The organism is Streptomyces sp. NPDC058295, assembly GCF_042880655.1.
Taxonomy (GTDB): domain Bacteria; phylum Actinomycetota; class Actinomycetes; order Streptomycetales; family Streptomycetaceae; genus Streptomyces; species Streptomyces coriariae.
On the sequence record NZ_JBHVYO010000008.1, the window covers coordinates 57,672 to 173,014 of the forward strand.

Here is a 115,343-nt window from a genome sequence, read left to right on the forward strand (position 1 = left end):
CGTGCGCCCGGCCTCACTGCGGGACGTGGAGTGCCTGTGGCTGACGGCCATGACGGAATCCGCGGACTGCGTCTACTTCTCCCTGGCCGGATACGCCGAGGAGGCCCGCGCCCGCGCAGACCAGTTGCGCGTACCGCTCTTCGTGCTGGACCTGACGGGCACCCCGCAGCCGGTCAACTCGATGGCCGACGCCCTGGACGCCGGGGACGCCTGAGACGACGGCCATCGCCGTAGGAAACCCGGACAACCGGAGTGACCCGAGTGACTTGAGTGGCCCGCAGCATGGAAACCCCGCTAGAGGCCGTACCCCTCGCGCAGCTCGATCTTCCGTACCTTCCCCGAAACGGTCATCGGAAAGGTTTCCATGATCCACAGCCGGCTCGGGATCTTGTAGTGCGCCAGCCGGCCCTCGCAGTAGGCGCGCAACTCCTCCAGCGTCAGCGGGTCCGCCGCGTCGGCCGGGATCACACAGGCGAGGACCTCCTCGCCGTACTTCTCGTGCGGGACGCCGACGACCTGCACATCCCGGATCCCCGGGTGGCCGTAGAGGAACTCCTCGATCTCGCGCGGGTAGATGTTCTCCCCGCCCCGGATGATCATGTCCTTGATCCGGCCGACGATCTCGACGTAACCGTCTTCACGCATCACCGCCAGGTCCCCGGTGTGCATCCAGCGTCCCGCGTCGATCGACTCGGCGGTCTTCTCGGGCTCGCTCCAGTAACCGAGCATCACGCTGTAGCCGCGGGTGCACAGCTCGCCCGCGACGCCGCGTGGTCGGGTCACCCCGTCCACCGGGTCCACGACCTTCACCTCGATGTGCGGCAGGACCCTGCCCACGGTGCCGGTGCGATGCTCCAGGTCGTCCTCGCGGCGGGTCTGGGTGGAGACGGGCGAGGTCTCGGTCATGCCGTAACAGATCGACACCTCCGCCATGTTCATCTCGGCGACCACCCGTTTCATCACCTCGACCGGGCAGGGCGAGCCCGCCATGATGCCGGTGCGCAGGGAGGAGAGGTCGTAGCTCGCGAAGTCGGGCAGGTTCAACTCCGCGATGAACATGGTCGGCACGCCGTACAGGGAGGTGCACCGCTCTCGCTGGACCGCCTCCAGCGTGGCCTTCGGGTCGAAGGACGGAGCCGGGACGACGATGCAGGCGCCGTGCGAGGTGGCCGCCAGGTTTCCCATCACCATGCCGAAGCAGTGGTAGAAGGGCACCGGGATGCAGATCCGGTCCTGCTCGCTGTAGGCGATCGACTCGCCCACGAAGTAACCGTTGTTGAGAATGTTGTGGTGGGAGAGGGTGGCTCCCTTGGGGAAGCCCGTAGTACCCGAGGTGTACTGGATGTTGACGGGGTCGTCGCAGGACAACTCGTTTCTGCGGGTGTGGAAGGCCTCGTAGAGGTCGGGCGTGCCACGCCGCAGCAGGGCATCCCAGGTGGGATCACCGATGTAAACGGTCTCCCGCAGTTGCGGGCATCTGCCGCGTACCTCCTCCACCATCGCGCGGTAGTCACTCGTCCGGTGGCTCAGCGAGGCGAACAGCACGGAGATGCCCGCCTGTCGCAGGACGTACTCGACCTCGTGCGTGCGGTACGCCGGGTTGATGTTCACCATGATCGCGCCGATCCGGGCGGTGGCGTACTGGACGAGCACCCACTCCGCGCAGTTGATCGCCCAGATGCCCACCCGGTCACCCTTGGCGACCCCGCTCGCGAGCAGCGCGTACGCCAGCCGGTCGACGTCCTCGACGAATCGGCGGTACGTCCAGCGTCGCCCGGACGGCACGTCGACCAGTGCCTCGCGGTCCGGCCAGCGCTGCGCCGTGCGGTCCAGGTCGGCGCCGATGGTGTCCCCGAGCAGCGCGGTCGCGCTCGTCCCGTGCGCGTACGAAACGGTCCTGGTCTGCGCGTACGACGCCTCGCTCACCGGAAGTCCTCCTCGCGGTACTCGTCGGGCGAACCCGCCTCGGTCGCCTCGCGCAGCTCGATGCGGCGGATCTTGCCGCTCACCGTCTTGGGCAGCGGGGCGAACTCCAGGCGGCGCACGCGCTTGTACGGGGCGAGGACCTGGCGGGAGTGCTCGAACAGCACCTTCGCGGTGTCGGGACCGGGCTCCCAGCCCTCGGCGAGCACGACGTAGGCCTTGGGCACGGCGAGGCGCAGTTCGTCCGGGGCGGGGACGACGGCCGCCTCGGCGACCGCCTCGTGCTCCAGTAGCGCGCTCTCCAGCTCGAAGGGGCTGATCTTGTAGTCGGAGGCCTTGAAGACGTCGTCGGACCGGCCGACGTAGGTGAGGTAACCGTTCTCGTCGCGGCTGCCGATGTCGCCGGTGCGGTAGTAGCCGCCGGCCATCACCTCCGCCGTGCGGTCGGCGTCGCCGTGGTAACCGGTCATCAGGCCGACCGGCCGGGCCGCCAGGGCCAGCGCGATCTCGCCCTCCTGCACGCCCGGCGCGCCCGACACCGGGTCGAGGAGCTCCACCCGGTAGCCGGGGCTCGGCCGGCCCATCGAGCCGGTCTTCAGCTCCTGTCCGGGGCTGTTGGCGATCTGCACGGCCGTCTCGGTCTGCCCGAAACCGTCCCGGACGGTCACCCCCCAGGTGCGCCGCACCTGCTCGATGACCTCGGGATTGAGCGGCTCGCCCGCGGCCACCGCCTCGCGGGGCGGGGTGCCCAGCTGGGTGAGGTCGGCCTGGATGAGCATGCGCCAGACGGTGGGCGGGGCGCAGAACGTCGTGACCCCGGCCCGGTCCATCTCGGTCATCAGCCGGGCCGGGTCGAAGCGGGTGTAGTTGTGGATGAAAACGGTTGCTTCGGCGTTCCACGGGGCGAAGAGGTTGGACCAGGCGTGCTTGGCCCAGCCGGGCGAGGAGATGTTGAGGTGTACGTCGCCCGGCCGGAGGCCGATCCAGTACATCGTCGACAGATGCCCGATGGGGTACGAGGTGTGGGTGTGCTCCACCAGCTTGGGGCGGGCGGTCGTACCGGAAGTGAAGTAGAGCATCAGCGGGTCGTCGGCGAGGGTGGGGCCGTCGGGCGTGAAGCCGGCCGGGGCCGTGTAGGCGTCCTCGAACCGCTGCCAGCCGTCGGGTGCGCCGCCGACCGCGATGCGCCGGTAGTCGCCGGGGACCTCGTCGAACTTGCCGGTGTCCTCGGTGCGGACGAGGACGTGCCGGATGCGGCCGCGTTCCACGCGGTCGGTGAGGTCGGCGGGGCCGAGCAGCGGAGTGGCCGGGACGACGACGGCCCGCAGCTTCATCGCGGCCAGCGCGGTCTCCCAGAGTTCGGCCTGGTTGCCGAGCATGACGAGGATCCGGTCCTCGGCGGCGACGCCGCGTCCGCGCAGCCAGTTCGCGAGCCGGTCGGAGCGTTCCGACAGTTCGGCGAAGCTGAGACGGGTTTCGGAACCGTCTTCTTCCACGATGTGCAGCGCCGTGCGCCCGTTGCCGTCGGCGATGACGTCGAACCAGTCGAGGGCCCAGTTGAAGCGGTCCGGGCGGGGCCACTCGAAACGCTCGTAAGCGGTTGTGTAGTCCTCGCGGTGTTCCAGCAGGAAGTCGCGGGCTCTGCGGAAACGCTCCGTCGCCGTCGCCGTCGTCATCTGTCCTCCGTGCTTTCTTGGCTTGCTCGGTCCTGCGCCTCCGGGGCGCTCGGCCCCTGCGGCTCACTCCCGTGGCGCCGGACCATTGCCGGGCGGCTCTCTGCCATCGTGTAATCCGTGATGCAGGTCTCACTACCCCCGGACGGGGGTGTGCGGCACCAAGCCGCGCGGAAAGGGCGAGAACGTGGCGGCAGACGCGGCCGGAACGGTGGAGATTCGCGGTGCGCTGGCGCGGCTGCGGCGGGCGACGGGGCTGCCGGTCGCCTTCGGCGGTCTGGTGGAGCCGGGGCGGCAGCGGATGCGGATCAGCGAGTTCAGCGGCGCGGCCGGTCTCGCGCTGCGCGGACTGGCGGTGACCTCCGGCAACGGTCTCGGCGGCAAGGCGGTGGCGCTGGCCCGCCCGTGCGCGGTGACCGACTACTCCCTCTCCCGGCAGATCAGTCACGAGTACGACGCGGCCGTCGCGGAGGAGGGCCTGCGCTCGGTGCTGGCGATCCCGGTGGTCGTACGGCGCCGGGTGCGCGGGGTGCTGTACGGCGCCCTGCGCACGGCCCAGCCGCTGGGCGACCGCACGCTGACCGCGGCCGTGCAGGCGGCGCGGGACGTGGAGCAGGCGCTGGTGGTCGGGGACGAGGCGCGGGACCTGCTGACGGCGGCCCGGCCGGGCACCGCGGGCGCGGGGCCCGGTCCGGACACCGGGGCGGGGGCCGGCTGGGAGCAGGTGCGCGAGGCGCACACGGCCCTGCGCGCCCTGGCCCCGCGGATCGCCGATCCGGCCCTGCGCGCCGAGCTCCTGGAGGTCTGCGGGCTGCTGGCCGCCGGGCCGGCGGAGCGGCCGGCGGGGCAGCCGGTCGCCCTGGCCCCGCGTGAGCTGGACGTACTGGCGTGGGTGGCGGCGGGGGCGACGAACGCGGCGGCGGCCGAGCGGCTGGGGCTGCGCCCGGAGACGGTCAAGGGCTATCTGAGGTCGGCGATGCGCCGGCTGGGCGCGCGCACCCGGGGAGAGGCGGTGGTCGTGGCCCGGAGGGCGGGCCTGCTGCCCTGACCGCGGGGTGCGCAACATGCCCGTAGCGCGGGCGGTGCAAGATGCGTGGGAGCAGCGATCACATCAAGCCAGGGAGGCCCCTCACGACAAGAGACCATTCATCCATCGTCTCCATGAATTTCCCTATGCGTCACGTTGTTATATGCCTCACCACGCCGTGTCTCCGAATTTCAAAGGGACGTTGCCTAGAATTTGGCCCGGACACGACACTCGGAGGGGAGCGGTGACCGTGCGACGGGACTTCAAGGAGCCTGCCAGATGCCGCCCCGACCTGGTCATCGGCAGGGACGAGCTGTTCACGGCCGCCCGTGACCAGCTGACGCGCGGTGGCAGTGTGCTGCTGCACGGCCCGGCCGGAATAGGAAAGTCGACCGTGCTGCGGGCATTGGCCGCGGATTACGGCGAGGCGGCCCGCACCGTCCTGCGCTGCTCGGCGACCGAGTCCGAATCCCACCTCCCCTTCCTGGCTCTGGCCGACCTCTTCGGCCTCGTGCTGGACGAGATCTCGGACAAGCTGCCCGCCGCCCAGCGCACGGCCCTGGAGTCGGCGCTCACCGGCCGAGGCGAATCGACTCTGCAACGCGACGGCCTCGCCCTGCGTCTGGCCGTGCTGTCGGCCCTGCGCGCGCTCGCCGCCACGGGCCCCGTCCTGCTCGTCGCCGACGATCTGCAGTGGCTGGACTCGGCCAGCGCCGAACTCCTCGGCTTCGCCGCCCGCCGACTCGGCGACACCCCCGTCCAGCTGCTGTGCGCGGTACGGACGGAGGAGCAGGAGTACGACCGTCATCTACGCGCGTCCCCGCCCGACACCATCGCCGTCCGGCTCAACCCCCTCTCCCGCGCCCAGGTCTCCGCGCTGCTCGACCACCGCGGCTACACCGACCTGCCCCGCTCGACGATGCGGGAGATCCACCGCACCAGCGGCGGCAACCCGCTCTTCGCCCTGGAACTGGGCCGCGCCCTCGGCGAGAGCCCGACGCCGCCCCGGCCCGGCGAGCCCCTGCCGGTGCCGACCTCGCTGCGCGCCCTGGTCCTCAGCCGCCTCGACATGCTCTCCGACGAGGCCCGCCGCACCCTGCTCGTGGCCAGCGCCGGCGCCCGCCCCACGCTGGCCCTGCTGCATGCCGCCGGCCGCGAGAACGCCGAGGCCGAGACCGCGCAGGCGGCGGCCCTCGGGCTGCTGGCGACGGAGCCCGAGGGGCCGGCCGTACGCTTCGCGCATCCGCTGATCTCGGCCGCGCTGTACGCGGAGGCGCCCGCCCAGGAGCGCCGGGCCGCGCACGCCGCGCTGTCCACCGCCGCCTCCGATCCGATCGAGCGGGCCCGCAACCTCGCCCTGGCCACCACCGGCACCGACCCGGAGGTCGCCGCCCGGCTCGCCGAGGCCGCCGCGCTCGCCCGCGACCGGGGCGCCCCCTCGGTCGCCGCCTCCCTCGGACTGCTGGCCGCCCGGCACACCCCGCCGGACGGCGCCCCCGCCCCGGACGAGCGGCGGCTCCAGGCCGCCGAGGACGCGATCACCGCCGGCGAGGTGGACCTCGCCCGGGACATCGCGCGCGAGGTGCTGACCCGGGCGACCGTGCCCGCCGAGCGGATCCGGGCCTGGGAGGTGGTGATCGAGGCCGCCGGGCAGTCCCTGGGCGAGGTCGACGCCGTCTTCCCGCAGGCCCTCGCCGACGCCGGCGACGACCCGCGGCTGCTCGCCCTGGTCCACTACCGGCTGGCCTGGCGCAAGCTGATCGTGGAGGGCGACTTCGCCGAGGCCCGCAAGGAGGCCGCGCACACGGCCGATCTGGCGGCCCGCGGGGACGACCGGCGCACCGAGCTGATGGCGCTCTCCTTCCAGGCCTCGACCGAGACCCTGATGGGCCACCCGAACGCCCCCACCACCATCAAGCGGGCCCTGCGGGAACCCCAGGACCCCTACGTGGCGTGCCATCACAACGGCGTCGGGGCGGCCCGGTTCCGCTGGCTGCTGATGAGCGATCAGCTCCCCGAGGCCCGGTCGACCATCACCGCGCTGCTGCGCGAGGTGCGCCGGCGCGGCATGGTCGAGAGCGAGGTGCACTTCCAGCGCTTCCTCGCCGAGACCGAACTGCGCTCCGGGCACTGCGGACGCGCCCTCGACCTCGCCCGCGAGAGCCTCCGGCTGGCCCGGGACTCCGGCATCGGCCTGGGTGCCTCCGCGATGCTGGCCTCCCTCGCCGAGGCCTCCGGCGGTGACGTCGACCGGGCGCTGGCACTGGCCCGGGAGGCGGCGGGGAAGGCCGAGGAGGACGGCGACCAGATGTACGTCTCGCGCGCGCTGGCCGCGCTGGGCCACGCCCAGTTGGTGGCCGGGGACGCGGCGGGCGCGGTCGGCTCGCTGCGCCGGGTGCGGGAGCTGGAGCAGGGTCTGGGCATCACCGACCCGGCCCGGGGCCGCTGGCAGGGCGACCTCGCCGAGGCGCTGGTCCGGGTCGGTGAGCCGGGCGAGGCACAGGACGTGATCGACGTGACGCGCGAGCACGCGCTCCGGCTGGGCCGGGAGAGCGTGCTGGCCGTGCTGGACCGGGCGGAGGCGATGGTGCGGGCGGCCCGCGGCGACCACGAGGCGGCGCTGTCCCGGCTGACGTCCGTTCAGGACCGGCTCGCCAAGCTGGGGTACGGCCTGGAGGAGGCGCGGGCGGCGTTCGCGCTGGCCGCGCTGCGCACCGGGCGGCCGGGCCCGACGTCGTACGACGAGGCGGCGCGGTTGTTCCGGCGGTGCCGGGCGCTGCCCTGGCTGCGCCAGGTCGACGCGGCGGTCGCGGCGGCCGCGCCCGAGACGGTCGCCGTGCCCCCGCAGACGGCTCCCCCGTCCGACGCGCTGGAGGGACTCGCCTCGATGGAGCGTCAGGTCGCCGCGCTCGTCATGGAGGGCGCGACGAACCGGGAGATCGCCGCGCGTCTGTTCATCAGCGTCAAGACGGTCGAGGCGACCCTGACCCGGGTCTACCGGAAGCTGGGGATCCGTTCGCGGGTGGACATCGTCCGACTGGCGGCGGGGCGTCACGCGAAGTGAGGAATCCGCGGGTTAACTGCCCCTGAGGGCTCCCCACCCTCAGCGGGTGCCGTGCCCCGCGCGGCGGTCTCTCTGAGCGCCCCCTCGGCGGCGGCTGTGGCTCGCCTGAGCCGACCGAGGGTTTTCCCTGCCCCAACTCCCTTAGGGGGTTCCCTCATTGGGGGGAACGGGTGCCGGGTCCTAGCTTAAGGGACGTGCCGCTCGCCCGGGCATACGGGGGTCGGTCCCGCGACCCCCGTGTAACCCCCCACACCCGTGCGACCCCCCACCGGCAATCCCCCACCGAGGAGATCCATGTTCGGGCTCAACCGGTTCAAGAAGACCGCCGCCGTCCTCGCGGCGACCGCCGCGGCCGCGGCGACCGCACTGCTCAGCGCCCCCACCGCTGTCGCAGCGCCGCAGCCGATCGTCGGCGGCACGACGACCACGACCACGACGTACCCGTTCATGATGCAGATCACGGACGCCTCGCAGAACCAGTTCTGCGGCGGCACCCTCGTCTCGGCGACCAAGGTGGTCACGGCCGCCCACTGTATGGTCGGCGAGACCACGAGCAGTGTGCGTGTCGTCGGGGGGCGCACCTACCTCAACGGCACCAACGGCACGGTCAGCCGGGTCAGCAAGATCTGGATCAACCCGAGCTACACCGACGCCACCAACGGTGACGACGTGGCGGTCCTGACCCTGTCGACGTCGATGCCGTACACCACGGCCTCGTACGTCTCCTCGTCCCAGACCAGCGTGTACGCGGCCGGCACCACCGCCCGCATCATCGGCTGGGGCACCACCTCGGAGAACGGCAGCTCCTCCAACCAGCTGCGGACCGCGACCGTCCCGATCGTGTCCGACTCCAGCTGCAAGAGCTCCTACGGTTCCGACTTCGTCGCGACCGACATGGTTTGCGCCGGATACACATCCGGCGGCGTAGACACCTGCCAGGGCGACAGCGGCGGTCCCCTGCTCATCGGGGGCGTCCTGGCAGGGATCACTTCTTGGGGCGAGGGCTGCGCGGAGGCCGGTTACCCGGGTGTCTACACCCGGCTGACCACCTTCTCCAGCCTGGTGACGACGCAGGTCAACTCCTAGCCGGTCAGCTCCTGACCGGTGACCGCGTAGCAGTCCCCGAGATCTCCTGAGTACCCCTCAGGGAAAGACCGGGGGGCGCTGCGAGCCTCCACGAGCGGCCCGCAGCGCCCCCTATCCAAGCCCTCACCGGTTCCCGGTGGGGGCTTCTCGTCTGCGGCGGAGCGCGGTGGTCACGACCGTACGACGGTGCCGAACCGGATGTCGTGGGGCTGCCCCGGGTGCATGGCGGCCAGCATCCGCTCGCCCTCGGCGGTCACGTCCCGCCGCTGGGCCTCGGTGAGAGTTCCGAAGGGCTCGACGACCAGGGCGTCCTGCTCCCGTTTCCACAGACCGGCCAGGAAGCCGTCGACGAGGAGGGTGCGGTACGCCTGGTTGCCCTGCCAGGAGCGCCCCCAGTACTCGGCGGGGACGACCCGGGTGCGGTCGGCGTGGGAGAGCAGGAGATTGTCGAACTCGGGGAGGAAGCGGGGCGGGGCCGGGGTGTCCGGGTCGGGACGCGGCGCGTCGGGGAGGTCGAAGAGCTCGACGCCGTGCTCGTCGCGGAAGGTGAGGAGGTCCGGACGCAGGCGTTCGAAGGCGTCGCGCAGCCGGGTCAGGCCGGCCCAGGTCTGCATGTCCTTGACGGAGGCCGGGCCGAACGCGGCCAGATAGCGCAGGACCACGGAGTCCGCGGTCGGGGCGCTCCGCGCGGGCCGGCCCAGCCACTGCTCGGCGGTGGTGAGCGCGACCTGCCCGCTCCTGCCCCACAGTCCGCGCGGGGTGACCTGGACGAGGGGCAGACGGCAGCGGGCCGCGACGGCGAGGGACTGGGGGTCGGCGTCCGGCCACTCGGCGCAGAGCGCCTCGCGCAGCTGCTTCATGGTGCGCGGCTCGGCCTCGACGAGCTCGCGGGCGAGGACGGCGAGCCGGTCGAGGTCGACTCCGGTGAGGCCCTTGCGGAAGTACGTCAGCTCACGGTCGCGGGCCGGCTGGACGAACGGCCGGAGCGTCAGGCAGTCGTCGGCGGTGTGGGTGTGGATGGTGGAACGCATGCTGACGATGCGGACGGCCCCGCGGCCGGCCATCAGCGTCGACAGCTGCTCGGGGACGAAGCCGTCGAGACGGGCGGCCAGCGCGTAGTACGGCGGCTTCACGTTCTGCGCCTGGAGCCCGAGCAGATGCTCCAGGGCGGCCCCGGCGGACATCGACGACGGCCGCAGCAGCAACTGCCGGTCGAGGGTGGCGCGATTGAGGGCCCGAGCGCCGAGCACGGGGCCCGCCGGGTACGTCGTCTTCGTCATGTACGCAACGTAGCGGGGCTTGCGGACACCTTCCGTCCGCAACGCAGCCCGCAGCCCACAGCCGCTGATCAGCTCCCCCGCCAAGTGCCCGCGCCTGCTCCCCCACGGCCGCGGCGCGGCACACGGCGATGGCGCCCGCTGGCGCCGGTCGAGAACCACTGAGCAGCGACTGTCGCGATCGCCGCCGAGATGCGGCGCTTTGAGGAGGCGTGGCGCCGATGGGGGACCCAGATCTACGACGCCAGCGACTGGAGGTGGCGGGGAGCCGGCCGAACATCGATCTCGCGGGGCTCGTCATTCAGGGTGTAGGCACACGAAGCCAGCTCTACGACGTCGTACGGCTCCTGGGTGACATCTCCGGCGGCCTCATGGTGCCGGCCGAGACCGTCCGCTTCTTCGCTCCCGGCGCCCGGGGCGCGGCCCGAGCGCTTCGCCGCGCCCGACGAGGTCGGTGACGCCGCGGCCTTCCTCCTCGGCCCGCGGGTCGGCTTCATCACGGGCCCGGGGTCGCCACCCTCGGTGCCGGGTGATCCACCCGGTCGTCGATCACACGTTGCGGCCACGTTTCGGTCGCGTGCCATTCAATGGAAATCTGCCTGGTGGCCATGGCGGCGGACGCTCATTCTTGCCGCACGCCTCGTGGGGGGCCGGCCGCCCTGGGGTCGGACGTGCCGCTCCCGAGCGTCTGCCCTTCCCGCCCGGCTCGCGAAAGGAGCGGCTGCGTGACGTCGACGTCTGCAAGCCCCTCGCTCACGGCATCGTCCGACCGGACCTCCGACCGCTGGAACCGCCGGCTGGTGGCCCTGCTGGTGGCCCTGATCTGGCCGACGCAGTTGCTGGCGGTCGCCGGCATCGTCACGGCCAACACGACGGCCGACATCGCGCAGCGCTTCCACACCACCCAGGTCGCCTGGTTCTCGTTGATCGTCACCATGGTGTCCACCCTGCTCATCCCGTTCGTCATCAAGGCGGGTGACCGGTACGGAAGGCGGCGGATCATGCTCGCCATGATCGGTCTCGGGGTGGTCGGCGACATCGTCGCGGCCATGGCGGGCAGCTTCTGGCTGCTGCTGGTCGGCCGGGGCATCGCCGCTTGTTACGCACCGTTCGCCGCCCTGTCCTTCCCTGCCGTGCGTGACCTCTTCCCCGCCCGGATGGTGAGGCAGGCCAGCGCGATCCTCGGCGGCAGCATGGGTCTGGTGGGTGTGGTGGGGCCGTTGCTCGCCGGTTGGCTGATCGACGCCGGGGGTTACCGGGCCGCGCTGTGGTTCATCGCCGGGGCGACCGCGGTGGCGTTCGTGCTGGTGGCCCTGCTGGTGCCCGAGACCCCGCGGCACGACTTCCAGAGCGGCTTCGACTGGCTGGGCGGAACGCTGCTCGGCGGTGGCCTGACGGCCGTGGTGTACGCGGTCGGCCAGGGAGGGAGCTGGGGCTGGACGAGCGGTGCGACCCTCGGCTGGACGGCCGGCGGGCTGCTGGCGCTCGTGGCCTTCGTCCTCGTCGAGCGCGGCAGCGCCCATCCGATCCTCGATCTGCGCGTGCTCGGCCGGCGGCCGGTGGCGCTGACCGTCAGCGCCGCGGCCGTGGGCCAGGCCACCGCGCTGGCCATGGCCTCCATGGGCATCCTGCTGGCCCTCTACCCCGCGATCCCCGGGGTCTCCGACGGACTGGGCTGGTCCAGCACGTACAACGCGCGGATCGGTCTGACCTGGAACCTGGTCATGCTGGGCACCGGATTCGCCGCCGGCCGCCTGCTGCGCAAGGCCGACGCCCGCCTGCTGTGGGGCATGGGACTGGGGCTGGGCGCGGCGGGATACGGGCTGATGGGCCTCTTCCACGCCCATGCCACCGAACTCGTCCTGACGGCGTGTCTGGCCAACCTCGGCACCGGCCTCATCGTCTCCATCGCTCCCGTGCTGGTCCTCGGCGTGGTCTCGGTGGAGGAGCAGGGGCAGGGCAGCGGCCTGATGCAGATGCTCTTCAACTTCTTCGGCACGGTCGTCCCCGCCGTGTGCTTCGCCGTCCTCGCCGCGCACAGCACGGTCCTCGACGGCACCGCGTTCTACCTGGACGGGGGCTACACCTGGGTCTTCCGGACCGGAGCGCTGATCCTGCTGGCGGCGCTGGCGGTGTCCCTGTTCATCCCGGCACTGCGGGATGAGGAGAGCGACGCGGCCCCCGCCGCCGCCTGACCGAGCCGCACCGCCGCCCTCGCCCCCCGCCGAGTCCCCGGGCGGGGGCACCGCCGTCCCCTCGCGGGGACGCGCTCACGGATGCGCCGACGGCTTCACGGCCGTCGGTGGATGCCGCCCTGCGCCGGAGCCGGCGGGGCCGTGACGGCGCCGAGGCTGCGGGACAGGGCCCGGGCCGTGGCACGCAGGGCGGGGGCGAGCACGCGGGGCTCCGCGTGGCCGGCCGGCACGACGACCGACAGCGCCGCGACGACCTCGCCGTCGGCCCCGCGCACGGGCGCCGCCACGGCGTGCAGCGGGACGGGCTCCGCACGGTTGACGACGGCCACCCCGGTGCTGCGGATCTCGGCGAGGGAGCGCCGCAGCGCGGCGGAGGACAGCGGGACGCCCTCGGGCTCGTGCGTCAGGGCCTGCCCGAGGATCTCGTCCTGGAAGTCGGGTTCGGCGTGCGCCAGCAGCACCAGACCGACGCCCGTGGAGTGCAGCGGCAGCCGGCCGCCCACCCGGTACAGCACGTCGATGGCGGTGTGGGCCGACAGCCGCTCGACGAGCAGCGCGTCCGTGCCGTCCCGTACGGCCAGCAGGACGTGCTGGTGGGTCGCCTCGTACAGATCCTCCATGTACGGCAGCGCCACCCTGCGCAGCCCGTGCGCGCGCGGCGCGAGCGAGGCGACCTCCCACAGCCGCAGGCCCACGACGTAGCGGCCGTCGGCGTCCCGCTCCAGAGCGCCCCAGTGCACGAGCCGCCGGGCCAGGCGTAGCGTCGTACTCGTCGGCGTGTCCGTGACGCGGCTGAGTTCGGCGAGGGTCAGCGCGCGGCGGTCCTCGGAGAAGGCCGTGAGCAGCGCGAAAGCGCGGTCGATCACCGGTTCGCCCTGTGGCGGCCGTCTTCCCCGGGCGGCGGCACCGGACGTGCCCGCGTCGTTCGTCACCCGTGCAGTGTGACCCACCCGGCGACCGCAAACGCGTTGCGCCCGGGTTTCGAACGTATGCCATTCAATGGAATTCCGCCTGGTGGGCCGGTACGGCGGACCGCATTCTTGACCGCACAAGTCGATGTGTAGCCCGCCTCGGGCAGAGCCGATCAGATTTCCGAGGAGACCTCATGACTGCGGAGTTCGCTCAGAGCGGCGGCGGTGCGCTGCACCTGCCCCTGCCGGGGAAGCCGACGCCCTTCTTCCTGGAGGACGGAGAGGGCGAGCGAGCACACCTGTTCGATTCCCTCATCACCGTTCTGCTCAGCAAGGACGAGACGGCCGGCCAGTTCGGCATCTTCACCCTCGCGGCTCCCAAGGGCGACGCAATCCCCACCCACAGCCACGCCGACGTGCACGAGACCTTCTACATCCTCTCCGGCCGTGCCCGGGTCTGGATCCAGGACCCCGAGGGAGAGCAGTACGAGAAGCTGCTGAAGCCCGGTGACTTCGGCTACGTGCCGGCCGGCTGTCTGCACACGTTCCGTGTCGAGGCCGACGACACGAAGATCATGGGCGTGTCCAGCCCCGGCTTCGAGCGGTTCTTCGGCACGGCCGGCATCCGCACGGACTCGCTGGAGCTTCCGCACCCGCCGTACGTCCCGTCCCACGAGCAGCTGGGCCGGGCCGCCGACGCGTACCGGCAGGAGTTCCGGTTCGACCTCCGCCCCCTGGACGGCTGACATGGCGGCGCATGCTTCCCCGCGTCCGGCTTCCACCCCTCCGGCTTCCGCCCGTCCGGCTTCCCTCTTTCCCGCAGCCCCCCTTCCGGCGGAGCAGACCACGGCCGCGGGCGCCCGGGTGCTGCGGGGGGTCGAGTACGGCTCGCCGCTCGGATTCCGGCCGCTGCTGCTCGACCTGTACCGCCCCGCGCACGACCCCGAGCGCCCGGTCCCTTTGATCGTCTTCCTGCACGGCGGCGGCTGGCGGACCGGGCGGCGGGACCAGTTCGGCGCGGCCTTCGCCGGGTGGCCGGTCGGACCGTTCGACCGTCTCGTCCGGGCGGGCTTCGCGGTCGCCTCCCTCGACTACCGGCTCAGCGGCGAGGCCATATTCCCGGCCCAGCTGCACGACGGCAAGGCCGCGCTGCGCTGGCTGCACGCGCACGCCGACGCGCTGGGGCTCGACGCCGGACGGGTCGTGCTGTGGGGCGAGTCGGCCGGCGGTCATCTCGCGGCCCTGCTCGCACTGACCGACGGCAGGCCCGAGTGGGAGGGCGACGTCGGCGAGCCCGGTCCGGGCGTGACCGTCGCCGGGGTCGTCGACTGGTACGGGCCCGCGGACCTGCGCACCATGCAGCGCCAGTCCCGGCCCGACGCGGTGTGCTCCCCGGACGCCGTGGACTCGCGGGAGTCGCTGCTGATCGGCGCACCCGTACCGGCGGCGCCGGAACGCGCCGCGGCGGCGAGCCCGGTGAGCCACGCCTCCGCCGCCGCCCCGCCGTTCCTGCTCGCCCACGGCACGGCCGACCGGTTCGTCCCCACCGGGCAGAGCGAACAACTCGCGGCCGCCCTGCGCGCCCACGGCTGCCGGGTCAGCCTGCACCTGGTCGACGACGCGGACCACTTCTGGGCCGGGCTGCCCGACCCGGAGACCGTGTTCGCCGAAGCCCTGGAGTTTGCCGCCGAGGTCTGCGGCCCCCTCGGGCTCCCCGCCCCGGCCTGACTCTCCTCCTCGAACGTTTGGTCACCTGTATGAACGCCGCTCCCACCTGTCTGCGTGCCGACGAGCTGGAACAGCCGCTGGGCCTCGGCAACCGCCGCCCCCGGCTGTCCTGGTGGCTGCCGCCCGGCTCGCGCGAGCAGTTCGCGTACCGCGTCGGCACGAGCACGGGCTGGGACTCCGGCCGCGTCGACTCCGCCGACAGCACGCACGTGCCGTACGACGGGCCGCCGCCCGGCGCCGGGGAGCGGATCACCTGGCGGGTCAAGGTCTGGACCGACCTCGGCGAGAGCGCGTGGTCGCAGGAGACCTGGTTCGAGACCGGCCTGCTGGATCCCACCGACTGGCAGGCACGGTGGATCGAGCCTGTCGTACCCGGTGAGCCCGTCGTACCCGGTGAGTCCGTCACACCCGGTAAGTCCCTCGCACCCGGCGAAGCCGGTGTACCCGGTGAACTCGGCCTGCCCGGCCTGCCCGGCCTGCCCGGCCTGCCCGTGGGACCCGGCGTGCCCGGTGGACCCGCGCCCGACGGGGCCGGCCTGCCCGGCGCACCTGGTGAACCCGTGTCCGGTGGACCCAGCGGCTCCCGCATGTCCGACGGACCCGGCGTCCCGCCCGCCGGGCACCGGCCCGCTCCGCTGCTGCGCACCGCGTTCACCGCGGGTTCGCCGGTCCGCCGGGCCCGGCTCTACGCCACCGCGCAGGGTCTCTACGAGGTCTTCCTCAACGGGGAGCGGGTCGGGGACGCCGAGCTGACACCGGGGTTCACGCAGTACGACGTACATCTGCAGGTGCAGGCGTACGACGTGACGACGCTGCTGCGGGAGGGCGAGAACGCCCTGGGGGCGGTGCTCTCCGACGGCTGGTTCCGCGGCCAGGTCGGGGTCACCCGGGCGCGCGACCAGTGGGGCGAGCGGGTCTCGTTCCTGGCGCAGTTGCACCTCGAGCACGCCGACGGCACCACGTCCGTCGTGTCCACCGACCGGCACTGGCGCTGGGCTCCGGGGCCGGTCGTGGCCGCCGACCTGATCGCGGGGCAGTTCACCGACCTGCGCCGCACCCCCGTCGGCTGGGACCTGCCGGGGTACGACGACTCGGCGTGGACGCCGGTGGAGGTCGCCGACCACGGCCATGCCGGGCTGGTCGCCTCACCCGCCCCGCCCGTGCGGCGCGTCGAGGAACTCACCCCGGTCGCGGTGACCCGCCCGCGCCCCGACCGGCAGGTCTTCGACCTCGGCCAGAACATCAACGGCTGGGTGCGGCTGACCGACCTCGGTCCGGCGGGCACCCACCTCACCCTCACGCACGGCGAGTCCCTGGGACCCGACGGCGATGTGACGACGGACCACCTCCGCGTGGACATGCCGTTCCTGCCCGAGCCGCTCCCGGCCGGCCAGGTCGACCGGGTCGTCTCGGCCGGCCGGCCCGGCGAGGTCTTCGAACCGCGGCACACCACGCACGGCTTCCGCTACGTCCGCGTCGAGGGTCATCCCGGCGAGCTGACCGCCGATGACCTGCGCGGTGTGGTCGTCCACTCCGACCTGCGGCGGACCGGCTGGTTCGACTGCGGCGACGAGCGGGTCGACCGGCTGCACGAGGCCGCCCGGTGGGGTCTGCGCGGCAACGTCTGCGACATCCCCACGGACTGCCCCACCCGCGAACGCGCCGGCTGGACGGGTGACTGGCAGCTGTTCGTGCCGACCGCCGCCTTCCTCTACGACGTGTCGGGCTTCTCGGCGAAGTGGCTGCGCGACGTCGCCGCCGACCAGTGGCCGGACGGCACCGTCGCCAACATCTCGCCGGCCTGCCGCACCGAGGGGCCCAAGGGGCCGGTGGCGCAGCTCAACGGCTCGGCCGGCTGGGGCGACGCGGTGGTCATCGTGCCCTGGCAGCTGTACCTGGCCTACGGTGACGCCGGGATCCTGGAGGAGCTGTGGCCGGCCATGACCGCCTGGCTCGGCCGGGTCGAACGGGCCGCCCGCGAGGCGCGGCACCCGGACCGGATCCGGCGCTCGCCCCGCCCGGCGCCGCACGAGCGGTATCTGTGGGACACCGGGTTCCACTGGGGCGAGTGGCTCGTGCCCGGTGAGAAGGTCGTCGACCTGGCGGCGTACGCGGCCCTGGACAAGGCGGACGTCGCCACCGCCTACTACGCCCACTCCACCCGGCTGGCGGCGCGCATCGCCCGCGTCCTGGGCCGCGACGAGGACGCCGACCGCTACCGGGAGCTGAGCGAGCGGGTGCGTGCCGCCTGGCGGACGGAGTTCATCGCGGCCGACGGCTCGCTGCGCCCGGACACCCAGGCCCACCACGTGCGGGCGCTCGCCTTCGACCTGGTCCCGGAAGGACTGCGGGCCCGGACCGCCGAGCGGCTGGTGGAACTCGTCCGCGCGGCGGACACGCATCTCGGCACCGGCTTCCTCGCCACCCCGGACCTGCTGCCCGTACTCGCGGACTGCGGACACCTGGACGTCGCGTACGAGTTGCTGCTCCAGGACACCGCCCCGTCCTGGCTGCACATGATCGACCGGGGCGCGACGACCGTCTGGGAGCACTGGGACGGGGTCGGCGCGGACGGCACCCCGCACGACTCCCTCAACCACTGTTCCAAGGGCGCGGTCGTCTCCTTCCTGCACCGCTGCACGGCCGGGATCAGGCCCGACGAGGACGCTCCGGGCTACCGCCGCTTCACCGTGGCACCCCGCCCCGGCGGGGGCCTGACCCGGGCCCGGGCCGAACACCACTCGCCGTACGGGCCGATCCGCTCGTCCTGGCACCTCGAGGACGGCCGCTTCCGCCTCTCCGTCACCGTGCCGCCCGGCACCACCGCGCACGTCGTCCTGCCCGACGGCGCCCGGCACCAGGCCGGGGCCGGCACCCACACCTACGCCTGCGCGGTGCCGGACGCCGCCCTGACGCCCACGGGAGCGACCTCATGACCGAACCCACCGGAACGGCTCGACACGCCCCCGCGGGAGGGACGGTGCCCCCCGGCTCCGCCCACGACCCCCGGCAGGACGCCCTGTTGCGACAGGTCCTCTCCACCGTGCGGAGCGACGACGAGCGGCTGCGGGAGCTGATCGGCGGCCTCGTGACCCATCTGCACGCCTTCGTGCGGGAGACCCGGCCCTCCGAGGACGAGTGGCTGCGCGCGGTGGACTTCCTGGTCCGCACGGGCCGGGCCTGCACCGACCGCCGCAACGAGTTCATCCTGCTCTCCGACATGCTGGGCCTCACCTCGGCCGTGGACGAGGTCAACCACACGGGCCCGGCCGGCATGACGCCCAGCTCGGTCGAGGGCCCCTTCCACTCGCCGGCGCCGCCCCGCCCGATGGGCGCCTGGATCGCCGAGGGCCCCGAACTGCGGCGCGGGGAGCGGGCCGTGGTGCACGGCCGGATCACCGACTGCGACGGCGGGCCGCTGGCCGGCGCCGTGCTGGACGTCTGGCAGGCGAACGACGCGGGTCTGTACGACAGCCAGGACGACGAGCAGCCCGACGGCAACCTGCGCGCGCTGTTCACCACGGGTCCCGACGGCGCCTACTGGTTCCGTACGGTCAAGCCCGCCAGCTACCCGGTGCCGACCGACGGCCCGGTGGGCGAGCTGCTGCGGGCGCTCGGCCGTCACCCCATGCGCCCCGCCCATGTCCACCTGCGGGTGGAGGCGGCCGGGCACCGGTCGCTCACCACCCATGTGTTCGCCGCCGAGGACCCCTACCTCGGCTCCGACGCGGCGTTCGCCGTCAAGGACCCGCTCATCGCGCCCTTCGCCCCGGGCGACGAGGACACGGCGCGCCGGTTCGGCATGGAAGGACCGTTCCTGGCGGCCGAGTTCGACATCCGTCTGGCCGCGGCACCCGCGGCGGAATCCGGAGGCACGCGCGCATGAAGCTCGTCGGCATGACGGATCCGGACCGTGGGTCCGGCCGCAGGCAGCAGGTCATGATCGGCGTCGCCGTGGACGGCAGGGTCACCCCGCTCACGGACGTGGACGACTTCTACACGGACCTCCCCCACTGGCTGGAGCGGGCCCGCGCGGTCCGGCACGGCACGGTCCCGCTCGCGGAGGTGTCCCTGGCCCCGCCGGTACCGGCGTCGGCGCGGGTGCTGTGCGTGGGTCTCAACTACCGTGCGCACGCGGCCGAGGGCGGCTTCCGGGCGCCGGAGCACCCCACCCTGTTCGGCCGCTGGACGGCCTCCCTGTCGGTGAGCGGCGTACCGGTCCCGGTGCCCGCCAACGAACCGGGCCTGGACTGGGAGGGCGAGGTCGCGGCCGTCGTCGGCGCCCGGCTGTGCGACGCCGACGAGCGGGAGGCGGAGGCCGCCGTCCTCGGTTACGCCGTCTTCAACGACCTCACCGCCCGTACCGCGCAGAAGCTCACCGCCCAGTGGACGCTGGGCAAGAACGCCGATCGCAGCGGCCCGATCGGGACGGTCGTCACCGCCGACGAGGCCGGCAGCCTCACCGACGGGCTGCGCCTGGTCACCCGCGTCAACGGGGAGGTCATGCAGGACGGGAACACCCGCGACATGATCTTCGGGGTGCCCGAGCTGCTGTCGCGGATCAGCGCCACCCTGACCCTGCATCCGGGCGACGTCGTCGCCACCGGCACCCCGGAGGGCGTCGGCTACGTCCGTACGCCGCCCCGTCTGCTGCGCTCCGGTGACGTCGTCGAGGTGGAGGTCGACCGGCTCGGGACGCTGCGTACGCCCGTCACCGACGCGTCCGCGAGGTCCGGCGCGTGACCGGGACGACCGTCCAGGTACTGATCGCCGGCGGCGGGCCGTCCGGTCTCGCCGCGGCGGTCGAGCTCGGCCGCCGCGGCATCCGTACCGTGCTCGTCGAGCCGCGCATCACCGTCGACGACGACCGGCCGCGGGCCAAGACCACCAGCATCCGCACCATGGAGCACTTCCGCCGCTGGGGCCTGGCCGACCGCTTGCGCGCGGCCGCCCCGCTGCCGGTGGCCTGGTCCCAGGACGTCATCTTCTGCACCGGGCTCCTCGGCACCGAACTGACCCGGTTCCGCAACGTGTTCGGTCTCTACGACGGCCGCGACGAGCGCTGGGCGGAGCCGGGCCAGCAGGTCCCGCAGCCGGTCGTCGAGCGGCTCCTGCGCACGGCGGTGGCCGGACTGCCCTCGGTCACCTGCCTGACCGGCCACCGGGTCAGCGCCGTCGAGCAGGACGAACACGCCGTGCGCGCCACGGTCACCGCCGACGACGGCTCCGTCCGCGTGCTCACGGCCGGCTATCTGCTGGGCTGTGACGGCGGCGGCGGAGTCAGCCGGCAGGCCGTCGGAGCGGTCTACGCCGGCTCGTCCGGTGAACGGCCCAACCTCAGCATCGTCTTCCGGGCACCGGGCCTGGGCGAGGCGGTCGGCCTGGACCGGGCGGTGCAGTACTGGGTGGTGAGCCCCGAGGCCTCCGGCCTCATGGGCCGTCTCGACCTGGACGACCGGTGGTGGGCCATCGTCCAGCGGACCGACCCCGACCATCCGGTGGCACCCGAGGCGCTGATACGCGGCCTCGTCGGCGCCGGGCACCCCGGGCCCGTGGAGGTGCTCGCCACCGACCCCTGGACCGCCCGCATGCTCCTGGTCGACCGCTACCGGCGCGGCCGTGTCTTCCTGGTGGGCGACGCCGCCCATCTGAACCCCCCGTGGGGCGGGCACGGCTTCAACACCTGTGTCGGCGACGCGGTGGACATCGGCTGGAAACTCGCCGCGGTTCTCCAGGGCTGGGGCGGCGCGGAGCTGCTGGACAGCTACCAGAGCGAACGGCGCCCGGTGGCTCGGCGGATCATCGCCGGCAGTGCCGCCCAGGACATGCTGCTCGCCCCGTCCTTCGCCGACCCCGCGCTCCTCGGCGACACGCCCGAGGCCGTTCGCCGCCGGGCGCGGACCGCCGCCGCCCTCCAGGCCAAGGCGGGCGAGTTCCACAGCGAGGGCCTCGTCCTCGGCCAGCACTACGCCTCGTCCCCCGTCGTCGTCGACGACGGTTCCCCGATCCCGCCCCTGGTGCCGCGCAGCTACCACGGGCTGTCCTTCCCGGGCGCCCGGCTGCCGCACAGCTGGCTCCCCGACGGCCGTTCCCTGTACGACCTGCTCGGCGACGGTCTGACGCTGCTCCTCCTGGCCGATGACAGGGAGCCCGACCGCGCCGCCTTCGCCGAGGAGGCCGCGGCCCGGGGCATCCCGCTCACCGTCGTCGACCTGACCGGCCTGGTCCCGTGCGAGCGCTACGGCGCCCCGATGCTGCTGATCCGGCCCGACCAGCACATCGCGTGGCGGGGCGCGGACGGCGCACGGGCCGGGGAGGTGCTCGATGTCGTCCGCGGCGCGGAGCGGCCAAAGCCATGGCAAGGCAACCCGGTTGACGGCGGGTGATCATCGCGTGCTCCGCTGTGCCGCACCCGCATCCGCACGTGGTCGGCGTCCACGATCCGGTCGAGTCGGAGGACCGGCTGTGGATCGTCATGGAACGCGTCGAGGGGCCCTCGCCGGCACCCTGCACCGCGACGTCGAACCCGCCGATGTCCCGCTCCGCCGACGACCGGTCGCACCCTGACCGTGAAGGTCGGCATCACACACGGAAGTTGACCCCTGCGGCGCATCCCGGTCATCCGAACGCGCCCGCGCCGCCGAAGGAGAGGGGCAGGAAGCGCTCGGCCATACGGGCGTAGCCGGCCGCGTTGGGGTGCAGGCCGTCGGGCAGGTCGGCCACGTCGTCCGGGCCGAACAGCGTTGTCCCGTCGATGTGTTGAAGCCGGTCGTCGCCGTCCTTGCGGCGCTGCTCGACATGTTCGCTCAGCAACGCGCGGATGCGGGTGAGCGTGAGGGCGCCGAACGCGAGTTCGGCGGGACGGTCGACGGTGTGGACCATCCCGTCGGGGCCCACCAGCGTGGGACCGGGGCGCTGTTCGGCGGCCGGGCAGACGATGGGGCTGATGATCAGGACCGGTGTGGACGGGTGCCCGTCGCGGATCGTGTCGAGGAAGCCGTGGAAGGCCGGGACGAAGGCGCGTTCCCGCATGCTGTCGGCGTTGTGGACGTTGATGCCCAGTTCGAGGCTGATCGCGCTCGCGGGCAGGTCGCGGACGGCACGGGCCATGAAGGGGTCGAGCTGGCACTGCCCGCCGAGGCCGAGGTTGACCAGGGACCGGCCGGCCGAGCGGGCCACGGCGGCCGGCCAGGTGGCGGTCGGGCGCTCCGCGTCCGAGCACTGGCTGATGGAGCTGCCGTAGTGCACCCACAGGGGGCCGCTCGCCGGTGCCGGACGCATCGACGCCCCGTCCGGGACGCGGACGTCGATCAGCGTGACGGCCGGGGTGACGGGCAGCCAGATCTCCACCCGTCGTTCGCCGGCCCGCGGGCCGACAGGGAAGCGCACGGTCGCGGGCTCGGCCGGTCCGGCCTCCAGCGAGCCGGTGGCAGGGTCGAAGGAGACCGGGCTCAGTTCCGTCGCCACCACCGGCTCGCGCAGTTCGCCGTCGACCACCAGGTCGAAGACGCTGCCGGTGGACGGCATGCCCAGCGGGAGGACCACGGTCAGCCGGGCGTCGAGCTCGAGCTCGGTGGCGTCCGTCAGCATCTCCAACCGCACTCCGGACGGCACGGCACTGTTGAAGTCGAACGCCCGGTCGGCCAGCCGCGCCCGCCCCGCGTCCGGGGAACGGTGCAGGGTGACTCCGGTCGTGTCGGTGGTCTTCCCGAGCGCGCCGACGACACAGTCGAGCGCGCGGTCGAGTACGGATTGCATACGAGGACCTCTCGACGGCACAGGTCAGGTCAGGTCAGTCGTAGTCCTCTGTCCGGCATTCGTCGTGTAATTCGTCGCGTCGGTCCCCGAATGGACCCCGGCCTCCCGCCCGAGCGGGTACCCGGCGCTCCCCCTGGAGGAGGACACCAGGGCGTCAGCTCACGCACCGGCAGGGGTCCGATCATTCCGTCGGGCCGCCGACCCTCGTGGTTCCCTGGTGGGCCGCGGGCCCGGGTGCCAGAGTCGGGGCCATGGCCATCGACGTCGCCGCCCTCCGGGCACACTTCCCGTCCCTCGCGCAGGGTCTCGCCTTCTTCGACGGACCGGGCGGGACACAGACGCCCACCCCGGTCGCCGAGGCCGTCACCAGGACGATGACCGGCCCGCTGTCCAACCGGGGGCTGGTCAGCGCGTCCGAGCGCAACGCCGAGCAGGCCGTCGCCGGCTTCCGGGCCGCCTACGCCGACCTGCTGGGCGTGCCGGAGACAGGCGTCGTCCACGGGCGCAGCGCCACGCAGCTCACGTACGACTTCTCCCGGACGCTGGCCACGGGCTGGCAGCCGGGTGACGAGATCGTCCTCAGCCGGCTCGACCACGACGCCAATGTGCGCCCCTGGATCCAGGCGGCGGAGCGCGCCGGGGTCACCGTCCGCTGGATCGAGATCGACGGCGCGACCACGGAACTCGACCTCGGCTCCTACGAGCGGGCGCTGTCGCCCCGGACCCGGCTGGTCGCGGTGACGGCGGCCTCGAACGTGCTGGGCACCAGGCCGCCGGTGCGCCGGATCGCGGACCGGGCGCACGAGGTGGGCGCCCTGGTGTTCGTGGACGGGGTGCACTACGCCGCCCATCACCTGGTGGACGTGCCCGCGCTGGGGGCCGACCTGTTCGTCTGCTCGCCGTACAAGTTCCTCGGTCCGCACTGCGGGGTGCTCGCCGGTGCGCCCGACGTCCTCGAAGCGCTCGTACCGGACAAGCTGCTGCCGTCGCCGGACACCGTGCCGGAGCGCTTCGAGTTCGGGACGCTGCCCTACGAGATCCTGGCGGGCGCCACCGCGGCCGTGGACTTCCTGGCCGCGCTCGACCCGATCGGGCCGGGACGGCCGGGGGTGCCCGGGGACGGGCCGGGGACGGCGGGGTCGCGCAGGCAGCGGCTGGCGCGGTCGCTGCGGTCCCTGCACGAGCACGAGAACCTGGTGCGCGCCCGGGTGGAGGAGGGGCTGCGCGCGCTGGGCGACGCCGTCACCGTCCACTCGAGGGCGCGGGACCGCACCCCGACCGTGCTGATGAGTTTCGAGGGCCGGGACGCGCGCGAGGCACAGACGTATCTCGCCGCCCGGGGTGTCGTGGCCCCGGCGGGCTCGTTCTACGCCTACGAGGCCTTCACCGCGCTCAAGCTCGACGATCCCGCGCTGCGGGTGGGACTCGCGCCCTACAACGACACCGAGGACGTCGACAGGCTCCTCGACGGGCTCGCCTCGTTTCTCTGACGTGTGCCGTTTCCCAGACCTGCACCGTTCGTTTTCTTGAATGGTTCGTGTTTATGAAGTAGGTTCGACGCCATGACAGCACCCCGTACACCGACCACCGCCGAGGAGCTGCGCGGTGCCGGCCTGCGGGTGACGGCCGCCCGTGTGGCCCTGCTCGAGACCGTCCGGGACGGCGACCACCTCGGTGTCGAGGCGATCGCCACGGGGGTGCGCGGCCGCGTGGGCCACATCTCCCTCCAGGCCGTGTACGAGGCCCTGCACGCGCTGACCGGCGCGGGACTGGTGCGCCGCATCGAGCCCCCGGGCAGCCCCGCCCGGTTCGAGGGACGCGTGGGTGACAACCACCACCACCTCGTCTGCCGGTCCTGCGGCGCGGTCGTCGACGTCGACTGCGCCGTCGGCCACGCTCCCTGTCTGACCGCCTCCGACGACCGCGGCTTCGCCATAGACGAGGCCGAGGTCATCTACTGGGGCCTGTGCCCCGACTGTTCCACCGCCCCCAGCACCTGAGCGCCCGCGGGACCCGACGCCTGCGGTACGTGAGCATGTGATCCGACCACCCCAGAAGGATTCCCCCATGACCGAGAACCATGATGCGATCGTGACCGACTCGAAGGCGGCGGAGGCGGGTGGCTGCCCGGTCGCGCACGGCGGTCGCGCCGCGCACCCGACCCAGGGCGGTGGCAACCGTCAGTGGTGGCCGGAGCGCCTCAACCTGAAGATCCTCGCCAAGGACCCCGTCGTGGCGAACCCGCTCGGTGCGGAGTTCGACTACGCCGCGGCGTTCGAGGCCCTCGACCTGGCGGCCGTGAAACAGGACATCGCCGAGGTGCTGACCACCTCGCAGGACTGGTGGCCCGCCGACTTCGGCAACTACGGCCCGCTGATGATCCGCATGGCCTGGCACAGCGCCGGCACCTACCGCATCAGTGACGGCCGTGGCGGCGGCGGCCGCGGACAGCAGCGCTTCGCCCCGCTGAACAGCTGGCCGGACAACGCCAACCTCGACAAGGCCCGCCGCCTGCTGTGGCCGGTCAAGAAGAAGTACGGCCAGTCCATCTCCTGGGCCGACCTCATGATCCTCACGGGCAACGTCGCGCTGGAGACGATGGGCTTCGAGACCTTCGGCTTCGCCGGCGGCCGCGCGGACGTCTGGGAGGCCGACGAGGACGTGTACTGGGGCCCGGAGACCACCTGGCTCGACGACCAGCGCTACACCGGCGACCGTGAGCTGGAGAACCCGCTCGGCGCCGTCCAGATGGGCCTCATCTACGTCAACCCCGAGGGCCCGAACGGCAACCCGGACCCGCTGGCGTCGGCCCGCGACATCCGCGAGACGTTCCGCCGCATGGCGATGAACGACGAGGAGACCGTCGCCCTGATCGCCGGTGGTCACACCTTCGGCAAGACCCACGGCGCCGGTCCGGCGGACCACGTCGGCGACGACCCCGAGGCCGCCGCCCTCGCGCAGCAGGGCCTGGGCTGGAAGTCCTCCTACGGCACCGGCAAGGGCGGCGACGCCATCACCAGCGGTCTGGAGGTCACCTGGACCTCCAAGCCCACCCAGTGGAGCAACGACTTCTTCGACATCCTCTTCGGCTTCGAGTGGGAGCTGTCGGAGTCCCCGGCCGGCGCCAAGCAGTGGGTGGCCAAGGACGCCGAGGCGATCATCCCCGACGCGCACGACCCGTCGAAGAAGAAGCTCCCGACGATGCTCACCACCGACCTGGCGCTGCGCTTCGACCCGATCTACGGCGAGATCTCGCGCCGCTTCCACGAGAACCCGGCCGAGTTCGCGGACGCCTTCGCCCGCGCCTGGTACAAGCTGACCCACCGTGACCTGGGCCCGAAGTCCCTGTACCTCGGCCCGGAGGTCCCGGCGGAGACCCTGCTGTGGCAGGACCCGCTGCCGGCGGCCGAGGGCGAGGTCATCGGCGCCGAGGACATCGCGGCGCTCAAGGCCAAGCTCCTCGACTCGGGGCTGACCGTCTCGCAGCTGGTGTCCACCGCGTGGGCGTCGGCCTCCACCCACCGCGGCAGCGACAAGCGCGGCGGCGCCAACGGCGCCCGCATCCGCCTCGAGCCGCAGCGCGGCTGGGAGGTCAACAACCCGGACGAGCTGGCCCAGGTGCTGCGCGTCCTGGAGGGCATCCAGCAGGAGTTCAACTCCGGCGCGAAGAAGGTCTCGCTGGCCGACCTGATCGTCCTCGGTGGCGCCGCCGCCGTGGAGAAGGCCGCGGCCGACGCCGGCCACGTTGTGGAGGTCCCCTTCACTCCGGGCCGCGTGGACGCCACGCAGGAGCAGACGGACGTCGAGTCGTTCGCCGCGCTCGAGCCGACCGCCGACGGGTTCCGCAACTACCTCGGCAAGGGCAACCGCCTGCCGGCCGAGTTCCTGCTGCTCGACAAGGCGAACCTGCTGACCCTGAGCGCCCCCGAGCTGACCGTCCTGGTCGGCGGCCTGCGCGTGCTGGGCGCCAACCACGGCCAGTCCACGCACGGCGTCTTCACCGACACGCCGGGCAAGCTGACCAACGACTTCTTCGTCAACCTGCTCGACCTGGGCACGACGTGGTCGTCGACCTCCTCGGACCAGACCACCTTCGAGGGCCGCGACGCCGCCACGGGCGAGGCCAAGTGGACCGGCACCCGCGCCGACCTCGTCTTCGGCTCGAACTCCGAGCTGCGCGCCCTCGCCGAGGTCTACGCGAGCGACGACGCGAAGGCGAAGTTCGTGAACGACTTCGTCGCCGCGTGGGTCAAGGTCTCGAACCTCGACCGGTTCGACCTGATCTGATTCCGGCCTCCCCGGAGGATCGGAAGACCGCGGAGCAGCCAGAAACAGCTAGAAACAGCCAGACCGCCAGGGCGTCCGGCCCGGTCCACAGTGACCGGCCCGGGCGCCCTGGCGCGTTCCGCCGGCGACCGGCCGCGCGGTGGCACCCGTTGCCCCGACGGGCTCCCGAGGCTCGTGGGACTGTCGAAACCATTGACGAGGACATGCGCGCCCCCTATCTTCTGGCCGAAGTTACGAACCATGTTCGAAATGTCGGACAGGCAGTTTCACGGACAAGGGACGGTCCTGTATGCCTCGGAAGTACCGCCGCAGACCCCTGCTCGTCTGCGTCCTGGCCCTCCTCGTCGCCCTGGTGGCGGCAACCCAGCCGGTGGCTGCGGCCGACGGGCGCCCGTACACCAACCCGCTGAAGTCGGCCAAGGGCGCCGACCCCTGGCTGGAGTTCTACGACGGCAACTACTACCTGATCACCACGACGTTCACGGGCATCCTCGGCATGCGCAAGGCGCCCACCCTGGCGGGCCTCGCCACCGCGCCCACCGTGCAGGTGTGGTCCGACACCACCTCGACCCGCAACACCAACATCTGGGCACCGGAGATCCACCGGTTCAACGGCCACTGGTACCTCTACTACTCGGCCGGCCAGGGCGGCACCGCCTGCTGCGACTCCCAGCGCACCCACGTCCTGGAGAGCGCCGGCACCGACCCGCTGGGCCCCTACACCTACAAGGGCTCCCTCACCGGCTCCAACCTCACACCGGGCGGCTGGCTGATCGACGCGAGCGTGCTCCAGGCGAACGGAAACCTGTATCTCGTCGGAAGCGGTTTCGTGAACGGCAGCACGCAGAGCCTGGTCATCGCACCGATGAGCAACCCGTACACGCTGTCCAGTAACACGTTCACGGTGATTTCCAGCCCCACCCTGGACTGGGAACGGGTGGGCGCGCCCGTCAACGAGGGCCCGGAACCGCTGTACCACAACGGCCGCACCTTCCTCAGCTACTCCGCCAGCTACTGCCAGACCGCCGACTACAAGCTCGGCCGGCTGGAGTTGACGGGCAGCGATCCGCTGAACCCGGCGTCCTGGACCAAGAAGCAGACGCCCGTCTTCCAGCGCAACGACACGAGCGGTGTCTACGGCCCCGGCCACAACGGTTTCTTCACCTCACCCGACGGCACCGAGAACTGGATCGTCTACCACGCCAACTCCTCCGCGAGCGGCGGCTGCGGAAACGGCCGGACCACCCGCGCCCAGAAGTTCACCTGGAACGCCGACGGCACCCCGGACTTCGGCACCCCCGCCGCCCTGGGCACGACGCTCCCCGGCCCGTCCGGCGAGACGGCGGCGACCCCGACCGCGTACACCCTCGTCAACCGCAACAGTGGCAAGTGCCTCGATGTCGAAGGCGGTTCCACGGCCAACGGCACGAACGTCCTCCAGTGGACCTGCACCGGCGGGGCCAACCAGAAGTGGCGGATCGAGGACCAGGGTGACGACACCAGCCGGCTGGTGAACGTGGCCACCGGCGGGGTGCTGGACACCGCCGACTGCTCCAGCGCCGACGGCGCCGACCTGCGCCAGTGGTCATGGCTGAACAACAAATGCCAGCGTTTCCGTCCCGTCTTCACCGCGACCGGCGACTACGTCCGGCTCGTGAACGAGAACAGCGGCAAGGTCGCCGACGTCGCCGACTGCGGGACCACGAACGGCACCGACGTACGGCAGTGGACCTGGCTGAACAACACCTGCCAGCAGTGGCGCCTCGTGCCCACCACCTGAGCCCGGCACCTTCTCCCCTTTCCTCCCTCTCCTCCCCTCCCCACTCCCTCCGTCAGGAGACCTCCCTTGAGACGCAACGCCGTTCGGCTGATCCTGGCCGGCCTCGTCGCCCTCGCGGCCGTCCTCGCCGGTGTGGGCGCCCCCGCCCAGGCCGCCGTGCCCGACTCCCCCGCGGTGACGTACACCAACCCGATCGCGGAGCAGCGCGCCGATCCGCACATCTTCAAGCACACCGACGGCTACTACTACTTCACCGCCACGGTGCCCGCGTACGACCGCATCGTGCTGCGCCGGGCGACGACCATCCAGGGCCTGTCGACGGCCCAGGAGGTCACCATCTGGACCAAGCACAGCAGCGGGGTCATGGGCGCCCACATCTGGGCGCCGGAGATCCACTTCATCGACGGCAAGTGGTACGTGTACTTCGCGGCCGGGTCCACCACCGACATCTGGGCGATCCGGATGTACGTCCTCGAAGGCACCGGTGCCAACCCGCTCACCGCGACCTGGGCCGAGAAGGGCCAGATCAAGACCACGTGGGAGAGCTTCTCGCTGGACTCCACCACGTTCGTGGTGAACGGCGTCCGCTATCTCGCCTGGGCGCAGCGCAACCCGTCCGAGGACAACAACACCAGTCTGTTCATCGCGAAGATGACCAACCCCTGGACGATCTCGGGGACTCCGGCGGAGATCTCGCAGCCCACGCTCTCCTGGGAGACGGTCGGCTACAAGGTCAACGAGGGTCCCGCGCTGATCCAGCACGGCGGCAAGGTCTTCATGACCTACTCGGCGAGCGCGACCGACGCCAACTACTGCCTGGGCATGCTGACCGCCTCCGCGACGGCCGACCTGACCGACCCGGCGTCCTGGACCAAGGGGACGCAGCCCGTCTTCACCTCGAACGCCTCGACCTCGCAGTACGGTCCGGGCCACAACTCGTTCACGGTCTCCGAGGACGGCAGGTCCGACATCCTCGTCTACCACGACCGCAGCTACAAGGACATCACCGGTGACCCGCTGAACGACCCCAACCGCCGTACCCGCGTGCAGAAGGTGTACTGGAAGGCGGACGGCACCCCGGACTTCGGCATCCCGGTGGCCGACGGCGTCACCCCGCAGCGTTTCTCCTCGTACAACTACGCGGACCGGTTCATCCGGCACTGGGAGTACCGCGCCCGCATCGAGGCCGGGGTCAGCCCGCTCGCAGACTCGCAGTTCCGGGTGGTCACCGGTCTCGCGGGCACCGGCACGGTCTTCCTGGAGTCGGCCAACTTCCCGGGCTACTACCTGCGGCACAAGAACTTCGAGGTGTGGCTGGAGAAGAGCGACGGCACCTCGGCGTTCGCGTCCGACGCGAGCTTCTACCGGCGGGCCGGTCTCGCCGACTCCGCAGGGGTCTCGTACGAGTCGTACAACTACGCCGGACGCTATGTCCGTCACTACAACTACGTGCTGTACGTGCAGACACCGAGCACGGCCACGGACAAGGGAGACGCGACCTTCTACGCCCAATGAGGCCCTGCCCGGCCTGAGGAGCGCGGGACGAGCGCATGACGACCGGGACTATACATAGCGTGTATACGCTCTATGTATAGTCTCGACATGCCTTCTCTGACCAGGAAGATGAAGAAAACGGGGGCCAGGTTGCGGGCCGTCGCCATCTCGGCGGCGGCCGGCTGCCTGGCGGTCACGCTGACCGGCTGCGGCGGCGCCGACATCACGCACCCGAGCGCCGCCCGCGCCCGCCCCGCGGCCACCACCCAGGCCGCCCGCTTCGGCACCGTCGACTGCCGTGAGGCGAAGTGCATCGCCCTCACCTTCGACGCCGGCCCGAGCGAGAACTCGGCCCGGCTGCTCGACATCCTGAAGGAGAGACAGGTCCCGGCGACCTTCTTCCTGCTGGGCGGGCGGCACATCGAGAAGTACCCCGAGCTCGTCACCCGCATGGCCGCCGAGGGACACGAGGTGGCCAGCCACACCTGGGACCACAAGATCCTCACGCGGATCACCCCGGAGGAGATACGCGAGGAACTCCAGCGCCCCAACGACGAGATAGAGCGCCTCACCGGCCGGCGCCCCACCCTGATGCGCCCGCCGCAGGGCCGCACCGACGAGACCGTGCACGAGATCTGCCGCGAACTGGACCTCGCCGAGGTGCTGTGGACGGTGACCGCCAAGGACTACACCACGACCGACTCCGCACTGATCCAACGCCGGGTGCTCGCCCAGGCGGACCGGGACGGCATCATCCTGCTGCACGACATCTACGACGGGACCGTGCCGGCCGTACCGGGGATCATCGACGCGCTGAAAGAGCGCGGATACGTTTTCGTGACGGTTCCCCAACTGCTGGCGCCGGGGACGGCGGTGCCCGGGCGCGTCTACCGCTGACCCGGCCACCACACCGCGAAGGTGAGTCCGAACCTGTGAGCCGGAGGGTAATCCTCCGTCCGACGGCTCCGACTCCCTACGATCAACGCGTGGTCTTCTTCCAGCTCGAACGCACGGTGCCGCTTTCCCCGGACGACGCCTGGCGTCGCCTGACGGAGTGGTCCCGGCACGGCGACGTGGTGCCGCTGACCCACGTCGCCGTGCTCACCCCCGCGCCGACCCGTGAGGGCACGGTCTTCGTGGCGCGTTCGGGTCTCGGCCCGCTCGCCTTCGCCGACCGGATGGAGGTGACCGTGTGGCAGCCGCCGTCCGACGACGAGCCGGGCCGGTGCCGGCTGGAGAAACGCGGCCGGGTCGTTCTGGGCTGGGCCGAGATCGAGGTACGGCCGGGCCCCGGCGGGCGGGCCCGGGTGCTCTGGCGGGAGGAGTTGCGCGTGCGCTTTCTACCGTCCCTCTTCGACCCCCTCCTGCGGACCACGGCCCGCTCGGTGTTCGGGCGCGCGGTCAACCGGCTGCTCCGCGGCCGATGACCGTGCGAGGGCCACGGCATCCGTGCCAGGCTGAGGTCATGACGGCAGCCGACGATGTCGAGGAACTCGCGGTGGACGCCCTGCGCTGGCTGCGGGGCACCGCCCGTGACACCGCGGGCGGGGGGCTCGGCTGGCCGGTCAGGCCCTCGGACGACACGATCGATCCGCAGCTCTACCACGGCACGGCCGGGGTCGTACCCGTACTCCTGGAGGCCTGGCGGCACTTCGGCGACGACTCCTACGCCGACACCGCCCTGCGCGCCGCCCGCAGCCTCGCCGACGCCGTCGACGACCACCCGGACCACTCCCTGTACTTCGGGCTGACCGGCATCGCCCTCGCGCTGCGGACCGTCCACCGCGAACTCGGCGACGACACCGCCAGCGCCGCCGCCGACCGGGCCCTGGAACGGGTGCGGTCGCACTTCGACGGAGTGCGCTGGGGCGTGCTGTTCGAGCTGATGGGCGGCAACGCGGGCATCGGTCTCGGCGCACTGGCGGCCGGCGACGCCGACCTCGCCGTACGGGCGCTGGAGCCGTACCTGGACACCGCCGAGCCCACCGGAGGGGGTGGCGTCACCTGGGAGTTCAAGCTCGGCGCGGCGGCACGGCTGCACCATGTCTCGCACGGCACGCTCGGGATCGCGTACGCCCTGGCCGCCGTCGGAACCGCCACCGGACGTACGGACCTGGTGGAGCTCGGGCGGGCCGGCGTCGCGGACGTCGTCGCCCGGGACGAGGACGGGCCGGACGGTTTCCTCGTGCCGCACTCCGACCCGCACCACCGGCCCGACGTGGTGGAGCGGTACAGCTACGGCTGGTGTCACGGACCGGCCGGCGACGCCCAGGTCTTCCGGCTGCTGCGGGACGTGCTCGGTGAGCCCGCGTGGGCAGAACTCGCCGACCGGTGCTGGCACACCGTGACCCGGTCGGGACTGCCGCGCCGGCTGCGGCCCGGGTTCTGGGACAACAACGGCCGCTGCTGCGGGACGGCGGGGGTGCTGGCGCTGGCCTCGGACCGGATCGCCGAGCAGGGCGACTCCCCCGGCTTCGCCCGGACTCTCGTGGCGGACCTCGTCTTCCGCGCGACCCGGGACGCGGACGGCGCGCGCTGGTCCAACCTCGCGCACCGGCCCACCCCGGACCGCCTCGAACCGCAGACCGGCTGGGCGATGGGCAACGCGGGCATCGCGCGCGAACTGCTGCGCCACGTCCGGCTGAGCCGGGGCGGCGACCCGCGCTACGCGTTCACCTGGCCGGACCAGCCACCCGTGCGTGGCGCGGCGGCTCAGGCCACCGAGCCGATCCGGCCCGTCGGCACCGAACGCGCGTCGTGATGGATGGGCGTGTGCGCGCCGGTGAGTGGGACCCCGCTGCCGCCGCGCCGGTCGGCCACGATCTCGGCGGCGATCGACAGCGCCGTCTCCTCGGGCGTACGGGCACCCAGGTCGAGGCCGATCGGGGACCGTAGACGGGCCAACTCCAGCTCGGTCACGCCTACTTCCCGCAACCGGGCGTTGCGGTCGAGATGGGTGCGGCGGGAGCCCATCGCGCCGACGTAGGCGACCGGGAGCCGCAACGCCAGCCTGAGCAGGGGGACGTCGAACTTGGCGTCGTGGGTGAGCACGCACAGCACGGTCCGCGCGTCCACCTCCGTGCGCTCCAGGTAGCGGTGCGGCCACTCGACGACGATCTCGTCGGCCTCCGGGAAACGGGCCTCGGTCGCGAAGACGGGACGCGCGTCGCACACCGTCACGCGGTAGTTCAGGAACTTGCCGACCCGCACCAGCGCCGACGCGAAGTCGATGGCGCCGAACACGATCATCCGGGGCGGCGGGACCGACGACTCGACCAGGACCGTGAGCGGCGCCCCGCAGCGGGAGCCCTGCTCGCCGATCTCCAGGGTGCCGGTGCGACCGGCGTCGAGGAAGGCGCCGGCCTCGCCCGCGACCGTACGGTCCAGCTCGGGGTGGGCACCGAAGCCACCTTCGTGGAAACCGCTGTCGTAAGCGGCGCTGCGCCGGAAACCGCTGTCGTAAGAGCCGTCTCCGCGGAAACCGCTGTCGTAAGCCGCACCGCCCCGGAAACCGCTGTCGTAAGAGCCGCCGCCGGGAAAACCGCTGTCGTGAGCGGCACTGCCCCGGAAACCGCTGTCGTGCGACGCGCTGGCGCTCGCACGGGAACCGTTTTCGTCGCTCTCCCGGCCCCGGACCACCAGGGCCCGGCCGACAAGTTCGGCCGGGCCCCTCACGATCCGCGCCAGCGCCGTGGCCCCGCCGGAGGCGGCGGCCGCCAAGCCGGCCGCGATCACCGGACGGACCCGGTCGCCGACCCGCACCGGGGTGACGAGGATGTCGATGACCCCGCCGCAGGTCAGTCCCACGGCGAAGGCGTCGTCGTCGCTGTATCCGAAGCGTTCGAGGACGGACTCCCCGTCCTCCAGCGCCTGCCGGCACAGCTCGTACACCGCGCCCTCCACGCAGCCACCGGAGACCGAGCCGATCGCCGTGCCGTCGGCGTCCACCGCCAGGGCGGCACCCGGCCGGCGGGGCGCGCTGCCGCCGACGGCCACCACGGTGGCCACGGCGAAGTCACGGCCCTGCTCGACCCACCGGTTCAGCTCCTCGGCGATGTCCAGCATCTCTCGGTCTCCTTGACTGCGGTTGCGTGCAGGGCGGTGGTGCGAAGTGCGGTCGTGCGAAGTGCGGTGGTGCGAGGACGGGTGCCCTCGGACCGGGGTGCTAGTGCACGCCCAGCCAGCTCTCGATCGGGTTGAGGGCGAAGTAGACGAGGAAGATCGCCGTCAGGACCCACATGAAGGCGCCGATCTCCCGCGCCCTGCCCTGCGCGGCCTTGATGGCGGCGTAGGAGATGACGCCCGCGGCGACGCCGGTGGTGATGGTGTACGTGAACGGCATCAGGACGACGGTCAGGAACACCGGGATCGCGGTGGCCCGGTCGGCCCAGTCGACGTGGCGGGCGTTCATCAGCATCATCGCGCCGATGACGACCAGGGCGGCGGAGGCGACCTCCTGCGGGACGATCGCGGTGAGCGGGGTGAAGAACAGACAGGCCGCGAAGAAGGCGCCGGTGACGACCGAGGCGAGACCCGTACGGGCTCCCTCGCCCACGCCGGTCGCCGACTCGATGAACACGGTCTGACCGGATCCGCCGGCCACCCCGCCGATCGCTCCGCCGGCGCCGTCGATGAACAGCGCCTTGGACAGGCCCGGCATCCGGCCCTTGTCGTCGGCGAGCCCGGCCTCGGTGCCGACGCCGATGATGGTGGCCATCGCGTCGAAGAAGCCGGCGAGGACGAGCGTGAAGACGATCATGCCGACGGTCATCGCGCCGACCTCGCCCCAGCCGCCGAACTCCACGTCCCCGAAGAGCGAGAAGTCGGGCATCGAGACCGCGCTGCCGTGCAGTTCGGGAGCGCCGGCCGCCCACTGCTTCGGGTCGACGACCCCGGTGGCGTTGAGGACCGCGGCGACGGCCGTGCCGACGACGATGCCGATGAGGATGGCGCCGGGGATGTTACGGGCCTGGAGCATGAAGATCAGCAGCAGCGTGCCGGCGAACAACAGGACGGGCCAGCCCACGAGTTCGCCCGCCGGGCCGAGGGCGAGCGGGGTCGCCTCGCCCTGGTGCACGAAGCCGGACTTGTAGAAACCGATGAGCGCGATGAACAGGCCGATCCCCATGGTGATGCCGTGCTTGAGCGCGAGCGGGATCGCGTTCATGATCATCTCGCGCAGGCCGGTGACGACCAGCAGCATGATGACGACGCCGTACAGCACGCACATGCCCATCGCCTGCGGCCAGGTCATCTCCGGGGCGACCTGGGAGGACAGGACGCCCGAGACCGAGAGCCCGGCGGCGAGCGCCAGCGGCACCTTGCCGAAGAAGCCCATCAGCAGCGTGGTGAACGCCGCTGCGAAAGCGGTTGCGGTGATCAGCGCCTGCTGACCGAGGGTGTCCCCGGCCGCGTCCTTGCCGGACAGGATCAGAGGGTTGAGCAGCAGGATGTACGCCATCGCCATGAAGGTGGTGACGCCGCCGCGCACTTCGCGGGCGACCGTGGATCCCCGCCTGGATATGTGGAAGTACCGATCGAGCCAGGACCGTCCGGCCGGGACGCGGGTGCCTTCGCCCGCGTCTTCGGCTGTGGTCCTCGGCTCCAGTGACTGCTGGGTCATGGGCCATCTCCCAAGGTTCAAAGGGACACCCGCGTGGTGCCTTCGGCTGGTCGCGGGATTTGGGAATGGACGACCCGGGGGACGGCCCGAGACGAACAAGGGGAGGGTGGTCCGGGGGTGCGGCACCCCCGGACGACACCTGCTCAGACCCCGTGGGGTCACGTTCCGGTGAGGTGCTCCGGACGTACCGGCGTGCGGTTGAGCTCCAGCCCGGTCGCGTTCCGGATGGCCGCGAGGACCGCCGGGGTGGACGACAGGGTGGGTGCCTCGCCGACGCCACGGAGCCCGTAGGGGGCGTGGTCGTCGGCGAGTTCGAGCACGTCGACCGGGATGGTCGGTGTGTCGAGAATCGTGGGGATCAGATAGTCCGTGAACGACGGGTTCCTGACCTTCGCCGTCTTGGGGTCGACGATGATCTCCTCCATCACGGCGACGCCCAGACCCTGGGTCGTGCCGCCCTGGATCTGACCGATCACGGACAGCGGGTTGAGCGCCTTGCCGACGTCCTGGACGCAGGCCAGCTCGATGACCTTCACCAGGCCGAGCTCGGTGTCGACCTCGACGACGGCACGGTGCGCGGCGAAGGAGTACTGGACGTGTCCGTTGCCCTGCCCGGTGCGCAGGTCGAACGGCTCGGTGGGGCGGTGCCGCCACTCCGCCTCGACCTCGACGCTCTCGCCCTCGAGCACGTCGACCAGGTCGGCGAGGACCTCCCCGCCGTCGGTGACGACCTTGCCGCCCTCCAGGAGCAGTTCGGCGGTGGCCCAGGCGGGGTGGTAGGAGCCGAACCTGCGACGGCCGATCTCCAGGACCTTCTCCCGGACGAGTTCGCAGGAGTTCTTGACGGCGCCGCCGGTGACGTACGTCTGCCGGGAGGCCGAGGTAGAGCCGGCGCTGCCCACCTGCGTGTCCGCCGGCTGGATGGTCACCTGTGAGACACCCAGCTCGGTGCGGGCGATCTGCGCGTGGACGGTGACCCCGCCCTGGCCGACCTCCGCCATGGCCGTGTGGACGGTCGCGACGGGTTCGCCGGCGATGACCTCCATGCGGACTTTGGCGGTCGAGTAGTCGTCGAAACCCTCGGAGAAACCGACGTTCTTGATGCCGACCGCGTAACCGATTCCGCGTACGACGCCCTCGCCGTGCGTGGTGTTGGACAGGCCGCCGGGCAGCGCCCGCACGTCCGCGCCCTCGCTGCTCTCCCACTGGCGCTCCGGGGGCAGCGGCATCGCCTTGACCCGGCGCAGGATCTCGGCGACCGGCGCCGGGGAGTCGACGGGCTGCCCGGTCGGCAGGAGGGTTCCCTGCTCCATCGCGTTGAGCCGGCGGAACTCCACCGGATCCATGCCGAGTTCGGCCGCGACCTTGTCCATCTGCGCCTCGTAGGCGAAGCACGCCTGCACCGCGCCGAAGCCGCGCATCGCGCCGCAGGGCGGGTTGTTGGTGTAGAGGGCGATGGCCTCGATCTCGACGTCGTCGACGGCATACGGACCGACACCGAGCGAGGAGGCGTTTCCGACGACGGCCGGGCTGGCCGAGGCGTACGCGCCGCCGTCGAGGACGATCCGGCACTTGACGTGGGTGAGCTTGCCGTCGCGGGTCGCGCCGTGCTCGTAGGAGAGCTTCGCCGGGTGGCGGTGGACGTGGCCGAAGAAGGACTCGAAACGGTTGTAAACGATTTTGACGGGTTTTCCGGTGCGCAGGGCCAGCAGACAGGCGTGGATCTGCATCGACAGGTCCTCGCGGCCGCCGAACGCGCCGCCGACGCCGGCCAGGGTCATCCGCACCTTGCTCTCGGGCAGGCCGAGGACGGGCGCGATCTGGCGCAGGTCGGAGTGCAGCCACTGGGTGGCGATGTAGAGGTGGACCCCACCGTCCTCCTCGGGCACCGCGAGGCCGGACTCGGGGCCGAGGAAGGCCTGGTCCTGCATGCCGAAGGTGTACTCGCCCCTGACGACGACATCGGCGCGCGCGGCGGCCGCGGCGGCGTCGCCCCGGATGATCGGCTGGCGGTGGACGATGTTCGGGTGCGAGACGTGACCGATGTGGTGGTCGTCGCGGCCCTCGTGGATCAGGACGGCGTCCGGCGCGGTCGCGGACGCCTCGTCGGTGACGACGGGCAGTTCGCGGTACTCGACCTTGATCTTCGCGGCGGCGCGGCGGGCGGTCTCGGGGTGGTCCGCGGCGACGATCGCGACCGGCTCGCCGTGGTGGCGGACCTTGCCGTGGGCCAGGACCGGGGTGTCCTGGATCTCCAGGCCGTAGTTCTTCACGTCCGTCGGCAGGTCGTCGTACGTCATCACGGCATAGACACCGGGCAGGGCGATGGCCTCGGACGTGTCGATGGAGACGATCTCGGCGTGGGCGACGGTGGAGCGCAGGATCTGGCCCCAGAGCATGTCCTCGTGCCACAGGTCGGACGAGTACGCGAACTCGCCGGTGACCTTGAGGGTGCCGTCGGGGCGGAGCGTGGACTCGCCGATGCCGCCCTTGGTCCGGGAGGCCTGGGTGACCTTGGTGGGAGTGCCGAGGGGAGCGCCGATGGGGGCACCGCCCGCTCGAGCGGAGCTGAAGGTGGGGGAAGACATCGTCAGACCGCCTCTCCCTGACGGGCGGCCGCCAGGCGGACCGCGTCCATGATCTTCTCGTACCCGGTGCACCGGCAGAGGTTGCCGGAGAGCGCCTCGCGGATGTCCGCGTCGCTCGGGTTCGGGTTGCGTTCCAGCATCTCGTCGGCGGCGACCAGCAGCCCCGGAGTGCAGAAACCGCACTGGACGGCGCCGGCGTCGATGAACGCCTGCTGAATGGGGGCGAGTTCGGTTCCCTCACCGGTGTGGGAGTCGGCGCCCTGGGCGGGCCGGCCGTCGGCCCCGTCGAGGGAGGGGGAGGCGCCCGCCGCGCCCGGTGTTCCCGCCGTGCCCGCCGCGCCCGACGTGCCGCAGGAACCGGTTCCACAACCGCCGTGCTCGGCACGCTGCTTGGCGTAGTCCGCGAGGCCCTCGACGGTCACGATGTCGCGGCCCTCGGCCTGCCCGGCGGCGACCAGGCAGGAACAGACCGGGACGCCGTCCAGCCGTACCGTGCACGAGCCGCACTCGCCCTGTTCGCAGGCGTTCTTCGAACCCGGCAGCCCGAGCCGCTCACGCAGCACGTAGAGCAGGCTCTCGCCCTCCCACACGTCGTCGGCTTCCTGCGGACGTCCGTTGACAGTGAAGTTGACGCGCATCACGCGGCTCCCTTTGCGGTGCGGCGGGGGCCGCGGTACGACTCCCACGTCCAGGTCAGCGTGCGGCGGGCCATGACGCCCACCGCGTGCCGTCGGTAACTCGCCGTCCCCCGGACGTCGTCGATGGGGTTGCAGGCGGCGGCGCACAGGTCCGCGAACTGCTTGGCGACCGACGGGGCGATGATCTTTCCGTTGTCCCAGAAACCGCCTTCTTCGAGTGCCGCGTTGAGGAAGTCCTCCGCGGTCTTCGCCCGGACGGGGGTGGGCGCGGCCGAACCGATGCCGGTACGGACGGTCCGGGACTGCGGGTGCAGCGCGAGACCGAACGCGCAGACAGCGATGACCATGGCGTTGCGGGTGCCCACCTTGGAGTACTGCTGCGGGCCGTCGGCCTTCTTGATGTGGACGGCGCGGATCAGCTCGTCGGGGGCGAGCGCGTTGCGCTTCACGCCGGTGTAGAAGGCGTCGATCGGGATCCGGCGGGTACCGCGCACGGACTCCGCCTCGACCTCGGCGCCGGCCGCCAGCAGGGCGGGGTGGGCGTCACCGGCCGGGGAGGCGGTGCCGAGGTTGCCGCCGACGCCGCCGCGGTTGCGGATCTGCGGGGAGGCCACGGTGTGCGAGGCGAGGGCGAGGCCCGGCAGTTCCGCGCGCAGGTTCTCCATGATCCGGGTGTAGGGGACGGAGGCGCCGAGCCGCACGCTCTCCTCGCCGACCTCCCATTCGTAGAGGTCCCCCACGCGGTTGAGGTCGAGCAGGTACTCGGGCCTCCGGTGGTCGAAGTTGATCTCGACCATCACGTCGGTGCCACCCGCAATCGGCACAGCGGTGGGGTGCTCGGCCTTGGCGGCGAGCGCGTCCTCCCAGCTGGCGGGGCGAAGGAAGTCCATGACCGGCTCTCTTCTTCGTCTCTTGAGTCTCGTGAGTCGTATCGAGCCAGAATCGGGTGCGGCGGGCCCGGCTCGTATCTGTGGTGTTCACGCGGAGTGAGGCCAGTACACAGCGCCTTGCTCCGACCGGGTCAGTCACGGAAACCATGAAGGAGTTGGCTGGTCGGCCCAGGCATCTTGTAGATTCGTATGAACGGAGGTCTTCAGTAACCTCCTCGTTCTCCTGTGGAAACGTAGGAAACGACCTGGCCACCGAAGAATGCGGTTCGTGACTGTCCGCCGCACGGGCCGGGCTCCCCGGGGCGGGGCCGACGGCGGGCCCTCTCCACCACGTCCTTCAGGATTCATCGTAGTTTTCGAGACAAAGAACGGCGGCGACGAGATGCGGCTGCGCGCACTGCTGGACACCGATGCGCTGGGCCTCAGGCTCCTCGGCGGCGAGGACGAGCTGGACCGCACGGTACGGGGTGTCATGACCACCGATCTGCGCGACCCCAGCCGCTACCTCTCCGGGGGTGAGCTGGTGCTGACGGGCCTGGCGTGGCGCCGGGACGCGGCGGACTCCGAGCCGTTCGTGCGGATCCTGGTGCAGGCCGGGGTGGCCGCGCTCGCGGCGGGCGAGGCGGAGCTGGGTGCCGTTCCGGAGGACCTGGCCGTGGCCTGCGCCCGGCACCGTCTCCCGCTGTTCGCGGTGCACGAGTCGGTGGCCTTCGCGACGATCACCGAGCACGTCGTACGGCAGGTGTCCGGCGAGCGCGCCGGGGACCTCGCGGCCGTCGTGGACCGGCACCGCCGGATGATGACCTCGGGCCCGGCGGGCGGCGGCCCGGACGTGGTCCTGGACCTGCTCGGCTCCGACCTGGACCTGCGGGCCTGGGTCCTGTCCCCCACCGGACGGCTCATCGCCGGCCCCAAGGTGGCGGGCCCGGGCCTGCCGCCGGACGCGTGCGCGAAGCTGGCGGCGGAGCACCTGGCGGCCGTCCGCACCGGGCGGCGCGGGCCGCACCGGGTGATCATGGGCCAGACGACCTACTCGCTGTTCCCGATCGGCGGCGGCCGCGCCCCGCAGGCCGCACGGACCGCGCCGGCCGCCCCGGCGTCGCCCGACGTGCGCGAGAGCGTCCTGTCGGACTGGCTGCTGGCCGTCGAGGCGGACGCCGGGGACTGGGCGGACGAGCGCCTCGACCTGCTCCAGGGCGTCACCCAGCTGATCGCCGTCGAGCGGGAGCGCCGGGACGCCGCGCGCACGGTGCGCAGGCGGCTCGCACAGGAGGTGCTGGAGCTGGTCCAGACGGGCGCCGCCCCGGCGGAGATCGCGGCCCGCCTGCGGGTGGCCGCGCCGGTGCTGCTGCCGGGGCTGGGGGCCGCCCCGCACTGGCAGGTGGTCGTCGCCCGTGTCGAGTGGGACGACGGCGGGCCGGCGGCCGGCCCCGTCGCCCAGTCGCTCCTGGAGGAGATCCTGGTCGACCCGCTCGCCACCGGACCCGAGCCCTCCGACCGTATCGCCGTGGCCCACACCGGCGACGAGGCCATCGCCCTGGTCCCGCTGCTGGCGGTGTCGAGTGAGCACGACGGCTCCGAGACCGGCCTCCTCGCCGACGCGCTGCTGGCGACCGTTCGGGAGCCGCTGTCGTCCGGCCTCGACGGCGACGGGCGGCTCACGCTGGGCGTCAGCGCGGCCGTGCACTCGGCGGAGGGGCTGCGCGGGGCCCTGGAGGAGGCACGGCACGCCCGGCGGGTGGCCGCCGCCCGCCCCGGCCGGGTCTGCGCCGCGGGCCACCAGGAACTGGCCTCGCACGTGCTGCTGCTCCCGTTCGTCCCGGACGATGTGCGGAAAGCGTTTACCGCCCGTCTCCTGGACCCGCTGCGCGACTACGACCAACGGCACCGCGCGGAGCTGATCCCGACCCTGGAGGCGTTCCTGGACTGCGACGGATCGTGGACCCGGTGCGCGTCCCGTCTCCACCTGCACGTCAACACGCTGCGCTACCGGGTCGGACGGATCGAGCAGTTGACGAGCCGTGACCTCTCACGGCTGGAGGACAAGCTGGATTTCTTCCTTGCGCTGCGGATGAGCTGATACCGAAGCGACACCGGTCACCACCCCTGGGTCACGACCTGTCGAAGCCTTTGGGGCGCGGAGTCCCACGACTTTGTGAAATCCTTCACCCGCCCCCTTGGCCCGGTCCCGCGATTCGTGCTGAGATGCGGCCACCACTCAAAGCTCGACGGCGCGCTCGGGGAGGGCAACGTGGCGTACACCGCCATGTCTGGTACCGGAACGACCTCAGGTGACGATCCCCTCCAGACCGCGGTATGGCGGTTGCGCTCACGCGCCTGCTGGGCCGACGCGGCGGCTCTGCTCCCGCCCGACAGCGCGGCGGGCTCGGTCCAGCGGGCCGCGCTGCTCGTGGAACGGTGTCTGTACACCGAGCAGGGCTGGCAGGACGCCGAGGACGCGCTGCGCACCGCGGAGGCGCTGGCCCACGACGACGAGGAGCGCGGCGCTGCCGCTTGTGAACGAGGGCAGCTTGCCTATGCGGCCACGCTGCACGGCGTGCGCGACCGGGTGGACGAGGCGCGGGCCGCGCTCGGCCGGGCGGCGGCGCTGATCCCGCCGGACGCGCCGGGACGGGCACTGCTGGACTTCCGCCGGGGTCTGCTCGCCGAGAACATCTCGCGTTCCCCGCAGGCCGCGAGGGCCGCGTACCGGCGCGCCCACACGGCCGCCGCGGCCCACTCCGACCTGCTGCTGCTGTCCTTCACCTGGCGCCACCTCGCCGGACTCGCCCTGCGCGACGGCGAGGTGGCGGAGGCGCGGCACGGATTCGCCGAATCCCTGCGCATCCGGGAGGAGTTGGGCTACCTGGTGGGCACCGCCCCGGCACTCGCCTCACTGGCGGACGCGGAGGTCGACCCGGAGGCCTCGCGACTGCGGGAGGAGGCGCGACGGCTCTTCCGGCTCCTGGGCGGCGTACCGACCTGGCTGGCACGGCAGTTGGCCCCACCGCCGACACCCAGCCCGTCCGGAGTCTGAGGACGAGGCGCCGGTGCGGCGTCGGGCTCACGGCGACGACCAGCGGGCCGCCGGTGTCGGAGGCGTCGTCCTTGCCCGAGCCGCCCCAGGGGCGGGTGAGGGAGGCAGCGCGCTCAAGTCCCAAGGGGACTGGGCCTCTTGACGGCTTGAGCGGGCGAGGCCTCTTCACGGCCTGTGGGGGCGTGACGCTCACAGGCGCCGAGCAGGCGAGGCCTCTTCACGGCTCAAGAGGAGGGCGACCCCCGCACGGCTCGAACGGGCGAGGCCTCTTCACGCCCCAGAGCGACAAGACCTCTTCACGGCTCGAGTGGCGGGGCCCTCGCATGGTCCGAGGCGACGTGACCTCTCGCGGCCCGCCGCGACGTGACCCTCACGGCCCGAGGCGACATGACCCTCACACGGCCCGCGGCGACATGACCTCTCGCGGCGCGAGGTGACGTGACCCTCGCACAACCCGAGGCGACATGACCTCTCGCGGCCCGAGCAGACCAGGCCCCTTCAAAGGCCCGAGACGACGAGGCCTCTGCGCAGCTGGCCGGCGAGGCCTTGCGAGCACTGCGAGCCGGCAACCGCGCGGGCGGGGCGGCGCGCGTGCGGGTCGGCCTGCGTGCGGGCGGCATGCGTGCGGGGCGGCGCGCGGCGGCATGCGGCGCGGGACGGCATACGTGTTGCGCGGCATACGTGCGGCGCGAGGCGGCATGCGGGCAGGTTGGTCGTCTCGGGACTGTTCGGGCACGGCGGGCGGCAGGGTCGTGGCTGCCCGGCGGCGGTCGGTTCAGCCGCGTGTGCCGGTGAAGTGCCCGCGCACCAGCGCCTGCGCCAGGTCCGGCTCGCCGGCCGTCAGCGCTTCCAGCAGGGCCATGTGTTCCGCCGCGTCGGCCATCAGATCCGCTCGCCCGCGCCGCACCGAACCGCCGGCCAGCGGCCACTGCGAGCGCCGGTGCAGATCCTCGGCGACGCCGACCAGTTGCTCGTTGCCGGACAGGGCGAGCACCGCCCGGTGGAAGACCCGGTCGGCCTCCGCGTACGTGGCCGGGCAGCCGGAGGCCGCCGCGCGCACGCTCGCCTCGCCGGCCGGCCGCAACTCCGCCCAGCGCTCGGCGGGCACTGTACGGGCGAGCCGCAGCATCACGGGAACCTCGATCAGCGCGCGCACCTCGGCCAGTTCGGCCAGCTCGCGCTTGCCCCGCACGATCACCCGGAAGCCCCGGTTGGGGACGACCTCGACGGCGCCCTCCAGCGCGAGCTGCTGCATCGCCTCGCGGACCGGCGTCGCGGAGACCCCGAAGCGATCACCGAGGACCGGCGCCGAGTACACCTCGCCCGGCAGCAGTTCCCCGGCCACGAGCGCGGTGCGCAGGGCGTCGAGGATCTGGCCGCGCACCGAGGCACGCTGCACCACCGGCCGGGGGCGCGGGACAGGGGTCTCGCTGTGCGTGTGCTCACCGCGCGCGGCGCCCGCCGGTCCGCATCTCTCCAGGTCCGCGTCCTCGCCGTACCCGGCGGACCCCCGTGACTGCGCCGGCACCCGGGCGCGGCCCTCGGCGCCCGGCACGGCCGGGGTTCCGGTACCGGTGGAGCCCTGCGCGCCCTGCTCCACGGGGCCTCCTCCGGCCTTGTCGGTACTTGGGGTCATTACGGCGGGTTGTTACTCGTCCGTCAAGCACCTTAGGCGTACTGGCCGTCAGTTCAAATCCCGACGATACTGAGTAAGGTAAGGCTTACCTTTAATTCCTCTCGAAACGGCGGTCCCGGCATGCCCACAGCCCCGTCGGCCACAGCGGAGGCCTACACCCGCCTCGCGGAGGTCTTCCCCGGCCTGACCGTCACGGAGCTGGAACACCGGGAACCGTTTCCACAAGGCGGCGGCTGGGTCGCGGCGGCCGACCTCGCGGAGGGCGGAGCGGCACTGGATGCCTTTCTCGCCTGGGACGACGCCCAGGTCGTCCGCGACTACGGACAGTCCGCCCGTCCGGACGTCGTGGCGAGCTTCGGGCTGCACCGCTACTCCTGGCCCGCCTGTCTGCTGATCACGCTCCCCTGGTTCCTGCACCGCCGGGTGCCCCGCCTCCCCGTGACGCACGTCTGGTACGACCGCACCGGCGACGGCATGCGGATGGCCGTCCGGCCGCCCACCTCCTTCGCCTGCCTGCCGGGCGACCCGGCGGCGCTGCTGCCCGGCGCCCGGGTGGTGCCGGACGAGGAGGCGCTGCGGGCGGAGGTGCGGGCCGCGATAGCCGAGCACCACGAGCCGGTGCTGGCCGGGTTCGGCCCGCCCGCGCGACGCCGCGGCCGGGCCCTGTGGGGCATGGTGACCGACGAGATCGTCGAGAGCCTCTGGTACGTCGCCGAGCTGCTCGGCGAGGGCGAGAAGGACCGGGCGCGACGGGAACTGGAGCTGCTCCTGCCGGGCGCCACCCGGCCCTACGTCGGCGCGGCATCCTTCCGCGAGCTGACCGGACCGGACGGCGAGACGCTGCCCACCCGGGACCGGGTGAGCTGCTGCATGTTCTACACACTGCGCCCCGAGGACACCTGCGCCACCTGCCCGCGCACCTGCGACGCGGACCGCGTCACCAAGCTCACTGCGGTCGCCGTCAGTTGAGGCAGCCTCAGGTGCCCCCGCGGACCGGGCGCCGCCGGCCGTCCCGTAAGATCACCCGGACGAGACTCCTCCCAGGGTTACAGGCGATTCACAACTTCCTCACTTCCCCCGGGAACTTTCCGAGGAACCACCCGTACGGGTAGTCTTATTCGAACTCAACTCCCGCCCCTCAAGCGGCAGTTCGAGCAGAACGTCGCCCTGGGCATCCCCTTGCACTTCCTTGGCGGCCTCTTGCCCCGAAACCCCCTGAGGGACGGCGGGATTGCGCCACTATGGCGGGCGTTACGCCCTATCCCAATGCAAGGGACCCCTGATGAGATTGACCGACATATCGCTGAACTGGCTGCTTCCCGGCGCCGTACTGCTCCTGGGCATGCTGGCGGCGGTGGCGGTGCTCGCGCGCGGCAAGCGCTCCTCCGGGGCAAACGCGAGCGCGGACGATTCGTGGGAGCGTACCGAGGAGCGCCGCAGGCGCAAGGAGGCCATATACGGCACTGCCTCCTACGTCCTTCTGTTCTGCTGCGCGGCCGTTGCCGCCGCCCTCTCCTTCCACGGCCTGGTCGGCTTCGGCCAGCAGAACCTGGGTCTGACCAACGGCTGGGAGTACCTGGTCCCGTTCGGCCTCGACGGCGCGGCCATGTTCTGCTCCGTGCTCGCGGTCCGCGAGGCCAGTCACGGCGATGCCGCACTCGGCTCCCGGATACTCGTGTGGACGTTCGCGGGCGCGGCCGCCTGGTTCAACTGGGTGCACGCGCCCAGGGGCCTCGGTCACGACGGCGCGCCGCAGTTCTTCTCCGGCATGTCCCTCTCGGCGGCCGTGCTCTTCGACCGGGCCCTGAAGCAGACCCGCCGGGCCGCGCTGCGCGAGCAGGGTCTCGTGCCCCGTCCGCTCCCGCAGATCCGCGTCGTGCGCTGGGCGCGTGCTCCCCGCGAGACCTACAAGGCCTGGTCGCTGATGCTGCTCGAGAACGTGCGCAGCCTGGACGAGGCCGTCGACGAGGTCCGTGAGGACAAGGCCCGCAAGGAAGAGACGAAGCTGCGCCGCCGCGAGCAGCACCGCGTCGAGCGGGCGCAGTTGAAGGCGATCAGCCGGGGCCACGGCCCCCGCTTCCCCGGTCGCGGCGGCGGCGGTGGCCGTCCGGTGGAGGCCCCGGCCGCCCTGGAGCCGGCCACGGCCGAGCGGGTCTCAGCGGAGCCTGCCATAGCGAACTCGGCGGAGCAGCTGCCCGTACGCTCACGGCACTCCCTGCAGCCCGTACGCCACTCTTCTGACTCCTCACTCACCGTCGACCTCACCGCGGAGGACGACACCATGGCCCTGCCGCGCCTCGACTCCCTGGAGCGCAAGCTCAAGGACCTGGAGCAGCAGTTCGGCTGACGGATCATCAGTTGTCATGGGAAGGGGGCGCGACCGCCGAGGTCGCGCCCCCTTCCCGTTGCCTGTTGCCCGCCGCTCGGCAACCGTCGGTCGGCGTTCGGTTGCCCGGCTGTCTTCGCTCACGCGGCTCCGGCGCCCAGTTCGAACCAGACGACCTTGCCGCCGCCCTGCGCCCGTACCCCCCACGTGTCCGCGAGGGACTCCACCAGGACCAGACCCCGGCCGTGCGTGGCCTCGTCGGCACTGGGCACCCTCGGCCGGGGGCGGTGGGCCACGGAGTCCCGCACCTCCACCCGCAGGCCGGACGGTGAGACGGTGGCGGTCAGAACCGCGTCGTCGTCGGTGTGCACGAGCGCGTTGGTGACGAGTTCACTGGTGAGCAGTTCCGCCGTCTCCGACCGCCCCGGCCTCCCCCAGCCCCGCAGCAGTTCCCTCAGCGCCCGGCGCGTCTCGGGCACCGCCCGCAGGTCCGCCCGTCCGAGTCTGCGACTGAGCTGCGACGCCCGGTCCTGCTCCGCCCCGTCCTCGGTCCTGCTCTCCCCCGCCTGTCTCGTCGCCGAGGTGCTCGCGATCGCCGTCGGACCGCTTCCCCGTGCCTGCCTCTCCATGACCCCCGCCCGCGTGTCGATGTGGGTTCCCCTCCTGCTCGAACACGTTCACGGGGATCCTTGCCCGGTCGACACCGCGCCAGTCATGTCGAATCATCGACGCCCGGGTGTTCGGCCATGTTCGGGCGGGCGTCCAGGAGCCTGCCGGGAACGGGGAAACCGTACGACAACACAGTTCGGGCTGTCCGGGACGGGCCGCACACGACGCGTGCGCCCCCCTCCCGCGCGCGTCCGGAGCGAGCGCTGTGACGGTTCGTGCGTCCCGCGCGGCACGTGGCCCCTGTGCCGCTGGTGACGTCGGCGTGGCCCGAGCCGGACGAGCCGGTGCCGGTGGGCAGGGCCGCGCGCGCCGCCCCCGATCCCGCCGCGGCCGGCGCCCGGCGGCGAAAGCCCAGGTCGACGGGCCGGTTCCGTTTGGCGGGGCAGGCGCTGGCGCAAGAGGCGGGCCGCCGGGCGGAGGCGGTGATCGGCCTCGGATCGCGGGCGCAGGGGCTGCCGTACGACGGCGCCGATATGCCTTCGGGGGGCGTGCACCCGCGCAACGGCACCTGGCCGTCACCTCCCTCGCGAGCGGGAGTGAGCCGGCGTATCCGCGGTGCGATACGGCCGCCGCCCCGGCCGTCCCCACCGCCTCCGAAGCTACCCGCCCAGGCGGCGCGCCGACCGCCGGGGATCGGCCCGTCTGCCGATCCGCCCCTGCCGACCTGGCCGTATGCGAAGAAGGGGTGGGGCAGCAGGTACCGCCCCCACCGCGTCGTCCGGCGACCTGCACCGCGCCACCGCGCCGAGCGCGCCCTCGCGCGGCCGGTGAGGTTGGCCTGAATCCGCCGGTGCGCGAACGGTCGCGGCCGGGAACAGGGTGGGACGGACCGATGATCGAACTGCCGGTATCCCAGCACTCCACCACGACCTGTGCCGCGGTACCGGCGTCCGGTCGACCGGACGGACGACCGGACGACGGCGCCACCGGACACCGAACGACCGAACGACCGCACCCCGGACGGACGCCGATACCGCTCACGTCGGGACGGTGCTGACCTAGCCGGCCTCGACTCCCTTCGTGCCGATGTGGAAGATCTTGTGGGTGCCGCGGGTCATGTCGACGATGAGCTGCGTGGTGCCGCTGCCCCAGGTGAGCGTGACGACGGCCTCCGTGTAGTTGGCCGTGCCGTTGTCGGTGACCTTCCACGCGAGCGGGACGTTCTGCGCCTGGAGGACGCCGTTGGCGTGGTTCTTGTCCTCCCAGGCCGCCAGCTCCTTCTGGAAGGCGGGGGTGAGGTAGTGCTTGCGGAGTTCGTCCGCGAGCTTGTCGCCGCCCTCGTCGGTCACCGCGTCGATGTAGGCGCCGTAGAAGTCGGCGATGCGCGTGATGTTGTCGGACGGCTTGCCGCTCACGCTGCGCGGGCTGCCGGCCGAGGCCTGCGCCGTCACGCCGAGCCCGAGGGCCAGCGCGAGGCCGGCGGCCACGGCCGTACGGCGGCGGGCGGTACGGAAACGGGTCGTGGTGCTGTTGCCGGTCGCGCTGTTGTTGCCGATCGTGCCGTCGTTGCTGGTCGTGCCGTTGTAGCTGGTCATACCGTTGTCGCTGGTCATGTGCGTGTTCCCCGTGTGTCTCGTGTGTGCGGCCTGTTCGGCCTGACTGGTGGCTGTGTGGTGGTACGGGGCCACCGACCCTCCCGACCCCCGTGGCGGGAGGGCGGCGGCCCCGGTTCTTCCTCGGTGGTCGTGTGTCAGTGGAGCTTGTTGACGGCCGTGACGGTCGTCTTCTTGAAGGCCTTCACCGGGGCGTCGCCGAAGTCGCCCAGCTGGCCCCAGTCCACGACCGTCACCGTCGTACCGTCCCGGCCGACCGAGAGGAGGCGGATGTCGGTCGCGCCCCAGGAGGTCTCGGTGTGCAGGCCGTAGACGTGGGCGCCTTCCTCCACGTTGAGCTTCCCGTAGTCCTTGAGCGTGGCCTCGACCTCCGGGTCGGCCTGCTCGATCCACGCCGGGCAGGACTTGATGTCCTGGTTGACCCGTGCGAACCGGCCCTTCGCCGCGCTGACGCTCGAGAGCTCGACGCTCACCTGGCGGGCGCTCGTGTCGAGGTCGGTCCGGAAGTCCCGGTACCAGGAGTCCCAGCCGTCGCCCAGCGCCATGCCGAGGCAACGGTCCACCTCCACGTCCGGGGACGCCCCGGCGGTGACCTTGCCGGCCGTCCAGGAGGAGCTGGGGTGCGGCGGAAGGTCGGCGGCCGAGAGGAAACCGGGCGGTCGCGGAGTGGCGGCACCCGCCGGTACGGCGAGTACGGTACCGAGGGCGAGGCCCGCGGCCGTGAGTGCGGTGAGCCCGGTGAGCGTGCCGGCTCGGGTGCGCTTGGACATGGGTGTCCCCCGTGAGTGAGTGCATGGCTGGAGTCGTCACCACGACGCCGGTTGGTCGGTCCGGCCCTGGTCGGTGCGACACCAAGAGCATCGGCGGTACCGGCGGTCCGGTGCAACGGTCCGCGCCCGATCGGCCGAGGTGGAACCATCCCAGCCCATCTGACGTGCAGGTATATGAGTGCCTGGGATGACCGCCGGGCCGGACGAACACAGGGAGAACGGTGTCGACCGACGACGGTGTGGCCGATGTGACGGAGTTCGCGGCGCTGCTGACGGAACTGAAGGGGCGCACGGAGCGCAGCTACGGCTCCCTGGCCCGTCGGCTGGGCATGAACACCTCGACGCTGCACCGGTACTGCGCCGGGGAAGCGGTTCCACAGGATTTCGCCCCGGTCGAACGGCTCGCGGAGTTCTGCGGGGCGACACCGGAGGAACGCCTCGAACTGCACCGGCGGTGGCTGCGAGCGGTGGCGGCCCGGCGGGCCCGGACCACCACGACGTCGGAGGCCCCGGAACCCCGGGAAACGCCTGGAACACCGGAGGGCCATGCAGGCCATGCAGGCCATGCAGGCCATGCAGGCCATGCAGGCCATGCAGGCCATGCAGGCCATGCAGGCCATGCAGGCCATGCAGGCCAGGAAACACGTGAGGTCTACGTGCGGTCGGAAACACCGGGAACGGGAGTGTTACCGGTAACGCCGACAACACGGGAAACCCCGGTAACTCCGGAATCGCGGGAAACGGCAGTAACAACTGCGGCGCGGGAAACGCCTGACACAACAACGCCTTCGGAGACCGCGGAACTCGCCGAAACACCGACAGAAACGGAGCCCTGGCCTACGGCAGACGCCCAGGCCCGGAATCCAAACGGGAAACAGGTACTGCCTCGCCCGTGGTATCGCCGTCGGCGCACCACGGTCGCCCTCGGTGTCGCCTGCGCGCTGCTCGCCACCCTGGGAACGCTGTCCGCGCTGCCCGGCGGCGGCCGCCCCTCGGCCTCCGGCGACCTCGGCCGGCCCTCCGGTTCCGCCACGGCCGCACCCCGGACGACGGTCTCATCCCACTCCCCCACGCCCGGCGCCGGCTCGACCACCTCCCCCACACCCGGCACGGCTTCCCCTTCCGCACGCCCCGCGAAGAGCTCCCCCGCCCCGGACGCCTCCCCGGCCGGCGGCAAGGCCTCGACACCGGCGTCGGGCGTACCGCTCGCCTGGACCGTCGACTCACAGGTCTGGGCGCTCGGTTGCAGTCACGACTACGTCATCGACAAGCCGCCGACGCAGGTTCCGCCGCCCCCGGCGGAGCAGGACGCCGGCCCCTGGGCGACCGCCCAGGGAGCGGTGCACGGGCGGGAGACCAGCGTGGAGATCTCGGTCCAGGGCCGCAGCTCCACGGCCGTCGTGCTGACGGCGTTGCGCGTGCGGGTCGTCGGTCGTGCCGCACCCCTGACGGGCACCGCGTACGCCATGGAGCAGGGCTGCGGCGGCTCCCTCAGCGAGCGCTACTTCGCGGTCGACCTGGACAAGGACCGACCCGTCGCGCACTCCGTCGCCGGCAACGACGCGGGCACGCCGATCCCGGCGGTGAGCCTGCCCTACCGCGTGTCCAGCACCGACCCCGAGGTGCTGCTGGTCACGGCACGGACCGAGGCCTGCGCCTGCGACTGGTACCTCGAACTGGACTGGTCGTCCCAGGGCCGCACCGGCACGGTCCGTATCGACGATCGCGGCCGGCCGTTCCGCACGAGCGGCATCAAGGGGCTGCCCCGCTACTGGTACGGCTCCGAGGACGGTGAACGCCAGTGGGTCCCGACCGGCGACTGACCTGACATCCCCGACCGGCCGCCACCGTCTACGGCCGGGGCATGTTGCGCAGGTTGGAACGGGCCATCTGAAGCATCCGGCCCACTCCTCCATCGAGAACGATCTTCGAGGCGGAGAGTGCGAAACCGGTTACCATCTCGGCGCTGATCTTCGGCGGGATGGACAGGGCGTTGGGATCGGTGACGATGTCGACGAGGGCCGGGCCCTTGTGCCGGAAGGCGTCCTTCAGTGCGCCGGCCAGCTGTCTGGGCTTCTCGACGCGCACACCGTGGGCACCGCAGGCGCGGGCGACGGCGGCGAAGTCGGGGTTCTTGTTGGTCGTGCCGTACGAGGGCAGACCGGCGACCAGCATCTCCAACTCGACCATGCCCAGAGACGAGTTGTTGAAGAGCACGACCTTCACCGGCAGGTCGTACTGCACCAGCGTCAGGAAGTCGCCCATCAGCATGGCGAATCCGCCGTCGCCGGACATCGACACGACCTGCCGGCGGCGGTCGGTGAACTGGGCGCCGATCGCCATGGGCAGTGCGTTCGCCATGGAGCCGTGCGAGAAGGAACCGATGACACGGCGGCGGCCGTTGGGGGTGAGATAGCGGGCGGCCCAGACGTTGCACATACCGGTGTCGACGGTGAACACGGCGTCTTCGTCGGCGAGTTCGTCGAGGACGGCGGCGACGTACTCCGGATGGATGGGAACGTGTTTCTCCACCTTCCGGGTGTACGCCTTCACCACCCCCTCCAGCGCGTCGGCGTGCTTCTTCAGCATCCGGTCGAGGAAACGCCGGTTCTCCTTGGCCCGCACCCGCGGGATGAGACAGCGCAGGGTCTCCCGTACGTCGCCCCATACGGCGAGGTCCAGTTTCGAGCGTCGGCCGAGGTGTTCGGGGCGTACGTCGACCTGGGCGATCTTCACGTCGTCGGGGAGGAAGGCGTTGTAGGGGAAATCGGTTCCGAGCAGGATCAGCAGGTCACACTCGTGGGTGGCCTCGTAGGCGGCGCCGTAGCCGAGGAGACCGCTCATTCCGACGTCGTACGGATTGTCGTACTGAATGTATTCCTTGCCGCGCAGCGCATGCCCCACCGGGGACTTGATCTTCCCGGCGAACTCCATGACCTCGGCGTGCGCGCCGGCGGTGCCGCTGCCGCAGAACAGCGTGACCTTGTCGGCCGCGTCGATCATCTCGACCAGCGCGTCGATCTCCGCGTCGCCGGGGCGGACGGCGGGCCGGGCGGTGACGAGAGCGGTTTCGACGGCTTTCTCGGGGGCCGTCCGGTCGGCGATGTCACCGGGCAGTGACACGACGCTGACGCCACCGCGCCCCACCGCGTTCTGGATGGCGGTGTGCAACAGCCGGGGCATCTGTTTCGGGCTGGAGATCAGCTCGCTGTAGTGGCTGCACTCGCGGAACAGCTGATCGGGGTGGGTTTCCTGGAAATAGCCGAGACCGATCTCGCTGGACGGGATGTGCGAGGCGAGGGCCAGAACGGGGGCCATGGAGCGGTGGGCGTCATAGAGGCCGTTGATGAGATGGAGGTTGCCGGGCCCGCAGGACCCCGCGCAGGCCGCGAGTTTCCCGGTGATCTGGGCTTCCGCACCGGCGGCGAAGGCGGCCGTCTCCTCGTGCCGGACGTGGATCCAGTCGATGGCGGGGTTGCGCCGCACCGCGTCCACCACGGGGTTGAGGCTGTCCCCCACGACACCGTAGAGGCGCCGCACTCCCGCGCGGGCGAGGATGTCCACGAACTGTTCCGCGACGTTCTGCTTGGCCATGGATCGACGCACCCCTTCGGTCTCCTCGGGTCCCTGACTCCACAGTGGCCGCGGCGACTCGGTTACGCCTCCCAGACGGCCGCTGCCGTGCGGTCGTCGGCATAGCCCTTCACCCGCACCTGGGTGTCGGCGAGGAAGGCGGCGAGACCGGGCGGAGTGGGGCCCGACCAGCGTCCCGCCAGGTACGCGGACAGTTCCCGCTCCCCGCGCAGGGGTTCGGCCAGGCCGTCCGTGCACATCAGGAGGGTGTCACCCGGGCGGGCTACCGAGGCGCGGAATCGGAAGGGTTCGCGGGGCGGTTCGGGGTCCGGGTCGTAGGGGTTCGGCGGTGTGGTGATGCCGAGGTCCATGGTGAGCCGGTCGCCCTCGGGCGTCTCGGCGGGCAGCGAGCCGAACCCGACGACCGGTGCGCCCGCCACCTCGCCCACCTGCGGCTCGATGTCCCGCCACACACCGTCGCGCAGCCGGAACAGTCCGCCTGCGCCGACGCCGAAGAAGACGCGCGTACGGCAGGCGGGGTCGGCGGGCAGGAGCAGACAGCGCAGGGTGGCCGCGTACTCCTCCGGTCCCAGGCCCTGCTCGGCGGCGCTGGCGCGGAGCCGGCCGAGGCTGCGGCCGGTGAGCCGGTGCAGGCCCGACTTCAGGTCTCCGCGCCTGGCCGCCCGCATGTCCTCCGCGAGCCGGACGTGACTGCGGCCCACGGCCCGCCCGATCCACCGGCACACCTCGGCGGCCGCCCGATGCGCTCCCGGGGTCGCCCGGGCACCGGTCGCCATCGCGACCAGGATCAGCGCCTGCTCCCCGGCGCCGAAGCGGGCGGTGAGGAACGAGTCACGGCGCGGTTCCCCCCGGTACCGCGCGGAGTCCCCCCGCACCGAGGCGGCCCGCAGCGCCCAGACTCCGTACCGGGCGCCGTCCAGGACGGTGTCGGCGACCAGGTCGGCGAGGTCGTCCGGGTCCGCGGGCGGAAGAGCGGTGGGCTCGGCGTCGTAGGTGGGCGGCCCCGAACCGACGTAGTCCTTCGAGGTGGACAGGGGCGGGACGGCGGGCAGGGCGGGCAGACCGGCGACGGTGGGGGGATGGTCCGGTGGGGAGGTGGTCGGCGAGGCGGGGGCGCGTTCGGAGTCCGGCTCGCGTTCGGGGGCGGGCGCGGGATTCGTCGCGTAGAGGGGGGCCGCCGACCCGTCGACGGAGGCGGTCGGGGCCTGTGGGGGCGGCGGCGCGTGGGCCGGCACGGGGGGCATCGCGGGCGGTGGGGGCGGCGCCGCGGGTGAGGCCGGCCCGGTGCCCTCGCCCGGTGCCGGCCCGGTGCCCTCGCCCGGTGCCGGCCCGGTCGCCTGCCCGGCAGGTGAGGTCGTCGGCAGTACGGGCGGGGACGGCGGCGCGGGCGGAGTGGACGGCGCCGGAGGTTCGGAGACGTCGGGAGGCGTCTCCGTCGACGCGAGGCCTTCGGCGGTGGAGGGAGCGGGGCCGTGGGGCGGCCGCTCGGCGAATCCCGGGGGCAGCGGGCGGGGCAGAATGTTCGCAGGACCGGCGGGCGGGTCCGACGGCGGCTCCCAGGGAGCGCGGTGCCGTCCCGACGGGCCAGCACCCTGGTCCGTCCCCACGGCGCCAGCGCCGACGCCGACATCCCGCCCGGCAACATCCCCCTGGACGGCGTCCCGCTCGACGACGTCCCGCTCTGGACCGCGCCCGACGTCACCGCGCGCGGCGTCCCGACCGTTATCCCGTCCGGAGTCCCATCGGCCGGCCCGCCCGGAGTCCCGACCGGAATCCCGTCCGGAGTCCCATCGGCCGGCCCGCCCGGAGTCCCGACCGGAATCCCGTCCGGAGTCCCATCCGCCGGCCCGTCCGGAATCCCGTCCGCCGTCCCGCCAGAAGTCCGGTCCGGAATCCCGTCCGGTGCCAGGCTCGGCGTCGCTCCAGCCGTCGCGCTCATCGCCATCGCGTCCGGCACCGGCACCCGCACCCCCACCAGCACCAGCACCAGCACCAGCAGCAGCAGCAGCACCAGCAGCCTGCTCGGGATCCGGCCCGGCATCCGGCCCGGCATCCCAAGGGGTGTCCTGCCCGGCGTCCCGCCGGGGGGCGGATTGCGCGGCGGACTCGGCGGCCGGTCGGTTCCGGGGCGGCGGAACGGTGGCCTCCGGGGACGGTGGCGCCCCTGCCGCCGTGGCGGCCGACGAGGTCCACCAGTCGGTCGGCCCGGCGGCACCGGGCCGCTCGACCTGCCCCGCGGCACCTGGGCGTTCGGCGCGCGGGGCCGGCACCGGTCCCCCGCCGCCGGGGGCGTCCGTGCCGCCCGTGTGGCCCTCCGTGCCGCCCGTGGCCTTCGGGTGCCGCGGGGCCGCCGTGGCCCCGGGGCCACGGACGTCGTCCGGCGTACCCGCACCCTCCGCCGCACCGCCGGTGCGCACCGCTCCGGCGGCCGAGGCGAAACGGTCGTCCAGGGAGTCTGCGGTGCGCGCGGGCCCCGTGTCCTCGGTGGCGTCGTCGTACAACTGCCCCCACCAGTCGTCCTCGTGACCGGTGGGCCTTCCCCCCTGCTGGCTCATGCCCCCGATTGTCCACTGCGCGGGCCGGATGAAAACGGGGCATCCGGAAAATGCGCCACCGCACGTGTGTCGAACAGAGGGCCGAGTGATGTCCTGAACGCCAGTGCGAAGCACGGTGCGACAAAGGTCGCCGGGCGGTTCCACCCCCCACGGGAGAACCGCCCGGCGACATGGGTGACCCAGGCTCATATCCCCTATGCGCCCCTGCGCGTCATGAGCCCGGATCACGTTCTCGAAAGGTTTCCGCGCCGCGGCGTCGTGGCCGACCGGCCCGAGTCTGCACGGCGTTCCTGGACCTCCGCTGTGGATGATCAGTGGATGATCACGTGTTTCCGCCGTGGCCACACCTTGGCAGAGTGACCGGCGGTACGGCGATGATGTGCGGCGGCGGGTTTACGCCGTGGCTGTTTCCCGCCATTCACGGGACGTCAGAAGGAGGGAAGCACCCGATGCTGGGAGCGATAGGGCTGGACGAGACGCACGAGTCGGCGTACCGGGCGCTGGTGTCCGTGGGCGCCGCCGACCTGCCCGACCTGGCGCGTCGGCTGGCCCTCGGCGAGCACGACACCGAACGCGCGCTGCGCCGGCTGGAACGGCACGGTCTCGCCGCGCAGTCCTCGGGTCGCCCCGGCCGCTGGGTCGCCGCGCCTCCGGGCGTCGCCCTGGGGGCGCTGCTCACCCAGCAGCGGCACGAGCTGGAGAAGGCGGAACTGGCAGCGGCCCTGCTCTCCGAGGAGTACCGGGCGGCGGCCGCCGAACCGGCGGTGCACGACCTGGTCGAGGTGGTGACGGGCGCCGCCGCCGTCTCCCAGCGCTTCCTCCAGATCCAGCTCGGGGCGAGCGAGGAGGTATGCGCGCTGGTCACCGGCACCCCGGTGGCCGTGACCGGCGGCGAGAACGAGGCCGAGGAGCGGGCAACGGCCCGCGGAGTGCGCTACCGCGTCGTACTGGAGCGGGCGGTGCTCGACCAGCCGGACGGCATGGCGGAGCTGACCGCCGCGCTGGGCCGGGAGGAACAGGTGCGGGTGGTGGACCGGGTGCCGACGAAGCTGGTGGTCGCCGACCGCTCGCTCGCCCTGGTGCCGCTGACCGGCCGCTCGGCGGATCCCGCCGCGCTGGTGGTGCACGCCAGCGGGTTGCTGGAGCTGCTGTCGGGCCTGTTCGAGTCGGTGTGGCGGGAAGCGCTGCCGCTGCGCCTCGGCGCGGCCGGCGTGGTCGAGCAGGCCCCGGACGGTCCGGACGCCACCGACCTGGAGATCCTGTCCCTGCTGCTGGCCGGGATGACCGACGCGAGCGCGGCCAAGCAGCTCGACCTCGGGCTGCGGACCGTGCAGCGCCGGGTGAAGGGGCTGATGGAGCTGACGGGAGTGACGACCCGGCTGCAACTGGGCTGGCACGCGTACGAACGGGGGTGGGTGGCCCGGGAGCACTGACCGTGCGCGTCGGCGGTCCGAGGCCGTACGGCTTGACCTGCGCGTTCTCCCTGACTCGGGCACCCTGGGCAGATGGGAGTGGCACAACTCCTGCTGGTCGGAACGGTCATTCTGCTCGGCCTGTGCGGAGTGCTGGTGCCCGGCGTGCCGGGATCGTGGCTGGTGTGGGCCGCGGTCCTGTGGTGGGCGCTGGAGGATCCGCAGCCGGCCGCCTGGGTCGTGCTGGTCGGTGCCACGGTCACGCTGTTCCTGTCGCAGGTGGTGCGCTGGACGCTGCCGCCCCGTCGGCTGCGGGAGAGCGGCGCGACCCCCCGGATGGCGGCGTACGCGGGGCTCGGCGCGTTCCTCGGCTTCTTCCTGCTCCCCGTCATCGGCGCGATCCCCGGCTTCATGGGCGGCATCTATCTCTCCGAACGTCTCCGTCTGGGCCGTCACGGCGAAGCCCGGGCCGCCCTGCGCACGGCGATGCGCTCGGGCGGCTCCAGCGTCCTCGCGGAGCTGTTCACCTGCCTGTTGATCATGGGGGCGTGGCTGGGGACGGTTCTGTGGGGATGACCGTTCCGGGGGATGACGGATCCAGGGATGACGGATCCGGCGACGACACACCCCGGCGGTGGCCCCTCGATCAGGCGAGGGTCCGGAACCGCTCCTCGAGCGAGCCCTCCAGCGAGAGCAGCCGCACCTTGCGCTCCAGTCCGCCCGCGTATCCCGTCAGCGAGCCGTCGGCGCCGATCACCCGGTGGCAGGGGCGCACGATCAGCAGCGGATTCGCCCCGATCGCCCCTCCCACGGCCCGTACGGCCATCCGCGAGGCGCCGACGCGGGCGGCGATCTCGCCGTAGGTCGTGGTCGCTCCGTAGGGCACGGCGTCGAGGGCGGCCCACACGCGCTCGCGGAACTCGGTGCCGTCACTGCGCAGCGGCAGCCGGAACTCCTTCAGGTCGGCGGCGAAGTAGGCGGCGAGCTGCTCCGCGGCGGAGCGGAAGGGTCCGGGGTCGTGCCGCCAGCCGTCCTGGACGGTCCGTCCGCCCTTCTGCCCGGGCACGGAGACGGAGGTCAGCGTGGCGTCGGCGTCGGCGGTGAGCAGCAGCGGGCCGAGCGGGCTCTCCACGCTGGTCCAGTACGTCAGGTCGGTCATCGTTCCTCCGCGGCGCGCAGGTGGTGCAGGGCGTAGGTGCGCCAGGGGCGCCAGGTGTCGGGGACGTCCACGCCGGGCGGCGCGACGTCGGGGTCGCCGAGGGCACGGGCACGGATCTCCGCGATCGTACGGGCGTCCAGCCCGGGCAGCGCGAGCAGTGCCTGCTGGGCGTCGTCCCGGTCGACGCCCGGGTCCAGCCGTACGGTGCCGTCGGCGAGGGCGGCGGCGAGGACGCCCAGCGGCCCCCCGGATACGGACGGGGACGCGGACCCTGGCGCGGCGGCCCCGGACTCTGCCTGCGCCAGGACAGCCGGCTCGGGGAAGAGGTGGGTGAGGGTCCCGCAGGGGGCGTCGAGGGCCTTGCCGTAGGCGCGAACGAGCCGTTCGGCCGCCGCCCGCCCCACGACCGCCCGCACCGCGTACTCCTCCGGATCGGCGGCCCCCGGCGCGCGCAGTCCGGGCCGGGCGGCGACCAGCGGGGCGAGCCGCGGATCGGCGCCGAGCCGCTCGTCGACGGCGTACGGGTCGGAGTCGAGGTCGAGCAGCCGCCGCAGCCGCTGGACGGCGGTGGTGAGATCGCGCGGGTCGGTGAGATGCAGCCGGGCGTCGAGCCAGCCGCCGGGGTGGACGGCCGAGGCCCGGCCCGGGTCACCCGCCCGCTCGTCCACGGCGACGATCCCGGTGCCGTACGGCAGCCGCAGCGTACGGCGGTAGGTGCGCCCGCCGGGCGGCCCGCTCACCTCCTCCACCCCGGCCACGGCCTCCCGTCGCAGCAGGTCGAACACGGCGGCCGCGTGGTACGGGCCCCGGTGGGCGAGCCGCAACGGGATCCCGGCGGACGGGGTGGCGGTGCGGCGGGTCGCACGGACGGCGGCCCGCAGTTCGGTCGGGGTCGTCGCGTACACGGTCCTGACGGTGTCGTTGAACTGGCGCACGCTGGCGAACCCGGACGCGAAGGCGATCTCCGTGACCGGCAGGCCCGTCGTCTGGAGCAGGACCCGCGCGGTGTGCGCGCGCTGCGCCCGGGCCAGAGCGACCGGTCCGGCGCCGAGTTCGGCGGTGAGCTGCCGCTGCACCTGGCGGGCGCTGTAGCCGAGCCGTACGGCGAGCCCGGTGACGCCCTCCCGGTCGACGACACCGTCACCGATCAGCCGCATGGCCCGGCCGACGACGTCGGCACGCGCGTTCCAGTCTGCCGATCCCGGCACGGCGTCCGGGCGGCACCGTCGGCAGGCCCGGAAACCCGAGCCCTGCGCGGCGGCGGCCGTCGCGAAGAAACGCACGTTGTGCCGTTTCGGCGTCACGGCGGGGCAGCTGGGCCGGCAGTAGATGCCGGTGGTCTCGACGGCGAAGAAGAACTCGCCGTCGAACCGGGCGTCCCTGCTGCGGACCGCCTCGTACTGCGTGTCCTGGTCCGTCATGAACACCAGTCTTCGCGCCCGGGCGAAACCGTGCTAGCGGAAATCGGACGTGACGCTGGACCGGAAACGGGTTGCCGGGCAGGCAACAGTTACCGCAACACGTGTCCGTGACGGGGTCCGGGGCCGTGCCCGGGACAGGGACCGGGACCGGGACCGGCAAGCGCTACCGCAATACGTGTGCGCGACCGGGACCAGCAAGCGTTACCGAAACACGCGTGCGCTACCGGGACCGGCAAGCGTTACCGAACCGCCCACGCCGCGCCGGACCGCGCACACAGTGCCGGTCCGGCAAGCGTCATGGCAACAGGCAAGCGTTACCGCAACAGGCGGGCGTCACCGCGGAGGTGCGGGTCGCCATGGCCCGCGCCCTCGCTTCACCTCCCCCGCGGCCCGGCCGGCGGCCTGCTTGCGCTTCCAGTCCTGGCGGACGTCGGCGCGCATGCGGGCGTCGGACTTGGCGACGATCCACTGGTTCTCCCGGACGAGCTTGTGGTAGCTCTCCAGACGGCGCGTGGGCAGCTGCCCGTCCTCGACCGCCGCCCGCACCGCGCACCCCGGCTCGGACTCGTGCGCGCAGTCGTGGAACCGGCAGTCCCGGGCGAACTCCTCGATCTCAGCGAAGACCTGTCCGACCCCGCCACCGGCGTCCCAGAGGCCGACGCCACGGAGCCCGGGCGTGTCGATGAGGACACCCCCGCCGGGCAGCGGCAGCAGGTTACGGGTGGTGGTGGTGTGCCGCCCCTTGCCGTCCATGTCGCGGGTGGCCTGGACGCCCATCACGTCCTCACCGACGAGCGCGTTCGCGAGCGTCGACTTGCCCGCACCGGACGCCCCGAGCAGCACGGAGGTGCCCCGCCCGAGGAGCGCGGCGAGTTCCTCGACGCCGCCGCCGTCGCGCGCGCAGACGGTGAGCACGGGCACACCGGGCGCGCTCGCCTCGACGTCCTCGACGAGGTACGACAGCCCGAGCGGGTCGGGCACCAGATCGGCCTTGGTGAGCACGACGACGGGCTGGGCGCCGGACTCCCAGGCCAGCGCCAGGAAGCGCTCGATGCGGCCGAGGTCGAGTTCGACGGCCAGGGACATCGCGACGACGGCGTGGTCGACGTTGGCGGCGAGGATCTGCCCCTCGGACCGCTTGGAGGAGGTGGACCGTACGAAGGCCGTACGGCGCGTCAGAAGTGTCTGTACGTACCGCGGATCGGCGTCCTCGGGGTCGACGGCGACCCAGTCGCCCGTGCACACGACCTTCAGCGGGTCACGGGGAACGACGAACTCGGTGTCGGCGCGCACGATGCCCGCCGCGGTGACGACATCGCACAGCCCACGGTCGACCCGCACCACGCGGCCGGGCAGCAGGCCCCGCTCGGCGTAGGGGGCGAACTCGGCCTCCCGGTCTGCGTCCCAGCCGTACGCGGCGAGAGCCGGCGGCGAATCCGCAGAAGAGGAGAGGGAGGTGGAGGAGTTGGACGAGAAATGCAAGGGGGACCCTTCACAGGGGCGGCCCCGGCAGCGCTCGCGTACGCGAGGCGGAAGAAGTGGTCAGCCGGAGACCGCGGAGGTGGAGTGAACGAACGTCTGGTCGCTGCGAACAGCACCCTTCTCGGCGACAGTCATCGGTCACACCTCCCGTTCCTCATGTTCCTCACGCCGGACAGCACGCCCGTCGGCCCCGCTCAAAGCTCAAAGCTCAAAGCTCACTCAGGATAGGGGCGCAGGAAGCCGGTTGCCACCCATTTCCGGCCCACTCACCGACGTCGTCGGCCACGCGCGCGTGGGCCGACGCGCTGCGCCCCTTCCCGGATCACCCCATGCTCAGCCCGGCAGGGTGCTGCCTCCCCGCCGTCGGTGAAAAGCATCGCGCCGTGGCCGCAACTGCTCGCGGGACCGGCGAGGAAGGGGACGACCTCGGCGGTCTCGTGGGGCTCACCCGCCCGACCCCGCGCGCCGAGCCGGTCCAGCAGGGCGACCTGGCCGTCGAACGCGGCAGCGGGCCCCTCGATCCTCACGCGCAGAGTCGTCCTTCACCTACAGAGCCCTCGGACGCGCGGAGAGAGGGGCGGGAACCCCGCCCCTCTCTCCGTCGTGCGCTCTGCTTGCGTCGGTGCCCGGGTTCAGCCGTCGTGCGTCAAGAGCTCGTGCACGTCTGCCCGTTGAGGGTGAACGCGTACGGCGCGCTGTTCTTGTTCTGCCAGGAGGCGAGGAAACCGAAGGTGAGCGTGCCGTTCGCGGAGACGGACCTGTTGTAGTCGGCGGCGGTCGCGGTGACCCGTGAGCCGTTCTGGGCGAGGCTCGCGTCCCACATCTGGTCGACCTTCTGGCCGTCGCGGAAGGACCAGGCCACGCGCCAGGCGTCGAGCGTCACGGCGGTGGTGACGGTGACGGTGGCCTGGAAGCCGTCGGGCCACTGGTTGACGAGGTCGTACGTGACCTCGCAGGCCGCCGCGTCCTCGCCTCCCCCGGCACCGGCGGTGGCCGAGGAGGTGCCCTGGGGCTCGGGGTCGGGCTTGCCGGCGTCGCTGCCGCCCGTCGCCGAGGGCGTTCCGCTCGCGGACGCCGCCGGGCGGGACGAGGACGGCGCGGCGGAGGTGGCGGGATCCGCGGACGGCAGGACGGAGCCGGGGCCGGCCACCGGGGTGCTGTCGGCGGGGTTGCCCTGGGCGACGTTCTCGCCGCCGCTGCCGCCACCGGTGTCGCCGGGCATCATCGACACGGCGAGTGCCACCACGGAGACCAGGACGGCGGCGGCGAGCATGCCGCCCCGCAGCACGCGCGCCCTGCTCGCGGCGACCTGTTCCGCCGCGCCCTCGGCGTCCGGCGCGTCCGGGCGTCCGGCGCCGAGGCGCACCTCGGCGGCCCGGCGGCGGCGTTCCAGGTAGGCGAGGCCGCCCCAGCCGATGACGCCCTGGGCGAGGGCGGCGGGCAGGCCGCCCCCGTGCAGCCGCAGACAGGCGGCGGCCTCGGCGCACTCCACGCAGGTGGCGAGGTGGCGGGAGAGGTCGGGGGGCGTGTCGGCGGCGGGCGAGCGGGTGACGGCGTCCAGGAGCCGGACGTAGCTGCGGCACTCCGCGTCCATCGGCGTGTCGAGATGGTTGCGGTGGCAGCGGTCCCGGAACAGCCCGCGGACCTGGTTCAGCTCCTCCACAGCGGCGGTCGGGTCCAGACCCTGCCTGCGGACCACGGCGTGCAGCGGCAGCGCCTCCACCTCCGCCAGCCACAGCAGAGCGGCGTCCGGTTCCTGCATGTCACGCAGTCCGCGCAGGGCGATGGGACGACTCAGGGGCGGTCCGACGTACCGTGCGGCCTTGTCGGAGTTGAGCCACAGGCGCAGATCGGGGTCGAGTTTGTGGCCCTGTCCCCGGGCCTCCCAGGCGGCGGCGGTGGTGCGTACGGCCGTCAGCAGCAGCGGGATCCGGGGCAGCCGGGACGAGCGGCGGCCGGCACCTCGTGCGAGGCCGTCCTCGGCGGCGCGGGCCTCGCGTATGCCGAGTGCGAACGCCTCGCGGGCCAGCTGGTTCGCCGCGGTCGAGCCGGACGTACACAGATCGGCGTACGACAGGACGGCGTCCCAGCACTCGGAGAACAGCGCGGCCTCGGCGGCGTCCTTCGGGGTCGGCAGGTCGGGCATGAGTCTCCTGCATCCACAAGCGAGGTCAACTCACCATGACGGCAATGGAGTTGGGGGGAACCTCGCGGCAGGGGCAGAGCTTTTCACGTTTCCAACACAACTGACAAGCGCCCTGTTCAGATGTCATGTCAGGACAGCAGGACAGACAGCTGAACGGGACGACGATAAGGCGGCCGCGCCCGGTACTCCGGCCTCCAGTACGGACGCGGACCGCCCCGTGTTCACTACCGGCGCCATGTTTCGACACCGGTTTCGCGGACTTTTTCGCGGGCTGCCCCGCGGACTGCCGTGCGGGCTGCTCCGCGGACCGTGGTGACCGTTGCGCGGACTATACGGTCGCCGAGTCCTCCGCCGGAAGGCTGTCCATGAAGGAGCTGACGGAGAACACCGCGCGGCCGGGTCCGGGCAGTCCGTAGCCGGGAGGCGAGGAGAGACCGAACTCGTCCATGGTGGCGCGGTAGGCCTCCAGCAGCCGGATGTGGTACTCCAGCGGCGCACCCTGCGGGTTGGCCTTGCCCAGCGGGGTGGTGGGCTCCGGGCACCAGGTGGTGAAGCGCGGCGTGATGCCCTGCGACATGAAGAAACGCAGGCCCTCCGTGGTGGAGGCGATAGCCTCGTCCACGGTGGTGAAACCGAACGGCTCGGCCATCTCCACCCCCGCGACGAAGTTGGGGATCACGTTGCGCGCGCCGAAGATCTCCGCCGAGTCGAGGATCCGCTTGTGCCACTCGTCGCGGCCTACGTAGCGCTCCTTGCCCGGGCAGTACAGCTCGAACAGCCGGCGGTCCCACACCTCGTAGTTGGGGTGGTAGATCTGCACCCCGTAGTCCTTGAAGCGCTGTACGTCGTCGCGGGGCAGCGCCTGGGCGACGACCTTGCCGATCCAGCGGCCCGGGAAGCGCTCCTCGATGGCCTTGGCGTAGTGACCGTAGAAGTCGGCCTCGTCCCGGCCCGCGACGGTCTTGGTGATCGCGCCGCCGGTGAGGGTGTAGGCGGTGGACGCCTTCTGGGTGTCGTACCGGTCGATGATCTCCAGGGCTTCGAGGACCTCCTCGACGTCCTTCACGCCCGTGTACGGCCGGCCGGCCGCCTTGTGCTGGCGCCAGTTGTGGTTGATGTCGCAGTACTGGCACTCCTCCTTGGCGCCGAAGTACTGACACACCCGGAAAACGGTCAGATAGATCAGGTAACCCCACTGGATGGTCGGGGCGACCTCCATGACGGACTTCCCGTTGGAGAGCTTGTGCCGGTAGTACTCCGGCATCGGCGGCACGCCGACGTCGGCGATGCGCTTTCCGTCGAGGTAGAGCCCGAGCAGACCTTCGTCGTCCGCCGCGACGCGGTACGGGGAGGACGGGTTCACCCGGACCGAGACGACCGTCCGCCGCAGGTCGTAGGGGCCTCCCGTGAGGATGATCTCCTCCGGCGGGCGGCGCAGCGCGGCCTCGCCCAGCTCGGGCAGGGTGCCGTGGTCGAAGGAGAAGATGAAGTAGGACTTCGGTTTGACCTCGCCCGACTCGTTGTCACTGAGCGCGGAGGGGTCGAAGGCCACGCCTCCGCGCAGCAGGTCCTCCTTGAAGACGGCCTCCCGCGGAACATGCGGAAACCGCTCCATCAGATCCTCGACCAGCGCGGTACGGCTGTCCATCCGTCTCTCCTCCCGGCTCAGGCGTACGACTCCTCACGGTATGCCCCCGGCCGCGCGGGGGTGGGGGCGGGGGCCTCGTGTTGCGGGCAAGGTAGGTTCCACCTGGGAATTCCGGGTTCTCGATCTCCTCGGGAGGGGCGAGCAGTCGCATGACCGAAACCGTTACCAACTGGGCCGGCAACATCACCTTCGCCGCCGGCGAGCTGCACCGTCCGCGCTCTCTCGACGCGCTCCGCTCGCTCGTGGCGGGCAGCGGGCGGGTGCGGGTGCTGGGCAGCGGGCACTCGTTCAACGAGATCGCCGAGCCCGGCGTCGACGGGGTGCTGCTGTCGCTGGGCGCGCTGGCCGGTGAGGTCGACGTCGACACGGCGGCCCGGACCGTGCGGGTCGGGGGCGGGGTCCGGTACGCCGAGCTGGCGCGCCGCGTGCACGAGCGGGGGCTCGCGCTGCCGAACATGGCCTCCTTGCCGCACATCTCGGTCGCCGGGTCGGTGGCCACCGGTACCCACGGGTCGGGGGTCGGCAACGGCTCGCTCGCCTCTGCCGTACGGGAGGTGGAGATCGTCACCGCCGACGGTTCGACCGTCGTCATCGGACGCGGCGACCGGCGGTTCGGTGGGGCCGTCACCTCGCTGGGCGCTCTCGGCGTGGTCACCGCGCTCGTCCTCGATCTGGAGCCGGGCTTTGAGGTCGAGCAGCACACGTTCACCGAACTGCCCCTGGACGGGCTGGACTTCGAGACCGTCGCGGGGGCTGCGTACAGCGTCAGCCTGTTCACCGACTGGGACGCGCCCGGCTTCCGGCAGGTGTGGCTGAAGCGGCGCACGGACGAGCCGCTCGCCGACTTCCCGTGGGCGACGCCGGCCGTGGAGGCTCTGCATCCGGTACCGGGGATGCCTGTGGTCAACTGCACCGAGCAGTTCGGGGTACCGGGGCCGTGGCACGAGCGGCTGCCGCACTTCCGGGCGGAGTTCACCCCGAGCAGCGGCAACGAGCTGCAGAGCGAGTATCTGCTGGCGCGCCGGCATGCCACCGAGGCGCTCTATGCGATCGACGGGATCCGGCAGACGGTCGCCCCCGTGCTCCAGGTCTGCGAGGTGCGTACGGTGGCCGCCGACGAGCAGTGGCTGAGCCCGTCCTACGGGCGGGACACCGTGGCGCTGCACTTCACCTGGGTCGAGGACACGGCCGCCGTGCTCCCGGCGGTGCGGGCGGTGGAAGCCGCGCTGGAGCCCTTCGAGCCGCGGCCGCACTGGGGCAAGGTGTTCGAGGTGCCGGCCGACGTGGTGCGCGGACGGTATCCCCGGATCGACGACTTCACGGCCCTCGCGCGGGTGCTGGATCCGGCCGGGAAGTTCACCAACGCCTTCGTGCGGGACGTCCTGGCAGGCTGAGCGCGCCACTCCGGGCGACTTTATAAAGCCCCTTTCCTAACCCCTTGTCGAACGGTTCGGCAGCCCATAGCCTGGCGCGGCGCCGGTGCCGTCGCAGTGCGGGCCCGCCCGCCAGGGACAGGCACGGAAGGGATGAGGGGGCACGCTGCATGAAGCGCGGCACATCACGGGACATCCGCACCGCGAACCGCTACGAGGTGCTGCGTCAGATCATCGCCGCCTCGCCCACCTCCCGGCAGGAGCTCGCGGCCGCCACCGGTCTCTCGCTCGCCACCGTCGCCACCCTCGTCGGTGAGCTGCTCGACCTCCGCATGATCACCGAGGTCGGGTTCGAGGACTCGGCGGGTGGCCGCCCGCGGGGTCTCGTGGCCGTCAACGCGTCGGGGGGCGCGTTGATCGGCGTGGACATCGCGGAGACCTACGTCCATGTCGAGCTCTTCGACCTCGCGCTGAACGTGCTGGCCCGCGCCGAGGAGAACATGCGGCCCGGCGAGAGCCGTCCCGAGCAGGTGGTCGGCCATGTCGCCGCGGCCGCCGGTTCGGTGGTCGCGCAGGCCGGGGTCGAGGCCGCCCGGGTGCTCGGCGTCGGGGTGAGCGTGCCGGGGCAGGTGGACCGGGCCACCGGCATTTCCGAGTACGCGCCCAACTGGGACTGGCACGACGTGCCGTTGCTCGACCTGCTCTCCGAACACATCGCCTATCCCCTGTACTTGGACAACCCGCTGCGCGCGGGCGCGGTCGCCGAGCTGTGGTTCGGGGCGGCGCGTGGGCACGGGGACGCCGTGGTGGTCAACCTGGGCACGGGAGTCGGGGCGGGTCTCGTCCTCGGTGGCGGGCTGCACCGGGGCGTCAGCAACAGCGCCGGCGAGTGGGGGCACACCACGCTCGTGCTCGACGGGCGGCTGTGCCGCTGCGGCAACCACGGCTGTGTGGAGACGTACGTCGGCGCGCCCGGCATCATGCAGAACCTGCGTGAACTCAGCCCGCGGAGCCCGCTGTTGCATCCCGACGACCAGACCGCCACCATCGACGCCCTGGCCGCCGGGGTCGCCGCCCACGACCCGGTCGCCGTCAAGGTCGTCCGCGACACCGCCCGCTACCTCGGCGCGGGCATCGCCAACCTGGTCAATGTGCTCAACCCCGAGGTGGTCGTCCTGAGCAGCTGGGTCGCCGCCCGGCTCGGCGAGCCCCTCCTCGACGAAGTGCGGGAGGCAGTCGCCCGGCACGCGCTGAAACGGCCGCTGGCCGCCAGCCGGATCGTCCTCTCCCCCATCCCCACCGACCCGGCCTGTCTGGGCGCGGCGACGTTCGCGCTCGAAGGGGCGTTGCAGTCGGTGGGTCAGAGAAACGCCAAGCGCACCGTTTTCGCCGGTTCGAGGAGCCGTACCGCACCACCCGCATGAACCATGCGGAACCGCACCACCTTCACGACGACGGAGGGGATGCAGTGTTACGCGCACCGACAACGGCGTACGCCCTCTGTCCGAGGAAACTTCGAGAAACCCGGCGATTGCGGCGATCGGCCTGCCGTGACGGAGCGCTTGCCGGAAAGCGTTCTCGCAACCCGCTGCCCGCCGACGTGGCCCGCGGCATCGACATCCCGCGCGGACAGCAGCGGGCGGCAGCCCTGCCGTACGACGCGAAAAAGGCGCCCGGGGACGCCACCGCACGGACACCGGCCGGCAGTCGGTGGCCGAAGCGACTCTCACTCCCGCCGGTGACGGCCTCCCGCACCGGCCGCCGAACCCCGGCGGACAGCACGCCGGCCGGGCGAACGGCGAGTGCCCCGGCGTCGGCGACCGGACGGTCGTCGACGGCTCGAACGTGATCCCGCACGGCTGCGGCCCTGTTCGCCTCCCTCGGCGCCAACCCCGCGAGGCCGGCAAGGCCTTGACCAGGCGGCAGTCGCCGGGGGCGTCCCGCTGACCGAGGGCCGCCGGCCCTGACACCGGCGGCCCTCAACCTCTGTGCCACGCGCCCGCGTTACCCCTGCGGCAGCCAGGCCACACCCGGTCACACCCCTTTGCCGCGGCCCCTCTCGTTCGCCATTCCGAACCGAACACAACGCTTCGAACAGACTTCGTCCAACCCCTTGCCGAAGGCTTAGCCGAAGGTTAACGTCCCGCTCCGCGACAGGAATTGAGCCACCTGCGCCGAGCCACAGAGCCGTAGCCGCACTTCGAGACAAGGACGTCGCCATGTCGGCAATGAGCAACAGCAACTGGTCCCGCAGGTCCCTCTTCCGAGCCGCCGCGGGCATGGCCGCCGCCGGTACGCTCGCCGCCTGCGGCGGCAACAACGGCCGCGGTGGCGGATCCGGTTCGGGCGTCGGCCTCACGCAGTACTTCCACGCGTACGGCGAGCAGGGCACCGAGCAGGCCATCAGGAAGTACGCGAAGGCCTACGACAAGGCCGACGTGACCACGCAGTGGATCACCAGTGCCGACTTCGAGAGCAAGCTCTTCGCGACCCTGCTCACCAAGAACGCGCCCGACCTCTTCGAGTTCCACCCGCAGATCCAGCTGGTCAAGAGCGGTCAGGTGGCGGACCTGACCGACATCGTCACGCCGGTCAAGGACGACTTCAACCCGGCCGACATCAAGTCGCACACGGTGGACGGCAAGATCTACGGCGTCCGCATGATCGACGACCCGCAGTTCTTCTTCTACCGCAAGTCGATGCTGGAGAAGGCCAAGGTCGAGGTGCCGACCACGCTCGACGAGCTGGCGGAGGCCGCCGCCAAGCTCACCACCGGCAAGGTCAAGGGCCTGTACATGGGCAACGACCTGCACAACGTCATCGACACGATGATCTGGTCGGCCGGCGCCGACCACCTCACCGAGAAGAACGAGATCGCCTACCACACCCCCGGCGTCATCGAGGGCCTGAAGAAGATGCGCAAGCTCTTCACCAGCGGCGACCTTCTCCTCGGCGCTCCGACCGAGTCCTGGGACCCCTCCTCGCTCAACCAGGGCCTGTGTGCCATCCAGTTCTGCGGCATGTGGGCGATGCCGGGGATCCAGGCGGCGCTCGGCGACGACTGGGGGGTCTTCCCGTTCCCGAAGACCGTCGACTCGGGCAAGCAGTCCGTCTACAACGGCGGCTGGTCGATGTTCGTCAACGCCAAGGGCGAGAACGTCGAAGCGGCCAAGGAGTACGTCAAGTGGCTGTGGATCGACCAGAAGAAGTACCAGGAGGAGTGGGCCACCAACTTCGGCTTCCACATTCCGCCGCGCACCTCGCTCGCGCAGACCGCCACCAAGCTCAAGTCGGGCAACGCCGCCGAAGGCGTCCGGCTCTTCAACGAGTTCGGGCACTTCGACAACATCGGCTGGACGCAGGCCATGCGCACCTCGCTCGAGGACGTCTTCGCCAACAGCGTCCGTAAGGACATGGACCCGGAGGCCGCGCTCGACAAGGCCGACACGGCCGTCGACCGCGAACTCAAGAAGCTGTTCGGATAGGCCGCGGGACGGAACACGACATGTCGACGACCGAGACGCGCGACCTCGCGCGCCCCGCCGCGGCGAAGGCCTCACCGGCCAAGCCGCGGCGGGCTCTGCGGGGCAGCCCCACCTTCAACTTCTGGCTCTTCACGGGGCCGTTCCTGATCGGCCTGGCGATCTTCGTCTACGCGCCGATCCTCTGGAGCCTGTGGCTCAGCTTCTTCGAGGCCCGCTTCACCGTCACGCCCGACAAGTTCGTCGGCTTCGAGAACTACACGTACATGCTGACGAACGACGACTTCGTCGGCTCGCTCGGCACCTTCACCGTCTTCGCCGCGTTCATCGTGCCCACCACGTGGGCACTGTCGCTGGGCCTGGCCCTGCTCGTGAACCGGCTGCGCTTCATGCGGGCGTTCTTCCGTTCGGTCTTCTTCCTGCCGACCGCGTGCAGCTACGTGGCCGCGTCGCTGATCTGGAAGATGTCCATCTTCAGCGGCGTCCGCTTCGGCATGATGAACACGGTCCTCGGCTGGTTCGGGATCGAGAACATCGCCTGGCTGGCCGACCCCAGCCCGCCCTGGTACTGGTTCGTCATCGTCACCGCACGGCTGTGGCTCCAGTCCGGCTTCTACATGATCCTGTTCCTGGCCGCGCTCCAGAACATCCCGGGCGAGCTGTACGAGGCCGCCGCCATCGACGGCGCCAAACCGGGCTGGCAGACCTTCCGGTACATCACCCTGCCCCAGCTGCGCGCCACGTCCACCGCGGTGATCCTGCTGCTGCTCATCGCCGCGTACCAGGCCTTCGACGAGTTCTACAACCTGCTGTCGAAGACCACATGGGGTCGTCCGCCCCTCGTCGAGCTGTACTACAAGGCCCTGGGCGAGAGCCAGGACTACGGTTCCGGCAGCGCGGGCGCGGTCATCCTGACCGTGCTGATCTGCGCCGTGACCCTGCTCCAGGGCAAGTTCCTCGGCTTCGGCAGGGGGGAGGAGTCCAAGTGACCACCACGACACCCCAAGTACGGGAGTCCGCGCCGTCGCCGGACAAGCCCCGCCGCGGCGGTCGCGGCGGTGTGATGAGCTCCACCGGCCTCTACATCGCCACCGGGATCGCCGGCTTCTTCTTCCTGATCCCGTTCTACCTGCTGATCCGCAACGCCCTCTCCACCGACGCCGACATCACCGGAGAGAACTGGAAGTTCTTCCCCACGGACATCCAGTGGGGCAACATCAGCGAACTGTTCACCGACGAGACGGTGCCGTTCGGCCAGTCCCTGTGGAACTCCGCGGTCGTGGCCACCCTGCACACCGTCGGTGTCCTGCTGGTGTGCTCCCTCGCGGGCTACGGTCTCGCCCGCATCCCCTACCGGCACGCCAACAAGGTCTTCTACGCCGTCCTGGGGACCCTGATGGTCCCGACGGCGGTCACCTTCGTCCCCAGCTTCGTCCTGGTGTCCTCGCTCGGCTGGGTGGACACCTACCGGGGTCTCATCATTCCGGGTCTGTTCAGCGGTTTCACCTGTTTCCTGTTCCGGCAGTACTTCCTGGGGTTCCCCAAGGAGCTGGAGGAGGCGGCGCGGGTGGACGGACTGGGCTACTGGGGTGCGTACTGGCGCATCGTGGTGCCCAACTCGCTGAACTTCTTCGCGGCGATGGCGACCATCACCTTCATCAACGGGTGGAACTCCTTCCTGTGGCCGCTGGTCATCGGCCAGGACCCGAGTTCGTGGACCGTCCAGGTCGCGCTCTCCAACTACATGACCAACCAGACCGTCGTCTTCCATCTGATCTTCATGGCCACCGCCTTTTCCATCCTGCCCCTGGTGTTCGTGTTCCTCTTCCTCCAGCGCTGGCTGGTCCAGGGGATCGCGCAGACCGGCATCAAGGGCTGACCCAGGAGACCGATGTCCTTCCGCGCCACGGCCGTCGACGGCCGTGGCCGCCCGGAGACGGGCCTGCGCACCGTGTACCACCGGACGTCGGACGGGACACGGCTGAGGCTGACCGTCTCCGTCGCGCCCGACGGCAACGGGACGGTTCCGCTGCCCAGGATCGGCATCCGTTTCGGGCTGGCGTCCTCCGCGGGACACGCGCAGTGGTTCGGCGGCGGCCCCGGCGAGGCCTACCCGGACACCGGCGCCGCGGCCATGCTCGGCCGGTGGGACGCGAGCATCGAGGAGCTGCAGACCCCGTACCTGCGCCCGCAGGAGAACGGCGCCCGGACCGACCTCCGCTGGGCGACGGAGCAACTGGACGGGGCGCGGCACCTGACCCGATCTCACCCCCGGCGACTCGGTCCGGGTCCACCTCGACCATGGCCGGCACGGCATCGGCTCCCGGTCCTGCGGCCCGGGCCCGCTCCCGCGGTACTTCCTGAACACCGGACCCGTCGAGTTCTCCTTCGTGTTCTCACAGATCGATTAATCAATTGACCATTTGATCGACATTCCGACACGGTGATGACGTCTCCCGCGGCCGGCCGGCTCCCCCGGCCGGCCGCGCTGCACTGGAGGTTGAACAAGTGATCGGCAGCATCGAAGTACGCGATCTCTCCCGCACCTTCCACACCACCGTCCGCCGACCCGGCCTCGCCGGCGGACTGCGCTCCCTCGTCGACCCGGAGCGGGTCGCCAAGCACGCCGTCTGCGACATCAGTTTCGACGTGGCCGCGGGCGAACTCCTCGCCCTGCTCGGCCCGAACGGCGCCGGCAAGTCCACCACCATCAAGATGCTCACCGGCATCCTCACCCCGACCTCCGGCGAGGCACGCGTCGCCGGTGTGGTGCCGTACCGGGAACGGGAACGCAACGCCCGCAACATCGGTGCCGTGTTCGGGCAGCGCACACAGCTGTGGTGGGACCTGCCGGTGCGCGAGTCGTTCGCCATCCTGCGGGACATCTACGAGGTACCGAAAGGCGAACACACCACCCGTCTGCGGGAGTTCGACACCCTGCTCGACCTGTCCTCCTTCTGGGACACCCGCGTGCGCCACCTCTCCCTCGGCCAGCGCGTGCGCTGCGATCTCGCGGCGGCGCTGCTGCACGACCCACCCGTCGTCTTCCTCGACGAGCCGACGATCGGGATGGACGTGGTGGTGAAGGAACAGGTCCGCGAGTTTCTGCGCCATCAGGTCGAACAGCGCGGCCGGACAGTGCTGTTGACCACGCACGACATGACGGAGGTCGAGCGGCTCGCCGAACGCGTGGTGCTGATCAACCACGGACGGCTGGTCCTGGACGGCACCCTCGACGAGATCCGTCGCGACTTCGGCTCGACCTGGCAGGTGCGGGCCACCCTCGCCGACCCGCATGCCGAGGTCGTGGCCCTGCCGGGAATCGCGGTGTTGCGACACGACGGCCCCCGCGTGGTGTTCGGACCGGACGGACCCGGCGCGCCGACGGTGCACCAGGCACTGAAGTCGGTCATCGAACGGTACGAGGTCACCGACATCGCCCTCGACGAGGCCGAGTTGGAGGACGTCATGCGGGCCGCGTACGTGCAGGCCGGGGACGCGTGATGACGGCCCTGAACGCCTGGCGCACGGCCCGGGTCACCCCGCTCGGCGAGTTGCACACCCCGCCCCGGATGACCGCCGCCCTGCTGCGACTGGCCGTCCAGGTGGTGCTGGTGGCGTCGCTGTGGCACGGGCTGTACGCCCACACGGGCACCACCGCGGGAATGACCCGCGACCAGGCGGTCACCTACGCCGTGCTGGCCGTACTGGCCTCCCGGCTGAGGGAGTTGGACCAGTACGCGGCTCGGGACACCGTGATCCAGCACATGCACTTCGGCACCATCGTCTACTGGTACCTGCGCCCGCTGTCGCCCCAGCGCTACTACGCCCTGCGGGCACTGGGCGAGCAACTGTACGGTCTGGCCTGGGCGTTGACGGGTTACGTCGTCTGCCTCGGCGCCGGGGTGGTGGAGCCGCCCGGGTCGGCCGCCGTGGCAGCGGTGTTCGCACTGAGCCTCCTGCTCGGCCAGTGGATCCTGTACTACGTCATGCTGGCCATCGACCAGCTGTGTTTCTTCACCCTGCGCAACAACGCGGCGATGCTCATCCTGATCTTCGCGCAGAACCTGCTGTCCGGGGTGTACGCGCCACTGTGGTTCTTCCCCGACTGGTTCGTCACGCTGAGCGGTTTCCTGCCGTTCCAGGCCACGCTGAGCGTTCCGCTGTCGCTCTACGTCGGTCGCATCCCGCTGTCGGACGCCGTCCCCGCGCTCCTGGTGCAGGCCGCCTGGGTGGCGGTGCTGGCCCTGTTCACCCGGCTGGTGTGGCGACTCGCCGCCCGGCAGGTCATCTCCCAAGGAGGCTGATGCCCTTGAAAGCCGTACGCCTGGCATGGCGCATCACACGTCTCAACTTCCGCGCCCAGCTGGAATACCGCTCCGAGTTCCTGATGATGGTCGCGATCGGCGCCGTCTGGCAGGTCTCCGTCATCGTGTTCGCGACCGTGCTGCTGACCCGCTTCAGCGGGATGGGCGGCTGGGACAGCTCGGACGTCCTGCTCATCCCGGCGACCCGGATGCTCGCCCACGGCCTGTTCGTCCTCATCCTGGGCCGCATGCACGGAATCGGTTACTACATCCAGGAGGGCCAGATCGACGTCTGCCTGGTGCGGCCCCTGCCGGTGCATCTCCAGGTCCAGCTGCGCGTGTTTCCCACCAACGCCATCGGTGATCTGACGGTCGCCGTGGGGCTGATGGTGGCGGCACTCGGCCGCAGTCACCTCGACTGGACGGCGGGCCGGATCTCCTACCTGGTGGCGGCCGTGCTCGGCGGCATGCTCCTGGAGGCCGCCCTGTTCACGGCGGTCGCCTCCGCCGCCCTGCGTTTCCCGACCGCCGATTACTGGGGCCGCTGGCTGGAGGAACTCCTCGGCACGTTCGGCAGCTACCCGCTCAACGTGCTGCCCCGGGCGGTGGGCGGCCTCCTGACGTACGGCCTGCCCCTCGCGTTCGTCGCGTACTTCCCGGCCGCCGTGCTCACCGGCCACGGCCACAGCACCGGAGTCCCCTACTGGCTGGCGGCGGCCTCCCCCCTGCTGGGCGTGCTGGCGTACCTCGGCTCGCGGCTGATGTGGCGATGGAGTCTGGGGCACTACACGGGGGTGAACGGGTGACCGGGTGAACGGGTGAACGGACAGCGCCGGGTGGGGGCCGGGCCCCACCCGGTGGGGGCAGGGCACCTCCCGGCGGAGCCGGGGAGTGGCGCGTCGGGGACCCGGAGGTGGAGATCCGCGTCCTGAGGAGCAACGCCCGCGGTATCCAAATTCCGTCGAGGCGGTGCCTGATACACGATGGCCTCATGTACGACTCCTTCGGCACACCCCGCCCCCGCACGGTCGAGCCCGGCGAGTACCGCGTCTGGGACGAGGCGCTGGCCCTCGTCAACCACGACCTGATCGCCCTTCTGCCGGAGCGCGGGCCCCTGCGTCTGGTGGCGCTGCCCGCCTGGCCGGAGGAACCGGCCGACGACGAGCATGCGGCCGAGCATGTGTACGTCGCCCTGCCCGACGGCCGCTGGCACGGCAACGACCTGCCTTCCGACGCGGGTGCCGGGCCCGGATCCGCACTCGCGGCTGTCGCCGAGGCCGCACAGGACACGGTGCTGGAGTGCCTGTGGCAGGTGTGGCCCGTCTGCGCCGAACACCGGCTCGGGATGCACCCGGGTCAGGAGGACGGGCAGGCGGTGTGGAAGTGCGCGGGCGGAAAAGACGAGCGGGAGCCGGGGCACGTCCAGGCGCCGGTCGGGAAGCTGGAGGAGTCGTACCGGTCGCGGAGGGAGCGTCACAAGCAACGCAAAGAGAACAAGCAGAGCAAGCGGAACCAGCGGGGGTAAGCGTTTTCTCCTCCGCACTCACTGTTTCCTCAACAGCCCTTGTGCGTCACTCCGGACGGCCTCAATCTGAGCTTTGTTCAGCTCCTTCGCCGCTCATCCCCCACCGGAGAGACCCCCACATGAGACGACTCATCGGCACTCTGGCGGCCGGCGTCCTGGCCCTGACCGGCCTCACCGCGACCGCCGCAGCCCCCGCCCAGGCGGCCACCGCCGCCACGTCCGGCACCTTCAACGTCCTGACGTACAACGTCGCGGGCCTGCCCGAGGGCCTCAGCTCCGGCCACCCGGCAACCAACACCCCTTTGATCTCACCGCGGTTGGCCGCGTACGACATCGTCAACGTCCAGGAGGACTTCAACTACCACGCGGCGCTCTACGCGGGTGACAACCACCCGTACCGCACCGCGACCAGTGGCGGCGCGGCGATAGGCGACGGACTCAACACGCTCTCCGACTACGCCTTCGAAGACTTCGAGCGAGTGCGCTGGAACAACTGCACGGGGACCAACTGCCTTACCCCCAAGGGTTTCACGCTGGCGCGGGTCCGGTTGGCCGGTGGCGTCTTCGTGGACCTCTACAACGTGCATACCAACGCGGACGACTCGGACGACGCGCTGGCCGCCCGCCGCGCCAACATCGAGCAGCTGTCGGACTTCATCCAGGCGAACTCGTCCGGCAACGCGGTGCTCGTGATGGGCGACACCAACACGCGCTACACCCGCGCCGGCGACAACATCCGCACCCTCGCCGACGAGAACGGCCTGACGGACGCGTGGGTACAGCGGGTGAAGGGCGGCACGCGGCCCACCCAGGGCGCGGACGCTCTGCTCTGCCCGACGACCGCGCCGACCAACGACTGCGAGGTCGTGGACAAGGTCTTCTACCGAGGCAGCAAGCTCCTGAGCCTGAACGCAACCCGTTACAACAACGAGTGGGCGTCGTTCCTGGACTCCGCCGGCGACAACCTGTCGGACCACTTCCCGCACACGGTCGACTTCTCCTACACCCTCAACTCGACGTTGCGGGCAAGTGACTTCCTCGGCGGTCCGCACGGTACCGCGTTCAACGACGCTGACGACCTGCCGGCCACCCCGGCCCCGCGCACGCTGACCCTGCGGGGTGGAGCCCGCCTCGACGCGGTGGCACTGACCCACGACGGCGGTGCGACCCTCACCCACGGCGGCACGGGCGGCACGGCGACCTCGCTGACGCTGGCGACGGGCGAGCACCTCACCTCGGTGAAGCTGACGCAGGGCCAGAAGGACGGCCGTACCAGGATCTTCTCGGCGGCCTTCACCACCGACAAGAGCCGCGCACTGTCCTCCGGCACGGCGACCACCGACGCCACCACCTTCACTGCCCCGTCCGGCTGGCAGATCGTCGGGTTCACGGGCCGCGGAGGCGACGAGGTGGACAAGCTGGGCGTGCTGTACGCGCCGATCGGCTGATCCGCGCGCCCCGTCCGCGTCTGCGCCTGTGTCCACCTCTGTGTCTGCGTCCGCTTCCGCCAGTATGTCCGCCGGGGCCCTGCGCCAGAACGTGCGGCCAGGCCCCGGCGGGCTAGGCAGGCCCTCGCGGGGATGCCTTCGGGGAACCGGTTTCCGGGGCCGGGGCGTGTGAGGCTGAGGAGCTCGGCGCGGCGGCTACGAGGTCGTCGACGCTGCCGGACATGATCGTCCGCACATGCTCGGTGATGTGCTCGGCGGGCCAGTCCCACCAGGCGACCGCCAGCAACCGGGCGACGTCCGCTTCGCTGTAGCGGGTGCGGATGAGACGGGCCGGGTTGCCGCCGACGATCCCGTAGTCGGGCACGTCGGCAGGGACCACGGACCCGGCGCCGATGATCGCGCCGTGTCCGATCCGGACGCCCGGCATCACCGTCGTGCCGTAACCGAACCACACGTCGTTGCCGACCACGGTGTCCCCTCGGTTCGGCAGACCGGTGAGCAGGTCGAAGTGTTCGGCCCAGGAACCGCCCATGGTCGGGAAGGGGAAGGTGGAGGGGCCGTCCATACGGTGATTGGCGCCGTTCATGAGGAACCGCACTCCAGTTCCCAGCGCGCAGAACCTGCCGATGACCAGCTTCTCCGGACCGTAGTGGTAGAGCACGTTGCGCGTCTCGAACGCGGTGGCGTCGTCGGGATCGTCGTAGTACGTGTACTCCCCGACTTCGATCAGCGGGGACTTCACGAGCGCCCTGAGCAGCACGACGCGCGGTTGCTCGGGCATGGGGTGCAGGACGGTGGGGTCGGCGGGCACAGGCATGCGATGCGTCCTCGTGGGGGGGCGGGGTCCGACGCCTCGGGACTGGCGCCGAGTCTGGGTTCTGGGGACTTCTGGGGACTGGGCTCTGGGAACTGGGGTTGGGTTCTGGAGCCGGGCGCCGGGGCCCGCGTTCCGGGCGCTGGGGCCCCTGTGCCGATCATGTTCCCAGCGCTTGCCGTTCGGTGCCCGTCATTTCTTGGGTGGGCAGAGCAGGTGCTGAACGGGACCGGCGGCACCCCTCCGCGGTTACAGGCCCTGGCTCTGGCCCCGGCCCAGTCCCCTTGCCCCCCGGACCCGGCAACATGACCTGGGTCCGAGCAGGAAGCGGTTACGGAGCGGTTCCAGGACCCTGCGCCTGGCCCCGGGGTGGAGTCTCCACCCGCCGTCCCCAGTCCCACCTGCGAAACCCTTAGGATCCTGCCTGATACCTCCAGGCCCGAGCGCACGCAAGGCGGTCCCCATGCCACGAGTCGGCCTCACCACCGACCGCCTCGTCGAAGCCGCCGCGGAGCTGGCCGACGAGGTCGGTTTCGACAACGTCAGCATTTCGGCGCTGGCCCGACGGTTCGGAGTCAAGGACGCGAGCTTGTACTCGCACGTCAGAAACCTCCGGGAACTACGGACCAGGCTCGCGCTGCTGGTCGGCGGCGAGATGATCGACCGGATCGCCGTGGCCGTCGTGGGGCTCGCGGGCAAGGAGGCGCTGGTCGCCTTCGCGGGGGCGTATCGGGAGTACGCCCTCCGACACCCGGGCCGGTACGCCGCCACCCAGATCCGGATCGACCAGGAACTCGACCGGGAACTGGCCGCCGAGTCCCCCGCTCCGCGGCGGACCGTCGAGATCACCTACGGGATGCTCCGCGCCTACGGCCTCGAAGAACCCGACCTCACCGACGCCGTCCGCCTGCTGCGCAGCACCTTTCACGGGTACTGCACGCTGGAGGCCGCCGGCGGCTTCGGCGCGCCCCGGGACGTGCAGCGGTCGTGGGACAAGGCGATCGACGCCCTGCACATGGCCCTGATCCACTGGCCGCGAGAGCCCGACACCGGCCACGCCGGTAGCTGACGGCCTCAGACATGGCGTACTGAGTCAGCGCCCATTTTCTGTATGTCCTCGTACGCGGGAGTACTGCCGCCCGGCCTGTGCCCCTCACGGATCTCGTCGAGTGCGTCGAGCGCCGCACCCATCGCTCGCCGGTACAGGAACGAGCCGAGGCTGATACGGCTCACCCCCAGATCGCCGAGTTGAGGGACCGTGGGGCCGGTCGGCGAGTAGAGGATGTTGAGGGGGAGGTCCAGTCGCGCGACGAGCGCGGCGATCTCGCGCCCATCGGTCAGCCCCGGGACGAAGACACCGTCCGCGCCCGCCTGTTGATAGGCGTCGAGACGGGACATCGTTTCGACGCCGCCGCGTTCGCCCCGTTCGCCGAGCCAGTACGTGTCCGTACGGGCGTTGACGAAGAGGCCGGGCGCGGCCGCCTTGACCGCGGCGATCTTCGCCGCATGCCGGTCGACCGAGCCCAGGGCATCCTCCAGGTTGATACCGACCGCTCCTACCGCAACCAGCTGACGGGCGAACTCGCCGACCTCGTCGGGATCTTCGCTGAAACCGCTTTCCGCGTCGACCGAGAGGAGAAGCGGTTGCGAACCCAGAAGCAGCGCGAGCCGTAGGGTCTCATCGCGAGTAGCCGCAGCTCCGTCCGGCAGCCCCACCGCCGCCGCCACCGCGAGACTCGTCGTGCCGATCGCCTGGAAACCCTTTCGCGCCATGGCCACCGCGGTGGCATGGTCCCAGGCGTTGGGCAGGAGCAGGGGGGCATCGGCGTGGTGAAGGTCGGCGAAGGGGTTCGAGGAGGCCCTGAGTGCGCGCATGCAGTCCACGCTAGGGGCGCTTCCTTTCGGCCGCCGCCGAACTGTTTCCGTTGATCTGCTTCCGTCGGGCTGTTTCCTGCGCACCATCTCACGGAACTGTTACCGGCGGGTTTTCCTCCTCGCCGGCCCCCTACTGGACAGCTGCTGCGGCATCAGGCAACGCTCACCCAAGCTCGGACAGCTTGGGTGGTCGAAAGCCCCGACCCCTCATGTATTCCGTTCGGGAAAGACGCTGGATCATGGGCCGCATCCACCTTACGGTGACGCCATGAGCAATCACTCGGAAGCGCCCGTCACGCCTGTCGAGGCCTATGAACCCCCTTACTACGTAGCTGTCTTCACCACGGTGCGCACCCAGGAGCAAAGCGGTTACAGCGAGACCAACGCACGCATGGAAGATCTGGTGAAGGACGTCCCCGGCTTTCTGGGGATGGACCACGCGGAGACTCCTGGCGGGCTGTCCATCACCGTCGGGTACTTCCGCGACGCCGACGCCCTCACGGAGTGGCGGTGCAACGCCGAACACCGTGCGGCGCAAAAGCGCGGGCAAGTCGATTGGTACCAGCGCTACACACTGCATGTGGCGAAAGTGGAGCGAAGCCACGGATTCATCCGTGCGGAGGCCTCGCAGGGCCCGACAGCAGGCTGACCGCAGCCACCTCAGCGACCGTCCCGCCAGCCTGTCCCGGGGAGCAGGGCGAGTATGCGTCCCCGAGTTCGATGACAACGAGAGCGAGCGCCTGGCGCGGTGCTCTTGATCAACCCGTGTCGAAGTCTCACGCCCACCAGCCGACACCAGGGCAAGGATTCTCTGACGCGCTACCGGCTACCGGCCGTCCGTGTTCGTGTTCCTGTGGCCGCGCCGCCTCAGCCTGCGGCCCGTTCTCCCGCGCTGCGCTCCACGCAGAACTCGTTCCCCTCCGGGTCCGCGAGGACCGCCCATCCCGTGCCGTCGGGCCGACGGTGGTCGTCGACCAGTGTGGCTCCGAGCGCGAGCAGACGCTCGACCTCCTCCTCGCGGGTGCGGTCCTGCGGCTGGAGGTCGAAATGAATGCGGTTCTTCCGGCTCTTGGCCTCCGGGACGGTGACGAAGAGCATGCCCGCGCCCTCGATCAACGCCTCCTCGTCGCCCGGCTTGTCGTCCTCGTGGAGAGGCTGGCCGAACACCTCGGACCAGAAGCTGCCCAGGGCGTAGGCATCAGAACTGTCGATCGTCACGTGACGGAGTGCAGAAGTCATACGCGGATTCTTCTGTACTCCGATCCCGCAGGGCAACGGAGATTCCCCGCCCCGGTACGCACTCACTGAGGGGCGCTGACCGAGCCACGTCCACCAAGCCGGCTCCCTTCCGTTCTCACCCTGGCCACATCCGCCACGTTCGCCCCACCGGCTCCGTCCCCCACCCGGCACGGCAACCTTTTCCTGCCCGGCGGCGACCACCGGCCATGACATCTGCACGACGCACGACGCACCACCGCCGTATGCGCGCGGCCCGCAAGCCCGCGATCGGTGCCCTCGCGGCTGCCGGGGTGCTCGCCGGCGCGTGGTGGGGCACCGCCGGGGCCGCGACGACCTCCCCGAACCTCTCCCCCACCACCACCGCCGTCACGCTCGCCGCGAAGTTCCCCTACCTGTCGGCCGGTTACAACAACACCCGGGAGTGGACGCGTACGACGACCGCGGTGGCGCCGAACGGCACGCTCCGCGTCGCCTGGCCGGCGGCGGACGGCGTCCACGTCACCCCGCTCACCGCCGCCGGGAAGCGCTCGAGCGCCGACACGGTCGTCAAGGGCGCCAAGGAGGTCGGCGGCCTGGTCGCGCACAATGACGGTTTCGCACTGCTCACTCGGGTCGCCGACACGAACAAGTGGAAGGAGACGGCGGCCGCCATCGTCCGCTACACGGGTGGCAAGCGGACCTTCCTCACGAAACTCACCGGAACCGCTTCCCACGACACCGCACCGCTGCTCGACGGGCAACTGTCCTGGAACGGCGCGAAGTACGGCGCCTACTTCGTCGTGCACGGAGCCGGCGGCTTCGCCGACGGGCACTACGGGGACAAGATGGCGTACCTGAGCGCCAAGGGGGCGAAGCTCACCGGGGGCTGGAGCTGGGGATGCAGCCACAACGAGGGCGTCGCCCTGCACGCCGAGACCTCCGGCGCCTTCACCTCCCTGTGCTTCGACGACTGGCGCTCGGGGCTCTTCGTGTCGACCGGCATCGGGGCTCCGGACACCGCCCCCGTGGTGCAGCGCGAGCAGTGCTGGGCCGGATACTGCGGCGGCACCTTCCCCGGCCGGACCGGCGACCTCGTGAAGTCGTCCACCGGCCGTTACGTAACCGCCTTCGCGTCCCGCGGCGCCATCTCGGCCAAGAAGAACCCGGACGACGCCAGCGGCCGCGGCTGGACCGTGAAACCGAGGACGAGCACCCATCAGGTCGCGCTGGCGTTCATGAAGAACCGCAGCTCCGGTCCGGGCAAGGCCGTCTACCTCACCAGCGCCGTCGGCACGGAGAACGTCAACGTCCATGTCGCTCCCTACGGCAAGGACCGCCTCCTCGTCTCCTGGGAATCCCTGAAGGGCGCCACGTGCGCCAGCGGTACCTGCACCGGCACCTTCACGGGCACCCACCTGCGTCTCGTCGACTGGAACGGCACGTTCCAGAGCCCGGACAAGGTGGTGAGCGCCCGCATCGCCGGCGACCTCGCGGTCCTCAAGGACGGGACGCTGACCTGGGCATACGCCCCCGTGGCACCGTCCTACGCAAAGCCGCTCACCGGGGCTTCACCGACCACGACGACGCTGCGGATTGCGCGTCTGAAGCCGTGAAGCGGAAATGGCGTTCCGAACCCGTCGGCCGGTGGACGCTCAGGTCGTACGCGCCGTGAACGGAGCCGGCATCCACCCTTCGCACCTTCACCGACACCACTTCCCGGAGGGGCAGGGGGTCAGGGTCGGCCGTGAGGCGGGCCAGCGCGACGAAGAGAGTCGCAGGGTCTTCGCCCACCACACCCGACAGGGGGGACGTGCCCGCCAGCCCGTGCACGGGCGCCAGCTCGGCCCGCTCGTCCCCGCCTTCCCCCGGTGCCCAACCCGTGATGTGCACCTCCGTTCCCGGCTCCGCGCCGGCCACCAGGTGGGCCCGCACCTCCACCGCTCCCTCGGCCACCACCAGGCTGGTGACTTCGGCCCCGGAGCTCAGCACATACCGGGAGGCCGCCCAGCCCTCTCCCACTCCGAGCGGGACGATGCCCTCGCGACGCGGGTCGCCGCCGACCAGCACGACGTTGTCCGGTGGCGCGTCCAGCGGCCGTGTGACCGTGGAGTAGGCGAACCTCGTGTAGTGCGGGTCGTAGCGGACGTCCTCGCTGCCGTGGTTGTGCAGGCGGACCAGTCCGTCCGAACTTGTCGACTGCAGCAGCCAGTTGGGAGCGGCAACGGGGGTAACCGCGTTCTCCCGTTCCGCCGGCCCCGACTCCTCCGTCGCCGTCCACACCTCGTGTTCCGGTGGCAGCAACAACCCGAGGAATCCCTTGCTCGCCCAGTAGGGGGAGGCCGGTCCCGAATAGCCCTGGAGGACCGACTCGTCGGGGCCGTGCCAGCCGAGGGTCAGCAGACCGTGTTCGTCGACCGCACCGCGTTCCAGGAAGTACTTCAGCGCGCCCGAGGCGAGGCGCCGGGTCTCGCCGGAGGGGAGCGGGGTGTGGCCGGTCAGGGTGCCCAGCCACAGGGGGGCGGTGGTGGCGAAGCGGTAGGTGAGAGAACGGCCCTGGTGCAGGGGGGCACCGTCACCACCGAACAGGCGTGCGTAGTCGCCGAGATGGGTCCTGAGCCGCCCGCCGTACAAGGCGAGCAGCTCGGAATCGCCGGCCAGCCAGGCGTGCAGGACCGGGTAGAGGTGCATCGCCCAGCCGTTGTAGTAGTCGAAGGCACGGCCGGCGCCGTCGCTGTACCAGCCGTCGGCGACGTACCACTGCTCGATGCGCTCCAACCCGCGGTCGATCGCCTTGCGGGAGGCCTCCGGCTCATGGCCGACGGACTCCAGGAAACCGCCTACCGTCACCGGGAACAACTCCCAGTTGCAGGGCCAGGCCTCGGCGGTCAGCGCGTCTCCGAGCCAGGCCGCGGCGCGCTGCCGGACACCGTCGTCGAGGCGGTCCCAGAGCAGCGGACGGGTCAGTCGCAGCGCGAGGGCGATCGACGCGGCCTCGACGAGGGGCTGACCGCGGTCCTCGATGCGGGGCCAGACACCGCTGACACCGGCCGCGAGACCGGTTGCGTAACGCTCCAGCGCCGTCTCGTCACGACGGAAGGCCGCCAGCAGCAACGTGCGGGCGTACCCTTCCAGGCCGTCGGAGAGGTGGCCCGACCAGCTCTCGCGGCCGCCGGGAAAGTGGTAGAGAGCGCGATCCTCGGTGGCGTACGGCTCCACCGCGGCGAGCAGCGCGTCGGCGGCAGCCTCCCAGTGTGCGCGGGTGTAGCCGGTGCGGGGACTGCGGGCGAGGTCGGGCGGGGGCAGATGCATCTGCTGTTTCTTTCCTTCACGGCCGGTGCGGAGCCTGGTGATGCCAGGACCTGGGGGCGTCCCGGTTCCGGTCGGGGCGCCCCCAGGCGTTCATCCCACCCGCACGGTGCCCCTCGGCACCAGATGCTGGGTGACGAGTTCGTCGCGGACCAGGCCCGCGTAAACCGTTGCACCGTGCACGGAGGTGTGCGTGTTGTCGCGTTTCTCGTTGTAGAGATAGAGCGCCTTGGAGCCCTCTACACCGAGGGACTCCACCAGCGCCTTGGTCTTGGCGGTGAGATCGATCAGCGGAACCTCCTGGGTGGCGGCGACCGAGCGGATCACCGCCGGGTGGTCGACGCCAAGTCCGTTGACGAGCAGGGCGGTTCCGTTGTTCAGCGTGCCGTCGGCATTGAACCACCGGCGCACGATGGGGGTCACCAGGACCGGCCGACCGCCCTTCTCCCTCACTCCCGCCACCAGTGTCTCGAGGTTCGCCCGGTAGGTCGCCTCGTCGGTCGTCTTGTCGTTGTGGGCGAGTTGGACCAGGACGAGGTCGCCGGGGCGGATCAGCGGCTGGACCGTGGCCCAAAGCAGTGGGTTCCCCAGATAAGTGACCGTACTCTCTCCGGAATCGGCGTAGTTGGCGACCGAGACTCCCTTGCGCAGATACTGCGGCAACTGCTGGCCCCACCCGGTGTACGGGTCCCCCGGTTGATCGCAGACGGTGGAGTCACCGACGAGGAAGACCTGCCGTGCGTGCCGGGCCCGGGTGACCCTGATGTCGGCCAGGGCCGGCGCCGAGCCGGCTACCGCCAAGTCCAGACCAGCGGTTCCGGCCGCACCCGTCGGTTCACCCTCAGGGGTTCGGACGTCCACCGTGAAGCTGCGGACCACCCGTTCGCCGGCGGGAGCGGCGGTCTCGGGGAGCAGGGCGCGCCGGGTCTCTCCGCTGATGCCGGTACTCGACTCGACGTCGCTTCCGAGGACTACCTCGATGTCGTAGGTGCCGGGCGGGACGTCGAAGTGGCAGGCGGCAGCGGTGCAGTTGTCGATGCCGAGGGGGGCGTGACCGCCGTGCGCCTGAGCGGCGGGTACCGCGGTCAGACCGGCGCCCAGGGTCAGCGCCGCCAGCACGGCAATGTTGAAACGTCTCACTTACGGCTCCTCCGTCACGGCAACAGGGGCTGGCGGCTGGACCGTACCGCCTCTGGCAAGCGCTTTCTAGACCTGGGGACGATTTCACGAGATTGCCAACCTCCAGCGAGTGAAAGCCCTTTCGCGAAATCGATTCAACTGTCACTCTCTCAGGCACCCGCACCCCCACACCTCCCGAAGGAGGCACCCCCATGTCCGGATCCGAGAACCCCCGGTCGATCCGACGCCGCACCTTCGTCCTCGGCACCGCGGCCACAGCAGGCTCGGCCGCCCTGGCCGGGCCGCTCGCCGCACCGGCCGCCGCAGCAGCCTTCGGCTACACCGACGACGGCTCGAACTACGTCGTCGACACCGGCGCCAACCTGGTCTTCAAGGTCAGCAAATCCACCGGCGACCTGACCTCACTGGCCTACCGGGGAACCGAGTACCAGGGCTACGGCGGCATGAACTCGCACATCGAGTCGGGCCTCGGAAGTTCCACCGTGACGATCACGCAGTCCGGCTCGACGATCCTGATCTCCGTCACGCACGGCACGCTGAAGCACTACTACGCGGCCCGAAGCGGCGAGAACAACGTCTACCTGTGGACCAACAAAGCCGACACTTCCGTTTCGGCAACCCGTTACATCGTGCGCGTCAAGGCGGGCCTGTTCCTCAACGACGAGCCCGACTCCTACACGTACACGACCAGTACCATCGAGGCCTCCGACGTCTTCGCGAAGTCCGACGGCCAGACCCGCTCCAAGCACTACTCCAAGCTGCGCGTCATCGACTACAACTACATCGGCTGGACGACCGGCAGCGTCGGCCTCTGGATCGTGCGCAGCAACCACGAGAAGGCCTCGGGCGGCCCGTTCTACCGCTCCCTCCTGCGCCACCAGAGCGCGGACGGCGGCGGCCTGTACGAGATCCTGTACTACGGCCAGAACCAGACCGAGGAGCAGCGCTTCGGCCTCCAGGGCCCCTACGTCATCGCCCTCACCGACGGCGGCGCACCCTCTGCGTCACTGTTTCCGGGCACCCTGGCCACCTCGTGGGCGGATTCGCTCGGCATCTCCGGCTACGTGGCGGCGAGCGGCCGGGGCCGGGTCGCGGGAGTCGGCATCACGGGACGCAACACGGCGTACCCGTACACGGTCGGGCTGGCCAACTCGGCTGCACAGTACTGGGGTTCGGCACGGTCGTCCGACGGCTTCTTCTCGATCCCCGGGGTGCTCCCGGGGACGTACACACTGACCGTCCACAAGAGCGAACTGGCTGTATACAGTACGCAGGTGACCGTATCCGCGGGTGGGACGACCACCCTCAATTCGATCGCGATCCCTTCGTCGAACGACCCGGGCAACGCGAGCGCGATCTGGCGGATCAACGACTGGACCGGCACACCGAGCGGCTTCAAGAACGCCGACCTGATGACGTACGCGCACCCGTCGGACGTCCGGGCCGCCGCCTGGACCGGCAACGTGGTGGTCGGCAGCGGCAGCGAGACCTCGGCGTTCCCCTGCTACCTCTGGAAGGACGTCAACAGCGGTCTGCTCGTGTACTTCAAGCTCACCGCGGCCCAGGCCGCCGCCGCGCACACCCTGCGCATCGGCGTGACGACGGCCTACGCCAACGGCCGGCCGCAGGTCGTCGTGAACGACACCTGGACCTCGGCCATCCCCTCCCCACCCACCCAGCCGAGCACCCGGTCCCTGACCAACGGGTCCTACCGGGGCAACAACTACACGTTCACCTACAGCGTTCCGGCGAGCGCATGGCTCACGGACACCAGCCAGTACAACGTGCTGAAGATCAACGTGGTGAGCGGTTCGGGGACGACCTCCTACCTCAGCGCGGGCACGTCGATCGACGCGATCGACCTTCTCGCCTGACGTAGATCAGGTTCCGCGCGTCCACTGCTGGTTGGTTCCTCCGTTGCACGCGTAGGTGATGAGGGCGGCGGAGTTGGCGGTGGACGCGCCGTTCACGTCCAGGCACTCGCCGCTCGCACGGGACTTGACGTTGACGTAAGCACCGGAAGTCGTCAGCGACCACTGCTGACCGGTGGCCGCCGTGTCGCAGTTCTCCTGGCTGACCGAGTTCGCGTTCTCCTGCACGCACAGAGAACTGTTTCTGACGACCAACTGGTAGTAACCGCTTCCGACGGACTTGAACCAGTACTTCTGGTTACTACCGCCGTTGCAGTCGTACTGCTTGATCTGGGCACCCGCCCAGAGGGACTGACTCGTGACATCCGCGCACTTGCCGCTGTGCCGGGCGATGAGCGTGTTGTACGTGGCACTCGTTCCGGTAACCGTTCCAGCCGCCGTGTCGACGGTGACCTCGGGTGACCAGGACATCGACAGCGAGGTGGTCGTGGGGAAGGTCAGCGGCAACCAGACGTAACGGGAGTCGTTGACGGTCCCGCCGAAGGCGTTGCCCCAGCGGTCACCCAGGTAGAGGTACGAGGTCCCCGAAGTTCCCTGGACGGGCAGCACGTACGCGGTCTGCGAGCCGTACGCCGTCGAGTCGCCGACGTTCGTCATGGCCGACCAGGGACCGGCGAGCGAGGTCGCCGTGGCGTACTGCTGCTGGTTGGGGCTCCAGCCGGTCGCGCCGGAGGTGAGCATGAAGTAGACGCCACCCCGCTTGAACAGCGCCGGCGCCTCGCGGTGGCCACCGTGCCAGGGGTCGGCGACCAGGCTTGCGATGCCGGTGTAGTCCGCGGTGAGCCGGTAGATCTGGAGGTCGTAGTTCTCGCGTGCGGCCGAGATCATGTACCCGGCGCCGTCGCTGTCCACGAAAACAGTGATGTCACGGGACATGTGCTGGTCGAGCGGACGGAAACTGCCCTGCCAGGTGTAGTTTCCGTCGACGGTGTCCGACACGGCGACAGCCGCTCGGGCCTCGCTGTAGTCGGTTCCGTTCTCCTTGTGCATCCACATCACGAACTTGCCGGTGGATGCGTTGTACATGACCTTCGGGCGTTCGATGTTGGCACTGGCCAGCTCGGAGGCGCTCGACTGGGTCAGGACGTGGTTGCGGAACTCCCAGTTCTTCAGGTCCGTGGAGCGGTAGGCGTCCACGTACCGGAAGGTGTTGTCGGCGTTGCGGTTCTCGCCGAACCAGTAGTAGTAGGAGCCGACTTTGAGAACCCCGCCGCCATGGGCGTGTACGGGACTGCCGGAACTGTCGGTGAACTGAGTGCCGTTGACGATCGTCACGGACGCCGCCTGGGCGGGTCCCGCGGTCGCGAGGGCGCCCATCAGCACGAGACAGAGGGCGAGCAGGGTCGTGTAAGCACGTCTCATCTCACGCACTCTCCTTCACGGTGTCGGCGAGGACGCCGAAGTCGGGGGTGCCGTCCGGCTGCGGGCCGAATGCCTGGATCCGGATGTGTCGGCTGGGGTCGTTCAGCGGAGCGCCTTCAAGGCGAAGTACGGCATGAGCAAACGGACTTGACGAGTAGTCAGGTCCACGGATCAGCCATGGAGGGGAAAGGGATCGCCGCGCTCCGGTCCTCGCGAGAGGAGTCGGGATGCGCCTGGGGGGCGGCGCGCCGGGAGACGAGCGAATCGGGGTGCACGCGGCTACCTCTCGAGAGAGGACGTTCGGAACTCCGAACGACATGTGGAATGACGAACGCCGAAAAGGTAAGGGTGCGTTACGGGCAGGTCAACGGGTCGGACGGGACTTGATGGAAAGCCCTTTCCGGAAGTTTCCGGCGGGAAGGTGGTTTTCTGGGTGGGACGAGCCCCCGTCGGCACCCGGGGGAGCACATTTCTGTTATCCGTGTCGCGCCGACGCGTCTCCGATACGTGCGCAGCCCTCTCCACACCTCAGCAGCGGTCGTCGGTGCCCTCGCGACCGTCGCCGCCCTCGTGGCCACCGCTCCCCCGGCCGCGGCCGCCGACGCCCGGGACGTCACCGCCGACGTTCTCGCGAACCGGGACGTGACGCTCGCCGGCGACACCGTGGTCACCGTGCCCCCCGGGACGACAACCTACGACGGCGTCTTCCGCGGCCGGGGAACGCTTACCGTGCGCGGTGGCGGAACGCTGGTCCTGAGCAAGGACAGCGACTTCACGTTGCCCAAAGCGCGCCAGCGGCAGGTGGTACGCACACAGGGCGGAAACCATCCCTACACAACGGTCGGCAACCCCGACCCGCCCGCGATCACAGTGGAGCGTGGGACGACTCTCCAGTACGGCACCGGCGGGGGCACAGGGCTGATCGGGCACTTCCCCTACGACACTCCCGGCTACCAGCTCAATCAGCTCAACGTCCGCGTCGACGGCACGCTCCGGCTCTCGCTGACCCGGACGTTCAACATCGGCACGATCAGCGGCTCCGGTCTCGTCACCCAGCCCCGCAGCATGTGGGGCACCCTCGACCTGGCGGGCACCCACCCCTTCTCCGGGGTCATCGACAACGGCACCGGCATGGCGGTCGGCCGCCCCGAGTACCCGGTGTCGCTGCCCAACGCCCGGGCGATCCTCAACCAGGGCTCCTGGATCATCGACACCCCGCTCTACCAGACGATCACGCTGCGGCAGGACTTCTATCAGCGGGAGTACGGCAGCGACGTCAACGTCCACTCACGCCCCGGCAGCAAGGTCGTCCTCACCGGGCAGTACAGCTACAGCGACCAGGGGGGCGACGCCCATCCCTCGCTCAGCGACCCGGACATCAACTGGCGGGCCGTGGCTCACCAGTTGAACAAACGCGGCACCAACATCGAGGGCGCCGACGTGCAGTGGGGTGACGGCACCACGCACAAGATCTTCATGCCGGGAACAAAGGACACCGTTTACATCAACCTGCACGAGGCCGCCGGACGGCGGTCCCTGCTGACCTTCGACTACAACGGGCCGGTCACCTTGGGCGCGCCGATCGGCGGCGGCAAATACCACGACGCCCTGGCCGCGCCCGGCGCCGGTGACGTCGTCATCGCCGGGACCAAAGGCAACGACGTCACCTTCGCGGCCGCGCAGTACTACGACGGTTCGACGACCGTTCGAGAGGGGGCGGTCCTGCGACTGGGGTCGGCGCAGGGAGACGGCTCCCTGCTCACCGGTACCGACCGGCGCCGGATCGTGAACGACGGCACTCTCGTCGTGCACAACGCGAAGACCGCGATCTCCCTTTCACGACTCGGCGGCAGCGGCTCGCTCGTCCAGTCCGGAGCGGCTACGACGACCCTCACGGGCGCAGCGGTGACGTACACCGGGACGACGACGGTCAAGCAGGGAACCCTGGCGCTCAGAGACGGGGCGACCCTCGCCAACAGCAGGGCGGTCCGGCTGACGTCGGCGGGAGCGCGGCTGGACACCGGCGGCTCGGCGCTGCGGGTGACGAGCGCGCTCAGCGGCCGAGGCACCGTGAACGGCGCCGTGGCGAACGAGGGTGTGGTCACGGGCGGGCTGACCGTGACCGGCGCCTACACGCAGAACGACAAGGGGCAACTGATCCTGACCGACAAGCCCCTGAAGGTGGGCGGCAAGGTCACCCTGAGCGGTGGACTCGACCTGTCCGCCGCAGGAACGGCCACCGCGACACCCGGGGCTGATACCGCTTACGGCAAATCCTCCGCCTCGACCGGAACTGGTAGCGCTTCCGGGAAAGATTCCCCCGCGGCCGGAAACACCTCCGCCCGGGAGATCACCGTGCTGAACCACACCGGGGACACCCCCACTACCGGCACCTTCGACAAGCTGCGCGAGGGAGCCGAGGTGAAGCTCGCAGACACCGTTTACCGGATCAGTTACAAGGGCGGGGACGGCAACGACGTCGTCCTCACAGCGACAGCCGTGAGCCCATCGGCGAGCGCGCACGGACAGGCCTCGTCGGGGTCCGTGACAGCCGAGACGCGCAGTACGAGCGCGGCCGAGAGCAGCGCTTTCGGCTGGTGGCCGTACGTACTGGCAGCCGGATTGCTCGGCGGGCTACTGGTCCCCGCGACCAGGCGCACGCGGGTCGGCGGGCGCCGCCGTGGTGGACGGCACTCGGCGCACGGGCGATGAGCCGGCGCTTGTCACCCCGGCACGGAAGAAGCGAGCGAGGACCTGGCCGCCTTCCCGCATCCCATATCGTGGTCACTCTGTTCATTCACCGGACGGATCCGACCGTCTGCCGTCCGTTCGACTAGCGTCGTGGCATGACCAGCGACATCCCCGCTCCCCCCGCCGAGACCTCCCTCACTTCGGCTCTCGCCGCCGGAGCCGTCGTCCTTGACGGCGGTATGTCCAACCAGCTGGAGTCCGCCGGGCACGACCTGAGTGACGAACTCTGGTCGGCACGGCTGCTCGCCGAGCAGCCCGAGGCGATCACCCAGGCGCACCTCGCCTACTTCGAGGCGGGCGCGAACGTGGCGATCACCTCCAGCTACCAGGCCACGTTCGAGGGTTTCGCCAAGCGCGGCATCGACCACGACGAGGCCGCCCGGCTGCTGGCGCTGAGCGTCGAACTGGCCCAGGAGGCCGCCCGGCAGGCCCGGAACAAGGGTCTCGCCCACCCGTTGTGGGTGGCTGCTTCGGTGGGGCCGTACGGAGCGATGCTCGCGGACGGCTCCGAGTACCGCGGCCGCTACGGGCTGAGCATCGCGGAACTGGAACGTTTCCACCGTCCCCGGCTGGAGGTCCTGGCCGCCGCGGCGCCCGATGTATTGGCGCTGGAAACGGTTCCCGACGCCGACGAGGCCGAGGCACTGTTGCGCGCGGTACGCGGGCTCGGCGTGCCGGCCTGGCTGTCGTACTCGATCGCCGGTGACCGTACACGGGCGGGACAGCCGTTGGACGAGGCGTTCGCCCTGGCCGCCGACACGGACGAGGTCATCGCGGTCGGGGTGAACTGCTGCGCCCCGGAAGACGTCGAAGCCGCCGTGACGACCGCGGCTCGGGTGACGGGCAAGCCGGTCGTGGTCTACCCCAACAGCGGCGAGGTGTGGGACGCGGAAGCCCGCGCCTGGAACGGCCGATCCACGTTCACCGCCGAACAGGTCCTGGGTTGGCGGGAGTCGGGGGCGCGTCTGATCGGCGGCTGCTGCCGGGTCGGTCCGGAGGCGGTCGCATCCATCGCTCGGACACTGACCTCCGCCTAGACCTCTGGCCTCCCGCCCACCGCTGCTGGCCTCCGCTCGGGGAAAGCGGTTGCAGCCGTATTTCGCCGGGGGAGAGCGTCCTGACGAGGAACGCCGCGTCCGCGGCTTTCCTCGTCAGGACGCAGCACGCAGCACGATCCGGGATGTGGCGGCCCGAGAGAGGGTGCCCGCGTCGACCGTGTCGCGGCTGCTCGGTGGCGTGTATCCGGTCGGCGGGGACACCCGCCGACGGGTTCTTCGGGCCGTGAACGGGCTGGACAACGTCGCCGACGCGCGTGCCAAGGCGAGGGCCGAAGCAGGCCGGCGGTCAGCGCCCCCTGGTTCCCCCGGCCCGGCGCAGGCGGCGCACCGCGGACCTGAGCTCCGGGCCGCGCAGGGTCCTGCCGGGCAGCGGGTCCGGCGCCGCCGTCTCGAGGACGGGTTCTCCGGACGGAGCGGTTGCCGCCTCCGCGGCCCACAGGGCCAGCTCACGATCCCGCGGACCGTGTGCGGTATACGACATACCGTCGACCTCGTGCGCAATACCGTCCTCCTCGTACAACCCGCTGTCCACCTCGCCGAAGATCCGCACCGGATGCGCCGGCCCCCAGGCCTCCCAGCCGGGGTCGCCCGTGGCCACGAACCGTGTCCACGCCCCGTGCATCGCGTCGGCGAGTTCCTGCGGCGCGCCGTCCCCGGCGAGTTTCGCGGACTCGGCCGTCTCGCCGGTGTCGAAGACGAAGCCGAGCTCGAGGGCATGGCAGGCGCCGAGGCCGGGCCTCGACGAGGGCCAGGCGAACTCGTACACATACGACGCCCCGGGGCAGGCCTCGGCCAGCCGTTGCAGGGGGCCACGCAGCAGGTTGTCGGTGACCATCTGGCCGACGATCTCGGCCGTGCCGGCCTCGGGGCGCAGGACGCGGTAGCCGCGCGGCACCTCGTGGCCGCAGTGACAGCGGGCCATGGCGCCGGCGAGGGCCACGGGCCCCAGTCGGTCGACGCGCTCCATCAGACCGCCCGGCACGAGCCACAGCCGGTACTCGTCGCGAGTCCAGCCCAGGAGCAGGTCGACGCCGGGTGCCGCGTCCCCGTCCACGAGCGCTTGCAGGGGGTCGCGGGGCACGAGGTCGCCGTCGATGACGATGCCGAAGGCGGGCCCGCCCAGGACGGGGCTGCTGAGCCTGCCCGCCTCCGCCTGGGTGCGCAACAGCAGATCCCGGTCGACGGCGGCGAAGGCCTCGGCGGTGGCGGGGACCTTCAGCCGGGTCGCCATGCGGCGGACCATGCGCCGGACCTTGTCCCGTTCGAAGGCCTCAGGTGGTCCGCTCTGCAGGACGGCCCGCCGGAACAGGCCCTGTGCCTGCGGGGCCGCGATCAGGGCTCCGGTGCTGATGGCTCCAGCGGACTGTCCCGCAAGGGTGACGCTGTCGGGGTCACCGCCGAAGGCCCTGATAGAACGATGCACCCATTCCAGCGCGGCAAGCTGATCACGCAGGCCGGGATTCGCGGGGGCGTCCGGAAACAGTCCGTAGCCCTCCACCCCCAGCCGGTAGTTGATGGAGACGAAAACGATTCCATCGCGGGCGAAGTTCCGTCCGTCGTACACCGGTACTGCCGAGGATCCCCTGGTCAGGGCGCCGCCATGCAGCCAGACGAGCACGGGAAGCCGGGCTGCGGGGCTGGGGTCGGGCGTCCAGACGTTGAGGTTGAGGCAGTCGTCGCCCGCCACGACGGGGTCGGACAGGTACTGGGCGAAGGCCTCGGAGTACGGCGGTTTCGGCGGTGTCGCGCCGAAGGTGCCCGCGTCGCGCACCCCGTCCCAGGGCTCGGGCGGCACCGGCGGCCGGAACCTGCGGGCCCCGAAGGGGGGTGCCGCGTAAGGGATCCCGCGGAAAGCGGCGATGCCGTTCTCGTGCCTCCCGCGTACGGCCCCGTAGGGGGTCGTGACGACGGGATCGGGGTCGGGTTCCCTCTGGGCCTCGGCCCGTGGGTCCGTCTGGTCTGCTGCCATCTGCTCACCAGCCCTTCGCCGCGCTCGCGCACCGGTATGACCAGAGCACCACAACAGCGCGCGGTATTCCGGTGCACGAGCCTGCGGCAGGGCTACTCGGCGTACATCAGGGTGCCGACACCGAGTTGGTCGTAGCCGCCGCTGGTGGACCCGTAGTCCCCGCCGCCGCCCTCGGGGGCGACGGAGAAGCACATCCGGGAGACGTACTTGTCGTCCAGGGACAGGCGTCGGTTGTAGTGGTAGTGGAGCAGCGCCCACACCGGACGGACCTGACCGCGCGAGGAGGCGGAGATGGCGGTCTGAGAGTTCTGCGCACAGTTCTGTCCGCTGCCCCAGGTGTAGGTGGTGAAGGGCACGTCATTGCCGAGGTTGTACTTGGCAACGTACTAGGCGGCTTTCAGAAACCGCTTGCTGTCGTAGGCGTAGAGGTCGTCACCCTGGTTCCAGGCCATCTCGCAGATCGCGCCCATCTGCCCCATGCCCATCACGGTGTGCCCCTGATCCCGTCCTGACTCCTGCCACTGACCGAGGTCATAGCCGTCCGCGTCGGTGTACAGGTACGGAACCGCGTGCGCTACGGAACCGTTTCCGGCGCCGGACTTGGCGTAGGCGACTGCTTGGTCGTTGGCGTGGGTGCCTCGGTAGCTGAGATTCTTGATGTAGACGTCTTCGATGCCGCGGCCGACCGAGGTGTTGTATTTCGTGTTGTACATGATCCGCATGTGGATGACCTGACCCCAGCGGAAGTCCTCTATCCGTACGTCCTCGATGCGGACGTTCTTGATGAGGTTGGAATCACCGGGGTTGAGGGCGATGCAGCCCTGGTATCCCATCTGCGGCTCACGGTGGTCGAGGATGTCGGGGTTCTTGATAACGAGGTTCTCGATCATCTCCGGCGCATCGGTGTTGCCGTGGGTACCGACGTTGATCGGGTGGGCTACGTCGGCCCAGAGGGTGCAGTTCTGGATGGTGATGTCGCGGGTGTCGCCGTAGTAGTTCCAGCGGTGGGCGTAGATGGCGAAGCAATCGTCGGTATTGCGCATGAAGCAGCCGTCGAAGACGATCCCGGTCGAGGAGAAGACGTCGAAACCGTCTCCATTGCCTTTCGAGCTGAACGAACGCGCCTTCTTGACGTGGACGTTCTCGCTCTCGCTCTCGCCGAACGTGCCCGCGTAGCCGTTGGGATTCATGATGATGACGTCCCGGACGCGGATGTTCTTGCTGCCCTCGCAGAGGATCCCGCCTGGGCCGGCGTAGAGCATGCCGTGGCCGGTGAGAGCGGCCTTCTCGACGTCTTTGAAGAAGACCTGGGCGGTGAGGACGGCACCACCGGCAAGGTAGACGGTTTTGCCGCTGGGCACGGTGAGGACGTTGCCGGTGACCGTGTGCACGCCGGGGCCGAAGTAGACCACGTCGGGGTCGTCGGCGCAGGGCGGGTTCGGGTCGATGTGGTTGGTGATGACGTGCAGGCAGTCGAAGATCTCGTCATTGATCTGCACGACGACGTCGCGCGGCTCGGCGAGGGTGAACCGGCTGTGTCTCCCAGGAGTTCGGGCGAGATGCCCAGCGCGTCCGGCCGCACTCTCGCCTTGGTCGCCCCGCCCTTGAGGTAGGTGACCTTCAACTCCACGGAACCACGGAAGTCGAAATACACCATCGAGGTGTTGTAGACCTTGCCGGAACCGGTGGTGGCGTTGATCTCCTCCAGCTGAGGCCGGTAGATGTCGAGTGTCTGCCACTCGCCGTCAGGAGCGGTGCGCACACGCACCTTGAAGCTGGTGTTGGTCGGCAGAGCAGCCGGGCGAGGGTACGTGAGAAGTGTGGAACCAGAGTTGTCGTCGTCCGCGTGAGCCGCTGTGGCCATGAGACCGCTGGACAGGCCGGCGGCGAACACGGTGGCGCCGGCCGCCTGGAGGGCGGTGCGACGGGACAGGGGTGCGTTCATGCATGACTCCTTGCAACGGTCGGTAAGGGGTTACTTCGAGACGCTGAACGTCGGACTACTTGAGGCCGGACGTCGCCGTCCCGGCGACGAAGCCGCGCTGAGCGACGAGAAGACCAGCAGGAGGGGCACGACGTACATCACCGAGGCTGGAGGGTGGTGACGGGTGTGCCGGCCGCATTGAGGTAGGTGGACATGACGGCCACGGCGAGCGTGGACCGGTCGGTCGAGAGCAGAAGTGCGGGCGATGTAATCGCCCCGGGTCCAGGTGAAGGCGATCACAAAGCTCGCGGAGAGTACCGGCCGGGCCTGCGGCAGGAAGACCCGCCAGAAGAGACCGGCGGAGCCGCAGCCGTCGACAATGGCGGCCTCCTCCAACGCACGCGGCAGACCGGCGAAGAACTGCCGGAAGAGGAAGACCAGGCGGGGCGTGGCGGCCAGGCCCCACAGCGCCCGGGGCCAGTAGGTGTCGACCACGCCGAGCTTGGCGAAGATCAGGTAGGTGGGCAGCAAGGTGATGAACTGGGGCAGCATCATCGAGCCGACCAGGATGCCGAACAGGGCCCTCTTGCCGGGTGCGTCCGGTCGTGCGAAGCCGAAGCCGAACCAGGCGGAGCCGAGTATGACCAGGGTGGCGTGACGATCCCGACCCCGATGTCCTTCTGGGCCTGCTTGATCAGTTCTGGGCAGATGTCGTCGTCCTTGACCATCGACGTGACGGTCTCGTCCCTCCCGCTGACTCCGCTCGACACCTGCACCGCGCACCCGTTGAGCGCCGCCGCTCCGACCTCTGCGCCACCGGCGACCGGAGAGAGGAAGCGTCGGCGGCTGGGAGGAGTACCGGCGTGGGAGCGCATGGGGCCTCGGCTTCTGTTTCGGGAGGGCGTGAGCGTTGCGGACTCGGCGGAAGCGAACGCCACGGTCGCGAGAGCGGCCGCAGTAACAGGGTAGGAACCGGTTGCTACGACTGAGTGGCCAGAGCTTCTTCCGCTCCCGGTAGCCCGTCAAGGGGCCCCGCAGACTTTCGAAAACTCTGTGCACGGCCCCCACTACGCCCCGGAGCGCCGGCCGTTGCCACGTCGGCTGCCTACTACAGTCCATTGACCTGCACAGATCGAAGGGGCCGCACGGAGTAAAGCCCTGGCAAGAGCCGACCGACGCGTGCCGCCGCCGCGCTCGGCCCCGGTGCACGGCTTTCGACGAAACAGCGACAACCGGTTGTGGACCCGCTCGTCCACCGCATGTATCCCCACGCGGCACTCAGACCTCTCGCGCCCCCCACCTCACCGGTCGGAAACAGGTTTCGCCTGCCCTCCCATCCGACGAAACCGGTCCGCATCAGCACCTCAACAGCCGCTCTGAGATGGCTATTTGCGCCGTAGCCGAGCGAAAGGGTTCCACCCCGGCGATCGCCCGACTGATTGACCACGCCTCTGCGCCAGATCTACGGTAGAAGGCGCTTTCAGAAAACGTTTCCCACGCACCTCAGGAGAGTCATGCCCAGCGCCCAGCTGCCCAGGGCCGTGTTCGCCATGGATCCGGTGCACCTTCCCCTGCTGTTTCCCCCGCCGCTCGTGACCCGGCTACGGCAGTCGGCCGAGATCGACCCGGCGCTCGTCGTAAGGGATTTCACCGATCCCGCCGCGGCGTCGGCGCTGGCCTGCGCCGAGATCCTGATCACTGGCTGGGGTTGCCCCCGCCTCGAACCGGACATCCTCGATGCGACGCCTAGGCTCCGTACGGTCCTGCACGCTGCGGGTTCGGTGCGCTCCCTGGTCGGAGAGGCCCTGTGGAGCCGAGGGGTGACCGTCTCCAGCGCGGTGACCGGCAACGCCGTCCCGGTCGCCGAGTACACACTCGCGATGATCCTGCTCGCCGGAAAGGACACCTTCGTCCACCGTGAGCGCTTCCGGCGCACCCACGCCCAGCCCACCCCCGCCGAGACCGCGACCACCGGCAACCTCGGCCGCCGGATCGGGGTCATCGGCGCCTCGCGTGTGGGGCGACGCCTCCTGGAACTGCTGCGCCCTTACGACTTCGAGGTCCTCCTGCACGACCCGTACGTGGACGCGGCGGAGGCCGTCGGACTCGGCGCGCGGCTGCTTTCTCTGGAAGATCTTCTGCGACAAAGCGACATCGTCAGCCTGCATGCGCCCGACATCCCCGCGACCCACCACATGCTCGACCGCGCCCGTCTCGCCCTGATCCGTGACGGCGGCGTGCTGATCAACACCTCTCGGGGCGCTCTCGTCGACCACTCCGCCCTCACCGACGAACTGGTCTCCGGTCGACTGCATGCGGTCCTGGACGTCACCGAACCCGAACCGCTGCCCGCGGACTCTCCTCTCTACCGGTTGCCCAACGTGTTTCTCACCCCGCACATCGCAGGCTCCCTCGGAAACGAGCTGGAAAGGCTCGGTCGCATCGTCGTCGAGGAGCTGGAACGGCTGGCTGACGGACTGCCTCTCGCCCACGAAGTACGCCACGCAGACCTGGCCCGGGTGGCGTGATGCGCAGGTCCGCCCCCTTGCCGACGTCTCTGGCCACGGCGATGGCCGGGGTTATCCACAGGCAGGTCCACCTCGCGGACCCTTGGGATACGGTTCCCGCACCGATGGGGGGCCGGGCCCCTGCCGTGCTGATCAGGCAACGGCGAGGTCCGCGACCGTGGCCTCCACGGCGCCCTCGTCGGCGCCCACGAACAGTGAAGGAGCCGCAACGTGAGTCAGCGCAGGACGACGGGTGACGCCGGCCGGGCGACCATACGGGATGTGGCGGAACGCGCGGGTGTGTCCGTGGCAAGCGTTTCCCGCGTGTTGTCGGGCAACTACCCGGTCTCGGAGGAGCTGCGGCGCCGCGTGATGAAGGTCGTCCGCGACCTGGACTATGTCACCAACGCGCACGCCCGCTCCCTGGCCGGTGGTGGTACTCCGACGGTGGCGATACTGATCAACAACATCACCGGCGCAGCGTTCGCCCACGTGGCGAAGGGCGTCGAGGGTGCGGCCACCCTGCGCGGCTGGCTGTCGATCGTCGGCACCACGGGTGACGACCCCGAACGCGAACTCGCCCTCGTCAACCTGATGCGCCAGCAGGGCGCCGACGCCGTGGTCCTGCTCGGCGGCGCCTACGACTACGACGAGTACCAGCTGCGTATGGCCCGGTTCGCCCGTTCTCTGGACGCGGCCGGCTCGCATCTGGTCCTGGTCGGCAGGCCACCGTTGGAGGGGGACGTCCCGGCCACGACGATCGACTACGACAACGAGTCCGGCGCGTACGCCATGGCCAGCCATCTGCTCTCGGCCGGTCACCGGCGGATCCTGGTCCTGCCCGGACACGCTGAACTCACCACCGCGCAGGGCAGGTTGAAGGGCGCCCGCCGCGCCTTCGAGGCATACGGGGTGCCGTTCGACCCGGGGCTGGTGCGGCACGGTCCGTACGACGACGAGCACGGGTACGCCGCGGTGCAGGCCGCTCTGCACGAGACGCCGGACTTCACCGCGGTGCTCGCCGGCACCGACATCGTCGCCGCGGGAGCCATGCAGGCGCTGCGCGGGGCAGGTCTGCGGGTGCCGGACGACGTGTCGATCACCGGTTACGACGACATCCCCCTGGCGTCCCAGCTCACCCCCCAACTGACCACGGTCCACGTGCCGTACGAGGAAATGGGCCGGGTCGCCCTGCGTGCGGTGGCCGACCGCCGGCAGGGTTCCGGGGGCGGCGCCCGACGCAAGAGCGGAGACGCCGAGCACCTGGTCCTGGGCACCCATGTCGTCGTACGGGACTCGGTGCGGCCGCCTAAGCGGCAACGCTGAGCCGCAGCGTCGACAGCTCTTCGATCAGTTTCCGTAAACGTTTTCCTCGTGTCTGCAATGGTGTGCGGGGCTCTCCCGGAGCTCCGCCCCGGACCTCGGCGATCGGCTGCGTTTCACCGGCACCCTGGCCGGGATCCACGCCCGGGACCTGGTCGATGCGTCCTTCACCGCCGGCTTCCGGGGCTTCCGGCTGGCCTGCATGCCGGCGTGAGGACACCGCGCCGTCCGGCCGGGCTCCCTCACACCGGCCCTGCCGACATGTGCCGATTCGGCGTACCGACCCCGTCCGGTGCCCGTCTCCGCTCAGGCCGCCCGTCTTGTGTCAGGGGGCAGTCCCCTCGCGCCGCGCCGAGCGTCCGGAGTTTCGAAAGTTCCGGCGCTCAAGATCCCGCGTTTTCCGGAGTCTTCACGTCACGCCGAGGCACACCTAGGATAGCAAGCGCTTTCTGCGAGCTGTCTGTTTCCGAATCGGCTCCGAAAGGGCGCTGGTCGAACTTTCGCTGGCCTTCGGGCGGGCCGGAGAGGTGGTTCCCGATGGTGCGCACGGCAAGTGCGAGCGTGACGGCTGGGCCGACCCTGGCGGTCGTGGCCCGCGAGGCGGGGGTGTCGGTACCGACCGCCTCCAAGGTGGTCAACGGCAGGGAGGACGTCGCCCCCGAGACCAGACGCCGGGTGACGGAAGCGCTGGACCGGCTGGGCTATGTGCGCAGACCACGCTTCGACGCGACCAAGCCGCCCCGGCTGATCGACCTCGTGGTGCACTCGCTGGACAGCTCCTGGTCGGGCGCGGTACTGCACGGGGTGGAGGAGGCGGCACACGACGCGGGTCTGGACGTGGTCGTCTCCGCCGCCCTGTCCCGCACCCGCGTCGGCCGCCCGCAGCGCGGCTGGCTGGACAAGCTGACCGTGCGCGGGTCGGCCGGAGTGCTGTTCAACCTGACGGAGTTGACGGGCTCTCAGTACGCATGGCTGGAGCAGCACCGCACCCCGTTCGTGCTGATCGACCCGGTGGTCGAGCCGCCGCCCGGGGTGGTGTCGGTGGGCGCGGCGAACTGGCAGGGTGGGGTCACTGCGACCGAGCACCTGCTGGCGCTCGGCCATGAACGCATCGCCGTGATCGCCGGTCCGCGCCGCAAGATGTGCAGCAGTGCCCGGGTAGCCGGTTACCGTTCGGCCCTGGCGTCGGCAGGGATCACCTGTCGCCCCGAGTACCTGCGCAACGGTGGGTTCGACGAGTCCGTCGCACACCGGCGCATGCATGAGCTGCTCGATCTGCCCGAACCACCGACGGCCGTGTTCGTCTGTTCCGACCACATGGCCCTCGGCGCCTATCTGGCGCTGACGGAAAGGGGATTGAGGGTCCCGTACGACGTCAGTGTGGTCGGTTTCGACGACTTGCCGGAGTCCCGATGGGCCAGCCCCGCTCTCACCACCGTGCGCCAGCCGCTGGCTGAGATGGCGGCAACGGGGTTGCGGTTGTTGCTGCGGATGATGGACGGCGAGCACCCGGAAGGGACGCGGACGGAGTTGTCGACACGGCTCGTGGAGAGGGCGAGCACGGCTCCACCGCGCCGGCGGGCAAAGACGTGAAACGGTGACCTTCCGGCGTTACTGATCGTTTTCCGGGCATGAACCTCAGCACGTGCGCCACAGTTCTGTTCGTCGTCGTGTCCGCCGTCCTCATCAGCGTCATGGGGACGGCCCAGGCCGCGACTCTCGGTGCCGTCCCTCGGGACGCCACCGCTCACGCCACCGTCAGCGAGCCCGGTGACGAGTCCGGTGACGAGCCCGAAGACGTCGAGCTGGACGAGGCCGGACGCCCGGACTTCGACGAGGACTGACGCACCGTTCGGCAACCCGGTCGCGCGGCTCGGCCGCTCGCGTGCGTCGGTACGTCACGAGCGTCACGGCCGCGACCGGGCCCCGGCCGTCGCCGTGGCCATCGCTGCAATGCGTTTCTTCCCCGTGGGGTGCCTCGCCCGGCAGCGGGGCGCTCGCTCGGGTCGGCGAGAAAATCGTCGTAACAGACAGCGGAAGGCCGGGCGTCACCATCACGGTGACTCCCGGCCGGTGATCCCCTCGCCTCAGTCGTCACCCCGGTCCGGCGCGCCGACCAGCGCCTCCATCATGTCGACAGCGCTTCCGTCGTGGTCGCTGCCCGCGGTGCCGCTGCTTCCCTGCTGGACGTTGGCCGCCCGGTCGACCTCGAGGATCGAGTCGGCGTGCGAGTTGTCGACCACGGTGATCAGGCTGCCTTCGGCGACCGCCGGCGCTGTGGCGGCGCCCAGCAGGGCGGCCGCCAGGACCGTCGCCGTCCTCAGCCGGGACGCGATCGGGCTCACGCGTTCACGCTCTCTGGCGCGGGGCGCAGGCGCGCGATGTTCCGCTCCAACAGTTCGGTCGAGGCGCGCACGCCGATGCCGCTCGCCGCGTCCACTTGGGGAAGCCTGCCGTCGGCGCGCTTGAGGTCGGCGAGCGCGGAGTCCATCGCCGCGTGCGCGGCGAAGAGACACGGCGTGCTGTAGACCGCGACGTTCACGCCCAGGTCGGACAGTTCGCTCAGCGAGAGCCTGGGGGACTTGCCGCCGGCGATCTGGTTGAACAGCAGCGGCTTGTTCCCCACCACGTCACGGATCCGGCGGATCCACTCCACGGTGCGGACCCCGTCGACCAGGATCACGTCCGCGTCGGTGGCGGCCAGCGTGCCGGCCCGCCGCAGGATGTCGTGCTCGTCGGTGGCGTCGGTACGGGCCACCACGACCATGTCGCGCCGGGTGGCCAGCACCATCTCCAGTTTCGCCAGGTACTCGTTCAGCGGCAGTACCTGCTTGCCGTCGGCGTGCCCGCACCGGCGCGGCCGCTTCTGGTCCTCCAGGATCACGCCCGAGGCCCCGATGCGCTCGAGGCCCTCCACCACATGACAGGCGACCTCCGGATCGACGTACCCGTCGTCGATGTCCACCAGCAGGTGCTGCTGCGGGAACGCTCCCCGCAGCCGCTGGACGAACGCCACCATGTCCGGCCAGGCGATGAAACCGATGTCCGGCAGCCCGTAGTGCGAGGCCGCGAAGCCGAAGCCCGAGACGAACATCCCGTCGTAGTGCTCCGCCGCGATCGATGCCGAGTACATGTCGTACACGCCGATCAGCGGGGTCGTTCCCGGGTCGGCGATCCGCTCCCGCAACTTGTTCCCGTAAGTCACCGTCCGGCTCCTCCAATGGAGTCGAGGGGTCAACACGCCAGGTGCAAGAAAGCCGTTGCGACACAACGGCCCTTTACGAAGACAAAAGGATCTCTATGTCGACGCGCGGCTTCCTCCAGGTGAAGGCTTTGCTCACCCCAATGGCGCAACCGGTTCACCGGAGAAACGTCACTGGTCCCGCAGCCGTGCCGCCCAGGCGATGCCGCCGCCCAGATGGGCACGGAAGTGAGGGTCGGCGTAGGCCTGGGAGGCGTGCCCGAGAGCCGTGTAGAAAACGCGTCCCCGGCCTTGTTCACGGCACCAGGCCAGCGGGTGGTCGGCTCCCATTCCGCCCCCCGTGTAGGACGACTCGTCGGCGACGGCGAGAACACGTACCCGACCGCGCGGGTTGGCGCGGAAGTCGTACCACTCGTCGGAGAAGTCCCAGACGGCCGGCAGCGAGCGGGTCGCGGGGTGGTCGTGGTCCTCGATCACCACTTTGCCCGACTGGTACTCGGGGTGGCGGGCGAAGCGGGCGCCGAGGAGTTCGCCGTAGTACGGCCAGTCGTACTCGGTGCAGGCCGCCGCGTGCACCCCGGCGAAACCGCCGCCCGCCTCGACGTAACCGGCGAGTCGTTGCTGCCCTGCCGTGGTCAGCACCTCGCCGCTGGTGGAGAGGAAGACCACGGCCGCGTACTCGTCCAGCGAGGCCTCCAGGGCCGCCGGGTCCTCGGTGTGGTGGACGGCGAACTCGCCCGACCCGCGCACGGCGGCGATGGCATCAGGGATGGAGTCGTGGCGGTAATCGGTTGTGCGGGTGTACACGAGCAGGCGGGCGGTCATGGGGACGAGCCTAGGCGGACGAGAGTTCGGGTCCCAGGGAGATGATCAGGACGAAAAATTTCGGAGGTGGGTGTTGCTTTCGGAGTCGGTGGGACGGGCTCGACCCCCTTCCGGATGTCGGCGCCCGGCCGGCGAGACCCGCGTGATGCGTCGATACCGTCCGGTCTGCGCTCCCGGCCGCGGAGGCCCTGTGTACCTCAGGCAGGCTGCTGAGCAGGGGTGTAACCGTTTGCTCGTGTTGCGCGGGCTCCCCTGAGGTGACCGGCACTCCCGCGCGAGGCCCCGGTGCAAGCGAGTCCACCGCTTTCATCTGGTTTCCGACGCCGCCCCGCCGCCGATCGCCCCCGGCCGTCACCGACGGCGAGCGCGGATCGGCCGCCACGCCAGCCGTGCCGGTGCGGCGTGGGTACCGTACGGCGCATAAAACCCGCACCCCAGCCTGCCGCACGGGCGTTCCACAGGGCGCGGCCCTTTCGGAGACCGGGCGCGTAGGCTCGGGCGGGATGAACACCATTCCCGCACGCCTCGACCACATCGTCCTCGCAACGCCCGATCTGGCGGCGACGGTCGCCGAGTTCACCCGGCGCACGGGAGTGGCCCCGGCGCCGGGCGGTGTGCATGTCGGGCTCGGCACCCGCAACTACCTGGTCGACCTGGGTCATCGCGCATATCTGGAGATCATCGGCCCTGATCCGGAACAGCCTGCACCGTCCTACCCACGTCCCTTCGGCGTGGACGCGCTCACCTCCGCGCGGACGATCACCTGGGCCGTCAGCCCGCCCGATCTGGACGCGACGGTCGAGGCCGCCCGCTCGCGGGGCTACGACACCGGTGGCGTACGGGAGATGAGCCGGCGTCGACCCGACGGCACCCTGCTGCGATGGCGGCTGACCGACGGCGGCTCCCCCCATCCGTCCGGCCTGGTGCCCTTCCTCATCGACTGGGGCAGCACGACCCATCCCTGCGCCTCAGGCCTGCCCGTCAGTCTCCTGCTGGAACTGACCGCCACCGCTCCCCACCCCGAAGAGATCCACCCCGTGCTGACCACCCTCGGCACCGACCTCGCTCTCACCGAGGGCCCGGCGGGACTCTCGTTCACGGTGGACACACCCAACGGACCGGTGACCTTCGGCTGACCCGGGAAGCTCCCGCCCTCAACAGGCGCGGCCGTCCGCTCTCGGCCACTCCAGGCAAACGGAGCGGCCCGATCGAGGTCGGCATCGGTGAACCTCGCGACGGCGACCGTCCCCTCCTCGTGCGGGCTCCGGAGCCAACCGACAGCAGGCTCCCTCCGAGCCCTGGCGGGCGCGCGTCGGCCCGCTCTCGCAGCCGGCGGCCTGGAAGGTGATCGGCAACAACGCTCAGCCGGTCGTCGAGACGGGGCCGGGTTCCGTGTCCGCGGGGTCGGGCATCCGCCCTCCGGCGCCGTCCGGGCGTACGGAAAGGTTTTCCGGGGACGTGTCCGTTTCTTTCAAGACCAGCCGCGGCAGCGCTGCCTACCGTTGCCGTATGAGTCCACGATTCGATGCCATCGGCCTGGTCGTATCCGACATGGCCGCGTCCGTCACCTTCTACCGTCGGCTCGGTTTCGCCTTTCCCGAGGGGGCCGAGCAAGAACCGCACACCGAGGCCGAACTGCCCGGTGGACTGCGGCTGTTGCTGGACACCGAGGACACCGTCCGCTCGTTCAACCCGGGATGGCAGCCGCCGTCCGACGGTGGCCGGACCTCACTCGCGCTGCGCTGTGACACACCGGGCGAGGTCGACACGGTGTACGAGGAGTTGCTGGGCGCCGGCCACCAGGGTGACCTGAAGCCGTGGGACGCCTTCTGGGGCCAGCGCTACGCCGTCGTGCTCGACCCCGACGGCAACGGCGTCGACCTGTTCGCGCCGCTCCCTCAGTAGCGCAGCCCGCTCAGCGCAGGAGAGCGCCCAGCGTGAGGCCCGTGAACTCCCTGACATCACGGGAGAGATGGGCCTGGTCGGCGTAACCGGCCCGGTTCGCCGTGTCCGCGTACGGCACACCCTGCCGGGCCAGCGCCAGAGCCCGTTGCAGGCGCAGGATCCGGGCCAGCGTCTTGGGTCCGTAGCCGAAGGCGGCCAGCGAACGGCGATGCAACTGGCGTGCCCCAAGGCCTAGTTCGTCGGCCGTTTCGGCTACCGCCCGACCTGCGGCGAGGGCGGTGACCAGTCGGCGCAGCGTCCGGTCCGGCGGCGCCGCCCTCTCCAGCGCCAGCTCCTCCAGTGCCACCGCCGGGTGCGGGGCCGCGGCGACCCGGCCGGTAAGGCGGCGCACCTCCGATGCGGTCCAGAGGTCGGCCAACTCGACACGGCGATCGCGTAGTTCATGGGCCGGTACGCCGAGCAGTGCGGGCGCGGTGCCTGGGAACAGGCGGATGCCAACCCAGGTCACGGGCGGGCCGTCGGGTACGTGAGCGTGGGTGTCCGGTCCGGCGACCAGCAGTCTGCCTTCGTGCCACAGCAGGTCCATACAGCCGTCCGGGAGCACGGGAAGCGTGCCGGATGCCGCGGACGGCGTGTTCGTCCACACCACCGCCCCGACCAGCCGGGAGGGCCGTTCCTCGTACATGTACGCCAGGCTACGCCGCCGGGATCCGGGGCGCCGGGACGGAGCCGCGGCGCTCCCCTGTCCCGCTTTCACCAGTGCCTCCTGCATGGAGGGAGCCTCCGTCCGTCCGGTGTGGCAGCGTCCGTTCCGCGACCGGAAACCGGATTGCCCATGTCGCGACGCTCCATCCGGCGGCTCGCAGCGAAACAGGCCGCTGCAGTGCCGCTCGCCACTACGGCGAGGAAACCGCATACCGCAAGGCCAACCAGCGCTTTCACCACCCCGGTCCGGAGAGCGTCGTAGGCATGGCATGAGGCCTCGCTACCGCCAGCGACCAAACGCGGCCGGAAACGCGTTTCCCCGCCTTTCCCGGCCTTTCCTTCGCATGCGCCCGCCCCAGCAGGGCACCACACCGCCCCCACCAGCACCCCGGCCGTCCCAACCGGTCCATCCGTCCGGGTGCCCCCTCCCCCGGGCCCGCTAAGCCACCCGCGTCCGGTGTTCCTGTGGGCTGACGCCGTACACCCGCTTGAAGGCGCTGGACAGGGCGAAAGCGCTCCCGTAACCGACCTGGCGGGCGATCGCGCCGATCGTTTCCTCGGTGTCGCGCAGTCGGTCGGCCGCGAGGGCGAGGCGCCACCCGGTGAGGTAGGCCATCGGGGGTTCGCCCACGAGCTCGCTGAAGCGGCGGGCCATGGCCGCCCGGGAGACACCGGCCTTCGCGGCGAGGGAAGCGACGGTCCAGGGGTGCGCCGGGTCGTCCTGGACCAGCCGCAGAACGCGGCCCACGACCGGGTCGGCCAGCGCCTGGTACCAGGCCGGCGCCGCCGCTTCCGGGCGGGAGAACCAGGCCCGCAGCGCGGCGATGACCAGGAGGTCGAGCAGACGGTCCAGGACGACCTCCTGACCGGGTTCGTCGCGGACGATCTCCTCCATGAGCAGAGGGGTGAGCGGGCACTGCCAGACGTCGGAGGTCAGGGACAGCAGTGGGGGCAGCGCATCCAGCAGTCGGCCGCTGATCTCGCCCTGCATCAGGTACGTGCCGATCAGCACGACAGTGGAGCCGTCCAGCCGGTCGCCCCAGGTGCGCACGCCCAGGTCCATGGAGCCGTTCAGGAGGCTCCCGTCGGGGTACGCACACTGTCCGCCGGGAAGGATCAGCGCCTGCGGGGGCGTGCCGGGGGCATCGGCGCAGGTGTAGGGGGCGGGGCCGCGCGCGATGGCGAGGTCGCCGGCCCGCAGGCGGACGTCCTCCCCCTCGTCCGGGACGACCCAGCCCTCGCCGCGCACCATGAGCATCACCGTCAGCGGGGCGCGGTCCTCGACCCGTACGGCCCAGGGCGGGTCGAAGCACGCGCGGATCATGAGGGCGCCACGCGCGCGTGGGCCCTCCAGCAGGCCGGCAAGGGGGTCCCCCCGCCTGAGCATGTTCGAGCGTGGAGGAGCGTCCATGCGGCCAGCGTAGACGCGCGCTTATGGGAATGAGCCGTTCAGCGATGGGACCGTGCGGCGTACGGCAGTTGACTGAACGCATGACACAGAACACGGCACAGCGGATGACGGTGGTGGTGACCGGCGCGTCCGGTCGTACGGGCAGCCGGGTGGCGCAGGCGGCCGAGGCGGCCGGGCTGACGGTGCGGGCGGCCTCGCGGGCCCAGGGGTTCGACTGGCACGACGGCTCGACGTGGGCGGACGTGCTGCGCGGCGCGGACGCGGCGTACCTGGTGTATCCCTCGGACGTGGGAGCGCCGGACGCGGCCGACGCGGTGGGGCGGTTGGCCCGGGAGGCGGTCGCGCTCGGGGTGCGGCGGCTGGTGCTGCTGTCGTCGCGGGGTGAGGAGCGGGCGCTGCCGACCGAGGAGGCGCTGCGGGCGTCGGGTGCGGACTGGACGATCGTACGGGCCGCGTGGTTCGCGCAGAACTTCAGTGAGGGGCCGCTGGTGGAAGGGCTGCGGCAGAGCGGGGAGCTGGTGTTCGCGGGTGGGGAGGTGCCGGAGCCGTTCGTCGACCTGCGGGATGTCGCCGACGTGGTGGTGAAAACGCTTACCGAGGGCGACCGGTACGTCGGTCAGACACTCGAGGTGTCGGGGCCTCGGCTGCTGACGTTCCGGGAAGCGGTTGCGGAAGTCGGGCGGGCGGCCGCGCGCGAGCTGACGTACACGCCCGTACCGGCGCCTGAGTACGGTGAGCAGTTGGCCGGGTTCGGGGTGCCCGCGAAGGAAGTCGCGTTTCTGGTGGAGCTGTTCGAATCGCTGCTGGACGGTCGTAACGCCTATCTCTCGGAGGGCGTCCGACAGGTGCTCGGCCGCGAGCCGCGTGACTTCACGGAGTTCGCGAAGGAGTCGGCGGGGGCGGGCGTCTGGAAAGCTTAGGTTCCGCGTTTCCGGGAGCGCTCCGGTGCTGGGGCTCGCTCCTCCTCGGTTCGCTCCCCGGGGACGCACCTCTCCGAGAACTCACCTCTCCGGGGGCTGTTCCTCCCCGTTTCCGCCGTTTCCCCCGTGGCCCTTCGGAGCACTCTTCGCATGCGTCCGGAAACGTCCCGTCACGTCCTCCGGTGGAAGAAAGCGGGACCACCGCTCGGGAAACTCGGACGGCATGTCGGGATCGTCGGGGTCGTCGTCCCCGTGGGAGCGCATCGCCGCCATGCGGGCGACGTACTCCGCGGCCTCCTCCTCCCGGAGCCGTTCGTTGGCGGCACGGGCCGCGGCCGTCGCGGCGGCCGGCCAGACCCGGTCGATCGCGGCGTTGACGGCGGCGCCGACCAGCACGGCGAACGCGGACACGCCGATCCACAGCAGCACGGCGACGGCGGCGGCGAGGGAACCGTAGATCGTGGCGCCCTCGATCGTGTTCGTCAGATAGATGCGCAGCAGGAAACTGCCGAGTACCCACATGGCGAGGGCGACGAGCGCGCCGGGGACGTCCTCGATCCACGGTGAGCGCACGGGTACGGAGACGTGGTAGAGCGTGGTCAGGAACGCGACGGACAGGACGATCACGACCGGCCAGTACAGGACCTGTACCACGGTGGTCGACCAGGGGACGATCCGTACCACCGCGTCCGGCCCGGCGACCATCAGCGGCAGCGCGACCGAGCCGATCAGCAGGGCCCCGACGAACAGCAGAAAGGCCACCAGCCGTGTCTTGACGATGCCGCGCACGCCGTCGAGGCCGTACATCACGGTGATGGTGTCGATGAAGACGTTCACCGCGCGCGAGCCCGACCAGAGCGCGAACAGGAAGCCGATGGAGATGACGTCGGGGCGGCCGCCCTTCATCACGTCGTCGAGGATCGGCTGGGCGATCTGCCTGACGCCCTTGTCCGAGAGGACCGTGCGCGAGGCGTCGAGGAGGTTGGCCTCCAGGCTGGTGATGGTGTCGGTACCGGTCCAGTCGTCGACATAGCCGAGCAGCCCGATGAGGCTGAGCAGCAGCGGCGGCACGGACAGCAACGTGAAGAAAGCGGCTTCGGCGGCGAGACCGAGGATGCGGTACTCGATGCAGGTGTTGGTGGTGTCCTTCAACAGCAGCCAGGCTGTCCGTCGCTTGGAAACGTTGCGGTAAAGGGCACGCGCCCGGTGGAGACGCCCGGTGGGGCTCCCGGGTTGCTCGGGTGACTGACTTCCTGGCTGCACGCCCTAAAGGTATCCGCCGTTCGGGGCTGCACTCACCTCCGGCAAGGCCACTTCACCGGGTCGGGGAGCGGCACGCGCGCTCCTGGGTGGCCATGACCGTCGTACCCGGGGGTAGGTTCTGGCTATGGCAGGCACCACGCACACCGTGACCAACCAGCCCCCGCCCCTGACCGGGTACGACGTGTACGGCGCCGATCAGGCGCTGGTGGCGGCCGTGGAACGGCATCTCGATCCGGAACTCCTGGACGAGGCGCACGGCGAGTTGTCGGCGCTCGGCCGGGCGGCCGGCTCGGAGCAGCTGCACGAGTGGGCGGTACAGGCCAACGAGTATCCGCCGAAACTGTGTACGCACGACCGCTACGGGAACCGCATCGACGAGGTCGACTTCCATCCGGCCTGGCACCGGCTGCTCGGCAAGGGGGTCGGAGCCCATCTGACGGATGCCTGGGTGCGGCCGGGCGGGCATGTGCGTCGGGCGGCGGGTTTCCTGGTGTGGACCCAGGTGGAGGCGGGCAACGGCTGTCCGCTGTCGATGACCCACGCGGCGGTGCCCGCGCTGCGCGCCGATCCGGAGCTGGCCGCCGAATGGGAGCCCCGGCTGACGTCCACGATCTACGACCGTGAGCTGCGGCCGGCCCGGCTGAAGGCCGGGGCGCTGTTGGGCATGGGTATGACAGAGAAACAGGGTGGCAGCGACGTACGGGCGAACGCGACGGTCGCCACTCCTCTCGCCGAGGACGGGACGTACGAACTGACCGGTCACAAGTGGTTCTGCTCGGCGCCCATGTCGGACGGTTTCCTGGTGCTGGCGCAGGCAGCCCCTCTCCGGGGCGAAGGCGGACTCACCTGTTTCCTCGTGCCGCGCGTGCTGGAAGACGGTACCCGTAACGTTTTCCGCCTCCAGCGGCTCAAGGACAAGCTGGGAAACAGGTCCAACGCGTCCGCCGAGGTCGAGTTCGACGGGACATGGGCCCGCCGGGTCGGTGAGGAGGGGCGCGGGGTGCGCACCATCATCGACATGGTGGCGGCGACCCGGCTCGACTGTGTGCTGGGCTCGGCGGGGCTGATGCGGCAGGCGGTGGCGCAGGCGATCCATCACTGCACCCACCGTGAGGTGTTCGGCGGGAAACTCGTCGACAAGCCGCTGATGCGCAACGTTCTGGCCGACCTCGCGCTGGAGTCGGAGGCGGCGACCGTGCTCGCGCTGCGGCTCGCGGCGGCCTATGACGACGATGGGGAGCAGGAGCGGGCGTTGCTGAGGATCGCGGTGCCGGCGGCCAAGTACTGGGTGACCAAGCGCTGTGCGCCGGTGGCGGTGGAGGCGTCGGAATGCCTGGGTGGAAACGGTTACGTCGAGGAGTCGGGGATGCCCCGGCTGGTGCGCGAGTCGCCGTTGAACTCGGTCTGGGAGGGCGCGGGCAACATCCAGGCTCTGGACGTGGTGCGCGCACTGCAACGGGAGCCGCAGGCGCTGAACGCCTACCTCCAGGAGGTGGGGCAGGCGCGCGGGGCCGATCACCGGCTGGACAAGGCGATCAAGAGTCTGCTGACGGAGCTGGCCGATCTGGGCGGCGTCGAGGGACGGGCGCGCCTGCTGGCGGAGCGGTTCGCTCTGGTGCTTCAGGGGGCACTGCTCGTACGATTCGCGCCGCCGGAGGTCGCCGACGCGTTCTGCGCCTCGCGGCTGGGCGGGGACGGGGGCGCGGCCTTCGGGACTCTGCCCCACACGCTCGACCTGGCGTCGATCGTCGAGCGGGCCGAACCCCGCCGCTGACCGCGCCGGCCTGCGCGAACAGGAAGCGGGGGTGGTGCTGCGCCGACACGGCACCACCCCCGCCGCAATGGCCCTGCGAGGCCAGAATCGCCGCTCGGGACGGCGTGGCTCAAGTTTCAAACACCCTGTGGATGTTCACCAGGGTTGCAGGGGGTTGCAACTTGTCGGTGGTTGTGACCGGACTGTGCCCCTCCGTCACCTGTGGACGGCAAGATGGGGCCTTCAGCAAGACCGGAAACAGTCGGCGCAGAAACTTGACATCCGGTTGTCCGACTGTGTGTTCCCGGGAGGCCCAGTGGCGATGCCACCGATGAACGTGCCACAGCTCGCGGCCGTCGACGCCGCGCGGGCGGCGCGGGTGCTCAACGAGGTGCGCGACGCCCGGCTGGCCGGCCAGCAGGCGCGAGTCGCCCCGCGCCCCGTGATCGAGCAGTCGTGGGATCGGATGCTGCGCAGCGGCGTCGACCCTGACCACGATTTCCGAGCGGGGCTGCTCAGCGCCGACGAGGTGCGGCGCAGGCGGGAGGAGTCACCGTTGCGGGAGGTGCTGCCGGTGCTGCGCGAAGGGCTGCTGTCGGTCGCGGACGTCGCCCACCACATCATGGTCGTCGCCGACGAGGAGGGCCGGGTGCTGTGGCGTGAAGGCTGCGGACCCGTGCTGCGCAAGGCCGACGGGCTCGGCTTCGAGCTCGGCGCGGACTGGGGCGAGGCCGTGGTCGGCACCAACGGTGTGGGCACGCCGGCAGTGGTGCGCCGTCCCGTGCAGGTGTTCGCCGCCGAGCACTTCGTGCGCTCGCACGCGGCCTGGACCTGCGCGGGCGCCCCGATCACCGACCCGCGCAACGGCCGGCTGCTCGGCGTGGTCGATGTCAGTGGGCCGCTGGAGACGATGCATCCGGCCACGCTCGCCTGGGTCGACTCGGTGGCGAAGCTCGCCGAGTCGAGGTTGCGGGAGAGGCACGTGGGGTCATTGGAGCGGTTGCGCGCGGTGGCGGCACCGGTGCTGGCCCGGCTAGGCGGCCGGGCGGCTGTGGTGGACGGGGACGGGTGGACGGCCGCGGTGACCGGGATGCCGTACGCGAGCCGGATCGCGCTGCCCAAGTCGCCGTCCCCGGGCCGCCGCTGGCTCCCGGCACTGGGGCTGTGCTCGATGGAGCCGCTGGCCGGGGGCTGGCTGGTCCGGTCGGTGGACGAGAGCGCGGAGTCGGCGCCGCACGGCGCGAGCCGGATCGTGCTGGACCTGACCCGGCCCCGGCGCTGGTCGGTGACGGTGTCGGGGGGCGCGGGTTCGTGGTCCCACGAACTCAGTCCCCGGCACGCCGAGTTGCTCTACCTGCTGGCGGCCGACCGGGGTGGCCGCAGCGCGGCGGGCCTGGCCGAGGACATGTTCGGCGACCCGGGCCGTACGGTGACGGTGCGGGCCGAGATGTCCCGGGTACGGCGGTATCTCGGGGGTTTCCTGGAACACCGGCCGTATCGTTTCTGCGAGGACGCCGAGCTCGAGGTGCTCCTTCCGGCGGATCCGAAGGGTCTGCTGCCGCATTCGACCGCGCCCGCGGTGGTGAGAGACCGGGCGGCGGCACCGTAGCGACAACGGTTCACCCGAGTCCTTCCGGTGGCATCTTCCGCATATTTGCGGAGTCTTCGTCCCCACGGCGCCCGACTGCCGTAGCATCCCTGTACGGGTCACCCCACCTGCTCCTCGGTCAACGTACGGATCATCAGGCGCAGTTGGCCCGCCTCGGGAGGGCAAATGAAGCAACGCGGCCGACACCGCCGGCGCAGACGAGGCAGGGCACTGCGTGCGTTCCTGTCCGGAACCGCCCTCGCGCTCACCGCTGCCGCCACCATGATCAGCGCCTCCCAGGCAACGGTCACGGACGACGGGCCCGGGGATCTGAAACCGCTTACCGCCTCGGCCGAGACCGTAAAACTGCGTCTCACGGAGAACCGGGTACCGCAGGCCTCCCTGGACCGGCTCGCCGCGGGAATGGGGCGACCGGTCGGCGTCGGCGCGGTGCTGGACGGGGCCGACCGCACGCTGCGGGACGCGATCGACTGCTCGGCCACCGAGCGCAGGGCTCTGCCCGTCTCCCCCGCGGCCTCGCGTGCCTACTGCTGGAACACGGACGACACCGAGGGCTGGCAGCCGGGCGCGGTCACCACCTCGGGGGACGCGGACGACGACGGCGTCTGGGGCTCGAACCGGGTGATCCTCTCCGGCTGGTCGCGCAGCGGCGGCACGGCCGCCGACCGGGGTCTGGCCCGGGTCGGCTTCGTGAACGCGGGCGACCTGAACCACCTCACCTACACCTGGGCACTGCTCGCCGTCCCGGTGGACGAGGGGCGGGACTTCCGGGGGCTGGTCTCGCATGTCTCCGGGATGGTCTGGTACCAGGACAAGCTTCTGGTCACCGCCGACGACGGGGACCGGGCCGCGCTCTATGTGTACGACATGAACCGGGTCCAGCGGGCCGGCGTCGCCGGTGACGCGGTCGGGCGGGTGCCGGGCGGCTGGTCCGCAAACGGTTACCGCTTCGTACTGCCGGCCATCGGTTCCTACGAACTCAGCGGGGCCTCCGACGTCCCGCACCCCGCAACCGTTTCCCTCGACCGCAGCACCGCGCCGGACAGCCTGGTCGCCGGGGAGTGGACCCTCGACGACGGTGACCGCA

Annotated in this window: 88 protein-coding genes and 4 pseudogenes (2 of these 92 cut by a window edge); 54 read left to right on the plus strand and 38 right to left on the minus strand. The window is 71.1% G+C overall.

All coding sequences use genetic code 11. The features are described from left to right. On the plus strand, nt 1-214 hold the 3' portion of the coding sequence (locus ACFVYS_RS10815) for a hypothetical protein (RefSeq protein WP_389500830.1). 608 nt of this gene lie to the left of the window's left edge; 214 of the gene's 822 nt are visible here — the last part of the coding sequence; its start codon lies off the left edge, out of view; its stop codon occupies nt 212-214. Nucleotides 215-294: 80 nt separating this feature from the next. Here the strand turns inward: ACFVYS_RS10815 and ACFVYS_RS10820 are convergent, their stop codons facing one another. Beyond that, complete coding sequence (locus ACFVYS_RS10820) at nt 295-1,926, minus strand: AMP-binding protein (RefSeq protein WP_389500832.1); 1,632 nt, start codon at nt 1,924-1,926, stop codon at nt 295-297. Beyond that, nucleotides 1,923-3,599 (minus strand): AMP-binding protein, encoded by a 1,677-nt coding sequence (locus ACFVYS_RS10825; RefSeq protein WP_389500834.1) that lies wholly within the window; start codon nt 3,597-3,599, stop codon nt 1,923-1,925. The genes ACFVYS_RS10820 and ACFVYS_RS10825 overlap by 4 nt, the downstream gene beginning before the upstream one ends. A gap of 184 nt (nt 3,600-3,783) precedes the next feature. On the opposite strand from ACFVYS_RS10825, the gene ACFVYS_RS10830 reads away from it, so the two are divergent. The 3 genes from ACFVYS_RS10830 to ACFVYS_RS10840 all read left to right on the plus strand — a co-directional run bounded on the left by ACFVYS_RS10830 (nt 3,784) and on the right by ACFVYS_RS10840 (nt 8,773). Next, nucleotides 3,784-4,644 carry a LuxR C-terminal-related transcriptional regulator gene (locus ACFVYS_RS10830; protein ID WP_389500836.1) on the plus strand — a complete coding sequence of 287 codons (861 nt, stop codon included), beginning with the start codon at nt 3,784-3,786 and terminating at the stop codon, nt 4,642-4,644. 223 nt (nt 4,645-4,867) lie between these two features. Next, on the plus strand, nt 4,868-7,687 hold the full coding sequence (locus ACFVYS_RS10835) for an AAA family ATPase (RefSeq protein WP_389500838.1): 2,820 nt from the start codon (nt 4,868-4,870) through the stop codon (nt 7,685-7,687). 294 nt (nt 7,688-7,981) lie between these two features. Then, on the plus strand, nt 7,982-8,773 hold the full coding sequence (locus ACFVYS_RS10840) for a S1 family peptidase (RefSeq protein ID WP_383466601.1): 792 nt from the start codon (nt 7,982-7,984) through the stop codon (nt 8,771-8,773). A 170-nt stretch (nt 8,774-8,943) separates the two neighbouring features. On the opposite strand, the gene ACFVYS_RS10845 is transcribed toward ACFVYS_RS10840, so the two are convergent. After that, nucleotides 8,944-10,053, minus strand: a complete 1,110-nt coding sequence (locus tag ACFVYS_RS10845) for a winged helix DNA-binding domain-containing protein (RefSeq protein ID WP_389500840.1) — start codon at nt 10,051-10,053, stop codon at nt 8,944-8,946. 218 nt (nt 10,054-10,271) lie between these two features. Between ACFVYS_RS10845 and ACFVYS_RS10850 the strand changes: the two genes are divergently transcribed. Continuing rightward, nucleotides 10,272-10,508, plus strand: coding sequence for a hypothetical protein (locus tag ACFVYS_RS10850; RefSeq protein ID WP_389500842.1), 237 nt, complete (start codon nt 10,272-10,274; stop codon nt 10,506-10,508). A 267-nt stretch (nt 10,509-10,775) separates the two neighbouring features. Further along, nucleotides 10,776-12,245, plus strand: a complete 1,470-nt coding sequence (locus ACFVYS_RS10855) for an MFS transporter (protein WP_389500843.1) — start codon at nt 10,776-10,778, stop codon at nt 12,243-12,245. A gap of 95 nt (nt 12,246-12,340) precedes the next feature. Here the strand turns inward: ACFVYS_RS10855 and ACFVYS_RS10860 are convergent, their stop codons facing one another. After that, on the minus strand, nt 12,341-13,177 hold the full coding sequence (locus ACFVYS_RS10860) for an IclR family transcriptional regulator (protein WP_389500845.1): 837 nt from the start codon (nt 13,175-13,177) through the stop codon (nt 12,341-12,343). 173 nt (nt 13,178-13,350) lie between these two features. Between ACFVYS_RS10860 and ACFVYS_RS10865 the strand changes: the two genes are divergently transcribed. Genes ACFVYS_RS10865 through ACFVYS_RS10890 form a run of 6 tightly spaced genes read left to right on the plus strand, consistent with a single transcriptional unit; the run spans nt 13,351 to nt 21,270 of the window. Then, entirely contained in the window at nt 13,351-13,902 is a 552-nt protein-coding gene (locus ACFVYS_RS10865) for a quercetin 2,3-dioxygenase (RefSeq protein WP_389500847.1), read from the plus strand. A 1-nt stretch (nt 13,903) separates the two neighbouring features. Next, complete coding sequence (locus ACFVYS_RS10870; RefSeq protein WP_389500849.1) at nt 13,904-14,884, plus strand: alpha/beta hydrolase fold domain-containing protein; 981 nt, start codon at nt 13,904-13,906, stop codon at nt 14,882-14,884. 29 nt (nt 14,885-14,913) lie between these two features. Continuing rightward, nucleotides 14,914-17,820, plus strand: a complete 2,907-nt coding sequence (locus ACFVYS_RS10875) for a glycoside hydrolase family 78 protein (protein ID WP_389500851.1) — start codon at nt 14,914-14,916, stop codon at nt 17,818-17,820. Beyond that, nucleotides 17,817-18,770, plus strand: coding sequence for a dioxygenase (locus ACFVYS_RS10880; RefSeq protein ID WP_389500853.1), 954 nt, complete (start codon nt 17,817-17,819; stop codon nt 18,768-18,770). Before ACFVYS_RS10875 ends, ACFVYS_RS10880 begins: the two co-directional genes overlap by 4 nt. Nucleotides 18,771-18,781: 11 nt before the next feature. Further along, nucleotides 18,782-19,627, plus strand: coding sequence for a fumarylacetoacetate hydrolase family protein (locus tag ACFVYS_RS10885; protein ID WP_389500855.1), 846 nt, complete (start codon nt 18,782-18,784; stop codon nt 19,625-19,627). Continuing rightward, nucleotides 19,624-21,270 carry an FAD-dependent monooxygenase gene (locus ACFVYS_RS10890; protein ID WP_389500857.1) on the plus strand — a complete coding sequence of 549 codons (1,647 nt, stop codon included), beginning with the start codon at nt 19,624-19,626 and terminating at the stop codon, nt 21,268-21,270. The genes ACFVYS_RS10885 and ACFVYS_RS10890 overlap by 4 nt, the downstream gene beginning before the upstream one ends. Nucleotides 21,271-21,502: 232 nt before the next feature. On the opposite strand, the gene ACFVYS_RS10895 is transcribed toward ACFVYS_RS10890, so the two are convergent. Continuing rightward, nucleotides 21,503-22,642 (minus strand): SGNH/GDSL hydrolase family protein, encoded by a 1,140-nt coding sequence (locus ACFVYS_RS10895; protein ID WP_389500859.1) that lies wholly within the window; start codon nt 22,640-22,642, stop codon nt 21,503-21,505. Nucleotides 22,643-22,893: 251 nt separating this feature from the next. Between ACFVYS_RS10895 and ACFVYS_RS10900 the strand changes: the two genes are divergently transcribed. From ACFVYS_RS10900 to ACFVYS_RS10935, 8 genes are all read left to right on the plus strand, one after another. Continuing rightward, on the plus strand, nt 22,894-24,132 hold the full coding sequence (locus ACFVYS_RS10900; RefSeq protein ID WP_389500861.1) for a cysteine desulfurase-like protein: 1,239 nt from the start codon (nt 22,894-22,896) through the stop codon (nt 24,130-24,132). Between the two features lie 72 nt (nt 24,133-24,204). After that, a complete protein-coding gene (locus tag ACFVYS_RS10905) occupies nt 24,205-24,642 on the plus strand; it encodes a Fur family transcriptional regulator (RefSeq protein WP_389500863.1) in 438 nt (145 codons plus the stop codon). Nucleotides 24,643-24,709: 67 nt separating this feature from the next. After that, nucleotides 24,710-26,929, plus strand: coding sequence for a catalase/peroxidase HPI (gene katG / locus ACFVYS_RS10910; protein WP_389500865.1), 2,220 nt, complete (start codon nt 24,710-24,712; stop codon nt 26,927-26,929). Between the two features lie 289 nt (nt 26,930-27,218). Beyond that, nucleotides 27,219-28,709, plus strand: coding sequence for a family 43 glycosylhydrolase (locus tag ACFVYS_RS10915; protein WP_389500866.1), 1,491 nt, complete (start codon nt 27,219-27,221; stop codon nt 28,707-28,709). Between the two features lie 66 nt (nt 28,710-28,775). Then, on the plus strand, nt 28,776-30,224 hold the full coding sequence (locus ACFVYS_RS10920) for a family 43 glycosylhydrolase (RefSeq protein ID WP_389500868.1): 1,449 nt from the start codon (nt 28,776-28,778) through the stop codon (nt 30,222-30,224). A 108-nt stretch (nt 30,225-30,332) separates the two neighbouring features. Continuing rightward, nucleotides 30,333-31,100, plus strand: coding sequence for a polysaccharide deacetylase family protein (locus ACFVYS_RS10925; protein ID WP_389501084.1), 768 nt, complete (start codon nt 30,333-30,335; stop codon nt 31,098-31,100). A gap of 89 nt (nt 31,101-31,189) precedes the next feature. Continuing rightward, the gene (locus ACFVYS_RS10930; protein WP_389500870.1) at nt 31,190-31,630 is read left to right on the plus strand and encodes an SRPBCC family protein; all 441 of its coding nucleotides are present in this window, start codon (nt 31,190-31,192) and stop codon (nt 31,628-31,630) included. Nucleotides 31,631-31,668: 38 nt separating this feature from the next. Beyond that, on the plus strand, nt 31,669-32,964 hold the full coding sequence (locus ACFVYS_RS10935; RefSeq protein ID WP_389500872.1) for a lanthionine synthetase LanC family protein: 1,296 nt from the start codon (nt 31,669-31,671) through the stop codon (nt 32,962-32,964). Here ACFVYS_RS10935 and ACFVYS_RS10940 read toward each other — a convergent pair. The 5 genes from ACFVYS_RS10940 to ACFVYS_RS10960 form a co-directional block, all read right to left on the minus strand. After that, nucleotides 32,916-34,268: an XdhC family protein gene (locus tag ACFVYS_RS10940; protein WP_389500874.1), complete on the minus strand. Its 1,353-nt coding sequence runs from the start codon at nt 34,266-34,268 to the stop codon at nt 32,916-32,918. The genes ACFVYS_RS10935 and ACFVYS_RS10940 overlap by 49 nt on opposite strands. A 100-nt stretch (nt 34,269-34,368) precedes the next feature. Then, on the minus strand, nt 34,369-35,826 hold the full coding sequence (locus tag ACFVYS_RS10945) for an NCS2 family permease (protein WP_389500876.1): 1,458 nt from the start codon (nt 35,824-35,826) through the stop codon (nt 34,369-34,371). A 158-nt stretch (nt 35,827-35,984) separates the two neighbouring features. After that, on the minus strand, nt 35,985-38,414 hold the full coding sequence (locus ACFVYS_RS10950) for a xanthine dehydrogenase family protein molybdopterin-binding subunit (RefSeq protein WP_389500878.1): 2,430 nt from the start codon (nt 38,412-38,414) through the stop codon (nt 35,985-35,987). A 2-nt stretch (nt 38,415-38,416) separates the two neighbouring features. Then, nucleotides 38,417-39,052, minus strand: coding sequence for a (2Fe-2S)-binding protein (locus tag ACFVYS_RS10955; RefSeq protein ID WP_389500879.1), 636 nt, complete (start codon nt 39,050-39,052; stop codon nt 38,417-38,419). After that, entirely contained in the window at nt 39,052-39,942 is an 891-nt protein-coding gene (locus tag ACFVYS_RS10960) for a xanthine dehydrogenase family protein subunit M (RefSeq protein ID WP_020125405.1), read from the minus strand. The genes ACFVYS_RS10955 and ACFVYS_RS10960 overlap by 1 nt, the downstream gene beginning before the upstream one ends. Nucleotides 39,943-40,324: 382 nt before the next feature. On the opposite strand from ACFVYS_RS10960, the gene ACFVYS_RS10965 reads away from it, so the two are divergent. Further along, on the plus strand, nt 40,325-42,022 hold the full coding sequence (locus ACFVYS_RS10965; RefSeq protein WP_389500881.1) for a PucR family transcriptional regulator: 1,698 nt from the start codon (nt 40,325-40,327) through the stop codon (nt 42,020-42,022). Nucleotides 42,023-42,193: 171 nt separating this feature from the next. Further along, nucleotides 42,194-42,979 carry a hypothetical protein gene (locus tag ACFVYS_RS10970; RefSeq protein ID WP_057605949.1) on the plus strand — a complete coding sequence of 262 codons (786 nt, stop codon included), beginning with the start codon at nt 42,194-42,196 and terminating at the stop codon, nt 42,977-42,979. 775 nt (nt 42,980-43,754) lie between these two features. On the opposite strand, the gene ACFVYS_RS10975 is transcribed toward ACFVYS_RS10970, so the two are convergent. Further along, complete coding sequence (locus ACFVYS_RS10975) at nt 43,755-44,579, minus strand: GntR family transcriptional regulator (RefSeq protein WP_389501086.1); 825 nt, start codon at nt 44,577-44,579, stop codon at nt 43,755-43,757. Between the two features lie 156 nt (nt 44,580-44,735). Here ACFVYS_RS10975 and ACFVYS_RS10980 point away from each other — a divergent pair, with 156 nt between their 5' ends. Together ACFVYS_RS10980 and ACFVYS_RS10985 are read left to right on the plus strand one after the other, a co-directional pair. Beyond that, a complete protein-coding gene (locus ACFVYS_RS10980; protein WP_389500882.1) occupies nt 44,736-45,584 on the plus strand; it encodes a (2Fe-2S)-binding protein in 849 nt (282 codons plus the stop codon). A 313-nt stretch (nt 45,585-45,897) separates the two neighbouring features. Next, nucleotides 45,898-46,962 (plus strand): DUF2637 domain-containing protein, encoded by a 1,065-nt coding sequence (locus ACFVYS_RS10985; protein ID WP_389500884.1) that lies wholly within the window; start codon nt 45,898-45,900, stop codon nt 46,960-46,962. A 119-nt stretch (nt 46,963-47,081) separates the two neighbouring features. On the opposite strand, the gene ACFVYS_RS10990 is transcribed toward ACFVYS_RS10985, so the two are convergent. The 3 genes from ACFVYS_RS10990 to ACFVYS_RS11000 form a co-directional block, all read right to left on the minus strand. Further along, nucleotides 47,082-47,570: an ATP-binding protein gene (locus ACFVYS_RS10990; protein WP_389500886.1), complete on the minus strand. Its 489-nt coding sequence runs from the start codon at nt 47,568-47,570 to the stop codon at nt 47,082-47,084. Nucleotides 47,571-48,608: 1,038 nt separating this feature from the next. After that, nucleotides 48,609-49,163, minus strand: a complete 555-nt coding sequence (locus ACFVYS_RS10995) for a hypothetical protein (protein WP_389500887.1) — start codon at nt 49,161-49,163, stop codon at nt 48,609-48,611. A gap of 137 nt (nt 49,164-49,300) precedes the next feature. Next, a complete protein-coding gene (locus ACFVYS_RS11000) occupies nt 49,301-49,933 on the minus strand; it encodes a hypothetical protein (RefSeq protein WP_389500888.1) in 633 nt (210 codons plus the stop codon). A gap of 221 nt (nt 49,934-50,154) precedes the next feature. On the opposite strand from ACFVYS_RS11000, the gene ACFVYS_RS11005 reads away from it, so the two are divergent. Next, nucleotides 50,155-51,756: a helix-turn-helix domain-containing protein gene (locus tag ACFVYS_RS11005; protein WP_389500890.1), complete on the plus strand. Its 1,602-nt coding sequence runs from the start codon at nt 50,155-50,157 to the stop codon at nt 51,754-51,756. 28 nt (nt 51,757-51,784) lie between these two features. Here the strand turns inward: ACFVYS_RS11005 and ACFVYS_RS11010 are convergent, their stop codons facing one another. Together ACFVYS_RS11010 and ACFVYS_RS11015 are read right to left on the minus strand one after the other, a co-directional pair. Beyond that, nucleotides 51,785-53,527 (minus strand): pyruvate dehydrogenase, encoded by a 1,743-nt coding sequence (locus ACFVYS_RS11010; RefSeq protein ID WP_389500891.1) that lies wholly within the window; start codon nt 53,525-53,527, stop codon nt 51,785-51,787. Between the two features lie 62 nt (nt 53,528-53,589). Further along, the gene (locus ACFVYS_RS11015) at nt 53,590-54,762 is read right to left on the minus strand and encodes a protein phosphatase 2C domain-containing protein (RefSeq protein ID WP_389500893.1); all 1,173 of its coding nucleotides are present in this window, start codon (nt 54,760-54,762) and stop codon (nt 53,590-53,592) included. 1,769 nt (nt 54,763-56,531) lie between these two features. On the opposite strand from ACFVYS_RS11015, the gene ACFVYS_RS11020 reads away from it, so the two are divergent. Continuing rightward, nucleotides 56,532-57,515 (plus strand): helix-turn-helix domain-containing protein, encoded by a 984-nt coding sequence (locus ACFVYS_RS11020; RefSeq protein WP_389500895.1) that lies wholly within the window; start codon nt 56,532-56,534, stop codon nt 57,513-57,515. Nucleotides 57,516-57,587: 72 nt separating this feature from the next. Further along, complete coding sequence (locus tag ACFVYS_RS11025) at nt 57,588-58,070, plus strand: DUF456 domain-containing protein (RefSeq protein ID WP_389500897.1); 483 nt, start codon at nt 57,588-57,590, stop codon at nt 58,068-58,070. Between the two features lie 70 nt (nt 58,071-58,140). Here ACFVYS_RS11025 and ACFVYS_RS11030 read toward each other — a convergent pair whose 3' ends face one another. The 5 genes from ACFVYS_RS11030 to ACFVYS_RS11050 all read right to left on the minus strand — a co-directional run bounded on the left by ACFVYS_RS11030 (nt 58,141) and on the right by ACFVYS_RS11050 (nt 65,350). Further along, a complete protein-coding gene (locus ACFVYS_RS11030) occupies nt 58,141-58,653 on the minus strand; it encodes a methylated-DNA--[protein]-cysteine S-methyltransferase (RefSeq protein ID WP_389500899.1) in 513 nt (170 codons plus the stop codon). Then, nucleotides 58,650-60,074, minus strand: coding sequence for a bifunctional transcriptional activator/DNA repair enzyme AdaA (locus ACFVYS_RS11035; protein ID WP_389500900.1), 1,425 nt, complete (start codon nt 60,072-60,074; stop codon nt 58,650-58,652). Before ACFVYS_RS11035 ends, ACFVYS_RS11030 begins: the two co-directional genes overlap by 4 nt. A 333-nt stretch (nt 60,075-60,407) precedes the next feature. Next, the gene (rsgA, locus tag ACFVYS_RS11040) at nt 60,408-61,556 is read right to left on the minus strand and encodes a ribosome small subunit-dependent GTPase A (protein ID WP_389500902.1); all 1,149 of its coding nucleotides are present in this window, start codon (nt 61,554-61,556) and stop codon (nt 60,408-60,410) included. 646 nt (nt 61,557-62,202) lie between these two features. Further along, complete coding sequence (locus tag ACFVYS_RS11045) at nt 62,203-63,702, minus strand: cellulose binding domain-containing protein (RefSeq protein ID WP_389500904.1); 1,500 nt, start codon at nt 63,700-63,702, stop codon at nt 62,203-62,205. 328 nt (nt 63,703-64,030) lie between these two features. After that, on the minus strand, nt 64,031-65,350 hold the full coding sequence (locus ACFVYS_RS11050; protein WP_020125387.1) for a radical SAM protein: 1,320 nt from the start codon (nt 65,348-65,350) through the stop codon (nt 64,031-64,033). Nucleotides 65,351-65,499: 149 nt separating this feature from the next. On the opposite strand from ACFVYS_RS11050, the gene ACFVYS_RS11055 reads away from it, so the two are divergent. The 11 genes and pseudogenes from ACFVYS_RS11055 to ACFVYS_RS11105 all read left to right on the plus strand — a co-directional run bounded on the left by ACFVYS_RS11055 (nt 65,500) and on the right by ACFVYS_RS11105 (nt 77,485). Further along, nucleotides 65,500-66,744, plus strand: a complete 1,245-nt coding sequence (locus ACFVYS_RS11055; RefSeq protein WP_389500906.1) for an FAD-binding protein — start codon at nt 65,500-65,502, stop codon at nt 66,742-66,744. A gap of 149 nt (nt 66,745-66,893) precedes the next feature. Then, a complete protein-coding gene (locus tag ACFVYS_RS11060) occupies nt 66,894-68,147 on the plus strand; it encodes an ROK family transcriptional regulator (RefSeq protein WP_389500908.1) in 1,254 nt (417 codons plus the stop codon). A gap of 795 nt (nt 68,148-68,942) precedes the next feature. Further along, nucleotides 68,943-70,208: an ABC transporter substrate-binding protein gene (locus ACFVYS_RS11065; RefSeq protein WP_389500910.1), complete on the plus strand. Its 1,266-nt coding sequence runs from the start codon at nt 68,943-68,945 to the stop codon at nt 70,206-70,208. Between the two features lie 20 nt (nt 70,209-70,228). Continuing rightward, nucleotides 70,229-71,194: a carbohydrate ABC transporter permease gene (locus ACFVYS_RS11070; protein WP_389500912.1), complete on the plus strand. Its 966-nt coding sequence runs from the start codon at nt 70,229-70,231 to the stop codon at nt 71,192-71,194. Beyond that, a complete protein-coding gene (locus tag ACFVYS_RS11075) occupies nt 71,191-72,084 on the plus strand; it encodes a carbohydrate ABC transporter permease (RefSeq protein ID WP_389500914.1) in 894 nt (297 codons plus the stop codon). Before ACFVYS_RS11070 ends, ACFVYS_RS11075 begins: the two co-directional genes overlap by 4 nt. Nucleotides 72,085-72,138: 54 nt before the next feature. After that, nucleotides 72,139-72,616: pseudogene (locus ACFVYS_RS11080) on the plus strand (beta-galactosidase small subunit); the annotation flags it as partial. Between the two features lie 97 nt (nt 72,617-72,713). After that, on the plus strand, nt 72,714-73,709 hold the full coding sequence (locus ACFVYS_RS11085) for an ATP-binding cassette domain-containing protein (protein WP_389500916.1): 996 nt from the start codon (nt 72,714-72,716) through the stop codon (nt 73,707-73,709). Further along, entirely contained in the window at nt 73,709-74,512 is an 804-nt protein-coding gene (locus ACFVYS_RS11090) for an ABC transporter permease (RefSeq protein WP_389500918.1), read from the plus strand. Before ACFVYS_RS11085 ends, ACFVYS_RS11090 begins: the two co-directional genes overlap by 1 nt. Further along, nucleotides 74,512-75,318, plus strand: a complete 807-nt coding sequence (locus ACFVYS_RS11095) for an ABC transporter permease (protein ID WP_389500920.1) — start codon at nt 74,512-74,514, stop codon at nt 75,316-75,318. Before ACFVYS_RS11090 ends, ACFVYS_RS11095 begins: the two co-directional genes overlap by 1 nt. 185 nt (nt 75,319-75,503) lie before the next feature. After that, the gene (locus tag ACFVYS_RS11100; RefSeq protein WP_389500922.1) at nt 75,504-76,037 is read left to right on the plus strand and encodes a hypothetical protein; all 534 of its coding nucleotides are present in this window, start codon (nt 75,504-75,506) and stop codon (nt 76,035-76,037) included. 119 nt (nt 76,038-76,156) lie between these two features. Continuing rightward, nucleotides 76,157-77,485, plus strand: a complete 1,329-nt coding sequence (locus ACFVYS_RS11105; protein WP_389500924.1) for a jacalin-like lectin — start codon at nt 76,157-76,159, stop codon at nt 77,483-77,485. Between the two features lie 112 nt (nt 77,486-77,597). Here ACFVYS_RS11105 and ACFVYS_RS11110 read toward each other — a convergent pair whose 3' ends face one another. Beyond that, complete coding sequence (locus ACFVYS_RS11110; RefSeq protein WP_389500926.1) at nt 77,598-78,302, minus strand: CatB-related O-acetyltransferase; 705 nt, start codon at nt 78,300-78,302, stop codon at nt 77,598-77,600. 460 nt (nt 78,303-78,762) lie between these two features. Here ACFVYS_RS11110 and ACFVYS_RS11115 point away from each other — a divergent pair, with 460 nt between their 5' ends. After that, nucleotides 78,763-79,368: a TetR/AcrR family transcriptional regulator gene (locus tag ACFVYS_RS11115; protein WP_389500928.1), complete on the plus strand. Its 606-nt coding sequence runs from the start codon at nt 78,763-78,765 to the stop codon at nt 79,366-79,368. 5 nt (nt 79,369-79,373) lie between these two features. Here the strand turns inward: ACFVYS_RS11115 and ACFVYS_RS11120 are convergent, their stop codons facing one another. Beyond that, on the minus strand, nt 79,374-80,174 hold the full coding sequence (locus tag ACFVYS_RS11120) for an isocitrate lyase/phosphoenolpyruvate mutase family protein (protein WP_389500930.1): 801 nt from the start codon (nt 80,172-80,174) through the stop codon (nt 79,374-79,376). 268 nt (nt 80,175-80,442) lie between these two features. On the opposite strand from ACFVYS_RS11120, the gene ACFVYS_RS11125 reads away from it, so the two are divergent. After that, nucleotides 80,443-80,823, plus strand: a complete 381-nt coding sequence (locus ACFVYS_RS11125) for an antibiotic biosynthesis monooxygenase family protein (protein WP_389500932.1) — start codon at nt 80,443-80,445, stop codon at nt 80,821-80,823. 218 nt (nt 80,824-81,041) lie between these two features. On the opposite strand, the gene ACFVYS_RS11130 is transcribed toward ACFVYS_RS11125, so the two are convergent. Then, nucleotides 81,042-81,413, minus strand: coding sequence for a VOC family protein (locus ACFVYS_RS11130; RefSeq protein ID WP_389500934.1), 372 nt, complete (start codon nt 81,411-81,413; stop codon nt 81,042-81,044). Nucleotides 81,414-81,619: 206 nt separating this feature from the next. Between ACFVYS_RS11130 and ACFVYS_RS11135 the strand changes: the two genes are divergently transcribed. Beyond that, complete coding sequence (locus ACFVYS_RS11135; RefSeq protein WP_389500936.1) at nt 81,620-83,005, plus strand: hypothetical protein; 1,386 nt, start codon at nt 81,620-81,622, stop codon at nt 83,003-83,005. On the opposite strand, the gene ACFVYS_RS11140 is transcribed toward ACFVYS_RS11135, so the two are convergent. Next, nucleotides 82,950-84,701 (minus strand): DUF2264 domain-containing protein, encoded by a 1,752-nt coding sequence (locus ACFVYS_RS11140; RefSeq protein ID WP_389500938.1) that lies wholly within the window; start codon nt 84,699-84,701, stop codon nt 82,950-82,952. The genes ACFVYS_RS11135 and ACFVYS_RS11140 overlap by 56 nt on opposite strands. 90 nt (nt 84,702-84,791) lie before the next feature. Further along, nucleotides 84,792-85,838, minus strand: a complete 1,047-nt coding sequence (locus ACFVYS_RS11145) for a rhamnogalacturonan acetylesterase (RefSeq protein WP_389500940.1) — start codon at nt 85,836-85,838, stop codon at nt 84,792-84,794. 191 nt (nt 85,839-86,029) lie between these two features. Here ACFVYS_RS11145 and ACFVYS_RS11150 point away from each other — a divergent pair, with 191 nt between their 5' ends. Further along, the gene (locus ACFVYS_RS11150) at nt 86,030-87,712 is read left to right on the plus strand and encodes a rhamnogalacturonan lyase B N-terminal domain-containing protein (protein WP_389500942.1); all 1,683 of its coding nucleotides are present in this window, start codon (nt 86,030-86,032) and stop codon (nt 87,710-87,712) included. A gap of 6 nt (nt 87,713-87,718) precedes the next feature. Here the strand turns inward: ACFVYS_RS11150 and ACFVYS_RS11155 are convergent, their stop codons facing one another. Further along, nucleotides 87,719-89,131 carry an RICIN domain-containing protein gene (locus ACFVYS_RS11155; RefSeq protein ID WP_389500944.1) on the minus strand — a complete coding sequence of 471 codons (1,413 nt, stop codon included), beginning with the start codon at nt 89,129-89,131 and terminating at the stop codon, nt 87,719-87,721. 1 nt (nt 89,132) lies between these two features. Then, a pseudogene (locus tag ACFVYS_RS11160) lies at nt 89,133-89,246 on the minus strand (alpha-N-arabinofuranosidase); the annotation flags it as partial. Nucleotides 89,247-89,638: 392 nt separating this feature from the next. Here ACFVYS_RS11160 and ACFVYS_RS11165 point away from each other — a divergent pair. Next, complete coding sequence (locus ACFVYS_RS11165) at nt 89,639-91,843, plus strand: autotransporter (protein WP_389500946.1); 2,205 nt, start codon at nt 89,639-89,641, stop codon at nt 91,841-91,843. Nucleotides 91,844-91,977: 134 nt separating this feature from the next. Next, entirely contained in the window at nt 91,978-92,919 is a 942-nt protein-coding gene (mmuM, locus tag ACFVYS_RS11170) for a homocysteine S-methyltransferase (protein ID WP_389500947.1), read from the plus strand. Between the two features lie 307 nt (nt 92,920-93,226). On the opposite strand, the gene ACFVYS_RS11175 is transcribed toward mmuM, so the two are convergent. The 4 genes and pseudogenes from ACFVYS_RS11175 to ACFVYS_RS11190 form a co-directional block, all read right to left on the minus strand. Next, nucleotides 93,227-94,909 carry a carboxylesterase/lipase family protein gene (locus tag ACFVYS_RS11175; protein ID WP_389500949.1) on the minus strand — a complete coding sequence of 561 codons (1,683 nt, stop codon included), beginning with the start codon at nt 94,907-94,909 and terminating at the stop codon, nt 93,227-93,229. A gap of 92 nt (nt 94,910-95,001) precedes the next feature. Further along, nucleotides 95,002-95,532: pseudogene (locus tag ACFVYS_RS11180) on the minus strand (alginate lyase family protein); the annotation flags it as partial. 48 nt (nt 95,533-95,580) lie between these two features. Next, nucleotides 95,581-96,171, minus strand: a pseudogene (locus ACFVYS_RS11185) (glycosyl hydrolase family 28 protein); the annotation flags it as partial. 713 nt (nt 96,172-96,884) lie between these two features. Continuing rightward, the gene (locus ACFVYS_RS11190; protein ID WP_389500950.1) at nt 96,885-97,952 is read right to left on the minus strand and encodes a carbohydrate ABC transporter permease; all 1,068 of its coding nucleotides are present in this window, start codon (nt 97,950-97,952) and stop codon (nt 96,885-96,887) included. Nucleotides 97,953-98,347: 395 nt separating this feature from the next. Here ACFVYS_RS11190 and ACFVYS_RS11195 point away from each other — a divergent pair, with 395 nt between their 5' ends. From ACFVYS_RS11195 to ACFVYS_RS11210, 4 genes are all read left to right on the plus strand, one after another. Beyond that, nucleotides 98,348-99,361, plus strand: coding sequence for a hydroxyacid dehydrogenase (locus ACFVYS_RS11195; RefSeq protein WP_389500952.1), 1,014 nt, complete (start codon nt 98,348-98,350; stop codon nt 99,359-99,361). A 210-nt stretch (nt 99,362-99,571) separates the two neighbouring features. Then, complete coding sequence (locus ACFVYS_RS11200) at nt 99,572-100,666, plus strand: LacI family DNA-binding transcriptional regulator (RefSeq protein ID WP_389500954.1); 1,095 nt, start codon at nt 99,572-99,574, stop codon at nt 100,664-100,666. 534 nt (nt 100,667-101,200) lie between these two features. Further along, complete coding sequence (locus tag ACFVYS_RS11205) at nt 101,201-102,256, plus strand: LacI family DNA-binding transcriptional regulator (RefSeq protein ID WP_389500956.1); 1,056 nt, start codon at nt 101,201-101,203, stop codon at nt 102,254-102,256. 38 nt (nt 102,257-102,294) lie between these two features. Further along, the gene (locus ACFVYS_RS11210) at nt 102,295-102,507 is read left to right on the plus strand and encodes a hypothetical protein (protein WP_389500958.1); all 213 of its coding nucleotides are present in this window, start codon (nt 102,295-102,297) and stop codon (nt 102,505-102,507) included. Between the two features lie 243 nt (nt 102,508-102,750). Here ACFVYS_RS11210 and ACFVYS_RS11215 read toward each other — a convergent pair whose 3' ends face one another. From ACFVYS_RS11215 to ACFVYS_RS11225, 3 genes are all read right to left on the minus strand, one after another. After that, nucleotides 102,751-103,008, minus strand: a complete 258-nt coding sequence (locus ACFVYS_RS11215) for a hypothetical protein (RefSeq protein ID WP_389500960.1) — start codon at nt 103,006-103,008, stop codon at nt 102,751-102,753. Beyond that, nucleotides 103,005-103,868, minus strand: coding sequence for an oxaloacetate decarboxylase (locus tag ACFVYS_RS11220; RefSeq protein ID WP_389500961.1), 864 nt, complete (start codon nt 103,866-103,868; stop codon nt 103,005-103,007). Before ACFVYS_RS11220 ends, ACFVYS_RS11215 begins: the two co-directional genes overlap by 4 nt. 168 nt (nt 103,869-104,036) lie before the next feature. After that, nucleotides 104,037-104,690, minus strand: a complete 654-nt coding sequence (locus ACFVYS_RS11225; protein WP_389500963.1) for a ThuA domain-containing protein — start codon at nt 104,688-104,690, stop codon at nt 104,037-104,039. A 503-nt stretch (nt 104,691-105,193) separates the two neighbouring features. Between ACFVYS_RS11225 and ACFVYS_RS11230 the strand changes: the two genes are divergently transcribed. Together ACFVYS_RS11230 and ACFVYS_RS11235 are read left to right on the plus strand one after the other, a co-directional pair. Further along, the gene (locus ACFVYS_RS11230) at nt 105,194-105,826 is read left to right on the plus strand and encodes a VOC family protein (RefSeq protein WP_389500964.1); all 633 of its coding nucleotides are present in this window, start codon (nt 105,194-105,196) and stop codon (nt 105,824-105,826) included. Nucleotides 105,827-106,199: 373 nt separating this feature from the next. Then, nucleotides 106,200-106,595, plus strand: a complete 396-nt coding sequence (locus ACFVYS_RS11235; RefSeq protein ID WP_389500966.1) for a VOC family protein — start codon at nt 106,200-106,202, stop codon at nt 106,593-106,595. Between the two features lie 10 nt (nt 106,596-106,605). On the opposite strand, the gene ACFVYS_RS11240 is transcribed toward ACFVYS_RS11235, so the two are convergent. Continuing rightward, nucleotides 106,606-107,280 carry a helix-turn-helix domain-containing protein gene (locus tag ACFVYS_RS11240; protein ID WP_389500968.1) on the minus strand — a complete coding sequence of 225 codons (675 nt, stop codon included), beginning with the start codon at nt 107,278-107,280 and terminating at the stop codon, nt 106,606-106,608. A gap of 459 nt (nt 107,281-107,739) precedes the next feature. Further along, nucleotides 107,740-108,711: an AraC family transcriptional regulator gene (locus tag ACFVYS_RS11245; protein ID WP_389500969.1), complete on the minus strand. Its 972-nt coding sequence runs from the start codon at nt 108,709-108,711 to the stop codon at nt 107,740-107,742. An 80-nt stretch (nt 108,712-108,791) separates the two neighbouring features. On the opposite strand from ACFVYS_RS11245, the gene ACFVYS_RS11250 reads away from it, so the two are divergent. Further along, nucleotides 108,792-109,631 (plus strand): SDR family oxidoreductase, encoded by an 840-nt coding sequence (locus ACFVYS_RS11250; RefSeq protein ID WP_389500971.1) that lies wholly within the window; start codon nt 108,792-108,794, stop codon nt 109,629-109,631. Nucleotides 109,632-109,712: 81 nt separating this feature from the next. Here the strand turns inward: ACFVYS_RS11250 and ACFVYS_RS11255 are convergent, their stop codons facing one another. Then, nucleotides 109,713-110,894, minus strand: a complete 1,182-nt coding sequence (locus ACFVYS_RS11255) for a YihY/virulence factor BrkB family protein (protein WP_389500972.1) — start codon at nt 110,892-110,894, stop codon at nt 109,713-109,715. 124 nt (nt 110,895-111,018) lie between these two features. On the opposite strand from ACFVYS_RS11255, the gene ACFVYS_RS11260 reads away from it, so the two are divergent. The 3 genes from ACFVYS_RS11260 to ACFVYS_RS11270 all read left to right on the plus strand — a co-directional run. Then, nucleotides 111,019-112,668, plus strand: a complete 1,650-nt coding sequence (locus ACFVYS_RS11260) for an acyl-CoA dehydrogenase family protein (protein ID WP_389500973.1) — start codon at nt 111,019-111,021, stop codon at nt 112,666-112,668. 310 nt (nt 112,669-112,978) lie between these two features. Further along, nucleotides 112,979-114,256 (plus strand): GAF domain-containing protein, encoded by a 1,278-nt coding sequence (locus ACFVYS_RS11265; RefSeq protein WP_389500975.1) that lies wholly within the window; start codon nt 112,979-112,981, stop codon nt 114,254-114,256. Between the two features lie 165 nt (nt 114,257-114,421). Beyond that, nucleotides 114,422-115,343 carry the 5' portion of a hypothetical protein gene (locus ACFVYS_RS11270; protein WP_389500977.1) on the plus strand. It continues 398 nt past the right edge of the window, so the window shows 922 of its 1,320 coding nt (coding positions 1-922); the start codon lies at nt 114,422-114,424; its stop codon lies off the right edge, out of view.

Bases quoted from the DNA above. Each gene is read 5' to 3' on its own strand.
- ACFVYS_RS10825 (WP_389500834.1), bottom strand. From the start codon at position 3,599: ATGACGACGGCGACGGCGACGGAGCGTTTCCGCAGAGCCCGCGACTTC.
- ACFVYS_RS10840 (WP_383466601.1), top strand. From the start codon at position 7,982: ATGTTCGGGCTCAACCGGTTCAAGAAGACCGCCGCCGTCCTCGCGGCG.
- ACFVYS_RS10845 (WP_389500840.1), bottom strand. From the start codon at position 10,053: ATGACGAAGACGACGTACCCGGCGGGCCCCGTGCTCGGCGCTCGGGCC.
- ACFVYS_RS10850 (WP_389500842.1), top strand. From the start codon at position 10,272: ATGGGGGACCCAGATCTACGACGCCAGCGACTGGAGGTGGCGGGGAGC.
- ACFVYS_RS10865 (WP_389500847.1), top strand. From the start codon at position 13,351: ATGACTGCGGAGTTCGCTCAGAGCGGCGGCGGTGCGCTGCACCTGCCC.
- ACFVYS_RS10870 (WP_389500849.1), top strand. From the start codon at position 13,904: ATGGCGGCGCATGCTTCCCCGCGTCCGGCTTCCACCCCTCCGGCTTCC.
- ACFVYS_RS10875 (WP_389500851.1), top strand. From the start codon at position 14,914: ATGAACGCCGCTCCCACCTGTCTGCGTGCCGACGAGCTGGAACAGCCG.
- ACFVYS_RS10880 (WP_389500853.1), top strand. From the start codon at position 17,817: ATGACCGAACCCACCGGAACGGCTCGACACGCCCCCGCGGGAGGGACG.
- ACFVYS_RS10885 (WP_389500855.1), top strand. From the start codon at position 18,782: ATGACGGATCCGGACCGTGGGTCCGGCCGCAGGCAGCAGGTCATGATC.
- ACFVYS_RS10895 (WP_389500859.1), bottom strand. From the start codon at position 22,642: ATGCAATCCGTACTCGACCGCGCGCTCGACTGTGTCGTCGGCGCGCTC.
- ACFVYS_RS10900 (WP_389500861.1), top strand. From the start codon at position 22,894: ATGGCCATCGACGTCGCCGCCCTCCGGGCACACTTCCCGTCCCTCGCG.
- ACFVYS_RS10905 (WP_389500863.1), top strand. From the start codon at position 24,205: ATGACAGCACCCCGTACACCGACCACCGCCGAGGAGCTGCGCGGTGCC.
- katG (WP_389500865.1), top strand. From the start codon at position 24,710: ATGACCGAGAACCATGATGCGATCGTGACCGACTCGAAGGCGGCGGAG.
- ACFVYS_RS10915 (WP_389500866.1), top strand. From the start codon at position 27,219: ATGCCTCGGAAGTACCGCCGCAGACCCCTGCTCGTCTGCGTCCTGGCC.
- ACFVYS_RS10925 (WP_389501084.1), top strand. From the start codon at position 30,333: ATGAAGAAAACGGGGGCCAGGTTGCGGGCCGTCGCCATCTCGGCGGCG.
- ACFVYS_RS10935 (WP_389500872.1), top strand. From the start codon at position 31,669: ATGACGGCAGCCGACGATGTCGAGGAACTCGCGGTGGACGCCCTGCGC.
- ACFVYS_RS10940 (WP_389500874.1), bottom strand. From the start codon at position 34,268: ATGCTGGACATCGCCGAGGAGCTGAACCGGTGGGTCGAGCAGGGCCGT.
- ACFVYS_RS10945 (WP_389500876.1), bottom strand. From the start codon at position 35,826: ATGACCCAGCAGTCACTGGAGCCGAGGACCACAGCCGAAGACGCGGGC.
- ACFVYS_RS10950 (WP_389500878.1), bottom strand. From the start codon at position 38,414: ATGTCTTCCCCCACCTTCAGCTCCGCTCGAGCGGGCGGTGCCCCCATC.
- ACFVYS_RS10955 (WP_389500879.1), bottom strand. From the start codon at position 39,052: ATGCGCGTCAACTTCACTGTCAACGGACGTCCGCAGGAAGCCGACGAC.
- ACFVYS_RS10960 (WP_020125405.1), bottom strand. From the start codon at position 39,942: ATGGACTTCCTTCGCCCCGCCAGCTGGGAGGACGCGCTCGCCGCCAAG.
- ACFVYS_RS10965 (WP_389500881.1), top strand. From the start codon at position 40,325: ATGCGGCTGCGCGCACTGCTGGACACCGATGCGCTGGGCCTCAGGCTC.
- ACFVYS_RS10980 (WP_389500882.1), top strand. From the start codon at position 44,736: ATGCCCACAGCCCCGTCGGCCACAGCGGAGGCCTACACCCGCCTCGCG.
- ACFVYS_RS10985 (WP_389500884.1), top strand. From the start codon at position 45,898: ATGAGATTGACCGACATATCGCTGAACTGGCTGCTTCCCGGCGCCGTA.
- ACFVYS_RS10990 (WP_389500886.1), bottom strand. From the start codon at position 47,570: ATGGAGAGGCAGGCACGGGGAAGCGGTCCGACGGCGATCGCGAGCACC.
- ACFVYS_RS10995 (WP_389500887.1), bottom strand. From the start codon at position 49,163: ATGACCAGCGACAACGGTATGACCAGCTACAACGGCACGACCAGCAAC.
- ACFVYS_RS11000 (WP_389500888.1), bottom strand. From the start codon at position 49,933: ATGTCCAAGCGCACCCGAGCCGGCACGCTCACCGGGCTCACCGCACTC.
- ACFVYS_RS11010 (WP_389500891.1), bottom strand. From the start codon at position 53,527: ATGGCCAAGCAGAACGTCGCGGAACAGTTCGTGGACATCCTCGCCCGC.
- ACFVYS_RS11020 (WP_389500895.1), top strand. From the start codon at position 56,532: ATGCTGGGAGCGATAGGGCTGGACGAGACGCACGAGTCGGCGTACCGG.
- ACFVYS_RS11025 (WP_389500897.1), top strand. From the start codon at position 57,588: ATGGGAGTGGCACAACTCCTGCTGGTCGGAACGGTCATTCTGCTCGGC.
- ACFVYS_RS11030 (WP_389500899.1), bottom strand. From the start codon at position 58,653: ATGACCGACCTGACGTACTGGACCAGCGTGGAGAGCCCGCTCGGCCCG.
- ACFVYS_RS11035 (WP_389500900.1), bottom strand. From the start codon at position 60,074: ATGACGGACCAGGACACGCAGTACGAGGCGGTCCGCAGCAGGGACGCC.
- ACFVYS_RS11045 (WP_389500904.1), bottom strand. From the start codon at position 63,702: ATGCCCGACCTGCCGACCCCGAAGGACGCCGCCGAGGCCGCGCTGTTC.
- ACFVYS_RS11050 (WP_020125387.1), bottom strand. From the start codon at position 65,350: ATGGACAGCCGTACCGCGCTGGTCGAGGATCTGATGGAGCGGTTTCCG.
- ACFVYS_RS11055 (WP_389500906.1), top strand. From the start codon at position 65,500: ATGACCGAAACCGTTACCAACTGGGCCGGCAACATCACCTTCGCCGCC.
- ACFVYS_RS11060 (WP_389500908.1), top strand. From the start codon at position 66,894: ATGAAGCGCGGCACATCACGGGACATCCGCACCGCGAACCGCTACGAG.
- ACFVYS_RS11065 (WP_389500910.1), top strand. From the start codon at position 68,943: ATGTCGGCAATGAGCAACAGCAACTGGTCCCGCAGGTCCCTCTTCCGA.
- ACFVYS_RS11070 (WP_389500912.1), top strand. From the start codon at position 70,229: ATGTCGACGACCGAGACGCGCGACCTCGCGCGCCCCGCCGCGGCGAAG.
- ACFVYS_RS11090 (WP_389500918.1), top strand. From the start codon at position 73,709: ATGACGGCCCTGAACGCCTGGCGCACGGCCCGGGTCACCCCGCTCGGC.
- ACFVYS_RS11095 (WP_389500920.1), top strand. From the start codon at position 74,512: ATGCCCTTGAAAGCCGTACGCCTGGCATGGCGCATCACACGTCTCAAC.
- ACFVYS_RS11100 (WP_389500922.1), top strand. From the start codon at position 75,504: ATGTACGACTCCTTCGGCACACCCCGCCCCCGCACGGTCGAGCCCGGC.
- ACFVYS_RS11105 (WP_389500924.1), top strand. From the start codon at position 76,157: ATGAGACGACTCATCGGCACTCTGGCGGCCGGCGTCCTGGCCCTGACC.
- ACFVYS_RS11110 (WP_389500926.1), bottom strand. From the start codon at position 78,302: ATGCCTGTGCCCGCCGACCCCACCGTCCTGCACCCCATGCCCGAGCAA.
- ACFVYS_RS11115 (WP_389500928.1), top strand. From the start codon at position 78,763: ATGCCACGAGTCGGCCTCACCACCGACCGCCTCGTCGAAGCCGCCGCG.
- ACFVYS_RS11120 (WP_389500930.1), bottom strand. From the start codon at position 80,174: ATGCGCGCACTCAGGGCCTCCTCGAACCCCTTCGCCGACCTTCACCAC.
- ACFVYS_RS11125 (WP_389500932.1), top strand. From the start codon at position 80,443: ATGAGCAATCACTCGGAAGCGCCCGTCACGCCTGTCGAGGCCTATGAA.
- ACFVYS_RS11130 (WP_389500934.1), bottom strand. From the start codon at position 81,413: ATGACTTCTGCACTCCGTCACGTGACGATCGACAGTTCTGATGCCTAC.
- ACFVYS_RS11135 (WP_389500936.1), top strand. From the start codon at position 81,620: ATGACATCTGCACGACGCACGACGCACCACCGCCGTATGCGCGCGGCC.
- ACFVYS_RS11140 (WP_389500938.1), bottom strand. From the start codon at position 84,701: ATGCATCTGCCCCCGCCCGACCTCGCCCGCAGTCCCCGCACCGGCTAC.
- ACFVYS_RS11150 (WP_389500942.1), top strand. From the start codon at position 86,030: ATGTCCGGATCCGAGAACCCCCGGTCGATCCGACGCCGCACCTTCGTC.
- ACFVYS_RS11155 (WP_389500944.1), bottom strand. From the start codon at position 89,131: ATGAGACGTGCTTACACGACCCTGCTCGCCCTCTGTCTCGTGCTGATG.
- mmuM (WP_389500947.1), top strand. From the start codon at position 91,978: ATGACCAGCGACATCCCCGCTCCCCCCGCCGAGACCTCCCTCACTTCG.
- ACFVYS_RS11175 (WP_389500949.1), bottom strand. From the start codon at position 94,909: ATGGCAGCAGACCAGACGGACCCACGGGCCGAGGCCCAGAGGGAACCC.
- ACFVYS_RS11190 (WP_389500950.1), bottom strand. From the start codon at position 97,952: ATGGACTGTAGTAGGCAGCCGACGTGGCAACGGCCGGCGCTCCGGGGC.
- ACFVYS_RS11195 (WP_389500952.1), top strand. From the start codon at position 98,348: ATGCCCAGCGCCCAGCTGCCCAGGGCCGTGTTCGCCATGGATCCGGTG.
- ACFVYS_RS11205 (WP_389500956.1), top strand. From the start codon at position 101,201: ATGGTGCGCACGGCAAGTGCGAGCGTGACGGCTGGGCCGACCCTGGCG.
- ACFVYS_RS11210 (WP_389500958.1), top strand. From the start codon at position 102,295: ATGAACCTCAGCACGTGCGCCACAGTTCTGTTCGTCGTCGTGTCCGCC.
- ACFVYS_RS11225 (WP_389500963.1), bottom strand. From the start codon at position 104,690: ATGACCGCCCGCCTGCTCGTGTACACCCGCACAACCGATTACCGCCAC.
- ACFVYS_RS11230 (WP_389500964.1), top strand. From the start codon at position 105,194: ATGAACACCATTCCCGCACGCCTCGACCACATCGTCCTCGCAACGCCC.
- ACFVYS_RS11235 (WP_389500966.1), top strand. From the start codon at position 106,200: ATGAGTCCACGATTCGATGCCATCGGCCTGGTCGTATCCGACATGGCC.
- ACFVYS_RS11240 (WP_389500968.1), bottom strand. From the start codon at position 107,280: ATGTACGAGGAACGGCCCTCCCGGCTGGTCGGGGCGGTGGTGTGGACG.
- ACFVYS_RS11245 (WP_389500969.1), bottom strand. From the start codon at position 108,711: ATGGACGCTCCTCCACGCTCGAACATGCTCAGGCGGGGGGACCCCCTT.
- ACFVYS_RS11250 (WP_389500971.1), top strand. From the start codon at position 108,792: ATGACACAGAACACGGCACAGCGGATGACGGTGGTGGTGACCGGCGCG.
- ACFVYS_RS11260 (WP_389500973.1), top strand. From the start codon at position 111,019: ATGGCAGGCACCACGCACACCGTGACCAACCAGCCCCCGCCCCTGACC.
- ACFVYS_RS11265 (WP_389500975.1), top strand. From the start codon at position 112,979: ATGAACGTGCCACAGCTCGCGGCCGTCGACGCCGCGCGGGCGGCGCGG.